87 protein-coding genes and 1 tRNA gene are annotated in these 110,600 nt (G+C 25.3%); 17 read left to right on the top strand and 71 right to left on the bottom strand.

Translation table 11 applies throughout. The annotated features are described in order from the left end of the window. Positions 1-64: 64 nt before the first annotated feature. On the bottom strand, positions 65-8,590 hold the full coding sequence (locus MarbSA_RS10285; protein ID WP_221061568.1) for a beta strand repeat-containing protein: 8,526 nt from the start codon (positions 8,588-8,590) through the stop codon (positions 65-67). Positions 8,591-9,811: 1,221 nt separating this feature from the next. Then, entirely contained in the window at positions 9,812-10,417 is a 606-nt protein-coding gene (locus MarbSA_RS10280) for an acyltransferase (RefSeq protein WP_042703726.1), read from the bottom strand. A gap of 386 nt (positions 10,418-10,803) precedes the next feature. On the opposite strand from MarbSA_RS10280, the gene MarbSA_RS10275 reads away from it, so the two are divergent. Then, positions 10,804-12,033, top strand: coding sequence for a 7-cyano-7-deazaguanine synthase (locus MarbSA_RS10275; RefSeq protein WP_244987875.1), 1,230 nt, complete (start codon positions 10,804-10,806; stop codon positions 12,031-12,033). Between the two features lie 151 nt (positions 12,034-12,184). Here the strand turns inward: MarbSA_RS10275 and MarbSA_RS10270 are convergent, their stop codons facing one another. Further along, positions 12,185-12,322 carry a hypothetical protein gene (locus tag MarbSA_RS10270; RefSeq protein WP_169835751.1) on the bottom strand — a complete coding sequence of 46 codons (138 nt, stop codon included), beginning with the start codon at positions 12,320-12,322 and terminating at the stop codon, positions 12,185-12,187. A gap of 266 nt (positions 12,323-12,588) precedes the next feature. Here MarbSA_RS10270 and MarbSA_RS10265 point away from each other — a divergent pair, with 266 nt between their 5' ends. Further along, a complete protein-coding gene (locus MarbSA_RS10265; protein WP_054835517.1) occupies positions 12,589-12,891 on the top strand; it encodes a hypothetical protein in 303 nt (100 codons plus the stop codon). A gap of 24 nt (positions 12,892-12,915) precedes the next feature. On the opposite strand, the gene argH is transcribed toward MarbSA_RS10265, so the two are convergent. The 21 genes from argH to npdG all read right to left on the bottom strand — a co-directional run bounded on the left by argH (position 12,916) and on the right by npdG (position 31,455). Continuing rightward, the gene (gene argH, locus MarbSA_RS10260; protein ID WP_221061567.1) at positions 12,916-14,343 is read right to left on the bottom strand and encodes an argininosuccinate lyase; all 1,428 of its coding nucleotides are present in this window, start codon (positions 14,341-14,343) and stop codon (positions 12,916-12,918) included. Between the two features lie 695 nt (positions 14,344-15,038). Continuing rightward, complete coding sequence (locus MarbSA_RS10255; protein WP_042703721.1) at positions 15,039-15,194, bottom strand: 30S ribosomal protein S27ae; 156 nt, start codon at positions 15,192-15,194, stop codon at positions 15,039-15,041. A gap of 65 nt (positions 15,195-15,259) precedes the next feature. Next, on the bottom strand, positions 15,260-15,577 hold the full coding sequence (locus MarbSA_RS10250; RefSeq protein ID WP_054835661.1) for a 30S ribosomal protein S24e: 318 nt from the start codon (positions 15,575-15,577) through the stop codon (positions 15,260-15,262). Positions 15,578-15,620: 43 nt separating this feature from the next. Continuing rightward, positions 15,621-16,151, bottom strand: coding sequence for a GTP-dependent dephospho-CoA kinase family protein (locus MarbSA_RS10245; protein WP_394325789.1), 531 nt, complete (start codon positions 16,149-16,151; stop codon positions 15,621-15,623). A gap of 69 nt (positions 16,152-16,220) precedes the next feature. Next, a complete protein-coding gene (gene spt4, locus MarbSA_RS10240) occupies positions 16,221-16,397 on the bottom strand; it encodes a transcription elongation factor subunit Spt4 (protein WP_197272560.1) in 177 nt (58 codons plus the stop codon). A 50-nt stretch (positions 16,398-16,447) separates the two neighbouring features. Continuing rightward, entirely contained in the window at positions 16,448-17,005 is a 558-nt protein-coding gene (locus MarbSA_RS10235) for a DNA-directed RNA polymerase (RefSeq protein ID WP_042703714.1), read from the bottom strand. 207 nt (positions 17,006-17,212) lie between these two features. Beyond that, positions 17,213-17,737 carry an inorganic diphosphatase gene (locus tag MarbSA_RS10230; protein ID WP_042703713.1) on the bottom strand — a complete coding sequence of 175 codons (525 nt, stop codon included), beginning with the start codon at positions 17,735-17,737 and terminating at the stop codon, positions 17,213-17,215. 190 nt (positions 17,738-17,927) lie between these two features. Beyond that, positions 17,928-18,284 carry a type II toxin-antitoxin system VapC family toxin gene (locus MarbSA_RS10225; protein ID WP_042703712.1) on the bottom strand — a complete coding sequence of 119 codons (357 nt, stop codon included), beginning with the start codon at positions 18,282-18,284 and terminating at the stop codon, positions 17,928-17,930. Between the two features lie 51 nt (positions 18,285-18,335). Next, entirely contained in the window at positions 18,336-19,559 is a 1,224-nt protein-coding gene (locus MarbSA_RS10220) for a translation initiation factor IF-2 subunit gamma (protein WP_221061566.1), read from the bottom strand. Positions 19,560-19,650: 91 nt separating this feature from the next. Next, on the bottom strand, positions 19,651-20,049 hold the full coding sequence (locus MarbSA_RS10215) for a 30S ribosomal protein S6e (RefSeq protein ID WP_042703709.1): 399 nt from the start codon (positions 20,047-20,049) through the stop codon (positions 19,651-19,653). 489 nt (positions 20,050-20,538) lie between these two features. Next, positions 20,539-22,326 (bottom strand): translation initiation factor IF-2, encoded by a 1,788-nt coding sequence (infB, locus tag MarbSA_RS10210; protein ID WP_221061565.1) that lies wholly within the window; start codon positions 22,324-22,326, stop codon positions 20,539-20,541. Between the two features lie 63 nt (positions 22,327-22,389). Further along, entirely contained in the window at positions 22,390-22,842 is a 453-nt protein-coding gene (gene ndk, locus MarbSA_RS10205; protein ID WP_221061564.1) for a nucleoside-diphosphate kinase, read from the bottom strand. Between the two features lie 418 nt (positions 22,843-23,260). Beyond that, positions 23,261-23,425 carry a 50S ribosomal protein L24e gene (locus MarbSA_RS10200; RefSeq protein ID WP_042703707.1) on the bottom strand — a complete coding sequence of 55 codons (165 nt, stop codon included), beginning with the start codon at positions 23,423-23,425 and terminating at the stop codon, positions 23,261-23,263. A gap of 77 nt (positions 23,426-23,502) precedes the next feature. Next, positions 23,503-23,709, bottom strand: coding sequence for a 30S ribosomal protein S28e (locus MarbSA_RS10195; protein ID WP_042703705.1), 207 nt, complete (start codon positions 23,707-23,709; stop codon positions 23,503-23,505). 85 nt (positions 23,710-23,794) lie between these two features. Beyond that, positions 23,795-24,166 (bottom strand): 50S ribosomal protein L7Ae, encoded by a 372-nt coding sequence (gene rpl7ae, locus MarbSA_RS10190; RefSeq protein ID WP_042703703.1) that lies wholly within the window; start codon positions 24,164-24,166, stop codon positions 23,795-23,797. A 972-nt stretch (positions 24,167-25,138) separates the two neighbouring features. Further along, positions 25,139-25,345 carry a histone family protein gene (locus tag MarbSA_RS10185; protein ID WP_042703701.1) on the bottom strand — a complete coding sequence of 69 codons (207 nt, stop codon included), beginning with the start codon at positions 25,343-25,345 and terminating at the stop codon, positions 25,139-25,141. 571 nt (positions 25,346-25,916) lie between these two features. Then, the gene (gene thrC / locus MarbSA_RS10180) at positions 25,917-27,122 is read right to left on the bottom strand and encodes a threonine synthase (protein ID WP_221061563.1); all 1,206 of its coding nucleotides are present in this window, start codon (positions 27,120-27,122) and stop codon (positions 25,917-25,919) included. Positions 27,123-27,539: 417 nt separating this feature from the next. Beyond that, entirely contained in the window at positions 27,540-28,157 is a 618-nt protein-coding gene (locus MarbSA_RS10175) for a stage II sporulation protein M (protein WP_054835718.1), read from the bottom strand. A 315-nt stretch (positions 28,158-28,472) separates the two neighbouring features. Continuing rightward, positions 28,473-29,561, bottom strand: coding sequence for a tryptophan--tRNA ligase (locus MarbSA_RS10170; RefSeq protein ID WP_054835719.1), 1,089 nt, complete (start codon positions 29,559-29,561; stop codon positions 28,473-28,475). A gap of 292 nt (positions 29,562-29,853) precedes the next feature. Further along, on the bottom strand, positions 29,854-30,378 hold the full coding sequence (endA, locus tag MarbSA_RS10165; protein WP_221061562.1) for a tRNA-intron lyase: 525 nt from the start codon (positions 30,376-30,378) through the stop codon (positions 29,854-29,856). Between the two features lie 396 nt (positions 30,379-30,774). Further along, positions 30,775-31,455: an NADPH-dependent F420 reductase gene (npdG, locus tag MarbSA_RS10160; protein WP_221061561.1), complete on the bottom strand. Its 681-nt coding sequence runs from the start codon at positions 31,453-31,455 to the stop codon at positions 30,775-30,777. A gap of 739 nt (positions 31,456-32,194) precedes the next feature. Between npdG and MarbSA_RS10155 the strand changes: the two genes are divergently transcribed. After that, positions 32,195-32,725: a DUF2115 domain-containing protein gene (locus MarbSA_RS10155; protein WP_221061560.1), complete on the top strand. Its 531-nt coding sequence runs from the start codon at positions 32,195-32,197 to the stop codon at positions 32,723-32,725. 87 nt (positions 32,726-32,812) lie between these two features. Here MarbSA_RS10155 and MarbSA_RS10150 read toward each other — a convergent pair whose 3' ends face one another. From MarbSA_RS10150 to MarbSA_RS10125, 6 genes are all read right to left on the bottom strand, one after another. Next, entirely contained in the window at positions 32,813-34,360 is a 1,548-nt protein-coding gene (locus MarbSA_RS10150; RefSeq protein WP_221061559.1) for an MATE family efflux transporter, read from the bottom strand. Positions 34,361-35,127: 767 nt separating this feature from the next. After that, a complete protein-coding gene (locus tag MarbSA_RS10145) occupies positions 35,128-36,612 on the bottom strand; it encodes a glutamate synthase-related protein (protein WP_221061558.1) in 1,485 nt (494 codons plus the stop codon). 207 nt (positions 36,613-36,819) lie between these two features. Next, the gene (locus MarbSA_RS10140; protein WP_054835479.1) at positions 36,820-37,491 is read right to left on the bottom strand and encodes a GltB/FmdC/FwdC-like GXGXG domain-containing protein; all 672 of its coding nucleotides are present in this window, start codon (positions 37,489-37,491) and stop codon (positions 36,820-36,822) included. A gap of 168 nt (positions 37,492-37,659) precedes the next feature. Further along, a complete protein-coding gene (locus tag MarbSA_RS10135; RefSeq protein WP_221061557.1) occupies positions 37,660-38,625 on the bottom strand; it encodes a class II glutamine amidotransferase domain-containing protein in 966 nt (321 codons plus the stop codon). Positions 38,626-38,761: 136 nt separating this feature from the next. Beyond that, positions 38,762-39,385, bottom strand: coding sequence for a pyridoxal 5'-phosphate synthase glutaminase subunit PdxT (gene pdxT, locus MarbSA_RS10130; RefSeq protein WP_042703684.1), 624 nt, complete (start codon positions 39,383-39,385; stop codon positions 38,762-38,764). A 789-nt stretch (positions 39,386-40,174) separates the two neighbouring features. Next, positions 40,175-40,645, bottom strand: coding sequence for a HEAT repeat domain-containing protein (locus MarbSA_RS10125; protein WP_054835958.1), 471 nt, complete (start codon positions 40,643-40,645; stop codon positions 40,175-40,177). Between the two features lie 481 nt (positions 40,646-41,126). Here MarbSA_RS10125 and aksF point away from each other — a divergent pair, with 481 nt between their 5' ends. Further along, positions 41,127-42,167 carry a homoisocitrate dehydrogenase gene (aksF, locus tag MarbSA_RS10120; protein WP_221061556.1) on the top strand — a complete coding sequence of 347 codons (1,041 nt, stop codon included), beginning with the start codon at positions 41,127-41,129 and terminating at the stop codon, positions 42,165-42,167. 246 nt (positions 42,168-42,413) lie between these two features. On the opposite strand, the gene argB is transcribed toward aksF, so the two are convergent. The 4 genes from argB to MarbSA_RS10100 form a co-directional block, all read right to left on the bottom strand. Beyond that, positions 42,414-43,319 (bottom strand): acetylglutamate kinase, encoded by a 906-nt coding sequence (argB, locus tag MarbSA_RS10115; protein ID WP_221061555.1) that lies wholly within the window; start codon positions 43,317-43,319, stop codon positions 42,414-42,416. A gap of 242 nt (positions 43,320-43,561) precedes the next feature. Continuing rightward, a complete protein-coding gene (gene gad / locus MarbSA_RS10110) occupies positions 43,562-44,968 on the bottom strand; it encodes a glutamate decarboxylase (RefSeq protein WP_054835468.1) in 1,407 nt (468 codons plus the stop codon). Between the two features lie 95 nt (positions 44,969-45,063). After that, positions 45,064-46,332 (bottom strand): bifunctional ornithine acetyltransferase/N-acetylglutamate synthase, encoded by a 1,269-nt coding sequence (gene argJ / locus MarbSA_RS10105; protein WP_221061554.1) that lies wholly within the window; start codon positions 46,330-46,332, stop codon positions 45,064-45,066. 503 nt (positions 46,333-46,835) lie between these two features. Continuing rightward, complete coding sequence (locus MarbSA_RS10100; RefSeq protein WP_054835871.1) at positions 46,836-47,153, bottom strand: hypothetical protein; 318 nt, start codon at positions 47,151-47,153, stop codon at positions 46,836-46,838. A gap of 1,039 nt (positions 47,154-48,192) precedes the next feature. Between MarbSA_RS10100 and MarbSA_RS10095 the strand changes: the two genes are divergently transcribed. Continuing rightward, on the top strand, positions 48,193-48,390 hold the full coding sequence (locus MarbSA_RS10095; RefSeq protein WP_042703676.1) for a hypothetical protein: 198 nt from the start codon (positions 48,193-48,195) through the stop codon (positions 48,388-48,390). A 148-nt stretch (positions 48,391-48,538) separates the two neighbouring features. Here the strand turns inward: MarbSA_RS10095 and MarbSA_RS10090 are convergent, their stop codons facing one another. From MarbSA_RS10090 to MarbSA_RS10065, 6 genes are all read right to left on the bottom strand, one after another. Further along, a complete protein-coding gene (locus tag MarbSA_RS10090; protein WP_054835620.1) occupies positions 48,539-49,744 on the bottom strand; it encodes a hypothetical protein in 1,206 nt (401 codons plus the stop codon). A 141-nt stretch (positions 49,745-49,885) separates the two neighbouring features. Further along, the gene (locus MarbSA_RS10085; RefSeq protein WP_221061553.1) at positions 49,886-50,929 is read right to left on the bottom strand and encodes an NYN domain-containing protein; all 1,044 of its coding nucleotides are present in this window, start codon (positions 50,927-50,929) and stop codon (positions 49,886-49,888) included. 326 nt (positions 50,930-51,255) lie between these two features. Further along, positions 51,256-52,026: a metallophosphoesterase family protein gene (locus MarbSA_RS10080; protein WP_042703672.1), complete on the bottom strand. Its 771-nt coding sequence runs from the start codon at positions 52,024-52,026 to the stop codon at positions 51,256-51,258. A gap of 102 nt (positions 52,027-52,128) precedes the next feature. Continuing rightward, positions 52,129-52,479 carry a nascent polypeptide-associated complex protein gene (locus tag MarbSA_RS10075; RefSeq protein ID WP_221061552.1) on the bottom strand — a complete coding sequence of 117 codons (351 nt, stop codon included), beginning with the start codon at positions 52,477-52,479 and terminating at the stop codon, positions 52,129-52,131. Between the two features lie 550 nt (positions 52,480-53,029). Continuing rightward, a complete protein-coding gene (locus MarbSA_RS10070) occupies positions 53,030-53,437 on the bottom strand; it encodes a hypothetical protein (protein ID WP_054835891.1) in 408 nt (135 codons plus the stop codon). A 219-nt stretch (positions 53,438-53,656) separates the two neighbouring features. Next, positions 53,657-54,067 carry a tetratricopeptide repeat protein gene (locus MarbSA_RS10065; RefSeq protein ID WP_042703669.1) on the bottom strand — a complete coding sequence of 137 codons (411 nt, stop codon included), beginning with the start codon at positions 54,065-54,067 and terminating at the stop codon, positions 53,657-53,659. A 626-nt stretch (positions 54,068-54,693) separates the two neighbouring features. On the opposite strand from MarbSA_RS10065, the gene MarbSA_RS10060 reads away from it, so the two are divergent. Continuing rightward, positions 54,694-56,940, top strand: a complete 2,247-nt coding sequence (locus MarbSA_RS10060; protein WP_221061551.1) for a right-handed parallel beta-helix repeat-containing protein — start codon at positions 54,694-54,696, stop codon at positions 56,938-56,940. An 11-nt stretch (positions 56,941-56,951) separates the two neighbouring features. Here MarbSA_RS10060 and tgtA read toward each other — a convergent pair whose 3' ends face one another. From tgtA to glmS, 8 genes are all read right to left on the bottom strand, one after another. Continuing rightward, positions 56,952-58,943 carry a tRNA guanosine(15) transglycosylase TgtA gene (gene tgtA / locus MarbSA_RS10055; RefSeq protein WP_221062097.1) on the bottom strand — a complete coding sequence of 664 codons (1,992 nt, stop codon included), beginning with the start codon at positions 58,941-58,943 and terminating at the stop codon, positions 56,952-56,954. A gap of 781 nt (positions 58,944-59,724) precedes the next feature. Beyond that, positions 59,725-61,080, bottom strand: a complete 1,356-nt coding sequence (locus MarbSA_RS10050) for an MnmC family methyltransferase (protein WP_244987874.1) — start codon at positions 61,078-61,080, stop codon at positions 59,725-59,727. A gap of 173 nt (positions 61,081-61,253) precedes the next feature. After that, on the bottom strand, positions 61,254-62,354 hold the full coding sequence (gene glf, locus MarbSA_RS10045; RefSeq protein ID WP_221061550.1) for a UDP-galactopyranose mutase: 1,101 nt from the start codon (positions 62,352-62,354) through the stop codon (positions 61,254-61,256). A gap of 124 nt (positions 62,355-62,478) precedes the next feature. Beyond that, complete coding sequence (locus tag MarbSA_RS10040; RefSeq protein WP_221061549.1) at positions 62,479-63,309, bottom strand: DUF4422 domain-containing protein; 831 nt, start codon at positions 63,307-63,309, stop codon at positions 62,479-62,481. Between the two features lie 68 nt (positions 63,310-63,377). After that, positions 63,378-64,520: a glycosyltransferase gene (locus MarbSA_RS10035; RefSeq protein WP_221061548.1), complete on the bottom strand. Its 1,143-nt coding sequence runs from the start codon at positions 64,518-64,520 to the stop codon at positions 63,378-63,380. Positions 64,521-64,682: 162 nt separating this feature from the next. Then, positions 64,683-65,471: an FkbM family methyltransferase gene (locus MarbSA_RS10030; RefSeq protein ID WP_052332185.1), complete on the bottom strand. Its 789-nt coding sequence runs from the start codon at positions 65,469-65,471 to the stop codon at positions 64,683-64,685. A 242-nt stretch (positions 65,472-65,713) separates the two neighbouring features. Beyond that, a complete protein-coding gene (locus MarbSA_RS10025) occupies positions 65,714-66,721 on the bottom strand; it encodes a sugar phosphate nucleotidyltransferase (protein WP_221061547.1) in 1,008 nt (335 codons plus the stop codon). A 523-nt stretch (positions 66,722-67,244) separates the two neighbouring features. After that, positions 67,245-69,026 carry a glutamine--fructose-6-phosphate transaminase (isomerizing) gene (gene glmS, locus MarbSA_RS10020; protein WP_221061546.1) on the bottom strand — a complete coding sequence of 594 codons (1,782 nt, stop codon included), beginning with the start codon at positions 69,024-69,026 and terminating at the stop codon, positions 67,245-67,247. Positions 69,027-70,239: 1,213 nt separating this feature from the next. On the opposite strand from glmS, the gene purC reads away from it, so the two are divergent. The 5 genes from purC to MarbSA_RS09995 all read left to right on the top strand — a co-directional run bounded on the left by purC (position 70,240) and on the right by MarbSA_RS09995 (position 73,713). Then, positions 70,240-70,980: a phosphoribosylaminoimidazolesuccinocarboxamide synthase gene (purC, locus tag MarbSA_RS10015; protein WP_054835544.1), complete on the top strand. Its 741-nt coding sequence runs from the start codon at positions 70,240-70,242 to the stop codon at positions 70,978-70,980. 50 nt (positions 70,981-71,030) lie between these two features. Further along, positions 71,031-71,276 carry a phosphoribosylformylglycinamidine synthase subunit PurS gene (purS, locus tag MarbSA_RS10010; RefSeq protein ID WP_042703656.1) on the top strand — a complete coding sequence of 82 codons (246 nt, stop codon included), beginning with the start codon at positions 71,031-71,033 and terminating at the stop codon, positions 71,274-71,276. Between the two features lie 16 nt (positions 71,277-71,292). Further along, complete coding sequence (gene purQ / locus MarbSA_RS10005; RefSeq protein ID WP_054835543.1) at positions 71,293-71,946, top strand: phosphoribosylformylglycinamidine synthase subunit PurQ; 654 nt, start codon at positions 71,293-71,295, stop codon at positions 71,944-71,946. Positions 71,947-72,040: 94 nt separating this feature from the next. Next, positions 72,041-72,772 carry a uroporphyrinogen-III C-methyltransferase gene (cobA, locus tag MarbSA_RS10000; RefSeq protein ID WP_221061545.1) on the top strand — a complete coding sequence of 244 codons (732 nt, stop codon included), beginning with the start codon at positions 72,041-72,043 and terminating at the stop codon, positions 72,770-72,772. Between the two features lie 161 nt (positions 72,773-72,933). Continuing rightward, positions 72,934-73,713 (top strand): uroporphyrinogen-III synthase, encoded by a 780-nt coding sequence (locus MarbSA_RS09995; RefSeq protein WP_042703650.1) that lies wholly within the window; start codon positions 72,934-72,936, stop codon positions 73,711-73,713. Between the two features lie 310 nt (positions 73,714-74,023). On the opposite strand, the gene MarbSA_RS09990 is transcribed toward MarbSA_RS09995, so the two are convergent. After that, positions 74,024-75,313, bottom strand: a complete 1,290-nt coding sequence (locus MarbSA_RS09990) for a DEAD/DEAH box helicase (RefSeq protein WP_052332184.1) — start codon at positions 75,311-75,313, stop codon at positions 74,024-74,026. 824 nt (positions 75,314-76,137) lie between these two features. Between MarbSA_RS09990 and MarbSA_RS09985 the strand changes: the two genes are divergently transcribed. Further along, complete coding sequence (locus tag MarbSA_RS09985; protein WP_221061544.1) at positions 76,138-76,278, top strand: hypothetical protein; 141 nt, start codon at positions 76,138-76,140, stop codon at positions 76,276-76,278. Between the two features lie 109 nt (positions 76,279-76,387). Here the strand turns inward: MarbSA_RS09985 and MarbSA_RS09980 are convergent, their stop codons facing one another. Continuing rightward, positions 76,388-77,116: a CRISPR-associated protein Cas4 gene (locus tag MarbSA_RS09980; RefSeq protein WP_221061543.1), complete on the bottom strand. Its 729-nt coding sequence runs from the start codon at positions 77,114-77,116 to the stop codon at positions 76,388-76,390. 424 nt (positions 77,117-77,540) lie between these two features. Here MarbSA_RS09980 and MarbSA_RS10475 point away from each other — a divergent pair, with 424 nt between their 5' ends. Further along, positions 77,541-77,903, top strand: a complete 363-nt coding sequence (locus MarbSA_RS10475) for a thermonuclease family protein (RefSeq protein WP_348531743.1) — start codon at positions 77,541-77,543, stop codon at positions 77,901-77,903. A gap of 694 nt (positions 77,904-78,597) precedes the next feature. Then, a complete protein-coding gene (locus MarbSA_RS09970) occupies positions 78,598-80,721 on the top strand; it encodes a right-handed parallel beta-helix repeat-containing protein (RefSeq protein WP_221061542.1) in 2,124 nt (707 codons plus the stop codon). Between the two features lie 249 nt (positions 80,722-80,970). Here the strand turns inward: MarbSA_RS09970 and MarbSA_RS09965 are convergent, their stop codons facing one another. From MarbSA_RS09965 to MarbSA_RS09925, 9 genes are all read right to left on the bottom strand, one after another. Further along, entirely contained in the window at positions 80,971-81,780 is an 810-nt protein-coding gene (locus MarbSA_RS09965; RefSeq protein ID WP_221061541.1) for a DUF7839 domain-containing protein, read from the bottom strand. Positions 81,781-82,152: 372 nt separating this feature from the next. After that, complete coding sequence (locus MarbSA_RS09960; protein WP_221061540.1) at positions 82,153-83,391, bottom strand: glycosyltransferase family 2 protein; 1,239 nt, start codon at positions 83,389-83,391, stop codon at positions 82,153-82,155. A 359-nt stretch (positions 83,392-83,750) separates the two neighbouring features. Continuing rightward, the gene (locus MarbSA_RS09955; RefSeq protein WP_221061539.1) at positions 83,751-85,256 is read right to left on the bottom strand and encodes a B12-binding domain-containing radical SAM protein; all 1,506 of its coding nucleotides are present in this window, start codon (positions 85,254-85,256) and stop codon (positions 83,751-83,753) included. Positions 85,257-85,299: 43 nt separating this feature from the next. Beyond that, positions 85,300-86,706: a single-stranded-DNA-specific exonuclease RecJ gene (recJ, locus tag MarbSA_RS09950; protein WP_042703641.1), complete on the bottom strand. Its 1,407-nt coding sequence runs from the start codon at positions 86,704-86,706 to the stop codon at positions 85,300-85,302. Positions 86,707-86,907: 201 nt separating this feature from the next. Continuing rightward, the gene (locus MarbSA_RS09945; RefSeq protein ID WP_231493734.1) at positions 86,908-87,186 is read right to left on the bottom strand and encodes a signal recognition particle protein Srp19; all 279 of its coding nucleotides are present in this window, start codon (positions 87,184-87,186) and stop codon (positions 86,908-86,910) included. Positions 87,187-87,422: 236 nt separating this feature from the next. After that, positions 87,423-87,893, bottom strand: a complete 471-nt coding sequence (locus MarbSA_RS09940) for an RDD family protein (RefSeq protein WP_042703637.1) — start codon at positions 87,891-87,893, stop codon at positions 87,423-87,425. Between the two features lie 162 nt (positions 87,894-88,055). Beyond that, positions 88,056-89,084, bottom strand: coding sequence for a hydrogenase expression/formation protein HypE (hypE, locus tag MarbSA_RS09935; protein ID WP_221061538.1), 1,029 nt, complete (start codon positions 89,082-89,084; stop codon positions 88,056-88,058). Between the two features lie 309 nt (positions 89,085-89,393). Continuing rightward, the gene (locus MarbSA_RS09930; RefSeq protein WP_221061537.1) at positions 89,394-90,071 is read right to left on the bottom strand and encodes a thymidylate synthase; all 678 of its coding nucleotides are present in this window, start codon (positions 90,069-90,071) and stop codon (positions 89,394-89,396) included. Positions 90,072-90,367: 296 nt separating this feature from the next. Continuing rightward, a complete protein-coding gene (locus tag MarbSA_RS09925; protein ID WP_042703632.1) occupies positions 90,368-90,640 on the bottom strand; it encodes an ArsR family transcriptional regulator in 273 nt (90 codons plus the stop codon). 671 nt (positions 90,641-91,311) lie between these two features. Between MarbSA_RS09925 and MarbSA_RS09920 the strand changes: the two genes are divergently transcribed. Beyond that, entirely contained in the window at positions 91,312-91,761 is a 450-nt protein-coding gene (locus tag MarbSA_RS09920) for a hypothetical protein (RefSeq protein WP_221061536.1), read from the top strand. Between the two features lie 125 nt (positions 91,762-91,886). On the opposite strand, the gene MarbSA_RS09915 is transcribed toward MarbSA_RS09920, so the two are convergent. The 8 genes from MarbSA_RS09915 to hypA all read right to left on the bottom strand — a co-directional run bounded on the left by MarbSA_RS09915 (position 91,887) and on the right by hypA (position 98,377). Further along, complete coding sequence (locus MarbSA_RS09915; protein ID WP_221061535.1) at positions 91,887-92,852, bottom strand: methionine synthase; 966 nt, start codon at positions 92,850-92,852, stop codon at positions 91,887-91,889. A gap of 352 nt (positions 92,853-93,204) precedes the next feature. Further along, a complete protein-coding gene (locus MarbSA_RS09910) occupies positions 93,205-93,513 on the bottom strand; it encodes a DUF1894 domain-containing protein (RefSeq protein ID WP_042703629.1) in 309 nt (102 codons plus the stop codon). Between the two features lie 56 nt (positions 93,514-93,569). Continuing rightward, entirely contained in the window at positions 93,570-94,025 is a 456-nt protein-coding gene (locus MarbSA_RS09905; RefSeq protein ID WP_042703627.1) for a DUF1890 domain-containing protein, read from the bottom strand. Positions 94,026-94,354: 329 nt separating this feature from the next. Continuing rightward, positions 94,355-95,434: a hypothetical protein gene (locus MarbSA_RS09900; protein WP_042703625.1), complete on the bottom strand. Its 1,080-nt coding sequence runs from the start codon at positions 95,432-95,434 to the stop codon at positions 94,355-94,357. Positions 95,435-95,689: 255 nt separating this feature from the next. After that, positions 95,690-95,762 (bottom strand) — tRNA-Ala (locus MarbSA_RS09895). A gap of 320 nt (positions 95,763-96,082) precedes the next feature. Continuing rightward, positions 96,083-97,120: a DUF354 domain-containing protein gene (locus tag MarbSA_RS09890; protein WP_054835308.1), complete on the bottom strand. Its 1,038-nt coding sequence runs from the start codon at positions 97,118-97,120 to the stop codon at positions 96,083-96,085. Positions 97,121-97,224: 104 nt separating this feature from the next. Further along, positions 97,225-97,881 carry a hydrogenase nickel incorporation protein HypB gene (gene hypB / locus MarbSA_RS09885; RefSeq protein ID WP_054835309.1) on the bottom strand — a complete coding sequence of 219 codons (657 nt, stop codon included), beginning with the start codon at positions 97,879-97,881 and terminating at the stop codon, positions 97,225-97,227. Positions 97,882-98,002: 121 nt separating this feature from the next. After that, on the bottom strand, positions 98,003-98,377 hold the full coding sequence (gene hypA / locus MarbSA_RS09880; RefSeq protein ID WP_042703619.1) for a hydrogenase maturation nickel metallochaperone HypA: 375 nt from the start codon (positions 98,375-98,377) through the stop codon (positions 98,003-98,005). A 538-nt stretch (positions 98,378-98,915) separates the two neighbouring features. Between hypA and MarbSA_RS09875 the strand changes: the two genes are divergently transcribed. Then, positions 98,916-99,845, top strand: coding sequence for a ribose-phosphate diphosphokinase (locus MarbSA_RS09875; protein WP_042703618.1), 930 nt, complete (start codon positions 98,916-98,918; stop codon positions 99,843-99,845). 173 nt (positions 99,846-100,018) lie between these two features. Here the strand turns inward: MarbSA_RS09875 and lonB are convergent, their stop codons facing one another. Further along, positions 100,019-101,911, bottom strand: coding sequence for an ATP-dependent protease LonB (gene lonB, locus MarbSA_RS09870; RefSeq protein WP_244987902.1), 1,893 nt, complete (start codon positions 101,909-101,911; stop codon positions 100,019-100,021). Between the two features lie 1,167 nt (positions 101,912-103,078). Then, positions 103,079-104,971, bottom strand: coding sequence for an alkyl/aryl-sulfatase (locus tag MarbSA_RS09865; RefSeq protein ID WP_244987872.1), 1,893 nt, complete (start codon positions 104,969-104,971; stop codon positions 103,079-103,081). Between the two features lie 673 nt (positions 104,972-105,644). Between MarbSA_RS09865 and cobQ the strand changes: the two genes are divergently transcribed. Further along, the gene (gene cobQ, locus MarbSA_RS09860) at positions 105,645-107,384 is read left to right on the top strand and encodes a cobyric acid synthase CobQ (protein ID WP_221061534.1); all 1,740 of its coding nucleotides are present in this window, start codon (positions 105,645-105,647) and stop codon (positions 107,382-107,384) included. 610 nt (positions 107,385-107,994) lie between these two features. Here cobQ and MarbSA_RS09855 read toward each other — a convergent pair. After that, a complete protein-coding gene (locus MarbSA_RS09855; protein ID WP_042703617.1) occupies positions 107,995-109,146 on the bottom strand; it encodes an acetyl-CoA acetyltransferase in 1,152 nt (383 codons plus the stop codon). 217 nt (positions 109,147-109,363) lie between these two features. Next, positions 109,364-110,416, bottom strand: coding sequence for a hydroxymethylglutaryl-CoA synthase (locus MarbSA_RS09850; protein ID WP_221061533.1), 1,053 nt, complete (start codon positions 110,414-110,416; stop codon positions 109,364-109,366). Positions 110,417-110,600 lie beyond the last annotated feature (184 nt).

Raw genomic sequence — 110,600 nt, 5'->3', positions numbered from 1 at the left:
TTTAAAGAGTTTCTAATGTCTATTTAAAAATAATCAAAAAAAGAGAAAAAAAGAATTACAATTTTTATAGTCTTTTTCTGTGTGTTAATAGTATTTTCAACTTAACTTGTTTTCCAACACCTAAATTCTTAACTTGAACCTTTAAAATCCTAGATTTAGTACTAAACTGATACTTAATAATTTTACTAGTTTTAGACAATTTTTCCAAATACCAATTTTTAAAGTACTTGACATAATCCTTAGAACCTAAAGCAGTTCCCAAGTTTTTAATGGTGTAAATTTTACTATAAAGATTAAAACCTCTATACTTACCCACTTTAACAAGCTTAGAAATCTTAACAATACTAATCTTAACTTTCCCAGTAACATTAAAAGTCTTACTAACATTAAAACCAGCAAAATCATTATTACCAGCATAAGAAACCTTCATAGTGGACTTTCCAGCTTTTTTCGGAGTATAGGAAAGTTTCCAAACACCAATATTATTAGTAGTAACTTTATAAGTTTTACCATCAACAATAACAAGAACACTAGTATTAGCCAATGGTTTACCACCACTATTCAAAACACCAGAAACAGTAATCGATTTTCCTACTTTAACATTACTCGGAATATTAATAGAGGAATTAGTAGCTAACTTACTAACATTAAAAATCTTATTTTCAACAAATCCTTCATAACGATCATTACCCAAATAAACAAGGGATAAATCAAAGATTCCAGCACGTTTTGGAGTGTAATTTAAACTCCAAACACCATTAGAATCAGTAGTCACATTAAAAGACTCACCACCAACAACAACTTCTAAAATAGCATCAGCTATTGTGTTATCATTCTCATCATTTAAAACACCAGAAATTAAAACTGTTTGATTAACCTTAATATTATTTGGAAGGATTATAGAGGAATTAGTAGCTAGCTTAGTAACATTAAAACTTGTATTGTTTATAAAACCTGTGTAATTATCATTACCAGTCCAACTAACAGAAATAAAGAACTCATCAGCATAGAGCGGAGTATAAACAAGACTCCAATCACCAGTACTATTAGTTGTCACATTAAAAGTTTCATTACCAATAGTAATTGTTAGTTGAGCATTATTTATAGGATCACTATCCTCATCAGCCAAAATACCATTAATAGTGATATTTTCACCAACTTTAAAATAACCAGAAACAATAACACTAGAATTAGAACTATCCTTCAACACAGTAAAAGTTGTACTATTAATAAAAGCAGAATAATTATCATTACCAGAATAACTAACAGTTACTGTGATGTTTCCTGTACGATTAGTAGTGTAATTAAGACTCCAACCACCAGTATTATTAATATTAACTGACTGAGTGTTTCCATCCACAGTAATATTCAACAAATCAGAACCATCACCAGCATAACCAGCTAACTGACCACTAATAGTAGCATTAGTTCCAATATTAACATTATTTACATTGATAGTACTGTTAGTACTATTTTTCAATACATTAAAGCTACTAGTATTAGTGAAACTAGTGTAATTACCATCAACTAACTCAGTATAATTTACAAGAACATCATAATTTCCAGTATGATTAGTAACATGACTTACAGTCCAATTACCACCAATAGAATCCACAACAACATCAGTATACAATTTACCATCAACAGTAACATTAACAAAACCAATAACAGTAAAGTTAGCTAGTTGACCAGTAATAACAGCAGTATCACCAACATGAACATCAGAAACAATAATAGTAGAGTTAGTACTATTTTTAAACACTTCAAAACTTGTACTATTACTAAAACCAGTGTAATTCTCATTACCAGAATAACTAACAGTTACTGTGATGTTTCCTGTACGATTAGTAGTGTAATTAAGACTCCAACCACCAGTACCATTAATAGTAACTGATTGAATGTTTCCATCCACAGTAATATTCAACAAATCAGAACCATCACCACTATAATTATTAGTCAATTGACCTGTAATAATAGTGTTAATTCCAATATTCACACTATCTAAACTTATAGTTGAATTGACACTATTTATAGCAACATTAAAACTTGTAGTGTTAGTGAAACTAGTGTAATTATCCGTATCAGTTTCAATAAAAGAAACTGTCACATTATGAGTTCCAGTATGATTAGTAACATGTTTCACAGTCCAATTACCACCAATAGAATCCACAGCAACATCAGCATACAATTTATCATCAACAGTAACATTAACACTACTAATAACAGTGAAATTAGCTAAAACACCAGTAATAGTAGCATTAGTTCCAACTTGAACACTGTCAACATTGATAGTGCTGTTAGTACTATTTTTCAACACATTAAAGCTTGTAATGTTAGTAAATGCTGTGTAATTACCCTCACCATCACCATTATAAGCAACAATCACATCAATACTTCCTGTACGGTTAGTATTATAATTTAAACTCCAACCACCAGAATTATTAACAGTGATACTTTGAGTGTTTCCATCAACAGTAACATTAACACTACTTATAACCGTGTAATTATCCAATTGACCTGTAATAATAGCATCAGTACCAATTTGAACATTATTTACATTGATAGTAGAGTTAGTACTATTTTTAAGCACATTGAAAGTTGTACTATTACTAAAACTAGTGTAATTACCTGTATCAGTTTCAGTATACTCAACAATAATAGTATGAACTCCTGTATGATTGGTCAGATGTTCAATAGTCCAATTACCACCAACAGAATCCACAACAACAGTATACGATTTACCGTCAACAGTAACATTCACAAAACTAATAACAGTAAAGTTAGCTAGTTGGCCAGTAATAACAGCAGTATCACCAACATGAACATCAGAAACAATAATAGTAGAGTTAGTACTGTTTTTAAACACTTCAAAACTTGTACTATTAATAAAACCAGTGTAATTCTCATTACCAATATAAATAACAGTTACTGTGATGTTTCCTGTACGGTTAGTAGTGTAATTAAGACTCCAACCACCAGTATTACCAATAGTAACTGTATAAAGGTTTCCATCAACAGTAATATTCAACAAATCAGAACCATCACCAGCATAACCAGCTAACTGACCACTAATAGTAGCATTAGTTCCAATATTAACATTATCTACATTGATAGTACTGTTAGTACTGTTTTTCAACACAGCAAAACTAGTAGTATTAGTAAAACTAGTATAATTACCAGAATCAGACTCAGTATAACTAACAATAACATTATAAGTTCCTGTATGATTAGTTAAATGACTCACAGACCAATTACCACCAACAGAATCCACAATAGGAGTATACAATTTACCATCAACAGTAACATTAACACTACTAATCACGGTGAAATTAGCTAAAACACCAGTAATAGTAGCATTAGTACCAACCTGAACATCATCCACATGTATAGTACTGTTAGTACTGTTTTTCAACACAGCAAAACTAGTAGTATTAGTAAAACTAGTATAATTACCAGAATCAGACTCAGTATAACTAACAATAACATTATAAGTTCCTGTATGATTAGTTAAATGACTCACAGACCAATTACCACCAACAGAATCCACAAAAACATCACTATACAATTTACCATCAACAGTAACATTAACACTACTAATCACGGTGAAATTAGCTAATTGACCAGTGATAGTAGCTGTTGTGCCAATTTGAGTATTATTCGCACCAGAAACATCAATACTAGAATTAGTACTATTTCTCAACACAGAAAAACTACTAGTATTAATGAAACTTGTATAATTACCATCAGCTAACTCAGTATAATTTACAATAACAGTATGAGTTCCTGTATGATTAGTCAAATGATTTACAGTCCAATTACCCTCAGTAGGATCCACAACAATATCAGTATACAATTTACCATCAACAGTAACATTAACAGCACTAATCACAGTATAATTAGCTAAAACACCAGTAATAACAGCATCAGTACCAACGTGAACACTATCCACACTGATGGTACTGTTAGTACTATTCTTAAACACTTCAAAAGTTGTACTGTTAATGGAATAAGTAGTACCATTCTGAATATAGCTAACAGTTATTGTGATGTTTCCTGTGCGGTTAGTTGTGTAATTAAGATTCCATCCACCAGTAGTACTATTAACAGTTACATTATGAAACTTACCATCGACTGTGACATTGATATTATCTATTCCAGTGTAAATATCTAATTGACCAATAATAGTAACATTTTCACCAATATTAACATTAGGAGGAACAGTAATAGTTAAATTAATATCCAAACTAAAAGTTACATACTCATCATCTAAAGAAGCATCTAAAATCGGATAACCACTAGAAAATATAATAAGATTATTTTCAAATGAGTCATCAGTAGTAGTATTATATTCAGCACCATTAAAAGTACCATTCACAATAAAATAAGGTAAATTCCCAACACCATCATTTACTAAAGTAGTATTCAACACTAAAAATGCAAATGAAGCATTATCAGTAAAACTGAGATTATACAAACTTGAAATATTAATAATCTTCAAAATATAATGATTAACTGTATCAATACCCAAAACCTTAGTAGTTATATTATTAACACCCCACCAATTATAATCAAAACTACTATTATCATTAAAACCAGTGATATTCACACCAGTATTAGCTATAATACGATTATACCAAACAGTAACATTAACACGAGAACCAGTATTAAGACCACTGAAATTCAAACCAACACCATTAGGAGCATAAATAGTATTACCACGAACAATAAAATCACTAATATTAGTAACAGAATTAGATGTAAAACTAAAACCATCCCCATTTGTAGAGTTAATAATATTATTTATAAAACTAACACCATTAGTATTATTCATTAAAACAAAAACTCCATAATACTCTCCGGTGATGTTATTGTAACTGAAATTTAAATTATTGTTGTTACTGGTGCTTCCTATACTCAAACCAACACCATAATTTGTTCCTTTAATCTTATTTTCGATAAATGATATATTTGTATTAGTACTGTTTGGAGTATATAGTAAAGCACCATCATGTGTTCCAGTGATATTATTGTATTTGAAGGTGATCTGTGAGTTTTTACTATTGGTAGCATCAAAATTAATACCATCACCATCAGATGTTGCTGTTGCTGTGATATTATTGTTTTGAAGGGTAATTTGTGAGTTTTCAAGATTTTTTGCAGCTATAACAATTGAATAATTTGTTCCAGTAATATTATTCCCATCGAAATTAAATATAGAATTGTTAGTATTAGTTGTATTTAAACCAATACTATAAGTTGACCCTGTGATATTATTCTCTGTTAATAATATATTTATGGTGTTGGTGTTGGATGCATTAAAACCAAAACCATACTGAACTGTTCCTTTAAAGTTATTGTAGAGGAAAGAGAATTGAGAGTTATTATTACTACCAAATACATTGCCGATAACACCATATGCTCCAGTAATATTGTTATCTTCAAAGATAAACTGTGAATTATCAGATGTTGGTGCTATTAAATGAATGCCATAGTTAGATGTTGCTGTGATATTATTCCTAGTGAAATTAAAGTATGAATTTTTATTATTAGTTGCATTGAAATTTAAACTATAACTTGACCCCGTAATATCATTCCCAATAAACGATATATTAGTATTGTTACTATTTGATGTGTTAAAATTAAGACCATTAGATGTTCCAGCAATATTATTCCCAGTGAAATTAAATAGAGAGTTATTACTATTTGTAGTGTTAAGATTAACACCATAAGTTGATCCTGCGATATTGTTTTCAGTGAAGGCAATATTAATGTTGTTACTACTGGATGCATTTAGAATAAAACCATTACCAGATTCTCCTGTAATGTTATTGTTAGCGAAGATAAATTGTGAGTTGTTGTTGGTATTGGATGCAGACAAAGAAATACCATAACTGGATTTTCCTATAATACTGTTATTTTTTAAAGTAAAATGCAAGTTGTTAGAATTAGCTGCAGCAAAACTTACACTATAACTTGATCCTGTGATATTATTGTCAGAAAAAGTTATATTGGTGTTATTAGTATTTGATGCAGACAAAGAAATACTATAACCGGATTTTCCTGTAATAATGTTATTGGTGAAAGATATATTATTGTTACTCTTATTGTATACACTCAGATAAAGCCCATAATATGATATTCCTGTGAAATTATTCCCAGTGAATGTGAATTGTGAATTGTTGGTTAATGCATTTATATAAGCAGCCCGTTCTGTTCCTGTGATATTGTTGTTATTGAATATAAATTCTAAGTATGAGTTGTTGAGAGATCCATCACCGAATTTTCCACTTATTTCACCAGTATAAAAACCAACAGGTGATGTTCCTGCAATATTATTGTTAGTGAATGTGAATTGTGAATTATTGGTGTTAGCTACCTCAAGAAAAACACCAGCGTATGGCGTTGTTCCTGATATATTGTTGCCAATGAAGGTTATATTTACATTATTACTCTTTAATACAGTTAAAAAAGCAGCACTACCATTATTTGTTGTGAAATTGTTATTTTTAAATATAAATTGTGAGTTTGAACCATTCAATCCCGATATAACTAGGTCAAAACTTCCATTTTGCGTTGTGAAATTGTTGTCAGTGAATATGAATTGTGAGTCGATAGTATTTCCATATGCTGACACTCTAGGATAAACATAATTTGCATCACCACCATATGCTTTGAAGTTGTTGCCAATAAAACTAACTTTTGAATTGGTGAAATCGTAGAATGACATGACAGAAAAAGAAGAAGGGGATCCATAATGAGGACCTTCCTCTGGTCCAGTGAAGTTATTATCAGTAAAGTTAATTATATTTTTAGAACCGTTAAGATTTATATGAAAACCAGCTCCAATTATCTTGTTGTTAGTGAATGTAAATTGTGAGTTGTTAATGAATTTGTCAGTAGCAGCATCACCCAAACTCATACCAGACCTCACTTTCGATAAGATGTTACCATTAAAGGTAACTTGCAAATTATTGTTATAATATAAGATTCTCATATCAACACCACCATCTATTAAGTTGTTAGTGAAGTTAAGATTAATGTCGCTAGAATTATATATTCTCACATATATCGAACTATCCCCTGTGAAATTGTTGTCTGCAATAGTAGCTTCTAAGCCGATAATATTTTCTACCCACAAATTAACACTATTAGAACTATAACTACCTCCTAAACGAGATAGATTCATTGTGTTGTTGACAATAGTTATATTAGCATTTATAATTTTTTTAATGATTTTATTACTATTGTATACAGACAGATAAACACCATCAAGACCATTTCCATTGGCTGTTCCTGTGATATTGTTGTCAGCAATGATAATGGTTACATTGTTATAATTTAGAGTATTAATTCTAAAACCGCTACCATTTGTTACTGTGATGTTATTGGCGGTGAAGTTAAATCGTGCGTTTAAATTTAATCCAGAAGTATAATAACCAATACCTGTTTTTTCTCCATTTATTATGTTATTAATGCATGTTAAATTAGTGTTGTTGATATTATCATATAAAAAATAAATACCCCAACTGGAATCTGGCCCTATACCTGTGATGATGTTGTTAGTAAAGGATATATCCGAATTGTTGCCACCATCCCTAATAATAAGATAAGCACCACTACCAGTTGTGCCACCCCAACTAGAATTAGAATTTCCTGTTCCTGTCAGATTGTTATCAGCGAATATAATCCGTGAATGGTTACTCCTAGATACAATATAAACTCCATCACCGAATGTTGCCATTATGTTGTTATTAGTGAAGATAGCTTGTGAGTTACTACTGTTGGATGTACTCAGTGCAACCCCATTCCATAAACCATTTGAGACTGATAGTGCTGTGATATTATTTTTAGTAAAGGTTATGTTGTCATTAATATTATTTATTAGATCTATACGAACAGAACCCTCACCTTCAGTCCTATAGCTGCTGGATCCTGTGATGTTATTTTTAATAAAAGTCAAATTACTACTACGACCTTTTGCAATAATATAAACACCATGAGATCTGTTCGTACCATTACCTTCAATAATATTATTAAAAAAATAAACATCTAAAATAGCATAATTGTTATCAGATACATTAACATAAACAGCCCCATAAAGATCATTAGCAGAAATAATAATATTATTCGCAATTATTATTCCTTTTAAATCATTGCTATTACTATTAATATTAATACTAATTCCTTTTGTATTAATATTATTACCATTAATTGTTAAATCGCTACTTATGGATGTTATAGCAGTATTATAATTAGTAATAGTTAAATTTAATATACTAACATTGGGTGATGTGATATTAAATAAAATACCAGAACCATTAATCTGAGTATTACTACTTTTACCTTTTATAGTAGCATTACGTTTAACATTAATCTTAGAAAAATTATAATCACCATTTTCAAGATTAATAACCAATTCATCATCTGTATCATTGTCAATAACACTTTGAAATTGAGCAGTGGTATTAGTGTCTGTGAAATTATATTCAGCTGCATCAACACTAGAAAAACTCAAAAATAAGAAGGAGAATACAAACACAATGAAAATAAATTGCTTACTTTTAAACATAACTTTTCTACTTTTAAACATAACTTTTCACATCTAATTAATTAATATTATAATAAAACCATAAATAGTACAATGCGAACACTCACTATTTTTACAAATATTAATATAAAAATACTCCCATATAAATATTACTACCAAAAATCAAAAAACAATAGCTGCCCCCCCCCCCGCCTTAAAATTAAAAATAAAAGATTATTAAAAATAATTGAAAAAAATAGAATTAAAAAAGCTTAAATAAATAAAAAAAATATAGAATAAGAAGGATATATTAGAAAAAGAGCAATTTGGAAAAAAATAAAGATAATAAAAATATAAAAAAACTAATAGAAAGACGCAAAATTATTATTATTTTTTGTTTAATGAGTATATAAAATAAAATGAATAATTTCTAAAAAATTGTGATATATATTTTTTTGTTAAAAAATATATTAAAATTCATAGTTTTGTTCATTGAACTTGTAATCATAAGTCATCCTAAAAATATAAAAAAAAATATAAAAACAAATTTAAAAAATATAAAAACAAATATTAAAAATATAAAAATAAATATTAAAAATAAGCTTAAAAAATATAAAATGAATATTTAGAATAGATTTAAATACTAAAATAAATCTAATCTAAATACTCAAAATAAATTTAAAAGAAATAGATAATGATATACTTAATAAAAAAAATTCAGTTTTATTTTAATCTTTTAAAAAGGAATGATTATATTCAATATAAAGATTAAAACTAACATTGAAAAGGGGGGTGAATATGTTAGTAACCAGAGATATCATATCTGAATTTTTATTTTCATTAAGATATCAATTATCTATTCTGATTAATAAGACTAGAGAATTTATCCTCTAACTATTAGCAACAAATTTTAAACATTTATAAAAAATTCATTTTATAATACGATTTTATAAAAGAACCATATTATAAAGATTAAAATAATATCTAAATAGCGAGTATTCTCTATTCTATTAATCAGATAAAAATTCTTAATTTATAAATTTTTAAAAAACAAAACTTCATATTTAAATCTCGGATTTTACAAGTTTAAAAGCAAAGTTTTTATTATTTATAAGAATTTTTATCTCATTAATAAAAAAATAAAGTTAATTTATAATATTAGATTTAAAAGATTTTATATTTAAAAAGTTTTAAAAAATTTTAAATATTAAATTTAATATCATATATCTTTAATATTATATAACAACATTATATTATTCATACTATATATACTTTTGCATATTATTAAAGAATATTAGGAACTCTCAAATGTTCAGGTAAAGGCTTAATCTTAGCTGGTGCACCAATAGCTAAATAGAACGGAGGCACAGTTCTTGTAACAACAGCTCCAGCAGCAACAATAGCTCCTTCACCAACCTCAATATTAGAAAGAAATGTGGTGTTAGCACCAACAGAAGCCCCTTTCCTAATTTGAGGACCTTTTAAATCATATTCTACTCTAACAGGATAACGATCGTTTGTAAAACAAGCACAAGGCCCAATGAATACATTATCTTCAATAACGCTATTAGTAGGTATATAAACATTAGATTGTATTCTAACATTAGATCCAATCTTACAATTTCCTTCAATAACACTATTAGTACCAATTAAAACATCATCACCAATATCAGTATTTTCCCTGATTACTACATTATGACCAGTTTTAAAATCATCTCCCATAACAACATCATTATAGATAATAGTATTAGAACGAAGAAGAATGTTTTTTCCAAAAACAGGATTTTTGCTGAATCTTTTATAATTAACACCAAGTTTAATATTTTCTTTAGCTAGTTTCTGATAAAATTCATCATTATCATTATTAAAAATTCCCAATAAGCTAGCCATTTAATTAAACTCCCATTTTAACATTAATCATTTTCATAACATAAGTAGTTATATCATTTACCATAATTGTACTTTTCTTAATTATATATCCTCAGATAATAAAAACTATATAATAAATTAAATTATGAAAACTCTATTGCAAGGAAATCCTATTGCAATGAAATATTTACATAAAATAAATATTTACATAATATATATCAAATATCTAATTTAAATAATTATTATAAATTATTATATCTATTTAAGTATATAAAATTATATACTAATATTAAATTTCTATAATAAAATATATTGATTTTAAACAAATTTTTAAACAAATAATATTATGAACTTTTAAATTTTACTTAAATCATTTTTACTTAAAATATCATTAAATCGGTGAAAAGTTGAAATTAGATAAAAAAACAATTATAAAACAGATAAACCTAATAAGAAGAGAAATTGGTCATGATAATGTTAAGATTAATATAAAAAAATTAATATATGACAAAAAATACGATGAATTATGGATTATAACTCCAGATAGGCCAGATAAATCCTCAATTATTGGAAAAGGAGGATGGGTTGTAGGAAAACTTAGAGAAAAAATGAAAATTAATAAAATTCATGTTGAAAGCTATTCAGACTATTTAATAAAAGAGTATAGGATGAAATTATCTTTACAAAAATTAGACTCCTTTATAAAAGAACAGGAAAATGAAAAATCTAATCAATCATTTTTAGCACCTATTGAAAATTTAAAATCTATTTTAGAAGCAAAAATAGAAAATATTTATAACTTCGATTTCACTGAATATTTTAATAATCATGATTATGAATTTAGTAAAAATGAAAATAATGCAATAGTGGCCCTTTCAGGAGGAGTGGATAGTAGTTTTTCCTTGGTAATAGCTAAAAAATTAGGATTTAATCCAATAGCTGTTACTATTGATCCTGGAACAATAATACTCCCTAAACAATTTAAAGATAATATAAAAAAATTATGTAAAGAAATTTCAGTAAAGCATAAATATATTCCCATGGATTACACAGAAATAATTCAAGATTCATTGAGTGGAAATTTACATCCATGTGGGAGATGTTCAAAAGAAACTGCCTCTGCTTTATTCAATTATGGGAAAGATAATAATATAAACCTTGTAATTTTTGGAGATATGTTATCAACAGGATCTCAATGTATTACAAAATATAAAATTAATAAAACTATTAATAATAAATTTAATAAAGATAATGAGAATAATGAAGATAATAATGAAGTTAATGAAAATAATAAGGAAATTAATGAAAATAATAATAAAATTAATGAGAATAATAATAAGAGAACTAATAAAAATAATGAAAATAATAATTTTGATGAAGATGACCTAGATATGTTTAGATTGAATTTACCAGCTACTCTATCTGTAGGAAAGGAAGAAATAAAGAAAAACATATTAAAATATAATTTAGAACAGATAAAAGGATTCGGATGTCCTCTTTTATATGAATCTCATAAAAAGTATCCATATTTTAAAAAGTTTTCAATTCAAAGAATACTTAGAGAAACAAGATCTGGTGCATTAGAGCCTGGTGAAGCTCTTGATTTAATTTGGAGTTTTTATAGAACAGAAAAATAAATATAATAAATAAATTAGTGAAAATAACTTTAATTTTAAAAATATAATAAAAAACAAAAAAATATATAATATAGCTCTCGCTAATTATATAAAAAATGGAAACACTAAAAACATTAAAGTCTTTTTAGACTATATTAAACTTAAAATCAAATTATAAAAAGTTTAATACTCCATATGCAATTAGAACTAATCCTATTACATAAGCAACAATATTTGGGAAAACAATCACTAAAATACCTGCTATAATAGCAATAATTCCTATAGCTAAATTGGTGTTATTAGATTTCATAGTAATATTATGTATTTAATTGTATATAATATTATCCAAAAAATAATTATTCTTCATAATTATTCTTCATAGTCATTCTTTATATTATAATATCTATAAAAAATGATACTCTATAAAGAATACTACTCTATTAAAAAATACTCTATAAAAAATAATACTATAAAAAATAATATTTTATGTTATATACCACAAAATTACAAAATAGTTAAAATGAAAACATATAAAGTTAAAATATTATATATAATTAAAATTGAAAGGTTGATAAAATGAAAATATGTCCAAGATGTGGATCAAAAAATGTCGATTGGATAATTCCTCAAAATTGGTCTGTATGGGAATGTAAAGATTGTGATTATACTGGACCAGTAATTGAGGGTGATGAAAAAATAGCTAAAGAAATAAAGGAAGATTATGAGCTAAAATTAAAAATTGAAAAATCCAAGTCTAAAAAAGATAAAAAAAATAAAGAAAAAACAGAAAACCAAGAAAAAGAGTATGAAGAAACAGAATGTGAAGAAGAACTAACTGATGAAGAAATAGAAAGAAGGTTAGATGAATTAGAAATATAAAAACTCATTATTGATCTTGAAAAATTATTTTTCAATACATTTTTTATCAAATTCTTCTTTTAAAAATTCTTTCATATTATTACAAGCTAACTGAACCATCTCTGGAGAAGGTCCACCTGGAACTTGTCTCATTTTAACGTTTTCAAGAGGATCAAGTGATTTTTGAATTAAATCATTGGATAATTTTAACTTATCAAAGCCTAAATCATTAGCTATTCCATCAATAAATCTAGAATCTATATCCTCTATTTCTAAGCCCATTTCAATAGAGAGGTTCACTAAACGACCAACAATTTTATGAGCTGTTCTAAATGGAATCTTAGCTTCTCTAACCATAACATCAGCTAAATCAGTAACAGTTCCAAAATTAGCACCTGCTAATTCTAAACATCTTTTTTTATTAATTTTTATAGACAATACCATCTCTGAAACGATTTTTAAAGTATTATATGCTACTTCTAATGAGTTCCAAAGGTGAGGAGTTATTTCTTGTAAATCTCTATTATAAGTATAAGGAATAGCCTTTAATATAGTCATAATAGTAACCAACTCCCCATTGATTATAGTAGATTTAGCTCTAGCAACCTCAGCTACATCAGGATTCTTTTTTTGAGGCATAATTGAAGATGTGGAAGAAAATTCATCAGCTATCTCAATAATCCCAAACTCATAAGTACTCCAAAGAACCAATTCTTCACACATTTTAGATAAACTTGTTGTTAAAGTAGCTAAATCAAAAACAGTTTCAGATATAAAGTCTCGAGCTGAAACTCCATCCATGGAATTTTCAAGATAGCTATCAAACCCAAGAAGTTTTGTAGTAAGCTCCCTATTAATTGGAAAACTAGTTGTAGTCATAGCTGCTGAACCAAGAGGATTTTGATTAACTCTTTTATAAGTATCATTTAACCTTTCATAATCTCTTCTTAGTGCTTGAGCATAAGCCATAAAATTATGAGCCATGGTAATTGGTTGAGCATGTTGAAGGTGAGTATAACCTATGGTAACTGTTTCTTTATGTTCTTCAGCTAATTTTACTAATCCTTCAATAAATTCCAAAATAGCTATTTGAACCTCAATAATTTTAGACCTAAGTGTTAATCTAACATCAGTAGCCACTTGATCATTTCTTGACTTAGCAGTGTGCATAAAACCTGCTACCCCTTCACCAACCATGTCAGTAACATAATTTTCAACTGCCATATGGATATCTTCAACAGAATGATCAAAATTAAGTGCTTCAAAACCTTCTTCTTTTAATTTAGTTAAAGCTTCAAGTATCTTATCAGCTATTTCTTCATCAATTATATCCTCATTTTTTAACATCAATACATGTGCAAAGTTACACTTAACATCACTATCAAAAATATACCTATCAGCATCAAGTGAAGATGTATATATAGCAGCATCTTCTGTCATCTTCTTATCTAGTCTTCCACTTCTTAAATTCAATTAAATACACCTTTCAATTAAATATACCTATAAAAAATTATATAAATTTAATTTTTATAATAATTCTAATTTAAAATATTCCAATATTAGTATAATAATTCTAAGATTCTATAATATCATTCTTATAATGTTTTAATTTTTATTAATTTAAATCTAATAAAAATAAGCTTAATAAAAATCTATCAAATCTTTTATGTATAATTATATTTTTATTCTAATTTCTATTTAGTAGTTACATATACTTATTAATTTTTATCTTATTTATAAAAATTTTCTATTTTTATAAGTTTAAAAATGAAATTTTTATTATTTATAAAATAAATATCTGAATTGGAAAATTTTTAATAGAAATGAATTAAGAAAAAACAATTAATAAAATAATTTAATAAAAATAAATTAGAAACTTAAGAACATATTAAAAAGAATAATAAAATGGAATAAATTATAAAATAATAATATATTTTAAAATTATAATAAAAGTAATAATAAAACTAATAATAAAATTAATAATGAATACATATATTAATAAAAATAATAAAGATAGTAATAAAAATAATAATAAAAAAATAATGATAAAAATAATAAAACTAATAAAAATATTGATAAAAATTAATAAAATTATTTAATAAAACTAAATATAATAAGCTAATAGAATATTAAAAATTTTTATAAAATAAAAAAATTAAAAAGAAAAATTAATCTTTGTTTTTAATCTCAGTATATCCACATTTTCCACAAGCATATCTATCACCATGATCAGCCATAAATACACCACCAGAACAACGAGGACAAAACGGATTTTTCCTTTTTAATTTATCACCATCAACTTCGTAAAGTGTAGATTTTTTCATAATTTAGTCCCTCCAGACTATTATATTATACAATAATTATACAAGTGTTCTTCAGATTCAGATTTTTATTCTGATTCTTCAGATTCATCATCTTCAACAACTTCAACTTCTTTATTTTTAGCTAATACATGTTCAGTTTCAATATTTTCCAAACTTTCAATTGAACCATAAATCTTTGCATAGCCAGAAGCTTTAGTTTGACCATAATGAGGTTGAAGTGAATCAACCACAATTAAATCTTTTTTAGAATCTAATAAAGCTACTAACTTACTTTTAACATCTAATAATTTAGGTGTAGCCTCACCAGAATAAATACAATCAAATTTAACCTCAGTTCTATCTAATACTTTATTTTCTTTCTTATTTAAAATGTCAATTTCCATTTTTAAGCCTCTTTAACTTAATAAAACTTTATTTTTAATAATTTCAATTATCTACTTTTTTGAACAATTTAAGTAGCTCATTAGCTCTTTTTTTTACTTCAAAAACGTTTAAAAATACTAATCCTTCATTAGGTTGTCCATATAAAACAACCGCATTATCAGGAGCCATAACAATACATGGAAGAACTGCAAGATCTTCTTCCCCTTCTACAACAATTAATTGTTTTACATCATCATTTGTTGCTTTTTTGATAGCTAGATCTATGGTTTCCCATAGTTCATCAGTGATAGTTCCTGGAGGATTCTTTGTAAATAAAACATTTTCATTATGATTAAACTCATTATTATGAATTATTTTATTATTATGAATTTTTCTTTGAATTAAGTTATCAATTATACTAATATTTGGATAAATATTTTTACTGTGAAGATTATTGGTAGTCTCATCTCCAACAGATATTAAAAATTTAGATGAAATAATTTCAGGTAAAGCATCTTCAAAGAAAGGATATAATTTACCTAATGGCTTTTTAAACTTATTCCTATCAGTTTCATCTAATATTAACACTATTATACCTCTTAAATCTCATATGAAATTTTTAAATTTTTAGTTTTATAATCATTAATCAAAGTCATAGCCAAATCATCTTACTCTAAGAGCATATTCTCCAGGTAATTCAATATGCAATTCTTTAGCTATATCCGAATTTTCTGGATCTATAATTATTAAAAGACCACTCCAATTAGTTGAAGTAGGGTTATTACAAACTGGACAACGTTCTCTAGTAGATATTCTTTTACATGAAGTACAAGCTTTAATACTCATTTATAATACTTCCTGATAATTAAAACAAATAATACTTTTATGTATTATTTTTTACTTTTATTTTTCTCATCTTCAATCCACTCAAACCTTCCTAAGTTAGGCTGTCTCATAGTAAGCCCAATCCTAGTTTCTTTAGTGGATTTACCCTTTAAACTAACAGCAACAATTCTAGCTCTGACAAAGTTTCCTTCTTCAAGAGTTTTTTTAGATTCTTTAGCAAGTAATGCTCCTCTTTTAGAATCATAATTAATATAATCGTCTGTGACTTGAGAAACATGAACTAAACCATCCATTGGACCAATACGAATAAAAGCTCCAAATTCAGCTATTTCAATTACTTCACCATCAATTATTTCATATAATTCGGGTTTAAAGAACACTGCATTGAAAACTACCTCATGATAAGCAGCACCATCGCCCATTATTACTTTACCTTCACCAATGACCTCTATATTGTTAACACTAACAAGCAAACCTAATTTTTTATCAAGTCTGCCGTTATAAGTCTCATTAAGAGTTTCAATAGCTACTTCTTCCAGAGGATCCTCAAACTTATAAGGAGGAATTCTCACAGTATCCTCAATTTTTGTTAAATAGTACAACTAAATCCCTCATAATTAATTTATTGATAAATATTATTTAATATTGAATGAATTTAAGATTTTGAATAAATTTAATTTTTGAATAAATCTAATATTTTAATAAATCTAATATTTTAATAAATCTAATATATTAATAAATCTAATGTTTTGAATGAATTTAAGATTATATAATAATGAGATTATATAATACTAATATATGATATTATCCTAATATTTCTCTTTATACAACTCAATAGATCTAATAGCTTCTTTTTTAGCCATTTCAGCGTTATCCCAATTAAGAACTTCCACTTCTTTACCTTCAAGATTTTTATAAGTTTTAAAGAACTCTGCAATCTCATCTAAGATATGTGATGGAACATCAGATATATCATTAATATCTTTAAATTTAGGATCATCCACAGGAACAGCTAAGATTTTATAATCTTTGTCTCCACCATCAATCATCCCCATTATTCCAATTGGTTTTGAAGCAATAACACAACCTGGAAAAGTTGGTTGTTCCATTAATACCATAATATCCATAGGATCCCCATCATCATAAACAGTTTGAGGAATAAATCCATAATCAGCAGGATAAACTACTGAAGAGTACAAAACTCTATCTAAAGCAAAAGCTTCCATATCTTTATCATATTCATACTTGTTTCTTGATCCTTTAGGAATTTCGATTACCGTATTTATTACTTCAGGAAATTCAGATCCGGGATTTAATTCAGTCCATAAATTCATATTTCCACCATTATTAATATTTAATTACTATACATTATTATAATATTACTATAAATTATTAGCATTATTATAATATTATTCTATATAATTATAATAATTTAATAAAATTAATAATTTAAAAAATTTTAATAAAATTATTAAAGTTGTATTTTAAATATTTAGAAGGATTAATAATAATTATTTAATATTACTATTCCAAATACCCATCAAAGACAACATATTTCTTTTGACGCAAATAAACAACAGGTATGCCTTTTTTTCTTGCTCTTTTTTTTAGTTCAATATCATTTGTTGCTAAAACTTTCGAAATTCTAATTAAAGCATCATCAACAGATTCGTCTTTATTTAAAGAAACATCTTTTATCTCAACAACTCCAGATTTGGCTATTTTAAGACCAATTCCTGCTGCAACCCTATTTTTGCCTTTTAAATTTTTCTTTAAACCAACCAACTCATTTATTATAAATTTTGTAGTAGCTAATTTATAAGAAGGAAAAGCTTTTTCAAGTTCATCTATTATATCAACATTGAACTGAAAGGGAATCATGAAAAATTTGTATCTATTATGATCTCTTTTTCACAACAATTTTTAAAATTACTATTGGATGATTCCATAACCAATCAATCTCCAACGAGCTCCAACTCTACGACTCAAAGCTACCCTATCTCCTTTGTCAGCACAAACAGGTAATTTTAAAGTTACTTGAACATTACCTTTAACTTTTGTTACAACACCAATTGTAGTAGTTGTACCACAGTTTATCATTAAAGGCTCTTTAATTTTAATTGGAGCTACATCTCTTTCTTCTTTAGTGCCAACAACACGATCTAAAAGATGAGTTTCCATTTCAAAGCTATGTAAAACATCAGGAAGAGTTCCAGGTTCTCCAGCTACAGAACCAGAAAGAGAATCTGCTTTTGTAAGTGATGGATCTAATTTAGTAGCTACACCTATAAGTCCTCCAGGTCCAACTTCATCAACGTCTTCTCCACCAACATTCAATCCAACAATTTTTGATTGTAAAGATATCCAAGCATTTCTTCCATCCCTCTTATTTTCAATACCTGGACGGATTTCAATATCTTGACCTTCTTTTAATGTACCTTGAATCAAAGTTCCACCGATAACTCCCCCTCTAATATCATTAGGATGAGAACCAGGTTTATTAATATCAAAAGACCTAGCAACATGCATTCTAGAAGGTTTATTTGGATCTCTAATTGGAGTTTTAATTTTTTTATCAATAGCATCAATTAATATATCAATATTAGCTCCTTGTTGAGCTGAAACAGGAATAATTGGTGCGCCTTCTGCACAAGTACCTTTTACAAACTCTTGAATCTCATTATAGCTCTCAATAGCTCTTTCTTTAGAAACTATATCTATCTTATTTTGAACAACAATAACATCGGTTACTCCAATAACATCAAGAGCCATTAAATGTTCTTTAGTTTGAGGTTGAGGACAGTATTCATTAGCAGCTATTACAAGAACTGCACCATCCATTATTGCAGCACCAGATAACATAGTAGCCATAAGGGTTTCATGCCCAGGAGCATCAACAAAAGATACTTTTCTTAAAAATTCAGTTTCTTCTCCACAGTGCTCACAAGTTATCGCTGTTGTATAGCATAAAGGTTCACCACACTTGTTACATTTTCTAAATTCAATATCAGCATAACCTAAACGAATAGATATGCCTCTTTTTGTTTCTTCGCTGTGAGTATCTGTCCAGATACCTGATAATGCTTTGGTAAGAGTTGTTTTACCATGATCGACATGACCCACTAGCCCTATGTTAACATCAGACTGTACTTTCACAGATTACACCTGCTGTGTTTTTATTTTGAAAATATTCTACAATTCCATACATAATATTTCACTGATAATAAAATAACTATAAATAACCAAATTATTCTTCTGAAGACTCATCTTCATCAGTACTTGGATTAAGTATAGCATCAATAGATTTATTACCTGCTTCAGTTACAATAGTGTTAATTTGAACAATATCATCAGATATAGTATTTCCTCTTAATGTTTTTCTTCTTTTAACACCATCAGCTTTAGGTTTGTAACCTATACCACCAGATAATAAACTTTTAATCCTTCTAGGACCTTCGATATCTTTTTTCATTGGAAAACCATTTTTATCACTACCACCAGTAATTTTTAAAGTATATCCATCGAGTCCTATTAAATCCCCACTTAATTCATCACCAATAGCTAAACCAATGATTTGTCTTTCATTAGTATCTACTTCAATTTGATGACTTTCTTCTTTTTCTGAAATAACAACTTTAAATACCAAAAAATTCCTCCTTTAAACAAATTTAAACGATTGATCTTCAATAATTGAGAACAAATAAAAATTCAATCTAACAAAAATTCAATATAATCTAAATTAATTATAATCTATACATATAAATATAACATATTTTATCTTAACATATAATCTATATTTACTATATATTTATTATAACCCATTATATTATTTTTATTATTAATATTTTTATTAGTTTTATTATTATTAGTTTTATTATTAATATAATTAATAATTTATTAAGTATTATTAATCTAATTAATCTATTTTATTAGTTTTATTGTATTTATTATAATTTTAAAATCTTATAATTTTAAAATCTATTATTATTTTATAATTTATTCTAGTTTTATTACTCTAGATTTATTACTAATCTAATTATTAATTTTATTAACTTTATTAATATTAACTTTATTAATATTAATTTTATTAATATTAGATTATCTATTATTAATTAAGCTTATAATTTTATTAACCTTATTCAAAAAGTCCAAATGTACCCCAATCAGGATCAATTTTTCTTTTGATAGTTAATATTTCATTTAAGGTTTCAAATTCATCTTCAGTTAATTTATCCTTAAATTCTCTTTCTAAAATTTTATAATGCTTTTCTGGAATATCAACATATAGATTATCTCCTTCTTCAAAATCTTTTCCAACAATCGCATCCTTAATTGCCATTGCAACTTTTTGACCTTTGCTTATAGAAGGTAGATTATCTCCTTTGTCCTGCATACTTTCAATGGATCCAACAACATTCCCATTATGATTCATTAAAGATAAACCTTGCTTTATAGTTCCACTGAGAACCTCAATTCCTGCAATAGCAGGTTTACTCTGCCTAAATATAAGTTTAGGAATAATTCTAATTTTTGCAGGTTTAATTATAGCATCCAACCACTTTTGTCTCTGCTCTTTTTCTTTTTCTTTAATCCAAACATCATATTCTTCAGTAATTTGATATATTACATTACCAGAAAAGAGTTTTATCTCAGAATTATCCAATTCTTCTTGGGCAGTTGGGTGAACTTTAACATTAAAAGCAATTATAACCCCATGAGATGGATCTTCTTGCTGTACAATAGATGCATTAATAACATCTCTTTTAGAAACATCTCCAATTTCAGCAGTTCTAATTGGAATATCCATAGACTGTAATAAATTTACAAGAGCTTCAAGAGAACCAAGAGTATCGGCTTTAGCCATTACTCCATTTTCATTGGTATGGATTGTGATATCTTCAATTTCCCTTAAAATTTCCTCTTTAACATGATCTCCATCTTTAGTTACTCTCAAAGGAGAACCGGAAATAACATTATCAAGATTAGGAGCTGCAATTTTTATACCAGCTGCAGCTACTACTTCATTAACTTTTTTAAACTTTTTCTTTGAATCTCTCATCTCTTCTAAAGGAAGAGGTCTTAAAATTGACCTAATTTTAGTTGTAAGAACATCTCCTACTTCCATCAAAGCAACTTCATCATCCTTTTTTAGAATACCATCATATATAATAGCATCTACTGTAACTCCAAGCCCAGTTTCTTCTTTAATTTCTAAAACCGTTCCTTTTGCAGGAGAATTTTCCTCAATTTTTAATTGTTCAGTTAGATATTCTTGAGCAAGTCCAAGTAACATTGCAAGTAACTCTACAATTCCTTCTCCAGACTTAGCACTAATAGGAATAATACTAATTTGAGAAGAAAAGTCAGTTATACGATCAAATCTTTCAGATTGAAATCCTTCTTTATGTAAAATTCCAACCAGTTCATAAATTTGTTTATCTAAATTCAATTGAGTATTTTGAGCTTGATTTGAAAAAGATTTTGAAAATGAAGTGTTTTTATGAGTTTCCCATCCAAAAATCCTATCTATTTTATTTGCAGCTATTATGAAAGGAGTTTTATACATTTTAAGAATGTTTAAAGCTTCGAAAGTCTGAGGTTTAAAACCTTCATTAATATCCACAATAAGAATAGCTAAGTCTGCTAATGCTCCTCCACGTTTTCTAAGACTAGTAAAAGCTTCATGACCAGGAGTATCAATAAAAAATAAACCAGGGATATCTTTTTGAATAGATAATTTTCCAATGAAATTTCCACATATATTTTCTATTGTCTCTATAGGTATTTCAGTAGCACCGATATGTTGGGTTATTCCACCAGCTTCTTTAGATGCAATAGTACTTCCTCTGATAAAATCAAGGAGAGTTGTTTTACCATGATCCACATGGCCAAGAACAGATACAATAGGGGATCGAATCTTCATAATTTTCTAATTTATAATTTTATAGTATGATTAAAAATTAACAAATATTATTCTAATAAATATTTATTCATAAATCCAAGGGTCATCAGCTATTTTATATTCACAAATTTCATCTTCATTGAAAAATAAAGATATCTCCCTTTCAGCAGAAGCTGGAGAATCAGAAGCATGTATAATATTTCTACCCATATCCATTGCAAAATCTCCTCTTATAGTACCAAGATCTGCTTCTTTAGGATTAGTAGCACCAACTATCTTTCTAATCAATGATATCGCATCATCACCTTTAATTACCATAGCAAATGAAGGAGATGAAGTTATATAACTAACTAAATCATTGAAAAAAGGTTTTTCAGAATGTTCACCATAATGCTCTTTTGCAAGATCTTCATCTATCTTTAAAAGTTTTGCAGCTACAACTTGAAGTCCTTTTTCTTCAAATCTAGTTAAAATTTTTCCCATGATTCTTCTTTGCACAGCATCAGGTTTCATCATAACAAAGCTTTTTTCCATCATCTTTTTAACCTCATGAATTAATTTATGAATTAAATTTATTATTAGATTTAGCATTATATTTATTAAATTTATTATTTATTATTAAATTAATTATTAATTAATACTAATTATTAATTAATATTAATAATTAATTAATATTAAAAATTAATATAATTAAGTAATACAATAGAATAGTTATTAATAGATAATTATTAGATTATTAAATCATGAAATTATGAAATTCATATCTAATTTTTATAGCTAAATAAACCATTATAGCTACTAATCATGTATCTAATCTAGTTTATAGCTAAAATTAAGTTATTAATAAGCATTAATAAATAAATATTAAATGAATATTAAATACCTAAAAATACCTAACAATAAATAAATGAAATAATATTATTTGATAATATAACTTAGTTATATCACCATAATATTAATTTTCTTTTACCCATTTAACTTTTCTTGGAACTCTTCCAAGCTTAATCATATTTTTTTCACATTTACTACTACAGAAGAAGTATATGGAACCATCTTTTTTAACATACATTTTTCCAGTACCTTCTTCTATCTCTTCTTTACAAAATGAACAAGTTCTCATTATATTCACCTTTAGAATTTAAGTTAATTAAGAATATCCTAATATCTAGCTAAAGCACAGCATAAAGCCATAGCCAATTAAGGAGTCTTAATCTCCTTAGCTTCTCTAATTGTGTCTAATAACATCAAAATATCGCCTTGTCTAACAGGACCCATAATATTTCGAGTTAATATTCTTCCCTTGTCTCTTCCATCGAGGATTCTGCACTTAACTTGCATTACCTCACCAGTCATTCCAGTTCTTTTCAAAACTTCAATGACTTCTGCTGGACTTCCTTCTTCCATATAATCACCTGTTAATAATTTTAGAGCATTTTATTATTTAATGCTCTTTAAACAGATCAAGAAAAATAATTAATTATTAAAATAATTAATTTTTAAGTTCTTCGACTTTTTCCACAACTTCTTTTACTAGCTCTTCAGCTTCACCAGCATCAACAATAGCAGCTGAAGCAGTACCAACATTCAAACCTGCTGCTCCACCAACTTCTTCTTTGGTAGGCAAGTAAACATAAGGAATTTCTTTTTCTTCAGCAAGAACAGGAATGTGTGCAACAATCTCTGCAGGATCAACATTTTCTGCAATTACAACTAATTCTACATTTCCTCTTTCTATAAATTTAGTAACTTCGTTAGTTCCTTTAGCTACTTTTCCAGTATTCCTTGCGGTTTCTAATGCTTCTTCAGCTTTTTCAGCTATTTCTTGTGGGGTGTCAAATTTTACATAAATTGCTTTTGCCATATTATTTACCTCCTTTTTCATCTGGCATTTGCCATCCATCGGCAAATATTATAACTGCAGTTTTAAAAACATTATTTTTTAAAAACATTATAATAATCACTATAAATAATAAATACTATAATAATTTAAAATACTATAATATTATCTAATAATACTATAATATTATTTAATATATCATTTTATTAGAGATTACTTAATATTATAAATTATCTGCTGTTATAATAAGTATATCATATTAAATATTTTATAAATGTCTATAAAAAGAACTAAATTGACTATGAAAATAAAATAAGCTAAAATTAAGATATCAACAAAAATATTATTAAATATAATTATTGATTTTAGCTAAAACATCATTACACAATAGTTAAAAACTAATTGCATCAATTATAGCCTTATAATCTCAAAAATTTAGAATTCTGAATAATATTAAAACAATTCAGATAAAATCATTTAAAATATTAATAAAAATATTAATGAAATATAAAGTCTTGAGAATAGACTATAATAAATATATTTTCATAGCTTATAAAGTTTTTCAATATCTGATTCTAAATTCTAATTATATACCTAATTATTATATTAAAAAGTAGTTATTATTATTTATATTATCATAATATTTAACTTTTAATAAATAACTTCTATAAATATAAAGTTGCATATTAATTATTGATTAATTCAATATATAAAATTCAATATTTAAATATAAATATCTAATATTAAATAATAGTATTCAATATAAAGCAAAATAGAAATAAACTCATAAAATATATTAACAAATTAAATAATTAGAAATAAAAAACTAGAAATAAAAAATTAGAAATATATAGTTCTTAGAAATAAAAAAATAAAATAGAAAATATCTTACAAATAAACCAATACTAAAAGCAAATAATATCCTTACTGTATATCATTACTATATAGTATTGAATAGTTTTACTAAAAGTAAAACCATTAACTATTTATATATAATTAACTACAAGTTTTTGTAGCCAATTTAATATCTTCTACTTTTACAGTTTTTCTACCAGCATGTCTTGCAAATCCAACAGCTTTAGCAGCAATGTCGTTTCCACATTCTTCGATTGCTTCAGCTAATGCTTCTTTAGCACCGTCACTGACTCTGTCAGCACCAGCGTTTTTTAAGATTCTACCGATAGGAGCAATTGGTAATTCCATATTTTCACCTCATAATTTTGTAATTATAAGTGTATCTTTCATCATATATAAATATATTGGTTCTAAATTAGTAAATTTCAATATCCCACCAACCTAGTCAATTTTATTTTATATTAAAGATTGGAATTTTTCATTATTCGATATCTATACAAGACCACTTAACTAAATAAATTTAGATAAAATTTTCATAAATTAAGCTCAACTCATAGCCATTACAATTATGATTTCAAAAATATAGAATTAATATTATAAAAATAAAGTCAAGTTTAATAATTAATAAATTTTGCAGAAATTATAGAAATAATAACATACTTTAAATAGAAATACGTTTCAAAAATAATGAAAATAAAAAATAAAATAAAAATCTAGTAAAAAAATAGAATAATTTGATAATAAAATAATGGTATTAATAACAATATTAATTTTAATAAAATTAATAATAAGATTAGTAATAATAAAACTAAAATAATAATATTAATAATAATAATGAAATTAAAAATAGAATAATAAAAAATAATAAAATAAAAGAATAAATAATAATATTCAAAAAATAAGTAAAAATATTTAAAAATTATTTATTTAATAAAACTTTTTTTAAAGCATCAACATCTGCATCAATCTCGATAGGTTCAACACAAGCATTGATAGCAGTGTTTGGATCTTTAAGCAGATGTCCAGTAACTATACATACAACTTGTTCACCTTTATCAATTATTCCTTCGGCAACAAGTTTTTTAAGACCTGCTATTGAAGCAGCTGATGCAGGTTCAACCCCTATTCCTTCTTTTCTTGCAAGTTCCTTTTGAGCTTCTAAAATCTCATCATCAGTAACAGTTTCAGCAAAACCATTAGAATCATAAATAGCTCTCAAAGCTTTAATAGAACTTACTGGAGCTCCAATTCTAATAGCTGTAGCTATAGTTTCAGGATTTTCTGTTGGAACCAGATCCATAGTATTCTTTCTAAAAGCATTTACAATTGGACATGCACCTTCTGCTTGAATACCAGTCATCATAGGAAGACTATCAATAAAACCTGCCTTATAAAATTCAGTGACTCCTTTCCAAATAGCAGAAATATTTCCAGCATTACCTACTGGTAAAATAATCCTGTCTGGAGATTTCCATCCAAGTTCATGAACAATTTCAAATCCAATTGATTTTTGTCCTTCAAGTCTATAAGGATTAATAGAATTAAGAAGATATAAATGTTTTTCAAGAGCAAGAGCTGTTACAGCTTCAAGAGCTTCATCAAAATTACCAGTAACTGAAAGTACTTCTGCTCCATGGAACATTGCCTGAGCTAACTTTCCGAGAGCTACTTTTCCACTCGGAAGAAGAACAACACATCTAAGACCAGCTCTAGCTGCATAAGCTGCAAGTGATGCAGAAGTATTACCAGTAGAAGCACAACCAACAGTATCCACACCAAGTTCCATAGCTTTAGTCATCCCAACACTCATACCACGATCTTTAAAACTTCCAGTTGGGTTTGAACCTTCTACTTTAACAAAAAGTTCAATTCCAAGTTCACTGCCTAACTTATCACATTTACAAAATGGAGTTCCACCTTCATCTAAAGAAACCATCTTAGTTTCATCAACTGGCATAAACTCTTTATACTTCCATAATGTATCTTTTCTACAATCAAAAATATCTTTAGAAATATCTAAATTTTCAATATCTATACCTACTTCTAATACAGAACCACACTCTTTACAAGTGTATATAACTTCATTATCCTTATATTTTGTATTACAATTTACACATACAATCATAAAACCACTTTAATATAAAAAAATTTAATATAAAACTATTTTGATAAGCAAAAAATATAATATAATTATTTTATTATAAATTAAATCTATTATAATCACCTAACATACAATAATATATTATTTTTTATTGATAATAATATATAAATTTAATATATAATCACAAATTCAATGTTAAAAAATTATAAAATTATAAATGATATATAAATATTATGAATATATCCCTAAAAATATAAAAACTATTTTTATAAAAAATATAAAAATTATTTATAAAGTTATGAATATATTTATAAAAATTATTTAATAAAATTAAAAATATTGTTTATAAAAATTATAATTATTATTTATAAATAATTATTATTTACAAAATTATAAAAAATATAAATATAATTTCTCTCTAAAAAAATAATATTATAATGATTAGAAGATCATGAAAAGTCTAGCTATGCCTATAGTAAGATAAGCCTCTATAAATGCAGCTATTATAAATAATACAACTGAAAAACCTAATAAAACTAAAGATTGAGTTAATCTATTTATATTATTATTTAAAGAATTAGCTATCCTATTTTTTACTGATAATCTAACCTCATCATTAGTAATAACTGGTTTAACAATACCTTTAAAAAATTCAACTAAGAATTTAAACATGATAAATCCACTTGAGCCTGCAATAATAATAGCAGGAATTTCAAATATTCCATGAGGTAATGTTAAAAGTAAAAATGAATACAAAGGCATTTTAGTCGCAAAATATCCAATAAAAACACCATTAGAAATTAAAACAGAAGCAGTTAACAAACCAAAGGTTATAGCTCCACAATATAATATTATACCAACATATACATTATTAAAAAATATTGAATCATGAGTTAATTGGATATCTCCTTGTTGAACTCTTTCACGAAAAGAATTAATCACAGGATTCATAGCTTCTGAAATATAAGATGCAAAAAAGTATCCAAAAAGCATTGGAATAACAAATAACAATGTTGAAAATAAGATTATAAATTTGTTCTCTGAAAATGCACTCTTCAACTCATCCCATATAATAGAAAAATAATATCTAATATTTTGCAGTATACCACCTATTAATTAAATTTTAATCGATTTTAATTAAATCATTAAGAATCTATTTAATAAAAGATTCCAAATGAATTAATATATTAGTAAATCATTCTATAAATAATATATTATTTAATGAATTAAATAGTTTTAATAATAAATAATTTTAATAATTTATTATTAAAAATAATAAAATTAAGCTTTTTACATTAGATTTTTTAAGTTAAGTTTTTTAAATCTTAAATTAATTTTGAATAAAAAATAACTCAAAAAATGTTATTTTAAAAATTATAAAAGAGTTTTTGCGATTTCTAATGACTCTTCCCTCTTATCAGCTAATCTTTCAAAGAATTTTTTCATTTTTTCTGCAGTAATTGTTTTACATTCTCCACAAAGCAAAGTTCCATTTTTACAATTCTCATAAACATTTTTAAGTTCATCATCATCATCAATTAAATGATATACTAACATTTCATAAACAACACATTGATCAGGACAACCACCAAGTTTTTTTTGCTCTTCTAAACTTTCACGACCACCAGTTTTAGCTGATTTAACTTTCTTTTCAGCTTCATTTGGAGAGTCATTTAAGTAAATAGCTGTTTTTGGATCACTACTTGACATCTTACCTCCAGTAAGCCCTGTAAGAAATCTATGATATGTAGAAGAAGGAGGAATAAAACCATATTTAGATTTAAATCTATCAGAAATATCACGAGTTAATCTTATATGAGGATCCTGATCTACACCAACAGGGACAACAACATGTTTCGGACCACCATATTCTTCTATTTGAGGAAGTAAAATATCAGCTACCTGAACAATAGGAGCATATAAATGAGATATACTTGTAGATGGAGAAAACCCATATATAGCTTTTAATTCATTGAAATTAGTTTTTTTAGATAATTCAAAAGCCAAATTTTTAACAGGATCATGTTCTGACTGTAAATAAACCAAAACATTTTCATCAGTTAAATCAAGCCCAAGGGCAATATAATTAGATAAATATTCTGTAACAGCCATTTCTTTTGCCTGATTAAAATCAATCCCTCGTGCACCATATGATTCCATATCAGCTATAGGTAAAGATAAATTTCCACCTTTTTTAAGATACCATTTAAGTTGATCTACAACCATTTTATGGCCTATATGCATCTTTCCACTTGGCATCATGCCTGAAACAACAGCAAATTCCTTGTTTTTGTTTACCAAAGGAATTATTTTCTCAAAATCTCTATGTCCAAATATAACTCCTCTTGTCATGAGAGGTAATGGATCTTCAATATCTTTTAAAACACTGGAAAATTTTTTTATTCCAAATTTATTTACTAATTTATCATAATCAACTGATGATGATGCCCATGGGTCAATCAAAAAATCACCTAAAACTTCTAATATAATACTAAAATCAATACTCAATCAATACAAATGCAAGAAATACAAACTAATACTACAATAAATACAAATACAAACTATTAAATCAATACTATAATTAATACTATAATCAATACAAATACGAACCAATATTACCATCAATAGAAATCAATATACAATCAAACAAATATAAATAATAAAAATACAAAACAATAATCAACAGTATAAGATAATAATATAAACTTAGTATATTAATATATTATATATTTAAAAAATCTATAATATATATAAATTAAGGTCTAGTCCATTCTATTTTATAGTAAGTAATATCCTCTTCATCATCTACAACAGCCATTAAAAGGCTTTTTTTAACACCATGAGATACCCTTACATAGCTAGCAAAATCTAAAGCATTAATATCATAATCTTCATGTATGATTTTTACAAGATATTCAGAATGACCATCTCCTGGAGACTTTCCCCTTTCATAAAGTCTAAATTCAGAACCATATTTGAAACCAGTTTTTATGATGTATCCTCTATCTTTTAAATCATTATACACACAGTACTTTGCATAGTTTCCTTTTTTCTTGATAATCTCCCTGATATAATTTATTTCTAATTTTTCATCAGAATCTACATTATAAATATTCAACCTTCCATTTTCCATTAAATAAAAAGCCTCAATAAGAGAAAGTTCAAGAACACTATCTTCAAGCTTTCCAAAAAAACTTTTCTGATTAAGAGAAATAGCTTTTTGATTAAGGTTTTCTTTAATAGTTATAGTCACTATTTCATCAGTTAAGCAGCCGCGCATTTAATACCTCTTAAATTCATACTAAGTATGATTATAAACTATTTTCAATACAATAAATCATGATTTTTGAATAAATTTAAATTATAATAAAGATTATTTGAAATATATACCTAAAAAATATATCTAAAAAATATGTATATAAAATAAATACATAATATAGAAATTATGGATAAACATACAAAACATAATAATTATAGATAAAAATATTTAATAAAATATTAGATAAAATATATAGAAATTATAGATAAAATATAGATAAAAAACACCTATAATATATAAAAAAATACCTAACAAGAATATCTACAAGAATCTAATAAAAATAATTTTTATAGATAAATAATATCTAGCACAAATAATACTCATAATTATTTTTAAATATAATTCTTATTAAATAAATTATTTTTTATCTAAACCAGTTATTCTAATTCCTGCATGATGAGACTTATTTTTAATATTAAGACCTATTAACAAAGGAGTAATTTTTTCAACAATTTTAGTTCTTGATAAAGGTCCACAATCAATTGCATTAACTCCTGGAAGTTTATTAACAAGTTCAATTGCTTTTAATTTAGATTCATCATCATCTCCACAAACTAAACAATCACAATCAATTTTTTCTTCGTGATTCATCAAACTTGAGGAACAAATATTGCTATATGCAGACACAATACTTACATCCTTATCTTTTAAAATAGCTGCAGTCCTTTCAGCTGCAGAACCTTCCCAAACTTCTACAAATTCAGTTGGTGATCCTCCAATATTAGAACTAAGTGATGCAGTTGCATCAATAATAATTTTACCATCCACATAATCTTTTATACTGTCTAAAGTAGCTTTTTGAGCTTGAAGAGGTACAGTCAATATAATTATATCCGCAATAATTGTTGCATCAGGATTACTCAATCCTTCTAAGTTTTCAATATTTGTCTTACCTAAAAGATTTTCAATTTCAGCAACTGCATTCTCTGCTTTTTCAGCTTTTCTTGAGCCAATAACAACATCTTCACCACTTTTTGCATAACGCAAAGCTAATCCTAATCCTTGATCTCCGGTTCCACCTATAATAGCAATTTTCATATTTTATCCCTCATATCAATTATTTTCTATTTAATAGTAATTATTTATTTAATATATTATGTTTATATCTTATATTATTACATTCATTTTATTAATCTTACACAATATAATTCTCAATTATAGTATAATAAGAATATTATATTTCTAAAATTACTAATATCTTTAAAATTACTAATATTTTTAAATAAATAGCTATAATAAAATTAATAACATTATTAATTATAATTAATAATTATAATTAATAGTTATTAACATATTAATTAATATAATTATTAACCTACTAATTAATATTATTATTAACCTAATTAATTAACATAATTATTAAATTACCTAGATAATTATTAGTTTAATAGCTAATAATTAGTAAAAAACCATTATATAGTCGTATTAATGTTTATATTAAAATGTCATATAATTGAAATATTAATTTATTTTATTAGTAAGTATATTTATGTATTCTATAATTATGTATATGAATGTATTTTTAATATTCTAATATAAAGCCATATTATATTTAAATAATATGTCTTTTTAGAATTTTGTTGAACTCCATTAATAAATATTACTTCTAAAATAGATATTGATTTTAAAAGTTACAATAAAAATTTAGAATAAAAATTTAATAAAAATTTAATAAAAATATAAAATTAAAGATAATAAAATATCCAAATAATAAAAAATAAAAAAATAAAAATAATAGTAAAATAAGAAGTATTAAATATAAAATAAGGTTTTTATAATGTTTAAAGAACTTAATGAATTTAAATCAAGGAAAAACATTTTAAAGAAAGATTTAATGGAAATTATCAAAAAATTAGCTAATAGAATTTCTGTTCATGACCTTATGTTAGCTACTGTAATATTAAGAGAAGAAGGGAAATATGTTCAATCAAGCTACAGAGAAGGATATTTTGAAATCTATATAAAATACTTTATTATGAGAATAAAAGATGTAAGAGAAGATAAAAATTATTATAATTCAAAAATATCTAATGAATCTGATTTTTTAGAAGCTATTGAATTGTTAGAAACACAATTTAAAAATAAAGAATTATATGAAAATGATAAATTTCCCCTAATTTATACAATAATCAGTTTGTATACTACCTTCATATTAAATGAACCAATACATCCTATTGGAACTCCTTTTCCAGGAAATTTAAAAGTTACTTATGAAAATGGAACTTATTTTTGTCCTGTAAAAGACAAGCAAAAAGAAAATCCAAATGCAGTTTGTAGATTCTGCATAGCTAAACAATCTGATTTTTAATATAAGTAATTAGTTAATATAAGTAATTAGAAAAATAAGATAAATTATTAGTTTTTTTAAAAAATAAAGTTTAAATAACTAGATTAGTTATTCTAAAGCTTCATTTTCCCCACCTTTAATAGCTACAACTTTTTTTATATATAATTTAGACCATATCAGTGCTATTAAACTTCCAATTATATTTCCAATTACAATTCCCCACCATACACCGTATTGACCCATTCCAAGAGGAATAGCTAATATATAAGCAAATACAACAACAAGCAATAACTCCCTTATAGCTGTAAGCATGAAAGAATCCAATCCTTTACCAACACCTTGGAAAATAGAAGCTGCAGTTGAACCCATTGGGACAAAAAGGTAAAATAGAGCCATTACTCTTAAAAAATCAGTTATAGGGCCATTTAAAGCAGCTGTTTCAGGAGAATATGTAAATAACATTGCTATATATGGTGCAAGAATAAATGTAGATACAGCTGTAATAATAGATATTATAGTTCCAATTTTAATAGAGTAGTTTTGAATAATACTGAAATTTTCATATCTTCTAGCACCAAATGAAGCTCCAACAATAGCTACAACAGAAATAGATACTGATATTATTGGAACAATAGCTATCATAAGAACTCTCCAACCAGATGAATAAATAGCTACAGCATCAGCTCCAGAAACAGATACTAAAATCATGTTTAAAGAACCTGCAAGTATTGCCATTATTAAAAACTCAGCACCAGCAGGAATACCAACGGCTAAAATCTTTTTTAAAATATCTTTACTGAAATCAAAAAATTTTAAGGATATTCTAATATAAGTATCCTTCTTAAACCAGTAAAGAATAATAAAACTTGAAACAGCCATTGATAACACAGTTGCAATCCCTGCACCTGCAATTCCATAACCCCAAGTATATATAAACAAAGGATCGAGAATTATATTGAGAATAGCTCCTAAAGACATTGCATAAGTAGTTTTTTTAACATTTCCTTCTGCACGAAGTATTCCATAAGCAGCTGCTGTAAATACAATAAATATAGACCCTGCAAAGACAATATTACCATAGGCAAGTGCAAGGTTAACAGTAACTCCTGCACCAAGCATTTCAAGAATAGGTCTTAAAAACAAGCCTAAAGAAACCATTATTATAATTGTGAATATTATTGTAAGCAATATTATATGTATTGCAGCATTATTAGCTTTATCCTTACTTCCTTCACCTATAAATCTTGATATAACAGCAGTAGCTCCAGCACCAAGACCATTTGAAAAACCGATGACTACCATGAATATAGGAGTTATAAAACCAACAGCAGCAAGTGCATTTTGACCAAGTCCAGCTACCCATACACCATCTATAAGATTGTATAATGAGGTGATCATCATAGCTATAATCATTGGTCCAGACAACTTTAATATAGCTTTTTTTGGATCTCCAAGAATAGTAGAAACACCCTCAGTTTCTTCAAAATCATTACTATCAAAATCATTATTGTTAATATTATTCTCAATATTAATTTCAGTACTAGTATTTTCAATATTATAATCAGTAGTACTATTCTCAATATTATTACAAGTACTACTATTCTTAGTATTTTTTTTGTTAATTCCATTATTTTGATCTTTTTTATCCCGATTCATCTATCATCAGCCCATCATTAAAAAAATTCATGTTGAAGTCCATTTAATTCAATTTTAATTAATAGTATAATCTATCAATAACCTAATCTATTAATAACCTAATCTATTAATAATAATATAAATTATCTATAAATTATACTAAAAAATATACTAAAAATAATAATCATACTATAAATTATAATAAAAGTTATAATATAAAGTAATAAAAATTATAATATAAAATACTAAAAATTATAAATAAACCGATTATTTTTGTGAATTATAGTATAAAACATAGTAATAAACATTATAAATTAATAAATCAAGTTATAATTAATTATTACTATATTAAAAACAATTATAAATATAAAATAATAAAATAATAAGATAATAAAACATAATAGTAAAAAAATGATTAAAAAAATGCCTAATTTAAGAACATATTAAAAACACATTTGTAAAATCTTATTTTCAATTTATTAAACAAAAATAGGGTAAAGTTTATTTAAATTCAAGTATTCTTATTATTGTATAATTATATTATGTTTTTATCATATATAACTTTTTTTAATATATAATATATTATATTCAAGATAAAAATAATGTTTTAAAGTTTTTCTATGAACTTATAAAATCTATATAAAAGTAAAATCAGAAAAATAAAATCTAAAAATAAATTATAAAAATATAATAAAAAAGTAAATTAAATAAATAAAATCTAAAAATAAATTATAAAAATAAATTATAGAAATAAAGTATTTCTATCTAAATTTTAAAATTTTATAAATCTAATTAGAACCTGCCATCTCAACACCAGTTAAAGCAGAAGCTTCAAGTGTCAAAGATTTAAGATCTTGTTTTTCAATTTTAGTAATATGAGTATTACCCCCTTGTTGAACTAACATACAAGCTTCTTCAGTCATAGCTTTAATGTATCTAGCAACTTGAACTCCTTTTTGTTTATAATCAAGTCTATGGCGTAATTGTATATTTTGAGTAGCAATACCTTTTCTACAGTTCCCTTTAAAGCACATTTGGCAAGTTTTACAACCAATAGCAACTAAAGCAGCAGTAGCTATATAAACTGCATCGGCACCAAGAGCAATAGCTTTAGCTAAATCTGCACCATTTCTAATTCCACCACCAGCAACAAGATCAACACTACTTCTAAGATTAACTTCTTTAAGTGCTTTATCAGCTTCAACAATAGCAGCTAATGTAGGTATTCCTGCATGTTCCATTATAACATCAGGTCCTGCACCAGTACCTCCCTGCATACCATCAACAACTATAATATCAGCTCCACCTTTAGCAGCTATTTTAACATCATCAGCAACACGTCCAGCAGCAAATTTAACCATAATAGGAACTTGCCAGTTAGTAATTTCCCTAAGTTGAGAAATTTTCATACTAAGATCTTCTGGACCAACAATATCCATATGTCTAGCTGGTGAAAGAGCATCAGCACCTTCAGGAATATTTCTAATTTTTGAAACTTCAGCAGTGACTTTTTCACCTAAAAGATGTCCACCCATTCCAGATTTAGCACCTTGACCAATCTTAATCTCAACAGCATCAGCATTATTTAAATAATCAGCAGAAACTCCAAAACGACCAGAAGCATACTGAGCAATTAATTTATTAGCTAATTTTCTTTCTTCTGGAAGCATTCCACCTTCACCAGTATTAGTAGCAGTTCCCGCAATAGTAGAACCAATAGCTAAAGCCATTTTAGCTTCTTTACTAAGAGCACCAAAAGACATTGCACCAATCATTACAGGAGTATCAAGTTTAAGTGGTTTTTCAGCAAATCTACCACCTAAAACAACGTCAGTCCTGCAAGGTTCACGATATTTATCAATAGGAGGTCTTGAAACCTGAGCAGGAGTAATAACTAAATCATCAAATGTAGGAAGAGATCTTACAGATCCAGTACTCCTAATTTTATAAGAACCCTGATTTGATTTTCTTGAAATTTCATTAAGAGTATCATAGGACCATATTCCTCGTTTATCATTAGCTAAAGCACTAACATTAATTGCATTATTAGGACACATTTCTTCACATATCCTGCAACCAACACAATTTTTAGTATGAACTGGATATGGATCCCCATTAATCATTTCATAAACACCATGAGGACAATTGTTTAAACAAGAAAAACATTTATTACAAATATTTTCATCCCTATCATCACACAAATACCAACAACACCCAGGGCGATTAAAATTTCTTTTACATAACATTAAGTCTTTTTCAACTTTAAAAGGCATTTACTCCCTCCTATTAAGTTTTTGAATAAATTATAAATTTTAAAAATATTATACTATAACAAACAAAATATTATAACAAATACAACAGTCTATCCAAGTAAAATATTCCAATAATATACATTATTACAGAGAATACAATATTCCAATATATATAATATTTCAACGAATATAATATTCTAACAAATACAATGATTTCTATTAAGGTTATTAATCACAGTAACAATCTTCTTCTTCATCATTACCATAAAAAGGACGTTTACTTTTAGGAACTATTTTTCTAAACTTTTTATAATCTTCATCAGATAAATCAAAATCATAGCTACTCAAAGTAGTCTTAAGTTCATCTAAATCCTCTTTAGAGATATTTAATAACTTAGCATTTTGACCTAAACTTTCAACAGAACCTTTAACATATATAGCTCCTCTAATAATAGATTCACCAGCATCTTCACCAACATCACCTAAGATAATAATACGGCCACCCATCATAAAAATACCAGTCATGAAACCAGAATCACCGCCAACAACAACAGTGCCTCCTTTCATTATCTCGCCAGTACGAGATCCTGCACTATTTTTAACAACAAGAGTACCATCATAAATTCCTTGACCAGCACCATCACCAGCAGAACCATCTACAATAATCTCTCCACCAGTCATGTTATCACCAACAAACCAGCCAGCATTACCATGAATGATAAGTTGAGCTTTATCTAACATAGTTCCTGCAAAATAACCAGCAGAACCCTCAACTTCAATATAAGCTTTTTCAGTAAGTCCTGCTACAAGATAATGCATTGCATTAGGATTTTTAATTAAAATTTTATTACATTTAGTAGACAATCCTTTTATCTTTTGATTAGCTTCCCTTGGAGTCATTGATGAAAAATCTAGCTCAAAAACCTTATTTTTACTGATATCTTTTTTATTGATATTATTTCCATTAATACCATTTCTATTAATACTATTTTCATCAATATTATTATTAGAATCTTTAGTTAAATTATCGTTAGTTAAATTGTTTGAATCCATAAATAACAACTCCGATTAAATCTCATAAACCCTAACTTCCCCAGGAGAAATCTGTTCAACTTCTTGAGTATCCATAACTTCATGGAGAGCTATTTCTTCAGAAGCAATAGCAAAAACATCATCATTTTCAGCCATTATTCCAGGACGTAAACCTAATTTATCTTTAGCTATTCCAATACCATTAGGAGTTCCAATAATATAAGAAAAAGGACCATCCATATCTTCAACAGATTGTTCTAAAGCTTCTTCAAGAGAATAACCAGTATCTAATTTATCGGCTATATAATGAACAAGACATTCAGTATCATTATTAGTTTCAAATTTATGACCTTTTCTCTCTAAAGGATCTCTAACTTTCCAATAATTCGTAATTTGACCATTATGAACAACAGTAATATCTTTTACAATATAAGTCTGAAATGGGTGAGCATGATACCTATCAACATTACTTTCAGTAGAAAACCTAGTGTGACCAATCGCATGTGTCCCTTTTACATCACGAGTATCATAACGCTCTGCAATCTCATAAACAGACCCAACATCTTTTATCATTTGGAAAGAATGACTTCCATTTAATACTATCACATCATTATCTGCATTAGCAACAGAATAACCATTAATACCCTTATTACCAGATCCAATATTATCAATACTAGTGATTAAAGGTTTTAAATCATGAAAATCATCAAGGGCTATTTTACATTTGTAAATAAAAGAATCCTCAACAGAAGGTATGATTTCATCTTCTTTAATAGGAGTTTTAACATTAATAGCATCTTGAACAGTATGAAGTAAACCTTTTTTATCAGCTACTTGTATATTTAATATATATTCGTTATCTTCAAGACCCATTCCACCATAGATTGCAAAACCTGCAGAATCTGGTCCTCTGTGCTGAAGAGCATGTAACATTTTAGTCATATCAGCTCCAACATTATGTAATTTTTTATCTTTATAAACAATTCCGGCTATCCCACACATGAAATCACCCCTGTTATTATTAATATTTAAAAAATTGATATTTAAATTAAAAATTAATATTTAAAAATTTATTAATTTATATATTAATTTAAAAATTATTTTTTAAGAATCACTATTTAAAAATTATTATCATTATTTAATTATCATTATTTAACTCTAAAATCTGATTCAGATAATACTCATGTAATCTTGTATCATCTGTTAATTCAGGATGGAAAGACATAGCTATGTTATTTCCTTGTTTAACAGCTATGATATTTGAATCAAGGACAGAAAGTATTTGAACCTGATTTTTAATATTAGAACTCTCATTTTTATTTCCATTAAGAATACTCGAAACAGAAGGAGCTCTTATAAAAACTCCAGGATAAGAATAATTGAAGATATTAATTTCATTCTCAAAAGAATCTCTTTGTCTTCCAAAAGAATTTCTTTTAACTTCAATGTCCATAATACCAAGAATATCCTGATCATAGTCTGTTTTTTTAGAAAGAAGAACCATACCAGCACAAGTTCCAAATACAGGAATCTTATTTTCAATGATTACTTTATCAATTCCTCTTTCTTTAATAAGCTTACCAATAACTGTACTTTCTCCTCCAGAAATTATAATTCCATTACATTCTGCTACTTCATTAGCATATCTAACTACTTCAGTTACAATTTCATTATTTTTACCCATGTTTTCAATAGCTTTCAATGTCATTTCAACATGTTCACTAACTGCACCTTGTAGATTCAATACTCCTATTTTAATCATAATACTATTCCTTAATATTCCTTTAATTATTAATCAAATTTAAATTTTCATTATTATTTATATATCATTTAGCTTTTCATATATCAATAGCTTTTGATATATATCAATAGCTTTTTATTATCTAGATTTAGATTAGAATTAATATTTAAATTAAATTTTATCATTTAAATAAAAAAACATTTGCATACAGATTTTAGTAATATAAAAATAATATAACAATTAAAAATTAAAATCTAATAATTAAAAATTACAATAAAATTACAATTAATAGATAATAAGGAATATTAATACAGAATATATTTATGGATAATTATCAGCAGTATTAATATAGCTTTTATCATATATAAATTTACCGGAAATATCTTTCCGATTAGTTAATTTTTCTGAAAAATTACATCAAAGAATAGATTTTTTTTTGAAATTGTTTAAAAAAATTAATAAATAATATATTATTTTTATTTTTCAACAAAAACTAATTTTATTACTTTTTATAATTATTTATAATTATTAATAAAAATAATTAAATAATAGTTAAAAATAAAATCTAAAATCTCTTATAAAAATAAAAAGAAAATATTAAAAATAAAAACAAAAAATAATGAAAAATAAAGTTATTAAAGCTTTAATAATATTATATAATAATACAATATGTTTTATAATAATATAATGTATTGATTATTTTAATAAATATATAAAATATTAGCTATTTTATATCGGTTATTTTAATAAAAATATTATTTTTAATAAAGATAGTATATTACCTATTTTAATAAAGATATAAAATACCAATTACTCTTCGATATTATCTAAAGCAAACTTAGCACCAGTTCTTACAAATCCACTATCATCATCAAGGAGTGATTTCAAAGGATCAATAGCATTTTTATCTCCTATTTTGCCTAAAGCCCATGCAGCAGCCCCTCTAACTCTCCAATCTTCATCATCAAGAATAGCTATCAAAGGATCAACAGCTTTATCACCCATACGACTTAGTGCAGTTGAAGCTTCTCTTCTAACAAGCTTATTATTATCTTTTAAAGTAGCTATAAGTGGATCAATAGCTTTTTCATCACTTATAACACCCAATAGTTTTGCAGAAGACATTTTTATATTTTTATTTGTACCTTTAGTAGATAAAGCTTCAATAAGAGGATCAAGAGACTCTTCAGATCTAAATTCAAGAATTCCAAGTGCTTCTTCTTGAACAAATTCATCATCATCATTCAAATCCTCAATAAGTTGTTTTATAGTTTTTTCCATAACAATAACTCCTATCATTTTATAAACTTTATTTCCATTAAATTTTATTATCATTTTATTCTAATTGGAAATTTTTATAAATTTCTATATAATCTATATAAATTATAATAATTTAATCTTAATATTAGATATATAATACATAATATAAATACTTTGACATAATACGAACTATATTTTAATACTTTTAATTATTTAAATATGAATTCAAAACATTGAAAACATAAAAAATTAAAAATATAACCTATAGTGTAAATTATATTATTCATAAGATAAATATTTAACTAAATCAATAAATTTAACAATAAATAAATCAAAAATTATAAATTTAAAACTAATACCAATAAAAACATCAATTAAAAAAAATATTATTAAATTATTAATTAAATTATATTAATTAAGTTATATTAATTAAATATTATATTTAATTAAGTTATATTAACTAAAAACACCAATAACAATAATCTTAATCGAGAGATAATCTATGAAAAAGGTAACAACTATAGCTGGGGATGGAGTAGGAAAAGAAGTTATGGAAGCAGGTTTAACTATTTTAGAATCTTTAGACTTAAATTATGATTTTATCGAATCAAAAGCTGGATTTGAATGTTTTCAAAACTGTGGTACAACAATACCTGAAGAAACTATAAAAAATGCTAAAAAAAGTGCAGCTACTTTATTTGGAGCTATTACTTCTACACCAAGTGAAAAAAGCCCAATTATAACGCTTAGAAAAGAACTCGATGTATTTGCTAATTTAAGACCTATAAAAACATTTGAAGGAGTAAATTCACTATTTAATAATATTGATTTTTTAATAATTAGGGAAAATACAGAAGGCTTATACTCTCAAATAGAGTCTTTTGAAAAAGAGGAAGAAAATAAAAAAAATAGTAAAATCACAAAAACAATAGCTAAACGAGTGATAACTAAAAATGCAAGTACAAAAATATGTGAATTTGCATATAAAACAGCGATAAAAAACAATAGAAAAAAAATTACTTGTGTTCATAAAGAAAATATACTAAAAAAAACTGATGGTATATTTAAAGAATCATTTTACAAAGTAGCAGAAAAATATTCAGCAAAACACCCTGATATAAAAGCTAATGATTATTATATAGATGCAACTGCAATGTATTTAATAACAAAACCACAAGAATTTGATATAATAGTAACAAGTAACCTTTATGGAGACATATTATCTGATGAAGGAGCAGGATTAGTTGGTGGTCTTGGACTATCACCTTCAGCCAATATAGGAGATAAAAATGGTTTATTTGAACCAGTTCATGGCTCTGCCCCAGATATTGAAGGAAAAGGATTAGCTAACCCAATAGCCATGATACTATCTATAAGTATGATGTTAGAATTTTTAAAAGAAGATTTTTATTCTAAACAAATTAATAAAGCTGTTGAAAATGTTTTAAAATCAAAAAAAATAGCTACTCCTGATTTAGGAGGAAATTCAAAAACATCTGATGTTACTATGGCTATTAAAAAAGAATTGGAAAGTATAATTTAAAAAACAATGCAATTAGTAAAAATTGCTTGAAAGTACCTAAGTAAATTAATAAATAAAAATAATAATAAAAATAATAGTAATAATAATAGTAATAAAATATTAATATTAACGATTATAATAATAAATATAATATAACTAATAATTATAAAAAATAATTTAAATAAATATTAATAAGAATTAATAATAGAAAAAATAATAAGAGTAATAATAGAACTCTATAAAGTTATAATGAGAAGAGTAATAAAGCTACAATGTAATCATAGTTCCAATACCTTTTGTAGTAAATATTTCAAGAAGTAGAGAATGTTTAACTCTACCATCTATAATATGAGCAGATTTTACTCCTCCTTCAATAGCCTTAACACAAGTTTCTATCTTAGGAATCATACCTCCACTTATAGTTCCATCCTTAATTAAATCATCAACTTCATCTACTTTAATCTTTTTAATTAATGATTTAGGATCATTAGGATCTTTAAGTACACCTGGAACATCGGTTAAAATTATTAATTTTTCAGAGTTCATTTTACTAGCTACTTCTCCAGCAACAGTATCTGCATTAAGATTTAATGTATTTCCATTATCATCTACACCAATAGGAGATATGACTGGAATATAATCATTATCAGTGAACATTTGTACAATTTCAGTATTTAAAGAGTCAATTTGACCAACTAGACCTAAATCAATTTCATGTTCCTCACCTGTTTCTTCATCTGTTATTCTATGAGGAGCTTTTTTAGAAGCTACAATTAATTGACTATCTTTTCCTGAAATACCAGAAGCTTTTCCACCATGAATACCAATTTTAGAAACAATTTCGGTACTAATTTTACCAACTAAAACCATTGTGACAATATCCATAGTCTCTTCATCAGTAATACGAAGCCCCTTAATAAATCTAGGCTCTTTACCCATTTTATTCATAGAACGAGTAATTTCAGGACCTCCACCATGAACAACAATTGGTTCCATGCCTACATATTTAAGTAAAACTGTATCTCTAGATGTAGAGTTCATAGCTTCTTCATCGATCATAGCATGACCACCATACTTTATCATGATTTTTTTATGATGAAATTCTTTTATATAAGGTAATGCTTCAATAAGAAGATTCGCCTTATTTGGTTTATTATTCAGTTCCTCTGACATATCTTTCACAACAAATTATTATAAAAAGATCATAATATAAAAATATTACTAAAAATATTACTAGAAATATTACTAGAAATATTAATAAATAATTTAAACTTATTTAAAAATTAAACTTATTTAAAACTATAAAGTTATCTTAAAATACTAAGTTTGTTTAAAGATAATAACTAAGCTTATTTAAATATATAAATTTATTAAAAGAATAAATTTATTAAAAAGAATAAATTAGATATAAAAAGTTAAAATATATTAATGGATGGTTCTTTTTCTGGATCATCCTTTGAATCTTTTTTATATCCATCAAAAATATTATTCAAATCTTCAACTAAAAGATCAGCCATATCTCTTGTGAAATTCTCTTTTATAACAATTCTTAAAACTGCGATATCTTCAGCATTAGCTGGTAAAGTATATGCTGGAACTAGCCATCCTCTTTCACGAAGTTTTCTAGAAATATCAAAAACAGTAAGATTATCTGCACCATCAAGATCATCTAAATTATCAAGTTTTATAGCTAATATTGGTAAAACTAACTCTTCATCTAACAATTTAAAATATCCAGTATTTTTAAGAGTGTTTGCAAGATAAGTAGCTGTTTCCATTAAATTGTTCATAATACCCGAATATCCTTGTTTTCCAAGTCTTAGAAGATTATAGTATTGTGCAATAATCATACTACTTCCTTTTGAGAAATTAAGATTAAAGGTTGGAATAATACCACCTAAATAATTAACCTCAAAAATCAAATCTTCTGAAAGATATTTTTTATCTTTAAAAATTAACCAACCAACACCAGGATAAACAAGCCCATATTTATGTCCAGAAACATTAATAGACCTAACATGAGAAAGTCTGAAATCCCATTTAAAATCAGGATCAAGGAAAGGAATTATAAAAGCACCACTTGCACCATCAACATGAATTGGAATGTCCCAACCTTTTTCTTCTTTAACATTAACTAAAAGATCATTAATCTCTTGTATTTGGTCAATTTGACCAGTGAAAGTTGTTCCAAGAACTACACCAACAGCAATAGTATTTTCATCAATATTTTCTTTAACTTTATCAGCAGTTAACGTATATTCGCCTTTTTCCATTGGAACCATCCTAAGTTCAACATCAAAATATTTGGCAAACTTCTCCCAAACAACATGAACATCAGCACCCATAACAATATTGGGATTAGAACAATCTTTACCTTCAGCCTTCCTAGTTTCTCTCCAAGTCCATTTATGAGCAAGAACTCCCAACATTATAGCTTCAGATGAACCAATGGTACTAGTACCAAGAAAATCACAATCTTTTGGAGCATTAAACAGTCTTGCCAACATATTTATTACCCTATTTTGAATAATCTCAGTTTGAGGATACTCATCATTATCAACAAAATTCTTCCCATTAGTCTGATTAATAAGCATATCTGCTTCTGGCTCCATCCAAGTGGTTACAAAACTTGCAAGGTTTAAATTAGGATTACCATCAAGATTTAACTCATCATTAATCAATTGGTACGCTGCTTTAGAAGGCATACCATCATCAGGAATTTCAAATTTAGGAATAGGTTCCGAAACATACCTAGTACCATAAATAGAAGAGTTTTTTCCAGTTTTTTTCATATCTTTTAAATTTACTTTATTTGAAAGCATATATTTCATCCTACCTTTTAATTATTTAATTTTTTATTATTAAAAATTAAAATGATAATCTATTTAATTAAATAAACATTTTTCATAAATTAAATTCAAGTAGTATACTCTGCATTAATTTTAACATAATCATAAGTTAAATCACAGCCATAAGCTATAGCATTATATTTTCCATTCTTTAAATCAATGATAATTTTTATTGATTTTTCCTTCATAATCGACTCTGCATTCTCAAGATTATCTGTTCCTTCAAAAGCTAAAATTTCACCATCAAGTACCAAGTCAACAAGATTATCATTGGAAGATATTGCAATAGTAATATCATCAGGATCTATGTGAGCTCCAGAATATCCTACAGCAGCAACAATTCTACCCCAATTAGGATCTCCACCAAAAACTGCACTTTTAACAAGTGGTGATTTAACAACTGATTTAGATGCTATTTGAGCATCAGATTTTGATTTAGCTCCTCTAACTTCCACTTCAATAAATTTAGTTGCACCTTCACCATCTTTTGCCATCTGTTTAGCTAAATCTTTACAAAGAACATTTAATCCTTCTTGAAAATTTTTATCTATATTTGAATCATTTACTTTATTTACTAAAATACTATTTTTAGATTCTCCATTTGCAAATAAAAGAACTGTATCATTAGTACTTTCATCTCCATCAACAATAACCATATTAAAACTATCATCAACTGCTTTTTTTAAAGATTCTTTTAAGGTTTTCTGATCAGCAATAGCATCTGTAGCTATAAAGCATAACATTGTCCCCATATTTGGAGCAATCATACCAGTACCTTTACAAATTCCACCAATTTTAACTTTTTGATTATTTTCTAATGTAACTTCAACAGATGCTTGTTTATAAACAGTATCAGTTGTCATTATTGCTTTTGCAGCATTTATAGAAGCATTATTTGAATTTTCAAGAACTTCGCTAGTTTGGTTAATTAATCGAAGGATAATATCCATTGGCATTTTTCGACCAATTACACCAGTTGAAGCAATTGCAATTTCAGTTTTAGGAATTTCAAAAATTTTTGAAACAATTTCAACAGTAGTTTCACAGTCAAATACTCCTTGATCACCTGTAAAACAATTAGCATTTCCACTATTAGCTATAATTGCAGACAACTTTCCATTTTCAATTGTATTCTTAGTGTATTCAACAGGGGCTGCAATAACTTTGTTAGAAGTAAAAACACCCACAACATCAGAATTTTTACAGACTATGATAGAAACACCATATTTTCCATCTCGAACACCAGCTACCTCAACTTTAGAAACAGCACATATTCCTCCATCTATTACCTTTATTTTTTCTGTAAAATCCTTATGTATATCTTTTTTTGTTATCATTATACACCTGATAAAATTAATTTAATAAAGTCTTCATAAATCTATTTGTTAATAAATTTATTTGTTATATCTAATATTTGTATATATCCATTATAAATTACATAATTAACATCAAATATCTAATAAAAAAATGTTGATAATTTATAATTTATTGTAATTTTATATTATATAACTAATTTTAAATTATATAGCTAATTTTAAATTATATAAATAATATTTAAAAGATAATACTATGAAAAATACTTAAAAGACAATAATATAAACAATACTAATACGAACAATGCTTAAAGAGGAATAGATAATTTTAAAGTTAAAATAGCAGAACACTAGCAAGCATGATTAGTAAAAATATAACATAAAATTTTAAATAAAGGAATATTTCAAATAAAGGTTTAAATAAATAAACACTATAATAAGTTTTTAATTTAAAAAGTGTATAAAAATAGGTTAAGAATACCTAAAGCAAGCTAGTTTTGTGGGGTTAACTACTATTTTTTAAAAATTTAACCTATTGTTATACTATGACTATTATTTTTTACTAAATCCTCTTCAGAGTAATAAACTCCTGAATTTGATGAATTTGAATCAGAAGATAGATTATTTTCCTCAAAAGGATATGCGTCCATATTATAATTAGGATTATCTTGACTAATATTGTTAGTTACATCAATAGTAGTATTAACTGGTTCATGAGCATCTGATGAATTAAAACTATCTCCAGATATACCAACAGCAATTCCAATACCAGACCCTAATCCAAATGCTATCAATGAGATTATTAAAGCTATTACTATCTTCCCATCATTGTTTTTAGAACTCATACTTCCTCCATTATATAAGTCGTATAATATAAGTCTTAAATCATTGAGCCACACCAATGAATTTGAAAAGTATATAAATCCACCCTTAAAGATTTAAATACTATTTTCAATTGCAAATTGATTTTTGAAATTGAAACATCCGCCAACTAATTCATAAACAATCTTAATCATTCGTATGATCTTTAATTACCCTTATGATTTTCTCATAATAAATGAAGAATTGTTTATTTTGTTTATTTTATGATTTTTAATGATTTGTCTATTTACTGATTTCTAAACATACTGAATTAATCATTTGATAGATAATAAACTAAAATAAAAATATACTTGTTTGTATTTGCTCTCATATTAATATTTATTTTCAATTATGAGTAATTTGATAAGTCCATTTTTATTTCAGTCTATAAATTTGAGTAAAAAGTCATAGATATAATCATAATTATAGTAACAAATATAATCATATAGCCATAATTATAAGAAACCATAATTATAAGATTCAATAATGAATCACAGACAATTTTACTACAAAATTGATGATTCTATTTAAAGAAACATTAAGCAACATGTTGTTTTATAAAAGAACATGTTACTTAATATCAACAATGCAATTTTATCATATATTGATAACCATATATATAATTTATTATGTGTGTATGTGTGTACACAAATGTACAAAAATAAAATTTTAAATTTAAATAATTTGATTTTCAAATAAAAATTCTAAATATGATATAAAAACCTAATAAAAGTATTTAAAAATAGTAAATTAAAATTAAAATCTTTATAATTAATATAAATGATAAAAAGACTGTAACTAATAAGATTTTTAAAGATATCTATTTTAATAAAAATAATTGGTAAATAAATGATTACATACACACATACACATAAAATTATTTATATAGATAAATAAAAATTTATATATGAATTATATATAAAAATATAAAAATATACACAAATATATAAAAATATAAATAAAAGAATAAAACCTAAAATAAACCAAAAAAAATATATATAGAAAAAAGATAATGTATTTATAATGGTAAATAAAGAAGAAGTTGACAGAATCTGGAAATTATCAGAAAAGTCAAGAATGAATATATCTCTTCCAAAAGACTTAGCTAATTGGTTAGATGAAAATGCATCAATTAATTGGAGATTAGACAAAGGAGCTAGGTCAAAAGAAGTTACAAAGCTACTTCTTGAAGCTAAAAGAAGAAGCGAAGAAGAATTATAATAAAAAACCTAAAAACTATTTTTACAATATCAACATACTATTATAAACGAGTACTAATTTTATAAATAATAATTTTATAAATAGAATTAAAATAATAAATTTATAAATAGAATACTATTTTTATAGATAAATAAAATTTTTAGTTTAGTTAAGAAGCTAAAGCATATAAAGCTGCTAAAATGACTATTACAAAACTATATTCCCAATAACCTAAAATAGTCATGAAGTAAACAAGGATGAATACTAAAATAAAAATTCCAATTAACTTAGCTCTTTTATTTAATAGTAAATTTATAACAGTTCTAAAAAATTCTGAAGGAATATAATAAGCATAAAGACCATTAGCAAGATCAAAGACAACTAAAGACAAAGGATTTGATATTTGAACTTCATCGGCAAGTTGAGCTCTCTCTCCTGCTTCTCTTCTACTTTTTCCTATACCTGCTCTAATCTTAGCACCATTATTAAGAATATACCATGCAGTATCAAGACCTGCTCGAATAGCTAAATCTTTACTTGGGAATCGAGCAATTAAATCATCTCCACCTTCTCTATATCCTTCAATTTTTCCATTACATTCAATTTCCATGAAATTTTTAACACCAGTCATTAATTCAACTAATTTATCCCTACCATAATCATTAATAAACTTAGTAGAATCAATTACATCTATAAAAAGATAATTTTGAAGTTCTGGAGTCGTAGCAGAAGACTTTAAAAAATTAGAATCAAAAACAAGTGCATATTCTCCACCTAATTTAGTAAAACCAACACCTGAAACCTCACCAACTTCTTTAGTAAGATTAATTGAACGTTCTATAGCTGCAGCACCAGTCATTCCAACAGCAGCACGAACATTAATACCATTATCAAGACCCATTCCAACTAATTTAATAGCTACTCTAATAGCATCATTTTTAGAAAGAAGTTTCGAAACAATTTCAGTAGAACTTTGCTCTACAATCTCTCCTTTTTCTTCCATTATAATATTAGAAAATTCATTTATAATTAAACTTGAATTAGAAAGCTCAACATAAAGATAACGGTCACTACCCATTATAATATTACTTACAAGAGCAAATTCCTCAATTTTATTTTCAGCAGGTTTTAACTCATAAAAATGATGGTTTTCAGGAATATTTTCTTCACCAACATCACGCAATAGGTTGTAAAAAATACTATCAGTTGTAATTTCTGCTTTTTCAAGCTCCATGAGCATAGTTTGAGTGAAATTAAACATTTCAACATATTCAATTTCTAAGGGAGTTGTTGGATAATATTTAGTGCCAATACTAATGATTTCATGCTTAGTTAAAAGTTTAAATATATATCTAGTAAGTCCATGATCAGCCATTTATTGCCCCCTTAATATTTTTAAGTAGTATACCTTAATATTTAAGTAGTATAAATTTAAATTGAGTTTATTAAAATAGATTATTTATCTTATATATTATTAATCTTATAGATTATCATATTTAGATTAAATATCTAATAATTATTTATCTTCCTTTTTCCCATATTTCTCATTTTTATCCAAATAAGTCTCAAATTCCCCAGGTTTTTCTAAAATAATATCTGGTTTAACAGCAACAAACGGAAATTTCCAAGATCCCATTCTTCCAGCTACAGTACTTGCTATGTTTCGAGAATTTTTCTTTATAAAAACCTCATCATGAGAATTAATTTTAATTTCAACGTTAAAAGGAGCTTCCTCTTCAACTTCATCAGAATAAAGAATATTAAGCTCAAATGTACCTGGTTTCATGAAAAGATCATTTCTAACAGCAATAAGTGGCCTTTTATCGAGTCTTAGCCTGTCAGCAATAGTAACAGAAATATTACCTGCACTCTTAACAGCTTCCTTATAATCCTTAGGATGAACTAAAACAAAAATAACATAAGGTGCCGATGTTTCAACATCTTCCACCATATCCATAACCTTATCAAACATAGGAAGCTTAGAAAATAAGCCCTCAATTTTATTACCTACTCCATCTTGCTGAGACTTATCCATTCGGATTATGGACTCTTTAGCTATGTTTAATGGGCTAAATTCAATTCCTTCCTTTCCTTTATAAACTTCCCATCGTTTACTTTCAATAGATAAAAGAATATCATTACATATATGCTGAAGAATATTTTTATCCTTTTTTGGTTTTTTAGATTCTCCAATAGTTATTTTTTCACCATCAAAGGAAAATGGCAATCTCCTACTTTGTATATCTTTGAATTCATCATTAAACTCTCTGAAAAGATCATTTGAGAGAATCTTTGCATTTTCTTCTTCAGCTAACTCAAGAATAAAATGATCTGCATTGTTACCTGCTGGAACTTCTTCAATAGCTTCTTCATCAAGTAAATGAACATACTTTTCTTTATCATCAATTTCGTGTTTAAGAGAAGCATCAGCCATAATAACAAAATCATACCCTTTATCTTCTAATGCTTTCACTGCAGAAAGAATATTAGCTAACTTAGGACTTGAATCATTTCCTTTACCAAAATGGGCTACATTAGATGCATCTATGATAACTTTCAATTTATCACCAAAAATCGATTATTATTAAAATTGATTATTATTAAGTATGAATTATATTAAATGAAATTCCAATAGAGATAATTTCCAATAATGTTTACGATAATAATATAATAGTTAAACATATATTTAAATTTTACTACTAAATATCTTAAAAAACAAAATAAATTAGTCTTATAAGACTAATTAAATTGATTAAATTAATTAAAATAAAAAATAAAATCAAAATTAAATAAATTTAATTAAATAAAATCAAAGAAACATTATAAAAGAATTTATTAAAATATAAAAATTATAAAAAATTATAAAAAGTAAAAACTATAAAAAGATTATATTCTATTAAATTTTCCTAAAAATATTTTTTCATCATTGATATTGTTTAAAATAACGTCGATATGATCAGAGCGAATATGATAAGTATTATAAGAGTTTTTATCCTTACCTCTTAATTTAATAGATGAAACTGAACCTGCATTTACAAATAATGTATTTTCCATTCTCCAAAGGTGAGGAACATGCTTATGTCCACAGATAACCATATTAACATCATGATCTATAAGACTCTGTAAAATATCTCCTGCATCTGATAAAACATTTCTTTCTCTTCCAGTTTTTGGAACTGGAATTACATGATGGTGCATAGCTACAATAGAAAAATTAGAGTTCTTCAAAGATTTATTTAACTCATTTTCCATCCATAATTGTTGAGGTCTACCAATATGCCCCCTATCAATATCTGGTCCACTACTATCCATACCAATTACAGTCAAATCTTCATCTTTAGTTAAAACCCAACTACGTTCCCCAATTAACTCTTCAAAAATTTCATATCCAACATTACGAGCATCATGATTTCCAGGAACAGCAAACAATGGAAATTGAATCATAGAAAGATATTCTTTAGCTTTTAAAAATTCAGAATAATATCCATGGTCAGTAAGATCTCCAGTAACAATCACCATATCAGGACATAAGTCATTAATCTGATTTACAACCTCTAGGAATATCTCATCATCAAATGCATTATTGCTAACATGCAAATCAGATATATGAGCTATTACAGTTTCAGAATTTGAAGAATTTTCATTTGAATCTGGCATATTTTTCACTATTTATACTAAAATATTTTTGTGAAGTTTGTAAGAAGCTTATAAAAAATTTATAGGAATCTTCTAATAGTTTATAGGAATCTTCTAATAAATTTATTGACTTAGTTTTAAAATAGCTTCTGCTAAATCGCCATTAGTAGATATTAGGGCCTCTTCAGCATCTACTTTACTTACCCCAGCTTGATTTGCAACCATCTCTATGTCTTCATCAGGAATAACAATTTCAGCATCTATTTCAACTTCAACAGCAGTACCAGTAACTTGATAGGTTTCTTGACCCATAACATTCATAAGATTTACTTCAGCATCAGGAATAACAAGTTCTTTATCTTCAAATCGAATGATAACTTCTTTAACATCAGGAAGGTCTTTCATTTCCATTCCCATCTTTTTCATTTGTCTTTCCATTTGCTTCATTTGTTTTGGATTCATTCCAGGTATCATAAATATCTTCCTTAAGTCATTGAATTATTTAATAAATTTTTTATTTATAAAAATTCTAAATAATTATTAATTTTCAATAATTATAAAAATTCTTATTTTTATAAAATTAAGAAATCTTTAATTTTTGAATAAATATTAAATTTTATATAAGACATTGATAATTAAAAATATTGAAATTATTTATTTTAAGAATTTTTATTAAATAATTATATTAATTTTATTAAATTTAAAATTTTATTAAATTTATTAAATACTTATATTATTTTGAATTTAATATATTTTATTATACTTTATTTATATTTTAAATATTTATTTATATAAAGTCTTTTTTGTGATAATTAATTTAATAAAATGATAATTTTACTAAAATGGTAATTAAAAAAAAAAGATTATTAAAATAAATAGTTATTAAGATAATAAAAATAATCAATACTTCAAAAATAACTAAATAAAGAAACTAAATAAAGAATAACTAACAAAAATTACTTAAACAAAACTAATTAAATAAAAATAATTAAATTCTTTAATCTATAACTCTATAATATTATAGTCAGTCTTTCGATCCTATGAATTCAATGTTGTTATTCTCATCAATATTTATTATAAAATAGCTACCATTAAAATAATCAGGATTATTTAATAAAATGAGCTCTATAAAAGAATAGTTATCCTTATTGAAATTAATAGTTAATGATTCAATATATAAACTATTAAAAAAATCATCCTTTGTTATTGGAAAGTGTACTTTAGAACCATCATCTAACATATAACACTCATCAGAAGAACATTCTAAAAAAGTAGCTGAACTAGTAATATTTTCAGCTAACTCTAAAATATCATCCTTAAATAAAGTTTCTTGGATTATACTTTTATTTTCATCGACAAAACTTATTATTTTAATTATATCTTCAAAAAGATCTTCTGAAATATGATGATTTCCTGAAGTATTAATAAACAATTCCACTTCTTTTTTCCATAGATTTATTTCAGCTTCAAATGAAGAATAACTACCTTCAATGAAATCTTCAATTCTTAATATAAAAACACCTCTTAAGATAAATCAATGAAAGAATAAGATTTAGATAATAAAGATTCAAATAATTAAAATTCAGATGATAAGAATTCAGATAAGTTAAATTTAGATAATAAAAATTCAGATGAGTGTGCTATTTATTTGTTAAGTATTCTTTTCATCTTCTAAGAAATTTTTACCAAGAAATAGGTTAATTTTAAGAGCTTCAAAATGATTTTTTATAGTTTCATTATTTTCATCTAGTTTATGAGCAGTTTCAAACTCTTTTAAAGCATCATCAAAATTTTCAATATTCAAATAAGCATAACCTAATCTAAAGTGCCAAAAAGGATCAGATTCACCTTTATCTTTAATTAAATTAAGTTCTCTAATAGCTGATTGGAATTTGTTAACACTATTATATGCTCTTATTAAGTAAGAAGTTGTTTCATAATCCCTATCTTCTTTAGGAATTTCTAATACTTTATCTATTACCTTTTCAAAACGAGCATTTTCATACCAATAGTTAAGTTTTTTCAAAAGTTTTTCTTTTGTTAGATCATTATTTAAATTCATTATTTCTCCAATAATTTTTTTATTAATACACTATTAAATTTATCATTAATTCCTTATTAAATTTATTATTAAGCTTATCATTAAAATTTTATATTAATTTTATATTACTTTTATACTATTTCTATGTTGCTTTTATGTTATTTATGGTAATTATAGTGTTTTTTATTTTTACTATTTTTTATATTATTTTATTAATTATATTGATTATTTTCATATTATTAAAAAATCAAAGATTTCTTAATTTTATAAAGATAAAAAATTTTTATAATTATTAAAAATAAATTTCATTATGAATATAATTTCATATCTTATTTATGATTTAAATCAAATAATTTATTATATTTCATTATTATTTTAATGTTTAATTAAAAATAGATTAATAAAAAATTTAAATAATCATAAATAAAAATATAAACATTAAATAAAAATATATTTAGAACATTAAAAAAATCGATATGTAATAATATGCAATAATATTTTTATGCAAAGCTATTTAAAAACTATTTAAAAGGATCTTTTATAAATACAATTTAATTATTGGGGGTAGAATTATTTCAAAAAAATTAATTAGAATCAGTATCTTAACATTTTTAATAATATGTTTATCATTAGTAGTAAACTCAAGTATGGCAACTACAGTTGAAATTACAAATACCACTGAAGGGGGTATTAAAAATACTATAGATGCTAATGATATAATTAAATTAAGTGGTGGAAAATACACAGGTGAAAATAACACAGGAATCCAAATAGCCAAAAGTAAAAATATTACTATAACAAGTAATGATACTAATAATAAAGCAATTATTGATGGTTCAAATATAACTAGTTTTATAAGTAATAAGGGAGATTTAACACTAATCAATCTTATACTACAAAACTTTAATGGAAATAATGGTGGAGCAATATACAATGAGGGAAATCTAATTATAATAAACTGTACATTTTTAAATAATTATGCAACAAATGGAGCTTCTATTTATAATCAAGATGGCAGTCAAACTATAAGTAACTCTAACTTTATTAATAACACTGCAAGTTATGGAGGAGGGGCTATATATCACTATAGAGGTATTCAAGATATAAATAACTCTAATTTCAGATATAATACTGGATTTCATGGAGGAGCTATCATTTATATCTATGGTAATCAAATTATAAACAATTCTAACTTTACAAATAACACTGCAAGTTATGGGGGAGCTATTTTTAACCATTATAGTAATCAAACTATAACCAATTCTAACTTCATAAATAATACTGCAACCGAAGGTGGAGGTGCTTTCATACAAATAGGTTTTGTTCAAACTATAATTAATTCTAATTTCACAAACAATAGTGCAAATTATGGAGGAGCTATATACAAATTTGGAGGGAATCAATTTTTAATCAATTCAAAGTTTAAAAACAACACTGCAAATAGTTATGGTAGTGCCATATACAATCAAGAAGACAAATTTGATATAATTAACTCATATTTTGAAAATTCCAAAAAAGCATACAATTTACTAATTTATTCCGATGTTCCTTTAACTATTATTAATAATACTATTTATAATATTAATAATCATGGAATTTTTATAAACAATAGTAATAATTCTAGTGATATTTCAAATAATCATTTTTATATAGATTATAATGAAAATAACTCAAAAATTAGGAATATCTCAATTAATGGTACTATTTTTAACAATTTTTTTACAATCATTATAAAGGGTAATGATAATAACATAACCGGAATAACAGAAGCTAAAACTACTAATTCTAATTATTATAAACTTGAAATAATTGGAAACAATAATCAAATTATTAAAAATGAATTAAATGGTTATATAATCAATAAAGGACAATATACTATTATTAAAAATAATAATTTATATAACAACAAGAATAAAGATAAAAATAGTAATTTTATAATAGAAAATCGATGTATAATAGAAAATCAAGGCAATAAAGCTATTATTAGTTATAACAAATTAACTTTAACAGACAATCAAAATGGAATTATTAATAATGGTTCCAACAATCAAATAAGCAATAATATTATTAATGGTGGGTTTATAGCAATAAATAGCAAAGGTAATAACAATCAAATATCATATAACAATATTAACAAAGCCAATACCGGTATTAAAGTATCAGATAAATCCAAGATACTGAATAATAAAATAAGTAATAGTAGATATGGAATTGTTAATAAAGCATCCAATTCACTAATAAATAAAAATCAATTAAACAACACTCAATATGGAATATACAGTAATGGCATTAATAATCAATTAATAGGAAATATTATAACACAAAATAAAAATGGAATAACAATAAAAGGCAATGAAAATAATATTAAAAGTAATAATATTAAATACAGTAAAAAAGGAATAAGTGTTAATGGAAACAATAATAAAATAATTTATAATAATTTAAACAGTAATAACAATCAAATAGTATCAAATGGATCCAAAAACTTTATTTATAACAATAAAATTGTTAAAGGAAACCTTGCAATAAAAGTTAATGGAAATAAAAATAAAATATTAAGTAATAATATAAAAAAACCAAAGAACTATGGAATAAACTTAAAAGGAAATAGCAACACAATACAATCTAACAAAATCACAGGAAACTCAATACAAAAAGGTTATGGAGTATACACTTATAAAAGCAAAAACAATATTCTCAGAAAAAATTCAATATCAAAACATAAATATGGCCTAAATATTTTAAAACAATCCCCAAAGAATAAAATAATATCAAACAAAATAGAAAAAAATTATTATGGGTTAATAGTTAATAAAAGTCAAAAAATTTCAAAGAAACAAATTTCAAAGAATAAAATAAAACAAAACAAAGTAAATTTTAAAATAATTAAATAATAGAAAGAGGATTATGAAACTATATTTCCAAATCCTTTTCTTGTTTTTATAGCTTGACCTGTACTAAAATCCATTATCTCATTATGATTTAATAAAGCCTTACCAAAAGCTAATAATTCATCATCTTCATTAACTATTAAAACTTCATCTTTAGATCTAATATTAATATCACAATCAAGTACAAATTTAGAGAAAACACTTTTACCTTCACGAGCAAAAGGTTCTGAATCTTTATTTACAACGACCCTATTTTCAGGAAACGCTTTAAAACTATGTAATCTTTTTGCTCCTTCTTTAGCTAAAACAAAAAACGAATCAGAAGCTCTCATATTAGCTATAAGGGTGCCGTTAGAATAAATATGTCTAATCTTTCCAGTCTTTTTACTTTTCTCGATTTTAAGATTCCCTTCAAAGAGAAATTCCCCTACACCATTACCAAATTGATAATCAGCTATAGCTTTAACCTTTCTTTCATCATCCTTTATAAATTTTACATTATCTGAATCAGGATGAATATTATAAAGACCAATACCTAAGAGGTCAATTATTTTAGAACTAATCAATGTTTGATCATAATACTCTATAAATTCAGAAATAAAATTCTCTATAAACTCTATAGAATCAATATCATTTATTTTAGGAGATTCATTCTGAGACAAAGGATAAACTTCATCAATGTCTAAAGGTATAAGACAGAATGGAACATCTAAAACCATAAAATCAGTGTTATCTAAATCTAAATCTCTTTCACTACCATAAGTATAAAAATCACCAAAATCAGATTTATTAATATATTTTGAGTATGGTTTTCTAGATTTAGGCAAAATAACCAAATCTCTCTTTTTATCCATATTTTTAAGTTTATTTAAGTGTCTTGTAACTTCAGGTCGTCTTAAAGATTCAGAACCTGTATAAAAAAATGCAGATTTTTTAATCCTTGGATCATAAATTTCTAAATCATCAGTATATTTATCTAACTGTCTACAAGCATCTAAAAGCATTGGATGAACTCTACATCGTTCTTCAACTAACTCCATCAAATCTCCATCAATGATAGCTTGTCTAACAACTCTTAATTCTGCAAAACTAACATTTAAATTATGTTCAGCTATGAGTTTTGTTCTCTCTTCTTTTTCCATAGCCCTCAAATCATCAGGAGTATAGTTATTACAAATTTCACATGAACATGGCATTTCTTGCAAATTTTCAAGTTTATAAGTTCCACGTGTGGTTAAAAACCTATCATCTTCAGCATATAAAATATAAGCTGCAGAATCAAATAAATCACAACCCATAGCTACAGCTAATGCAAAAAGCATTGGATGACCTGCACCCATAAGATGACGAGGAGTAGAATCTGGAAGGTGAGATACAGAAGACATAACAACATCCACTAAATCTCTATACTTGTAATTCTCCATTAAAGGTACAACCGCACCTATAGGATATAAATCTGCATTTAACTTTGAAAGTTCATCTGCACAATAGGATCTAAGTTCAGGATAAGTTGAACCTTGAACAACTGAATTTAAAAGCATCTCCATATTTTTAGCTTCTTTATATTCAACAGCTTCTTTAGCTCTCTCTAGAGTTATTTTTAAATCTTCTTTAGTTTTTTCTATTGTTTCATAAGGAGCAGTTGGAATATCAAGAGAAGTGCCAATATCTGTTTTAATAGCTTCTTGAAACTCAATAACTTCTTTATTACTTATATCAACATCTCCATAAACCGAAAGCTGAAATGAACCAGAATCAGTCATGACAGGACCATCAAAGTTAATTAGTTTATGAATCCCTTCAGATAAAGCTTTTTCTCTTAATTCTTCGTCTTTATATACTAAATAAGCATTTGTAATTACAATTTCTGTATCAAACTTTTTAACATCAATTTTTTGTTTTTTTGGATGAATAACTGGCATTAAAGCAGGAGTTTTAACAGTTCCATGTTTTGTTTTGAGCAAACCAACTCTCCCTCTACTATCTTTATATTTAATTTCAAAAATGATAATTCCTCCAAATCAATATTCATTATATTATTTTTAATATATGGTTTTAAAATACTTAAAAATATTTTGAAGTATTTTATTTGTTAGATTATTTTAAATTATTTATACCATTCAATTATAAATTATTTAAATTAAACATATTAAATAAATTAAATAAATAGTTAAAACTTCTATAACTTTAAAGTACTATAATTTATAGCCTATTATAAAAATTTATAAAGTAATATTATAATTATAAACTAGATTATAATATTTAAAATATTAATAATCTATTATTTTAAGTACATTATACTATAAATAAGTATTCATAATAATTTAATCACGAAGATTATTTTAAATCTAATTATATTCTAATAAATTATATTAAAATTATTATAATATCCTAACATTATTTGTTATATCATGATTAGATATTCTGATTTTATTATAATAATTATACATAAGTATTATTTAGATAAGGATTATAATAATCCTTATTTTAAGCAAGGATTATTTAAATAAGGATTATTTAAATAAGAATTATTTAATTTTATATCCTTAAAAACTCATTAAAATATTATAAAAATTCTTACTATTTAAATAATCATATTTACAATAAACATATATAAATATTACTAAAATAAAGCCACAATAATGAGTTTAAAGAGTAAAAATAGATTTAAATTAAAAAATTATTTTAATGAACAAAAAATTATTTACTATAATAGAAATAATACCAAAAAATATATTAGAATGAAATTAAAATTTAATAAATTAAAAATAAAAAGTCTAAAATCTATTATTTATAAAATTCATTATTAACGACCTTTAAAAGTCTCTTATTCATTTTAATAATTCTATCTTTTGAATTAAAATTAATAGTAGGTTTTTTATCATGATATTGTTGAGTTTCTATAATATAAATTGCTTCTTTTGATTTTAAATCTGGAATATTCACCTTATTAAAATTCCTAAGAATTCTTCTTTTTAACTTTTCATCAGAAACATCCTCCCCAAAAAATATTGGAGTTTGAACAGCTGAAGAGATTTTGTAATTGTGTCTAGCTAATGATCGCTCTTTATTCCTATTTTCAAGAATTTTCTCACTATCAAAGTCTAAATTTGGATCACGAAAAGGAATTCCTGCATCAGATAAAGCTATTGTTCTCTCATCATTAATAGGAATATTTTTAGAAATATTATTAATATCTAAAGAAGCTATTGTTCCACCAGATTTTCTACCAAAAACAGGGCCTTCACCAATATAAAAACCAGCTTCAACAAAAGCAAAACGAACTCCTGCAGCTAAAGTATAAGTAGCTATAATACCATTGTCTTTAATAATCCTTTTTAACTCCTCAAAAAATTCAACAGTACACAATTCAGGAGCCATAGCTGGTGAATAAGGATCTAAAAAAATTGCATCATAAGTGTTATCTTTTAAATTCTTTACAGTTTTACGAGCATCTTCACAGAAAATATTAATATCAACATTTTCAGGGATTTTTGAATTTTCAATTTCTAGTTTTGCAAAATCCTCATCAATAAGCTTAGATTCAATTGCCTTTTTAATAAAATTATGACTCTTTATAGGAGAAGGTATTAAAAGACCCATAGCTAATGTTTCAATAGAAATTTCTACCATATCAATAGAAAGAACCCCATTATCTCCCTTATTTTTCAAAAATTCTTCAATAATAGCTGATGAGTTATATCCTAAACCACTACATATATCTAAGATAGCTATATCTTTTTCATAAGAAAAATTATGAAAATTATGAAAACTCTCTAAATCACTACCATTTTCTATTAAATTATTTTGAATATAGCTATGTTTAAATGGTTTGACAAATTTTTCGAATGATTCTGTAATAGCACCATTTGAGTTATGCATACTTTCAACTTTTCCATCAAAATCTGGAGAGTTTATTGTATATGATCCATCATCAGTTTTGATTATATACTCATTAACCATTTTTAAAAGTTCTTTTCTATATTTGATATTTGAAGTTTCTTTTTCTTTTAAAAGGTATTGATTGATTATTTCATGAAAATTTTCAATAGGACTTGATTTCTTAATATCCTTTGATTCTGTAATATTATCTGATTTTTTAAAACCTAAATGATTATTCATAAATAGAGTATATATTTTCATATATAAAAATCATTATTCTCTATAAGTTAATCAATACATTATAGAATCAGTGCAAAAAATTAGTATTATATAGTCTTTTAATTGTAATACTAGCATTATAAATATATAAATTTCATAAAGATTATGAACAATAACTATACTACAAATTATACTAAATTATAGTAAAATTAATATTAGTTTATTTCATTTTTTGCTGTTTTTAGAGCTTCTTTTATTGTTTCCCACATGTCGTAGTATTTGTATTTTGCTAATCTTCCTCCGAAAATTATGTTTTCTTCATTTTTAGCTAATTTTTCATATTTTTTGTAAATTTTAGAGTTTTTATCATCGTTTATAGGGTAGTATGGTTCTTCATTTTCTTTATATTTAATTGGATATTCTTTTGTTATGATTGTTTTATTTGTTTTTGTGTTTTCAAAGTGTTTGTGTTCAATTATTCGTGTATAAGGAATTTTATTTTCAGTATAGTTTATAACTGCATTTCCTTGGAAGTTTTCAATATTTTTTATTTCAGATTCGAATTTTAAAGATCTATATTCAAGTTTACCATAACAGTAACCATAATATTTATCAATCATTCCAGTGTAGACAATTTTATTAGCTATATTCTCCCACTTTTCCCTATCTGTGAAAAAATTCGTGTTTAATTTAACTTTCACATTTTTTAATAGTTTTTCTATTATTTGTGTGTATCCTCCAATTGGTATTCCCTGATATTTATCATTAAAATAGTTATTATCATATGTGAATCTAACAGGAAGTCGTTTTATAATAAAAGAGGGAAGTTCACTACATTTTTTACCCCATTGTTTCTCAGTGTAGCCTTTAACTAATTTTGCATAAATATCTCTTCCAACAAGATTAATAGCTTGTTCTTCTAAATTCTTCGGATTTTGAACATTCTCATTATTTCTTTGTTTTTCAATTATTTTTTTAGCTTCTTCAGGAGTCTTACAACCCCACATCTTATAGAAAGTATTCATATTAAAAGGAAGATTATATAATTCATCTTTATAAATAGCTACTGGAGAATTTGTATATCTATTAAACTCAGCAAATTGATTTAAATAGTCCCAAACTTCTTTATCATTAGTATGGAAAATATGAGCACCATATTTATGAACATTAATACCATTCAAATTTTCAGTAAAAACATTCCCCCCAACATGATCCCTTTTCTCAATAACCAAGCAACTCTTCCCTAACTTACCCACCTCATAAGCAAAAACCGATCCAAAAAACCCAGAACCAACAATCAAATAATCATATAACACTATAACATCCTCTTAATATGCTAAAAAAATTTCGATTAGATTCTAAATTGATTAATTTTATCATATTCAAACCTAATTATTTAAATCTAATAATTCATTATTTAAATGATTAATATACAAATTATTAATATTTTTTATAATTTGTTATATATCTCTTTTTCTTATAAGGAATAATAAAAACTTCATAAAATTTTCTTATAAGTGGGTTTTTCGCAAGGAACTTGCTTAAATTCAAATTAAATCCAATAAATTTAGGTTCAACTTCTTTAACTTTTAAATCTAAATGTTTTATCCATACTTGAAAATATATTTCAGTTAAATATCCCATTAGTCTTGGAGGATAATCATTGAGATTAATTCTGTTTTCAAGCTCAAAAAGCAAAGGAAAAATCCAATCAGCATATCTATTCATTAACTCTTTATGTCCAATGAAAATATTACTATGGGTTGTGAGATTACTTTTCATTACATAATCAAATGCATCCAAATATTCAGGGGTTTTTTCTCTAATAATTTCACGAGTAGTATCATAAGCAAAAACAAAAGGGTCATTAATGTTAAGAACTGTGAAATTTTCATAGTTAGATAAAGAATCAAGATTCTTATATATTTTAGGTATTATTAAATCATGTTCTTTTAAAAAATAAGTTATATCCTCATAATTTAACAATTTACCAAATTTAGATTTAGATAAGTATCTTCTATAATGATTTAAACCTATAATCTCACTTTTAGAATTTTTACACATCCAATAAAATCCAGTTAACTCGGCATAATCCTTATTTTTATTAGATATATTATCACCAGTATTATCTGCCAAAAATCCAAGAGTATCTTTTTTTTCTGCACCAACAAACAAAGGAGTGTATAAATCATCATTTTTAGCCATTTTAATACTCTCAATATTATGACTTATAACATAAATTGTGATATTCCCATTGTTTTCCATTTCCATCCTCCAAAATAATAAAATAAAAGATTTAATATCTTATAACTATCATCTAAAAAGCTTAAGAATAATAATTATTCCATAAAATCATTATAAATTTCAATAGTTTGTTTTGCTAATCTATAGTAAGAATTATCTAAAAGATATTTTTTCGCCTGATCAATATAATAATCTTTTAATTCATTATTATCAGCAATTTTTATTATTTTATCTTTTAATTCTCCAATATTTCCTTCTTTCACAAGACATATAGGTTCAAATTCTTTATTAAGATCTTTAAATGATTCAATATCATAGGCAATAGTTGGTTTTTTTGATTGAACACCTATTTGTATAGCACCTGATCCCGAAGTGAATTTACTTGAATAAGGAGCTAAAAAAATATCTATTAAATCACAGAATGTTGATAAATCTTTTTCATCATAATAGCCTGTAATAAAAACTCTATTTTCTAAAGAATTCTTACTGATATTATTTAATAATTTATTATAATAACTATCTGTACCTCTAGGATGTTTATCTCCAAGTATAATAAGTTTATAATTATCAGGAAGTATAGTTAATAATTTAATTATATCATCATAGCCCTTATATTTATGAATAAATCCTACAATCGATAAAACAATTGAATCATTATTCAAATTAAGTTTACGATATATTTCATCTTTTAAGGCCATATTTTTTTCAGGATATTCTTCTATTATATTTGGTGTTGGATGAAATATAGTTATAATTGAATTTAAATCAAAGCCACTTTTTAAATACATTTCTTTTGAAATAGTATTGTGAACTAAAGCTTTCATATTTCCATTTTTAAAAAATTGACTATAACTATAATTTTTAAAAATTGGACTAAGTACTCTATTATGAATAATAGGCAAAGGATTAGAATGAAATGTAACAATTACATTTTTACTTTTTAATTTCTCTAGAATATTATTAAATAATTTTAAACTCTTTAATTTAGGATAATTTCCTGTAAAATTATGATATTCATGTTGAATATGAATTAAATCATAATTTTCAGACTTTTTAACAAATTCATTATAGTAATCACTAACTTGATTAAAATTGGATTTTTTTTGCCAATCAACATCTACAGGAAAAACATCATTTACTATTTCCCCATTTCCAATGTTGTCAATTTCTTTTATCAAATAATTAAAATAATCTGCAATACCACACTTCTTAAAAGTTGTTAAATGTAATACTTTCATAGTATCCCTTATGCTTAAATTATTCATTTATTTAAAAATTTTAAGTATTCACAAATAATTTACTAACAATAATCAAATATATTTATTAAGAATATATTTATTAAGAATATACTTCTTAATATACTTCTTCAGAATATACTTCTTAAAAATGAATGAAGAATATTAAAATTTCATAAACCTAATTTTATAATACAAATCTGTAAAAAAGATTAAATTCTTTCTAACAAAGTTAATAATATTATAAAGCTTACTTTTTTTCTCTAAAGCTATGAATATATCATATTTCTCATTTAAATCTTCAGTTTTTTTATTTTCAAATAATTTCTTTTTACTTTTATCAGCATAATATCGATTAACACCCTCATGAGTAAGTAAATAATAATCATTATCAAATAGAATATTTTCCCACTGATCATGGGTATTTATGTTAGTATATGGTTCTGTTGATTCAATACAAAATATCCAAGGTCGGATTAAATTAAAATCAATCCCTAATAATACTTCTTTCTCAAAGTTTTCAACATCAATTTTACAAAAATGAATTTCAGTATTATTTATATCAATATTTTCAAGAATAATGTCTGTTAATGTTTTTATTTTTACAGAAATCTTATTTTCAACACTTCCCAATACCATTTTATCAGAAGTATCTTTATCAAAAGTAGAAAGCCCACCAGCTACATACAAAACTAATTCATCTTCATTACTTCCTGCTCCCATATTAACATTAATATCTCTTGATCTATCTTTACACAGTTCTTCATACATATCAGGTAAAGGTTCTACATTAATACCAGACCAGCCCAAATCATAAAAAAGCTTAGTAACCGATCCAACCCAAGGATCATTTGCACCTACATCAACATAAAAACCTTTTTCAACTTCATCTAAAAAATTAAATAATATTAAATCTTCCTCTCCTTGTGCAAAAGACATTATTTTTTTATTCATTTATTTTTAACTCCTAATTAGAACTAAAACTTCAATTATATTATTATTTTAATTATTTTAAAATATTTATAAATAGTGCAGTAATACTATCTAAAATGTTATAGAACATTTCAATATAGACCATATAATTTTAAATGGAAAAACAATGAATATAAACTTAATTTATCAGAAAATCTCAATTTTAAAATTATAATATTTTATTAACTTAATTTTATAAGTTTTTTTAATAAATGCAAGAAATTTTATCTATTATAAAAGTCATTGATTCTTATGGTATCGTTTAAGAATGGTGTTGAAACTTCGTGGAGTACTGTGTTTTCAGTAGCTACGATAGAATGTTCAATATGAGGTTCTATTCTTATTGTGTCGTTTTTGCCAAAGTATTCTTTTTTATCATTAAACTCTATATAACCTGCACCTGAGATTATATACATGGTTTCATCCTTTTTTTCATGAAAATGGAAGCTGGTTTGAAATCCTTCTTTTATAAAGAGTTCTTTAGTTAAATATTTTTCTGTATAGATTAGAACTTTTTCATATCCCCAAGGTTTATCAGTACGATTTTCATATTCTTGTCTAACTGTTTCTAGTTCTTTAGAAGTGTCTATCGCCATCCAAAATAAACCATCTTCTTTATAATATCCAACTTGGTTTTCTTTTGCCATTAAAGGAAAAAGTGTTTTTTCTATATCACCTGTTTTAAAATCTCCAAAATCAAGTTTTCCCTTGGAAAAATAAACTCCTCCATTGATGTAATAATCCAAAAGAGGTTTCTCTTTAAATGAAACTAATCTATCTCCATTTGTTTCAACAATTCCATACGGTGATTGCATTTGAGTTATGAAAATGTTAAATGGATAATCAGACTTTTCACCTTGTTCAATCATCTTGGAAAGATTTAAATCAGCTACAACATCACCATTACGAATAACACATTGTTCATAATCGTTCTTAATTTCATCCATACCAAGGCGAATTGCATTTAAAGTTCCAAGAGGCTCATCCTCAATAACATAATGAATATTAACACCTTTATACTCATTACCAAATCTTTCTTTTATTTTTTCATTTAAAAATCCAGTTAAAAGATAAACATCCTCAACACCAGCATTTTTAAAATCAAACAGCTGTTTATCTAAGATAGTGTAATCTTCTTTGATTTCAACAAGTGGTTTTGGGATTTTTTCAGTAATAGGTCTCAGACGCTTACCAAAACCACCACAAAGAATCATTCCTGCAGTTTTCGGCATTTTAATTCCTCAATATTTATTAAATATATGAATTTTCATATTTTATATTATATTATTATTTAAAATATTATATAAATACAACTGAAAATTAGAACTAAATAGCTAAATTATTTTTTGTGATATTTTTTTATTGTGATATCAGATCATAACTTAAATTTTCGAATTTATAAAAATAACCTATGAATTTAATAAAGTAGCCTATAAATTTAATTTGTCTATACGAATAGTAATAGTATATAAAAATAAATATTACCTACAAAAATAAAAATCATCTGATTTATTAATAATAATTTTATTAATAGTATATAAAATGATAAGAATACTATTAATCCATTTAATATTAAAAAAGTAAAAATATGAAAAAAGATAAATAAAATTAGTATTAACTTACTTTAATTTAAAAAATATTCAAATAAGAAAGAATTCTTAAATTCAATTATAAACAATCTTAAATTCAGTTTTAAAGCTAAATCTATTTACTAATAGCTATTTTATTCAAAAATTAAAAATAAATATTAGTATTTTATTCAACAGTTACACATTTAGCTAAGTTTTTAGGTTTATCTGGATCTAAGCCTCTTTCTACACTAATATAATAAGATAATAACTGTAAAGGAATAACATATAAAAGTGGTGCGATAATTTCTTTTACTTTATCATTAATACAAAATGAATCTTCAACTTCTGTTTTTATAAAATCGTTTTCACATGAACCAATAACTATTACATGAGCTCCACGAGCTTTAACCTCTTCTAAGTTGCTAACAGTTTTTTTATAATTATCTCCAGGAGGTAAAACAACAACAACTGGAACATCATCATCAATTAATGCTAAAGGACCATGTTTAAGTTCTCCTGCAGCATATCCTTCTCCATGAATATAAGTTATTTCTTTTAGTTTAAGAGCCCCTTCTAATGCTGTTGGATAGGATAAGCCTCGACCAATGAAGAAAAAATCATTAACATCACTATATTTAGAAGCTATATCTTTTATAACATCCTCTTTAGATAAAACTTCAGAAATATAATCAGGAACTTCGTTTAAAGTATTCAAAAGCTCTTTATTATCTGCTAAAATAGCTGCAAACATATATATACATACTAACTGACTTATATATGTTTTTGTTGCAGCAACACCAATTTCAGGCCCTGCTCTAGTATATATAACAAAATCTGCTTCACGAGTTGCTGAACTTCCAAGTACATTCACAATTGCAAGAGTTTTTGATGTCTTTTTAGCTACCTTTAAAGCTTTAAGAGTATCTGCAGTTTCACCAGATTGGCTAATGAAAATAACAAGAGTATTTTCATCTAAAGTATTAGCAGAATATTTAAACTCTGAAGCAAGAATAACATCAGTAGAAATCCCTGACATGGATTCAATTAAATATTTTCCAGTTAATGAAGCATGAAAAGAAGTACCACAAGCTACAAAACAAATTCTATTAATCCCATCTAAATTAGATATTATTTCAGCAATTTTATCTTTTTCAGAAAGTGTATCTCTAATAGCAGAATCTTGTTCATGAATTTCTTTAAGCATGAAATAGTCATAGCCTTCTTTTTGAGCCATTTCTGCATCCCAATCAATTACATCAATATCCTTATCAACTACATTTCCCTTAGAATCTTTAACAACAACACCTTCACTATTTAAAATGACTAATTCCCCATTATCAACATAAATAACATTTTTAGTATGATTTATAATAGCTGTAGCATCAGAAGCAATGAAATAATCCCCGTCTCCAACACCAATGATCAATGGACTGTCATTTCTTGCACCTATTATTTCATTAGGATTATCTTTAGATATTACCCCAATGGCATAAGATCCTTTTATAATTTTAAGAGATTCATTTACTGCATCTTCTAAATTAAGCCCTTTATTCATATTTTTTTCAATTAAAATTGGTATAATTTCAGTATCTGTTTGAGATTTGAATATATAACCTTCTTTTTCAAGAGATTCTCTAATCTCACTAAAATTTTCAATAATTCCATTGTGAACAACTGATATATTCCCTTCATTATCAGTGTGGGGATGTGAATTTTCTGTGCTTGGTATTCCATGAGTTGCCCATCTAACATGAGCTATTCCTGTAGTTCCAGGTAGTTCTCCAAGATCAATTTTTTCATTCACCTCTTTAATTTTACCAGAACCTTTTTTTAAGTGAATACCATTTTGATCAACTGTTGAAATTCCCACAGAATCATAACCTCTATATTCAAGCTTACCAATAGATTCTAAAAGAATTGGAGCTACTTTTCTATTTTTTAATACACATCCAACAATTCCGCACATATTTTAACCCCTTTGTAATAATCTTATTGTGTATAATTATAAACATCCTTAACTTAATGAAGATTTTAGATATAATATTTTAGATTATAATTTAAATTTTAAATAATTTATTATTTAAAATAATAAATTATTTTAAATAATATATACTTTAAATGATTTATTTATCTTAAATGATTTATTATAATTTTATAATCTACTATATTTTAATAATTTTAAATAACTTTATAGAATAATCCTATTATATTTTATAATATTTTTATTAATTGATATTTTTAATATAATTTACTTTATTATATTTTTTAACTACATTTCTAATTATGTTTTTAACTAATTTTTAATTACATTTTTGTTATATTTTTTAGTTATATTTTTTATATTTTTGATTATATTATTTTTATCTAAATGTTATTTTATTAATTTACTAATAATATTTATTATATATAAATTAAAGCATATAGTAGTGATATCTTTAAAAATTTATAAAGATTTTTAAATATTAGCTAATATCTAAACTAGATAATATAACTTATGTTTATTATATTGATTTATTTAATTAATTTTGATTAATAGTTATATTTCTATTATTAATAGTATTTTCTATTATTAATATTTATCATTATTTGTTTTATTGATAATAATATATAATACAATTTGTTAATAAATTAAATTTCATAATTTAATTTTTAAAATAATTAAAAATTAGTTGTAATCAAGGTTATTGAACATAGAAAACATATTTTAATAAACTAATATTATTACATAAAATTAGTAGGTATAATAATAAAAATTTAATAATAAAAGATTAATATTAAAAAATTTTATATTAAAAAAATTTTATAATATTAAAAATTTTATATTAAAAAATATAATATTATATTAACTTACTATAATTAATTAATAGCAAGTAATTAAAATTAAATAAAATTAAATATATATAGTTAATATCATATTAAAAAAATTATAATAAAAAATAATGAAAAAGTAAGAAATAATATAAAAAAGAAATTATATAAAAATTAATAATAAAACTAATAATAAAGTTAATAATAAATATAATAAAATTATTATTTAATAAAACTAATAAAAAAATTAATAAAAAAATTAATAATAAGGTTGATAATAAGATTGATAATATTGATGATGAAGTTAATATAAATTTAATAATAAATATATTTAATTTAAATTATAATTATACTTATTCCTGGTGTCTATTATGAGTGAATCTAAAAATTTAATTTATGCTGGAAAAGCTAAAGATGTTTATGAAACTGAAAAACAAAATGAAGTTATTGTTGCTTTTAGAGATGATATTACAGCTGGAGATGGAGAAAAAAAAGATAATTTAAAAGGAAAAGGACATTGCAATTCATTAATATCTTCAAAACTTTTTGAAGTATTAGAAGAAAACAGTGTAAAAACCCAATATATCCAATTGATTGAAACCGGATCAATGTTATCTAAAAAATTAGAAATGATTCCTCTTGAAGTGATAGCTAGGAATATAGCTACTGGAAGTTTACTAAAAAGATTTCCATTTGAAGAAAATCAAAAGCTAGATCCTCCCATTATACAAATGGATTATAAAAATGATGAATATCATGACCCTATGTTAAATGATGAAATAACTATTGCTCTTGGAATAGCTACTCAAGAAGAATTAGATGAAATAAAAAGCATTACTCTTAAAATAAATAAAATTTTAAGTGGGTTCTTAAAAGAAAAAGGAATATTATTAGTAGATTTTAAGCTTGAATTTGGAAAAGATGAAGATGGAAATATTGTTTTAGGAGATGAAATTAGTCCAGATACATGTAGATACTGGGATATAGAAACCTTAGAAACTTTAGATAAGGATTCATTTAGACAAGGTCAAGATAATGTTATGGATATTTATGACCAAGTTTGTAGCATGATTGTTGATGAAAAAGATATAGAAAAATGGGGAATTCAATAATTCTCAACTATTATGAAATTTTAGAATATTAATAAAGGATTTATGATAATATGATATTCAATGTTGAAGTTAAAATCTCACTAAAAAAAGGAATGTTAAATCCAGAAAGTTCAACAATAGAAAGAGCACTAGATTTACTTGGATATAAAGTAAAAAATACTGACACAATTGATATTATTACTTTTCAAATAGAGGAAAAAAATGAAGAAAAGGTTTTAGAAGAAGTTGATGATATGTGTCAGAGGCTACTTTGCAATCCTGTAATTCATGATTATGAAATAACTATAAATAGCTAATGGAGAGTAAAAAGAAATGAAAATAGGAGTAATAAGATTTCCAGGTTCTAACTGTGATCGAGATGTCTATCATGCAATTGAATTAGCTGGTGGTGAAGGAGAATATGTATGGTGGAATAAAAAAGATCTTAGTTACTTAGATGCAGTAATAATACCTGGAGGATTTTCTTATGGAGATTATTTAAGAGCAGGAGCAATAGCTTCTATTACTCCAGTAGTAGATGGAATAAAATCTCTAGTAAAAGAAGAAAAACCAGTTCTTGGAATATGTAATGGGGCCCAGATTTTAGCTGAAATTGGTCTTGTTCCAGGAGTATTTACTGTAAATGAAAATCCAAAGTTCAACTGTGAATGGGTTGATTTAAAAGTATCTACTACAAGAACTCCATTTACTAATAATTTTAAGAAAAATGAAATTATTAAAATGCCAGTAGCTCATGCTGAAGGAAGGTATTTTAATCAAGATATTGATACACTAAAGAGTCAAGATCAGATCGTCCTACAATTTTCTAATAAGAATCCAAATGGTTCAATTGAAGGAATTACTGGAGTTTGTGATGAATCTGGATTAGTATGTGCAGTTATGCCACATCCAGAAAGAGCATCAGAAGAAATTTTAGGTTCTGCTGATGGATTAAACTTTTTCAAAGGAATTTTAGATAGCATATAATTTTAGTAAATTATAATATCAATAATATATAATCTTAGTAGTTTATACTATAAAAAATATTTTAAATTAAAAATTTGACTATCAAGGTGAATAAATGACTGTTTATCTAGTTGGAGCAGGTCCTGGAGACCCTGAACTAATTACACTTAAAGCTATAAAAGCATTGAACAGAGCAGATGTTGTTATATATGATAGATTAGCTAATGAAGAGATATTACAACATTCTCCTAATGCAAAATTAATTTATGTTGGGAAAAAAGCTGGAGAGCATTATAAATCTCAAGAAGAAATTAATAATATTATTATTAAAGAAGCAAAAAATGAATCTAATAAGATAATTGTTAGACTCAAAGGAGGAGATCCATTTGTATTTGGAAGAGGAGGAGAAGAAATATTAGAACTTATAAATGAAAATATTTCTTTTGAAATCATTCCAGGTGTAACTTCAGCTATCGGAGCTCCAACAAGAGTTGGCCTTCCAATCACTCATAGAGGAGTATCTACATCATTCACAGTAGTCACTGGTCATGAAGATCCTACAAAAGATAAAAAACAAGTTAAATGGGATTATACTGCCGATACTATAATTGTTTTAATGGGGATAGGAAAAATAGAAGAGAATACTGCTGAAATGATGAAGTATAAAAGCCCTGAAACACCTGCTTGTATAATTGAAAATGGAACACTTCCTAATGAAAGAATTATTTTTGGAAAATTAGAAAATATAGCTCAAAAAGATATTAATACTCCTGCAATATTAATTGTTGGAAATGTTATAAATATTTTCAAAGAAATAAAAGATTTTAAAGACAAAAATAATATTTAAAATAGAATTATTTAGATTAAAATCTAAATAATCTAAAATAATCTAATATTACTCTTCATATAGGCTATCATTAAATAATGAGATTAATCATTAAAATAAAATTAATCATCAAATATCGATATCTCATAATATTATTTCCAATAAATTAAGGAGATGTAAAAATGAAAAAATGTGAAAAAGAAACAATAGTGGCTATCACAAGACCTTTTAATAGATTAGATGAAGCCGTATCCATTGTAGAATCATATGGAGCAACACCATTTATAGCTCCAACATTGGAATTAAAATTAACCAATACAGAATCTCTAAAAGCATTAATTGAATTAGCTGATGATTTAGATTGGTTAATATTTACTTCACCAACATCAATAGAATCAATTTTTAAATTTTATCCTAATTTTGGAGAATTAATAAATGAAAATTGCCAAATAGCAACTATTGGACAAAAAACAGCAGAATTAGCTAATGAATATGGTTTAGGTACAGATCTAGTTCCTGAAAATTATACTGCAGAAGGACTTCTTGAATCCTTTAAAGACATTAATATTACAAAAAGCCTTATTGGACTTCCAAGAACATTAGCTGCACGAGAAACCCTTCCAGAAGGATTAGAAAAAATGGGTGCTGATGTCATACTTGCCGAAAGTTATGAATCAATAATTCCTCTCGATACAGTTAGAATTGAAGTTTTAATTGGCAAAATTTTAAGCTCTGAAATTGATGCAATAACATTTACAAGCCCATTAACAGTGATAAACCTTTTTAAGATAGCTAATGATGAACAAATTCCCGAGTTAGTTAATAAATTATCAACTAGTGTTTTAACAGTTGCAATAGGACCAATTACAAATAAAACCCTCAAAAACTTTGGAATAGACGCCATATATCCAGATACATACACAGTTAAAGATATGATGGACTTATTATTCGAAAGAATATAAGAAAAATAAGTAATATATATTAAAATGTTGTATAATATAAACAACTAATAAGAAACAAATAATAAGAAAAATAATAGATTATAATAAAAATAAAGAATTTATAAGAAAATAATGTAATAGAATAAATAATATATAATAAAAATAAATATTCTTTTTTTATTTATTTTTCTATTATTTTTTCTTTTTATCTTTTCTATTTTTACCTTTTTTATCTTTATCTTTTCTATTATTACCTTTATCTTTTCTATTTAAAAAAAATTAAAAAAATTAATAAAAATAGAATATCAAACTGACTAATCTTTCAAACTGATTAATTTTCTTTATTCATTTTTAAAAGAGCAGCAGCTATATCTATTGAATTATATCCTATTTCTATCAATGATTCAACACTATGAATTTCTTTATTAAGATTATTTTCTTCAATAGATTTTTTAATTTTATCTAAAATCAAATTATTTTTAATATCCCTAATATCATCTAAAGAAGGAACTTTCTGTTGTTTAATCTTTGATTTTGTGTATTTTTGAATATCTCTAAGTTTATATATTTCTTTACCTGCTACAAATGTAAATGCATAACCAGTTTTACCAGCTCTTCCAGTTCTACCAATTCTATGAACATAATATTCATTGTCATTAGGTACATCATAGTTAAAAACAGCTTCAACATCAGGAACATCAATACCTCTTGCAGCAACATCAGTAGCTACTAAAATTTCAATTTTCCCTTTTCTAAACTTGTTCATTACCTTATCTCTTTGAGCTTGCCTCATATCTCCATGAATACCATCAACATCATATCCACGACTTTTTAAATCTCTTACAAGGCGATCAACTCTTCTTTTAGTATTACAAAACACTAAAACTAAGTTTAAATCGTAGATATCCATTAAACGAGAAAATAATTCAAGTTTCATCTTTTCTCTTGCTTCAAAGTATATCTGTTCAATTTCAGGAGCAGTTATAAGATGTTGAGCTACTCTTAAATGCTTAGGGTTTTTTTGGTAATTATGAGTTAACTTTTTTATAGCTCTTGGCATTGTAGCTGAAAAAAGTAAAGTTTGTCTATTTTTAGGAGTTCTCTTTAATATTTTTTCAATATCCTCACGAAACCCCATATCTAACATTTCATCAGCTTCATCTAAAACAACTGTTTCTATTCCAGATAAATCCAAAGTTCCTCTTTCAATATGATCAATTATACGACCTGGAGTTCCAATAATTATATGAACTCCTTTTTTAAGAGCCCTAATCTGCCTACCTATAGGTTGACCCCCATATACAGGAAGTACATGTAATTTTTTCATAAAAGAAGATAATTTTCCTATTTCCTTAGCTACTTGTAAGCTTAACTCACGAGTAGGACATATAATAATAGCTTGAGGAGCTTTATCCTCAACAAAAATCTTTTCTAAGACAGGTATTCCAAAAGCTACTGTTTTACCAGTACCAGTTTGTGCCTGTCCAATAATGTCTTTACCTTCTAAAGCTTCAGGTATTGTCAAACCTTGAATTGGTGTAGGTTCTTCAAAACCCATGTCTTTTACTGCGTTCTTAATTTCTTTTGATATATCAAAATTGTAAAATGATAATTGTTCCATATAATCTTCCTTATTAAATAAATATAATTAAAATATAAATTAACACACAATAAACCATTTTTATACAGTATTTTATACTGCATTAATTTATATGATAATTTCATACAGTGTTAATTCATACATTATTATTTTAGTATTTTAAGTATAAACTATTAATAATATTTATACTATTACTTAATAGCATATATTTTAGTATAGAGTATTTTAGTATAAAGTATATTTAATAGTATTCTGTTTATATTATCAGCATATTTACTATTATATTTAATATACTACTATATTTATTAGTATACTAACTAACATATGATTCTATTAAGAATGTGTCTCATATTAAGTATTAATAATCTAAAAACTAGTAAAATATCACATATTAATAGCTTTTATTTATTTAATATTAATAAAAAGTTATTTATAAATATTAATAATAGAAATTATTGATAAATATTAATAGCCATTACATAGCTGTAATTAATAGATATTAATAGAAATTATTAATTTATTAAAAATAGAAAAAATGCTTAAAAAAATATTGTTAAAATAAATATAAAATTAATGATTTATTTCTATTAAATATAATTAAATATAACATTATATAGTATGTTGTTAGTTGTATTTAAATGCTCTTATTAATTGTATTCTTTTCATTAGTTTTTAATATTAATAGGAAAAAATGAAAATAAAAAAGATTTTTAAATATGTGATTTCAGACATATGATTTTTAAATATTCTATCCTTAAATAAATATAATTTTTATAGTAAAAATTTATAGAGTATAGAAAACATATATAATTGTAATAATTTATAAAAATAAGGACGTTATAAAAATGGCATATGGCATGAACTATGGATCAGGCATGGGTTTTGATCCTGGATTTTGGGGATGGATTTTGATATATATTATAATCGCTGTAATAGTGTATTATATTATCTATAAGCTATACCTCAGAAGAAAATATAAAAAATAAAGAATAAAAATAGATATAAAAATAGGAATAAAAAACAAATAAAATAAAAGAATAATAAAATAAAAAGAATAAAAAAACCCTCAAAATAATTAAAAAATAGAACAAAAGACTAAAAGTGTTCACAATAACTTTGAAATCTACATTTATTACACTTATTAATATTTTTTGTAGGTAGAAATGGTTTTGAACCTTCAAAAAGACCATGCATTCTGTTCACTAAAAATTTAATTTTTTTCTCATTATTTTCATCAAATTCATCTATCCAAAATATATTATCAGTTCCTCTTTCACGTAAAGCTGCTTTTATCTTTCTTTTATCCTTTTTTGGAGAAAATAATGTAGTTTGGGGATTTTCTGAAAGCTTATTAATCATAGACTTGAAAGCTAATGAATATGCTAAAACTTGATTAATAGTTGAGGGATAAGGTATTTTTCCAGGTTTATCATCTATGATAACAAATTCATCAGGAGTCATCCAAATTTCATCAATAAAGCCTCTAATACCATATTCAGGAGCTACAACAAAAAATTCTCTTGAAATAGCTGCTTCCTCCATAGATGTTTTTAAAACTTCATCAAAAGTTGTTGGAACAGCATCCTCTTTAAATTTATCTTCAAGTTTTTGATGTTCCCTTGTTCCTAAAGTCATTTCCTGAGTTGGGGCTGTTTTAATTCCTTTAAAATATTGAAGATATAAACTATACTCACAATAACCTTGTTGATTTAGCCAACTTATAGGAAAATTATTTTTACCATTAATAATCTGAATACCATTAATTTTAGGATGTTTTATAGCTTCATATTTAATATTTGGATTATTAATCAATTTATTTTTCATAAAAACTCCTCAAAGTTTTTAAACATTATTATATTATCCTATTAAAAATATAATCAATGTATTATAAATAAGTATATTGTTTTTAATTCAAATATAATTATCTTATTTTATAAATATATTTTAGTATTTTATAAATATAATTTATATTTAATAAATTTAATTTAACAAAAATAATATATAAAGTAAATTAATAGATAAAATGAAAAAAAGAAACAAAAAAATAATAATGATAATAATATTAATATTTGCATTATTTACAATTGGAACAAAAGTTTTAATAGGGTCTGAAAACAGTATTAATTCTAATTACTCTTTTAATAATCAAAACAATCAAAATTATACAAAAAATAATAATAATAATAATAATAATAATAATGGTTATAGTAATATTAACAGTAATAATAGTAATAATAGTAATAATAATATTTCAATTAACTCAGAAAATTATAAAAAATATTATGATGCAAAAGGATTTTGTGATCATGTCATTGATGGGGACACCATAGATGTTAGAGGTGTTGGAAGAATTCGGCTTGTAGGGGTAAATACTCCTGAAAGAGGAGAATTAGGATATCAAAATGCAACAGATTTTGTTAAAAGTAAGTGTCTTGGAAAAACTATATATTTAGATATTGATGATGCTAAAAATAAAGATAAATATGGTAGAATATTAGCAATAGTTTATGTTGAAGATATTGGAAATCTAAATAAGGAATTATTAAAAAAAAGTTATGCTAAGATACTTTTTATCCCTCCATCAGAGTTTAATCCTTATGAATGGACGTGAAATAGCTAATATAAATTAAATAATAAAAAAATTAGCTAATAATTAATTATAATATATAATAAAATTTTTTTTATAAATGAATATTATAAAAATATTCATTTTCATAATTTTTAATTTTTTTAATTGATTATATGCCTTTCAATTGTATAAATAATTATTAAATTGATTATATATTTTTAAATTGATTATATTTATGTGATAAATTATATCTATTAAATATATTCATAAAAATCCTGACTTTTTTAAATCTATTTATAATAAATATAACAAGAACATTCTTAAATTTATTTCAAAATAAATATTCCTAATTTTATTTGCAAATAAATAATCATGACTTTTTATTTTAATCATAAACTGGAATTTTTTATATCTAATAAATAATACATCTTTTTTATATATATTTTAGACAATATACGACTTTTTGTTAAAAACAAATCATTCTAATAATTATATCTCATTATCTATGAAAAAATCTTTTGATTTGAATTTTTTATATATATTTTAAACAATATACAACTTTTTGTTAAAAATAAATCATTTCAATAATTATATTTCATTATCTATAGAAAAGTCTTTTGGTTTAAATTTTTTATATATACTTTAAATAATATCATTCATTAACGTATATGTTGTATTGAACTCATGTTAATGAAAGTTGAATACAAAAAATTAATATTAATGGGGGTGAAAATGTATGAAAAAATATAAAAAATTATTAATACCAATAATGATAATTTCATTCTTATTTACAATATCTTCAGCTAACGCAATAGATATAACACTCAATTCAGATGATAATGGAGGCATTAATGAAGCTATAAGTAAAGTAAATAATAGTAGTGATGATATTAATATTATAACACTAAATTCTGGAACATACAACAAAACTACAGATAGGAACAACAACATAACATTTAACAATAAAAATCTTACAATCCAAGGAAGTGGGCCAGCAGGTTCAGTAATAATCAATGCACAAAAACTTGGAAGAATCTTCAATATAACTGGAAATTCAAATATAAAATTTATTAACATAAATTTTATAAATGGAAATATTTCTAGTAATGGTGGTACTATTTATAAAATAGGATCTGGAACATTAACAATAATAAATTGTACATTCAGTAATAGTAATGCAAATTATGGTGGAGCAATATATAATACTGCTAGTAACTTTAAAATAATTGATTCTGATTTTTATAATAATGTTGCAAGATCTCGTGAAGGTGGTGCTATCCATACTGAAGGAGAAGAAAATTTTACTATTAACAATTCAAATTTTATCAATAATACAGCACTTGGAAATAATGGATGTGGTGGTGCTATAACCATCAGGAATACTATATATATAAATATAAATAATACCGTATTCACTAATAATTCTGCTAATTTTTGTGGAGGAGCTATTTACAATATGTGGAATGAATATATTACTATAAACAACTCTACTTTCACAAATAATACTGCACAACATGGAGGTGCTTTTTCTATTAATGGAGATTCCTATTTTGAAATACTCAACTCTCGATTTATAGGAAACAATGTATCTGGAGATGGTGGTGCAGTTGAAGATAATGATAATTATCTTTTAAAGATAGCTAATTGTAGCTTCGAAAACAACACAGCTAAGAGAGGTAGTGCTATTTACAATTTATATAGTGAAGAAACTAGTGTGATTAATTCTACTTTTAGCAATAATGTTAATGCTTCTATTAATTTAAGAGGTGTTAATAATTCCATTATAGGATGTAATTTTACAAACAATCAGTTAGCTATCAATATAACTGGAAATAATATCAGTGTAGTAGGTTGTAATGTTTTTAATAACAATCAAGGCATATTTTTAAGTATAGCTGCAACAAATACTACAATTAATTATAATAGAATTTTCAACAATACAAATTATGATTTAAATAACACTGGAATTAATAGTAATGCTGATTATAACTGGTGGGGAAGTTCTTACACTCCAAATCAATTATTCGACCTAATACCTAGCAATTATTTTATTATAAATATTGTTAATTTAACCTCATTGTACTCTAATGGTGTAGTTACCTTCCAATACACATTCAAATTAAACGATAATAGTGATTTTAATGCTAGTTTATTACCATATTTTGTAACAAATGTTTACACAAATCTTACTGATGGTGTTTACACTTCTTTTGATGCAAAATTTAGCAAAACCTTTGATGTGATATTAAATGATACTGGAAATATACTTTATACTTTTGTAACTGATAATGGACAACAATCTTTTAATGGTAATATAAGCTCTAAGAAAATTCTAAAAACAAATATTACAACAAATAACATGAAAAGCAAAAATGGAAAAACAATAATTTTAACAGCTAAACTAACTGATGAAAATGGTAATCTATTAGATGGTAAAGAAATAGTATTTAATGTTGGAAATATAACTTTTAAAGCTATAACAGATGACAATGGAATAGCTACAGTACAATACGTAATTAATAAAGATGATCTAATCGATGAGAAATTAACTTTCACAGTGACATTCATAGAAAATGAAGATTATCTAACAAGCACCAACACAGAAATTATAAAATTAATAAAAGAACCAATACCAACTCCCAAACCAGAAGATAAAGATGATAATAAAGATGATGATAAAAGTGATGATAAAAATAATGATAAAACAACTGAAAATTCAGAAAAAATCAATAAAACAATTAAAAATCCAAAAGAACTCAATAAAACTAGCGCAGGTATGAAAAAAACAGGATTGCCAATAAACTTAATACTTCTAGTGTTATTAACTCTAATAGGTATCACATATTATAAGAAACAATAACAGCTATAAAATTTAAACTTTTTCTTTTTTCTTTTTCCCTTTTTCTTTTTTTAAAATAAAAATAAAAAATAAAAATATAAAAAATATTAAAATAATTAATAAAATAACGTTTTAAATAGGAATAATATAATTAAAAAATAATTAAAAATAATTAAAAAATAATTAAAAATAATTAAAAAATAATTAAAAAATAATTAAAAATAATTAAAAATAATTAAAAATAATTAAAAATAATTAAAAATAATTAAATTATTTATGAGCATCAACTACATTATATTTAATACTATCGTCTTCTAATCTTCTTATAATGCCCTTAGCCATATCCCCAACAACTAAAATTAAAACATTTAATCCCTTTTTTGCAGCAGATATACTAGAAGAAGATATTGCAAATTCAATATCTACAGGAATACTCAATTTATTAGCTACAGATCTAGAAACCGTACCCATAGCTCCAAATCTATCTATTTTTTCAATTCCCCATTTTTTAAAATCAGAAGTGTACAATGATTTAATCAATTCAAGATCAGCATTACGTGACCCTCCTTGTTTAATAGTTGGTAAAGTAACTATAATTACTTGACCTACTTTTAAATCAATAAGCCCACTTAAAGAACTTAAAGGAACATCCTCACCTTTCTTAACATCACATAAAACTTCAGCATTAGCACTTTGTTTAGATTTACCTGCATAAAGAAGCCCTTCTTCCATGAATAAACCAACACTTTCACCTTCTTTTAGATCTTCCGTAGCAATAGCAGGCCAAATAGATTTATAATAATTCATAGTTTCTAAAACATCATCAGAATACTTTCTAAGACTTATTGCATCTTTTTTAACTTTAGATATTCCTTTTTGAGTTATTTTATAAGGAGCTCTACCATCTTTAGAAGTTATATATCTTTCCTCAATTAAAGTCTTTATATTTTCAGATACTGCTTGTACTGTTATTCCCAATCGTTCTGCAATGTCTTTTTGACGTAAATGAGGTTCTTGTTTAGATATTTCGCTCAATATCTGAAAATGAGTCATTTCTCCTCTTTTTTTAAAGATTTTCATTGTATCCTCCATACAATATAAACAATAGTTTTAATTATATCTATATTAGCAATGATTTATACTTTTGTTATTTTAACAAATTATACTTAAAAGTTTATACTTAACAATTTATACTCTTATATAATAATAATTAGGTTTATGTATTTAATTATATGCTTTTAAAGATTAACATTTTTAAAGATTAAATTCTAAAGATTAAAATTATACAAAACAAAACCATTAGATAATAAAATCATTAAACAAAATTAAAGGAAAAATAATACTTGAAATAATAAGATTTTAAATTTATATTGAGTTTATATTAGGTCCATATTAGTTTATATTAGTTTATATTACTTCATATTAGGTTTATATTGGTTTATATTAAAATTATTAAAAAAATTTTATTATAAAGATAGTAAAAGACATTAATAATTTAGCTATAAAACCATCATTATAAGATTTTTTCATTTGTTTAGCTAAAGTTAAAATCTTCTCTTTTTCATTGTTATTTCCTTTAAATTTTAAAAATAGTTTTATCCAATTCAATAAAAAAGGATTTAAAATCAAAGCACTATGTTTAAACTCATACTTATTACATAAATCTAAACAATTTTTATAAGATTTCAGAGAATCAAAAACAAGTTTAAAGGAAACATTTTTAGTAACAGATTTGTCATCTTGAGAATCCCTCATATAATAATCAGTTACAAACACTTCATTTAAAAATAATATTCCATTTGCATTTAAATAGGATTCAACAACAAAATTTAAATCTTCTCCTGAAATATAAGGTGGAAACTTAATATTATTTTCAATGATTAAATCTCTCTTATATATTTTAGTCCAGATTGAAGGAAGAATCTTTAAAATATTTATATCTTCATTAATATTTTTAATATAAATTTCTTTTATATAATCATTATCAGCATTAAGATTATCAGTATCATATTTCTTTATTTTTTTACCATAAAATAAAGGACTGAAAATATTTTTCCAAAAGAAAAAAGAGATAGAAGACAAATAATGATTGTATAAAATATCATCACTAAATTCATCAATATTATCCTCATAGGGAGAATAAGACTTTTGAATATACTCATGGTCATGATATTTATTGGAAGAATTAGAAGAATTAAAAAGATTAGAATTATTAGAATTATTAGAATTGTTAAAATTGTTAGAATTGTTAGAATTGTTAGAAGCATTATAATTGTTAGAACTATTATAATTGTTGAAATTATTATTAAAATCATTAAAATTCGAATAAACACGTTTATATCTTCCAAAGACAATATCTAAATTTCCATAAGTCTCTGAAGATATTTTATTATAGAGAATTTCACAAGCATTTAATTCATATCTATCATCAGAATCTAAAAACATTAAATAATCAGCAACAGCATATTTTAAACCAATATTTCTAGGGCCATAAGCTCCCCCAATATTATTTTCAAGGTGAATGGCTAAAAAATTGTCATATTTCATTGCATATTCATTTATAATGTTTTTAGTTTTATCTGTAGAACCATCATTAACCAATATAACTTGAAGGTTCTCTATTCCGATTGATTGATTAACTATAGAATTCAAAGAAGTTTCTAAATATTTCTCAGCATTAAAAATAGGCATTATAATACTAATTTTATAATTAGTATTATTAATATTATTATCTATATTATTATTTATAGTATTATTTATAGTATTATTGATGTTATAATCTTTCTCAATAAATATATCATTAGTAGAGATATCGATTTTATTGATACTCTTGTTATTGATACTCTTATTATCTATAGTAATAATAGTAATAATAAAAACTCCATTAATTATTAATTCAAATTAAAATAAAGCTAAAAATATTATTAATAAAAGTAAAATAATATTGATAAAGTAAAAATAATACTAATCAAATTAAGAATATTATTCAAACTAAATATTATGAAATTAAAAATATTAATAAACTAAACATATTACAATTTAGCTAATTTTTAGCTCTTTTTTACTAATTTTTTAAGTCTAAATGAGATATAAGCATAACCACCACGAAAAACCCTTTTAAACTCTATCCAATCTAAATTGCTTAAAAATGTTTTAAAAATATAGGTAAATGAAAAATAATATTTACTCATAAGATTATCTCGAATTTTCTCAATTTCATCTGCACTTGCATAAGGATAGTTTACAAGGCAATTTAAGTAACCATCATCATTTAACCATTTTGAATAGTCCTCAGTAATAAGATAACCTTCCTCTTTTACCCATTCATAAAATTCAGTACCTGGGAAAGGAACAGCTTGTTGAAAAAAGCACATGTCGGGATAAACTTTCTTTGCAAATTCAAAAGTTTCATTGATAGTATCTAAATTATCACCTTTAAGCCCAATCATAAAGCAACCAAATACTTTAATACCTAATTTTTTCGTATTTTTTGCAAAATCAAGAGATTGTTGTAAATTTATACCCTTTTTAGTTTCATCTAAAACTTTTTGAGAACCTGATTCATATCCTGTAACAAGAAGCCTGCACCCAGCTTCTTTCATTTTCTTCATAACATTAAAAGGTAAATCTACACGAGTATTACAAGACCAAATCGGATTTAAACCTCTTTTGATTATCTCATCACAAAAATCAATGATTCTTTCATTATTAACTGTAAAAGTATCATCTTCAATGAAAATTTCTTTAATTTCAGGCATTTCAGTTAGAATATACTCTATTTCATCTACGAGATCCTTTGTACTCCTTGTTCTAAATAGTCTTCCACCCATTGTAGAAGGATATGAACAAAAATTACATTTATTAGGACAACCTCTTGCACTAACAATCTGTATCATAGGTTTTTGAGCAAAAGCATAAGCATAATCATCAACATTTAAAAATTTCTGATAAACTTTTGAAACAAAAGGTAGCTCATCAAGGTTATCTAAAGGAACTCTATCAGGATTATGAAATATTTTTCCTCTTTCAATACTTTCATCATCTGAATGAATAGCATCAGATCTATAAGATATTCCCTTAATTTCAGAAATATCTCCTTTATCATCAATATTTCCAGAATTATTCAGAGTAAATATAATTTCAGGAATTGTAAAATCATATTCTTGGCGAACAACAAAATCAATCCCATTACATTGATTTAAAACTTCTTCAGGAAGTATAGTTGCATGAGTACCTCCAATAATAATTTTAAGATTGGGATTTTCTTTTTTTATAATATTTATAGTTTCAAAATCATAAAAACAAGTAGGAGTAGTTATTTCAGCCATTATATAATCAGGATTATAGTTAGATATCTCATTTAAGGTATCTTCAATAGAGTATTCTCTTGTAATACAATCCACTAATTTAGTTTCTATACCCTTTTTTTCACAAACACCAGCACCATAAGCTAACCAATAAGGATAATAAAGTGTTCCTGCCTTAGTCTTTTCAGGCCATCTACTAGCACGACTAATATTAAACTTGTAGGGTAAATTTAAAAATAAGATCTTCATCTATAAAACTCCACATATATAATAAAATTCCATATATAATAATTTATAAAACTCCATTTAATTGATTATTGAAAGTGGATAAAAACTCTTCTTTTTTATCAATAGGAATATAAGCTCCACAAGCAACAGAATGTCCTCCTCCACTACCCCCTACAGATTTAGACACTTTTCTTATGATATTACCAAAATGAATGCCATCATAAGCAAGTAATCTTGAACAGCGAAGAGAAACTTTTAAGTTTTCATCTTCATCACTAATTTGAGTAAAACCAATCATTGGTTTTCTCCAATCACCATAACTAAGAATCATACCAGCAATAGTTCCAACAACCTGACTTTTAATACCATTTCCATCAAAGTATTGTATATTATCTAAGTTTTTAATCATATCTTCTTCTTCGATTCTGTGAATATTTTGAGCAAGGTATCTTCTATGCTCTTTTGAAATAATTTCAAGTTGATCTAGAGAATCAGTCCTATTACCTTTTAATATTTCTAAAGCTATATCCTCACGATTATTCCTTGTACATGCATTCATAGCAGTTGAAAACTCAGCAGCATCTCTTAAAAAAGTATGGTTTTCTTCCATCATAAACTCATAAGAATCACTGGCTACAAGCTTTGGAACATGATGAATATATCGTTTAGGAACTTCTTTAGATAACATTTTAACAAGCTCTGAAAATAATTTTCCCTTTTCAGAAATATCTAGATCACTAAGTGTTCTAGACCTATCACCAACTTTACGAGGAATACCTAAATCTTTCATTAAAGCTATTGATTCAGTTCTATTATTAGTTATAGGTAAATTAACATCACTAAAATAAGAGAGAGCTACAAAAAGAGGACGGGTTTGTCTTCCATATAAAGATAAATCATTGATTGATTGAACATAACCTTGATTAACACTATCATTTAAAATAATTGAATTTAAACCTTCAAGTTTACCAGAACTACTATTTTGCATATCTCCAATAGCTGCAAGAACCCCAATCCAACTTAAATCAATATAACCAAATTCTCTAGCTAATAGATAGCTTAATCCTCCACCAGAAACATGATAAGAACCATCAATACCATGATGAAGAGGATTTATTTCTAAATAGTTGTAAGAAGCCTTATCTCGATAGTTTAAATCTCGAATAGGAGGATGATGGTCTAAAATAATTATCTTTGAATCATTATTAGCTAATTTATCAACTTCTTGGCCAGAACCTAAATCTGAAAATATAGTTAACTCATTTTCTATTTCCAAATTTTCAAGTTTATCTAAACTAACAATCTCAATATCATGGTCTTTTTCTTGTCTATCAAGAATTGTAGATAAAATAGCTCCTGCAGATATACCATCACAGTCATTATGACTGTAAATTTTAATATCTTCTGAAGATTCTATCATTAATTTAGCTTTATTGAATAATTGTTTCATTTTCAAAGGTAATTTTTCCATACTTTCCCTTTAGAACTCTTTAAAATTAATAATATTCATAATAATATATATAAAGATATTTATAACATTAAATATTAATAATTTTAATAATATTTATAATAATAAGTATAATTATCCCCTAAAACATATTTAGTTTAAATATAATTGTACCTTTAACTAATCTAGTTTTAATGATTACTTTTAAATAATTATACCTTTAAATTATTTTTTTCTTAAAGATTTTATTGATTGGCTAATATTAACTAAAAGCTTATTTTTTGATATTTCTTCACGTTCAATTATGATTCTCCCAGAACTATCCCACCAAAACCGAGGATAATATTTATCATCTTCAGTTTTAGGATTTAAACCTAATTTACGTGCAGCACGAGAGATTTCAGTTAATTTTGGATTAGTTACAGCATCATTTTTACTAATTTTCCTTCCATCATTCCGACTTTTACTTGAATCAATATAAACTGGCCATATAATTGTTTCCAAATTATCACCTAACATTCATAAACATAATATTCATAATTTAACAGTTGAGATTTAACAGCTATAGATTTAACAGTTAAGTATAGCTTTAAAAATTATAAGTTTAATATTTATTAATTTAATATTTATTGATTTAATAGTTATAGATTTAACAATAATAAATTTAAAAATTATTGATTTAACAGTTATAAAACCAATATTCATAAAATTATTAATAATATTTAATCATTATCTTAGATTTAATCATTATCTTCGCTTAACTCAGGATTTAAGCTTACTTTATTCGAATATTCCATATCTTCTAGAACAACTTCAGAATGAGAAAGTCTTCCTAAAATTCTTTCATTAGAAGAACCAGTAAACCTACCAATTAAAATATCAAATATTATAGGTATCCAATAAATTTTTGATAGATTTCTTATTACAGATTGTTTATATGAAATTTTATTATTATAATTATAGCTATCAGTTGAAAGAACCTTTAAAAATAATAAATGTTTTCCAACAGTTGTTCCTAACTTTTTTTCTAGTAAAATAAAATAAGCTAAACCAATGATAGGCGCTAAAATTATCATATACTCATAAACAAAAAATGCAGAAAAAGGGAATACAATAAGATACAATAACTCTGCTATAATCCACATAATAGCTGAAACAACAAAATAATCAGCGATATATGCTAAAACCCTTTTTTTAAACACACTTACCATGATAACACCATTTTAATAAATATCTATTAAATCATGAATTAATACTAAAATAATGAATTAATAATTATGAAAATTTTTATTTTTATAAAATTAAGAGATCTCTGATTTAATATTATAAAATTAAGAATTCTTTGATTTTTTAATAAATATAATAAATAAAAATTAACATACTCTAGGAACTGGATCTGCAATTGGAGATTCTAAAATCCTCTGACCTCCAACTTCAGTTTCTATTAAAACATGATTATTATTATTATTATTATTATTTTCAATAACTTCCCCGATAATAGCTGCATCTTTTCCATATTTATCTTTAGAAATCGCAGCTAATGTTTCTTCAGCTAAATCAGGTTTAACACCCATAACAATTTTTCCTTCATTTGCAACTTCATAAGGATCTATACCCAGCATATCAGAAACAGCTTTTACTTCTTGCTTTATAGGTATTGCTTCATCTTGAAGAAGAATTCCAACACCAGATTTACTTGCCATTTCATTAATAGCATTAGCTAATCCTCCTCTTGTAGGATCTTTCATAGCAGTAACTCCTCCAACTTCAAGAGCCTTTTCCACCATCCCCCACACAGGAGCAACATCTGATTTAAGGTCGGTTTCAAAACCAAAACCTTCCCTAAAAGACATTAAAGACATTCCATGATCTCCAACACTCCCAGTAATGATTATTTTATCCCCAACATTTAATCCAGAGTCTCTTATAGCTTTACCTTTTTCTACAATACCAATACCAGTAGTTACTACAACCAACTCATCAATTTTATCTTGTTCCATAACCTTAGTATCACCAGCTATAACAGCAACATCTGCTTCAGCACAAGTTTCATCCATAGATTTTATAATTTTATCAAGATCTTCAATAGAAAAGCCTTCTTTAATTATCATTGCATTTGTAATAGCTAATGGTTTTGCTCCCATAACAGCAACATCATTTATTGTTCCAGCTGCAGAAATTCTACCAATATCTCCACCTGGGAAAAACAAAGGATTTATAGTGTGACCATCAGTAGTAACAACCACTTCATAATCTTCTAAAGGTATTGTTGCCCCATCATCAAGAGCATCTAACCCTATCCCTCCATTTACAGATTTTTTTGATAAGTTATTAAGAATAGTTTCAGAGATAAGTTTCCCCATAACTTCTCCACCAGCACCATGTGACATCCCAATTTTCATTATATCCTCTTATTTGGTAATTTTTATTAATATAGTAATTTTTTTAATTATAATATAAAAAATTATAGAAGTAATATCAATAGAATATTGATAAGATAATATTGATAAGATATTAATCAATATAATTATTTATTTTACTATTATCATTATTAAATTTATGCAATGAAAATTAGAATTAACATTTTTTTTTTAAAAAAAAAAAAGTAAAATAATGAATTATAAAAATGTACTTTATAAAAATAAAATAATAATTTATAAAAAGTAGCACTATAATCTATAAAATATAATAATAAAATAATTATTTAATAACTATAAAAGTTCTTGAGCTTCTTTAAAATTAACCTCATAAATATGAGCACTGATTGAATGAATTGTTATTGTTTCAATACTTGCATTTACCCTTTCTGAAACATATTGAGCTAGATAGCTAAGACCTACTGCATTTGGAAACCAAGCCCCATAAATATCATGACTTCTCCAAAGAGCAGTTGTATAAAGCTTATCATCCCTTATTTTAAAGTCAACTAAAATCATGCAAGGAACTTCATCATTTTTTGAATCAATCACTTGATCCCAGGTAATAGAAATTGCTCTTCTAGATTCTCTACAATTTTTAAGCCTTTCGATAGCTTCATTTATCTGATCTACACCCTTAAAATGAGCTCTAAGTCTGTTTCCATAAGTATAAACAAACCCTTGTTTATCGTCACTTATAAATTGTTCACTATAAGTTTTTAACCTGTCACCTTTCCAGAAATAGCCTTCAGGAACTCTTATATTAGATATGTCATTAGAATTAGATTGAATATTAAAGAAATCCCCTCCAGCATCCTTGCCAAATGGTTTTTTAATAGAGACCATTACATTTAAAATTTCTTTAGTTAAAGAACCTCTTTCATCATTAACATCCTTACCATCTTTCATTATTTCTTTAACTAATGTTTCCCATCCATCAGCTATTTCATCAACTTCTATTAATATAGGCATTTTATATCTCCAAATATTTTTGAGAATTAAATATTATTATTTGAATTTCTACATAAATCTATCTATAATACATTATATAATATTATATATAATAATATATAGTATAATTTATAGCTATTACTATAAAACTAAGTAGATTCTTCATTAATTTTTGGAAAAAATAAAAATTATAAATAAAAATATATTAAACAAATAAAGATATAATAGAAAATATAAATAAAAATATGATATGATGCATTAATAAAAGTTAATTTCCAAAAAAATGAAGTATTTTAAAAAATTATATAAATTTAAGTTTAATCATTATTGTTTTCACTATTTAACATTGTCAATAAGATTACTCCATCTTTTGCAATGTAATATTCAAATACATGATGGTCAAATGACATATGAGATTCTATAAGATCATTTTTCCTAAGAAATCTCAGTATTCTTGACAATTCCAGACTTTTTATCTTTAAAATCTCCATCATCTCATTTTTAGTTCTTTCTTTTTTAAATAATAGTTTTAAAACTTCTTTTTTATGTTTTGATTCATTAATATCTTGAATTAATTCTTTTTCAAACATTAACTCACACCCTAATCAAGATTAATATCTATGTTTATTATTTTAAATCATCATTCTCTTTAATAAATACAAATTTTTTAATTTTGTATAATATAACCTAATATTTTTTATATTAGTCATTATTTATAAAATAATACTTTTTTAGGGTGATATATTTTATAAACTTTAATTTTTATTATCATTTATAGTGTTATTATTTTTAATAATTTCATCAAATCTATTAAATTTCTATCAATTTAATAAATTCAATTGTTTCTTTGGCTCCAATATTTCTTTGGAAAGTCTTTTAATAGTATGTAAATTCTTTAGTTTTTAGATTTATTAAAAATTTGTGAATTTAATTTTTTGCTTATTCTTAATATTTATTATTAAAGAGGAAAATATCTTCAGCTACAAAACATCAAAAATCTGTTCATTTTATTATATTTTAATTTTTTAAATCTTAAATTAAATTTTTTTCCAACATTATTCTTTAATGAGTTTATCTTATTAGTTGTTTCTTCTTTCATATCATAGTACTTTCATATCATAATAGTAATATTAATAGTAATATTAACAATAATATTAATAATTATTATGACAAATGCATAGCTAAAAGACAATAGTTATATACTTATAAATACATAATATTAATATATATAACATATAATTTAAAATTTAGGGGGTTTAAAATGGGTTTTGATGAATGGAGTACAGGAAAAAAAGTAGCAGTGATATTGATTATTGTTATAGCTATTTTCTGTGTGGTTGGAGCTATAACCTTTGTTTTCGTAGCTAATCAAGTAACCAATGAAATAAGTAATGCGAATATTACAATTGGAGGAAATAATAGTACAACCTCAACAATTAGCATACCACCGGGAGAATATAACATTAATATAGAAACAGAAAATAGTTGGACATCATATATTACAACTGATGGAAGATACTCTCAAAATAGTGGCTCTGGTAGTCAAGAAATTAATTTAGGAACTATAAACAACTATGCAAGCATTACAATTAATCAACAAGGAAGTGGAACTACTCATGTAATAGTTACTGATAAAGATGGAAAAACAATTACTGAAGGTAGAACCTCAACAGATTATGGCTCTGTTTATATGTTATTAAGAGTTAAATAATATTTTTATTAAACAATATTATTTATCACTTATTTATTTTTTTGATTTTAATTATTTATTTTTATTTGTATATTCTTATTTACTTATTAATTTAATTATTTTTTGTTTTAAAATCTTCAATAAAGCTAATTATGTAAATTCATAGCTTTAACCATGTTTTGAAGTTTTTTAAATGCCACTTCATCTGGTAAAAGTTTCATACCACAATCAGGATCTATTAGAAGGTTTTCTTTACCTACAATCTTAATCCCCTTTTCAATAATTTTAGATATATCTTCTACAGATTCAGCAATAGGTTTTTTAGTATCTATAACACCTAAACCAATTTTTTTACCTTCATCTATTAAATAATTAACATTTTTCTCTAAAACATTAAAGTTATTTGGATGACCTGCAAATTCACAATCGATAACATCTATATTAAATGATATAAGATCTTTAAAGACGTTTTTAACATCCCCACAACAATGTAAAGCTATAGGAACACTTAAATCTTCAGTTATAATATTAATAGATTCTTTAGCCACTTCCATATCTATTAAACCAGTTGAAAAGAAAGGTTCATCAATTTGAATTATCTTAGCTCCTGCCTTTTCAAGAGACCTAGACTCTTCCTTAAGTGCATAAGCCATATCAATTATAGCCTTGTTTTTGTCCTTGTATATAGGTCCTAATTTAGAAGATTGAATAATAGTAGAAGGTCCAGTAATTATACCTTTTAAACCTTTTTTAGATTTTTCTTCCCGGGAAAATTCTTCAGAATTAGATAAAAAGTCTTCCATATACTTGATAGCTAATTTTAAATCACTTGCCCCAATAGATTTATTGTGTTTATATATTTTAGATTTGATAGAATAAGTGTTTCCTTCAATTTCAAAACCAGGAATAGATTTAGCAAATATTTCAACCATTTCACCTCTAACTTGACCATCAGAAATTAGATCAATTCCTGCCTTTAGTTGTGAGTCAACAGCATAACGTATAGCTAATTTATATGGGTCATAAGCCCCTATATTGGAAAGTATTCTTCCCTTAATAGATTTATTTTTTTTTAAAAAAACTGGATAGCTACCAACAACAGTACTTATCATTTAATCACCAAAAATTTTAATCACCAAAAATTAAGAATTAATAAAAAGAATAAAATGAATAAAATGAATAAAAAGAAAATTTCAATAGTTAAAATCAGCTCAGATAAAAGTTAGAACTATAAATTAAAGTTTATAATGATACTACTGCTTATAATAATATTGTTACTCATGATAATATTAAGATCATGATAATATTAAAATTTATAACATTAATATTTATGATGCATTTACATATTTTATTACATAATTTACATATATTACTACATATAATAACATTTTTAATTATAATTATATTATTATATATATATATATATATATATATATTATTATATACATTACTAAACATATAACACTACTTTTCAATAGCTATCTTTCTAATATTTTCAATTTCTTCATCATTTACAGGTAGTTCAATAGCTGCAGTCCCATGACAAGGTTTAGTATAAGAAATTATTATAGTCCCCTTATCTTTGTTTATACCAACAGGAATTGGAGGAATTCCTATAATACGTGCACCAAGAACCTTATCACCAGGATTAATATAAAGAACCTCATTAGACTTCTTTTTTATAATTTCTGCACATTCTTTAAATCCTGCGCGAGATAATAAAACTTCATAATCATCAGATTGTTGAAGATAAGTTTCTAAGCAAAATGACATATATAATCACCCCATATATTAAAGTAATATTCAATTATAATAATAAAAATGAATACTTATAAATCTTTTAAAGCTTTATCAAATTTAACTCTAAGAGGAGTTGGATTATGGAAAGCTCTAACAGCAACTATCTTAGAATCAGTATTTTCATCAACCATTTTAACAAATTCTTTTAATAACTCATTATCTTTTTCAAAAACTAAAGCAATAGATTCACATTCTAAAAGATGATAAAAAGTAATAAAATAAGAAGCAGCAGCATCTTTATGAACAAACCCCACTAATAAATCATATTGCCCTTTTTCTAGACCATCTAAACATGATTCAATATCAGTCTTATTTTTTACATAATATTCTTCAGGATCTGAAACTTCTAAAAGCTTAGCTGCAGATGGAGTACTAGCAACAGTAACATCATAATCCATTTTAGCTAATTTTTGAGCAGCATAAATCGCCATTGGAGTTTGAGAAGGAGATTCGGGACATCCTAATAAAATCAAAGCTTTTTTCATAATTTTACCCACTATCTTTTATTTCTATATTTTTTCAAATTTTTTTCTAAAACAATAATCCATAATAATAGTAATAGTTGTAATAATAGTAATAATATTAATAACAATATAAGATAATTAAATATATTATTAATATGTTCTATTTAATTAAAAATATTATACAATTACTCATCATTATACAATTAATCATGTTATATAATTAAATATGTTTGTATTTAATCATTTTAATATTAATTGTTATATTAAATACTAATAAATGCTTGTTTTAATATTAAATATTAATAAATGTTCAAATTATAATACTTAAATTAATACCATATAAATAATGTTTAGTTCCGTTTAAGCGATATTACATGGGAAATAACTAGCGAAGCAAGGAATATGAATGTTAAAAGAGCAGTACCATTAATAGAACGATTAAATATAAACATACCAACAATAGCTTGAGCTATAAAAGCTGTAAGAGACCCTATTAAAAGAACTTCTTTTCCAAGATATTTTTTATTGTTTTTTTCACGTTTAGCCCTATATTCACGAAGAACCATGAGCCCAATGATTATCGTAAATAGAGTGAAGCCAACCAGAGCAATTAAACCAAGATATCCAAAATCAAAGGAATATCCAAATATTCCAGGAAGCATATAGTCTATAGCATCCTTTTTAGTTACCAAAACACCATAAAACAATGGGAACGGTAAACCAAACAATAGAATGAACGACATTGGAAGACTTATATAGCCTGAAGCAAATCCAGTATCTTCAGCACCCCAATATGCAGAACCTGGAGTGTGACCAATTAACTGTGTATTATGTAAAACCATCTTTAAACTTGCAAGAGAATTTGTTTCAATCCTTGTAATCCTAAGAAGTGGAGAAAATATTTCCATATGAGTTATAGCAGAAAGTAATTCAAGACAAACAAAAGCTGCTCCACCTAAACCACAAAATATCAAAACTCTTTTTACAGTTAAAAATGACTTTTGTCTAAAAGATTTAGATATTAGGAAATATCCTACAAATAAACCTAAAATCCAAAGAAGTAAGAAAGATCTATGCATTAACCCTCCAAATACAGTTACTCCTATCAATAAAATAAATACAAATTTTTGTAAACTTTTTACATTAACACCAGAATCTTCCATTACTTTTAATGAAGCTAAAGAAGTTATAATCGCTAAAAGTGCAATTGGTCCAAAAGGATGTGTAAACTCGTTCTGTCCAAAGGATAAAAATAGCATTGCTAAATCTGCTCCAAAAAGAAGAGTAAATGCAACTGATAAGAAAAGTGAAAGGAAGGTAATTATACTAAGAGAAATTGGAACTAAATTAATAGTAAATGTTACCAAAGCAAATATTATTGCCCCTATTTCTAATATAAATTGAAAATGATTTTGAGCTATTAAAGGCATTGAAAACTCCCTTTTAAATATATTTATATAAAAATTTATTATTAAAATTTATCATTAAAGTTTATTATTAAAATTTATTATCAAGGTCTATATTAAAATTTGATATTCATAATCTTATTATTTATAGTATAAATGTATTTATACTTATTCAATAAAAAGTTTTTCTAAAAATTAGAAAACACATCTAAATACTTTTAAAAACTCTCATGAAAATTTTTAAAGATAGTGGATGTATAAAAGAAGTAAATTAAAAAATGGACTGACCGGGATTTGAACCCGGGGCCTCCGCCATGCCAAGGCGACGATCTACCATCTGAGCTACCAGCCCCTAAATATTAGCAGCAATTAGTGGTATTAATGATATTATAATACCTATAAAAGATTTATTTTATAAGTATTTAAATTTATCTATAAAAATTATCTATAAAACTTATCTATAAATATCATCTATAAATAATAAAAATAAGAATCACAATTAATATTAGAAAATAAATAAAAATATCATAGATTAAAAGAAGATTAAAAAGACTAAAGAAAATTAAAAAGATTAAAAAAGATTAGAAAAGACTAAATAAAAGTAAATAATAGTAGTAAAAGGAAATAAAAAAATAAATGAAATAAAAATAGCAAATATCATTAAAAATATTATTATTTTTTACCACTTAACTCATATACATTATCAACAATCAATTGGAATAAATTATCATGTTTAATTTCTTTCTTTTTAGAAGGATTAACAAGAAAGCTAAGTGCTTTATTTATAACTTCTTCGGTATTATTAGATCTAAACATTAATCCTTTATCAATATAATATTTATCAACAGATAATGGAGTTCCAGGATAACATGAGATAACTGGGGTATGTAAAACTGCAGCTTCCCTATTCATTGTTCCACCAGCACCAATAACTAAATCACAGCGTTTTATTATACTTGAAGTATCTACGGGAGGCTTTAAAATTGTAACATTTTCAATACCTTTAAATATCTCTGATTGTTCTTTAAAACGAGGCAAAATTAAAATGTTTGCATATTCTTTCAATACATCCACAATTGGAGAAAGAACAGACTCTCTACAGTCAGCATCAAGATAAGATGCAAGAGAGGGTTCAGGTCTCATTAAAATAGTTTTAGGATTTTTTAAATCAATATTTAAATCATTTAAAATATTTTCATTATATTTAAAACTTTTAAAATGAATTATTTCAGAAGTTCCATTGTATCTAATAAGTTTATTAGGATTTGCACCATAACCAATTAACTTCCACATATCAATGATTCTTGGAGCTATCAATCTATCACACAATGGAAGAGTAAGTTTATTAGCTGCTTCAGCATGTTCATTATCTAAAACATAGACACTTGGTATTCCAAGACCAAATGAAATACGAGGTAATTCAATAGAATGTTTAGATAAAGCAACATCAATTTTTTCATGAGCTATAATATCAACTAAACTATCAACTCGAGCTGTACTTTCTTTTAACTTTTCTTCAAGAGAAACACCATGTTTTCCAACAGAAATAAAATCGAATCCATACATATCCATTAATTTATGAATATCACCAAATTGTCTTCCAGTGATTATTAAATCTTCACCCTCATCTTGAAAATATTTAATTATATCTTTAAAAAATCTTACATGAGGAGAATTTGTTATATCTATCCAAATTTTCAAAATAATCACCTTTATTCAATTTTAGTAATATATTAAATATTATTTTTAAATTTAAATAATATTTTTAAATATGACAGTATTTTAAGCTTAAATTTAAACATGACAATATAATCTTAAATGTTATTTTTAAAGTTTTCAATAGCTAAAATAACTTTATCCAAGCCAACACCTTCTTTAAGGCTGGTTTTTATAACTTCAACTTCAGGATTAATATCATGAACATCATTAACCATTTTCTCACTATCTGCACCAACAGCACCAGCTATATCAACTTTATTAATAATAACGAGATCTGCACTCTGGAATATTAAAGGATGTTTTTCTACAGTATCATCACCTTCACTAACACTTATAACCACAATTCTCATGTGAGAACCAAGATCAAAGTCTACAGGACAAATAAGATTTCCCACATTTTCAATGAAAAGATAATCAATTTTATCCATTGGCATATCATCTAAAACATGTTCAACAAGATGTGCATCAAGATGACATTCTTTTCCAGTGTTTAAACCTACAACAGGAACATTATGACGCTCAAATCTACCAGCATCAAATTTACTTATTACATCACCAGCTATAACTCCAATTGAACCATACATATTATCAATAAGATCTTCGATAAGTGAAGTTTTACCAGAACCAATTGCACCTACAAAATCTACACAAAAAACATTATTTTTATCAAAAATTTCTTGATTTTTATCAGCTAATTTTTTATTAGCTTTCATTATATTATGCTGAACTTCAATTTCTGCTACTTTATGCATTAATAACCATCTCTCAATATCTAATAAACTTTTATAAACCTTTAATAATCATGTCATTTTAATAACCATGATATTTTAATAATTATCCTAATCAGAGTCAATTTTCTAATAAAAATAATACCTAATCATCAGGTTTTTCAATAACTATATTTTTTACAATACAATCTTTACCATTGGTAACTTCAATAACTTTATTTTCACATTTAGGACATTCCACCATAGGAGCATAATGATCCAAGTCATCACTATCAGCTAAACCAATATATCCACATTCTTTACATTTAATTTCAATAGGAATTTCAACCATGACAAAATTAGCATCCTTTGCTATTGTATCTTCACTAAGAACACCAAGCATGAACTTAACTTGTTCAGGATTTAGGAGAGCTAACTTTCCAATTTCAATAGTAACTTCGGTAACCTCAGTAGCATCATTTTGCTCTGCATTTGAAATAACTGCCTTTAAAATACCATCTGCCATTGATAATTCATGCATCAGTACACCTCTTAAAAAAATAAATCTAATATTAAATTAGACATTATTAAATTAAATATATAAACTTAAAACTATATATCCAACATGAAATTATATATTAAACTTAAATTTAAATATATAAAACTTAAATTAGATATATTAAAAAGATATTTATAAAACATATATAATATATTTTTCCAAAAATATCTAAAATATAAAAATATCTAAAATATAAAAGTATCTAAAATATAAAAATATCCAAAAATATTAATTAATATTAACAAATATTGCTAAATATTAATATACTTAATTCTAATTTTAGGTTTAATAATACTATTTATTAAAATATTAGATCAAAGTTATTAAAATAATTAAAAAGTTATATTATAAAATTAAAATAATATATTAATACTAAAATAATTAATACTAAAATATTTATTAATATCTATAGTTATTACTATAATTATTACTATATTTATTATTAATTTATTATTAAGTAAAAACTAAACTATAAATAATAAATAATACATATTAATCTTATAGTTAAATGGTGATATTATTGATAATCGGTGGTTCAGCGTCCCAAAAATTAGCAGCTAATGTTGCAAAAGAACTTGGAGATTGTTTATGTCCAATTGAAACGAAAAAATTTCCTGATGGAGAAAGATATCTTCGAGTAAAGGGAAAAATTGATAAAGAAGCAGTTATTATACAATCCACAGGATATCCTCAAGATGAAAACTTAATTGAACTATTATTTTTAATAAAAACATTGAAAGACCTTGGTGTTGAAAGATTAAAAGTTGTTATTCCATATTTTGGTTATGGTAGACAAGAAAAAAGATTTAAAAATGGAGAATCAATTTCAGCACAGATAATAGCTAATATCATTGAAGACGCTGGTGCTGATGAAGTAATTTCCGTAAATCTTCACGAAGATAGTGTAAGAGACTTTTTTAATATTCCAACTAAAAATATCTCAGCTATGGGAGCAATTGCTGATTATATAGATTCCATATCTACTGACCCCATAATAATAGCACCTGATAAAGGAGCATTGGGCTTTGCAGAAGATATAGCTAAAATAATTGATTGTAGCTGTACATATATGAATAAAGTACGCTTAGGACCTGATAAAGTTGAAACAAAAATTGCAGATATTAGGTGTGATTTTTCTGAAGATGATCCAGAACTAGTTAATTTAAACAAAAATGAAAAGAAAGTAGATATAAGATCTGTTAAAGGAAAAGAAGCAATAATCATTGATGATATTATAGCTACTGGAGGCACAATTGTTAATGCAATAGGAATTCTAAAAGAACAAGGCGCAGAATCTGTTAGTGTTTGTTGTGTTCATCCCATTCTTGTAAATGATGCTGTTTTGAAAATATATGCAGCTGGAGCTAAATCTATAGCAGGTACAGATTCATTAAAATCAGAAGTTAGCTGTATATCAATAGCTAAAGTCATAGCAGATGCAATAAAATAATTTGAAATAATAGAAATAATAAATCTAAAAACAATAATAAGCCTAAAGATAATATAAAGTTAAAAACTAACTGATAAAAATAAATAAAATTAAAAATAATAATAAAGCTAAAAATAATAATAAAACTAAAAATAATAAAACTAATAAAAATAAAAAAATAAATCCTAATTTAATTAGGATTTACTAGGCATATCACATGCATTTAAAGGTCTTTTAGGAACTTTATCAGCTACCGCACTACTAATCTTTTTCATCTTTTTTATCAAACTATTTTTTTCACTACAACCAATAAGAATATTTTCTAAAACATCACTTAAAGTATCAACAGGAATAATCTCAATTGCATCCTCATATTTCTTCTCAATCATAACATCAGTCATGTTAGATCTTGGAATAAGAACTTTTTTAATTCCTGCTTCAGCTGCAGCTTCTATTTTACTAGTAGCTCCACCAATTGGCAATACATCTCCACGAACACTAAGTGATCCAGTTAAAGCAACAGTTTGGTCAATTGGAATCTCTTCAATAGCTGAAATAACAGCTGCTGCAATTGAAACACTTGCACTATCACCTTCAACTCCATCATAAGTTTGTAAAAACTGAATGTGAATATCATACAAGGAGATATCAGTGCCAGTATGCTTTTTAATAAGTGCACTGACGTTTTGAACAGATTCTTTAGCTATTTCACCTAATTTACCAGTAGCAATGATTTTTCCTTCCCTTTTACTTTGAGCAGGAGCAGCCTCTGCGGCTATTGGCAACATTAAACCACTTCTATCTCCAATTACAGATAAACCATTAACGATACCAATTTTTCCACCTTCAGGATTGAATACTGCATACTCTTTTCTTTGAACAATAGTCCTATCAGCAATTTGTTGTTCTAATGTTCTAGAATACTTTTTAGCTGTTAAAACATGTTCCGCATGAACAAGATTAGCTCCTTCTTCTTTAGCTACATCACCTGCTGCACGAACAAGTCCTCCCAGATCTCTAAGACGTAAAGTAAGAGATTCTTTCTTACCAGCTCTTCTCTTAGCTTCTCTTATAATCTCATCCAATGCTTCTGGTGAAAAATGAGGAATTCTACCATCATTTTTAACTTCTTGAGCTACAAATTGAATAAGTTTCTTCCTATTTTCTTTTGTATCAGGCATGTTATCCTTCATAAAGACTTCATAACCATAACCTCTAATTCTAGAACGCATAGCAATGTGCATACCTTCTAAAACTTGAATGTTACCTGATGCAACAAGAACAAAGTCACATGGAACTGCTTGAGAACGAACCATAGCCCCACTACTATTTTCACTTTGACCAGTTATAGAGTATTTTTTCTCTTGCATAGCTGAAAGGAGTTCTTGTTGAGTTTTCATGGTCATTGTACCAATCTCATCAATGTATAAAACTCCACGATTAGCTTTATGAATCATACCTGGTTCAACACGCTCATGTGCAGGAGTACCAAGACCACCAGATTGATAAGGGTCGTGACGAACATCACCTAAGAGTGCACCTGCATGGGCACCAGTAGCATCTTCAAATGGTGCAAATCTTTTTTCAGAATTATTAACTAATAACTTTGGAGCCATTGTGATATTTTTAGGTTTTATTTGCATAGATATAAAGAATATGAAAAGGGCAGCTAAAATTGCAAATAACAGCTGAGTCCTATATATAAAACCAAGAGCTAGAACACCAGCAATTAAGATCATTGTGACAATAAGTTTTTTCTCTTCATAACCTTTTGTAGTACTTTTATTAGCCATTACAATTCTTTTACCATCACCAGAAGGAACTGTACGAATCAAAGGATTATTAGAATCTTCAGCATTTGGATAAACTAAAACATCTTGAAGTACTTCTGGAGGTAAAAGTTCTGCCATACCCTTAGCTATCATAGATTTTCCAACACCAGGGTCACCAATAAGAAGAACATTTCTTCTTTGTTTAGCTGCTTTTTTAATGGTTTCAACAGACTCTTCATGTCCAATAACTTGATCTATTAAAAGAGGAGGGACATCAATATCCTTAGTACTCCCAATGTCCTTGTAATCTAACATGTTTTGTTTTTCATAATGAGAATCCTCATTATTTTGAGGTAATTCATCCTTATTATTTTCTGAATCATTATCATCTGATTCAATTTCTTCTTTTTCTATATTCTCATTTTTTAGTTCGTCTTCAGAAATATCATCATTCTCCATATTTTCTGCAAGATCCTGATTTTTATTAGTATCAAATGTAATTTTAATCGCCTCTTTCTTAATTGAAGTTTTATTTGGGTTTATATCATTGATAGGGTTCACACTACCATTAATATCATTATAACAAATATTTTCTGTACTTTTAATATTATTATAATTCATACTACTTTCAAATTTTTTTTGTGAATCATCTAAATGTTTAGAGGATTCTTTATTAATTTTCATATAGTAACCTCAATTAAGCTTGAATTGGATTTTTAACCATTTTCCAATTAACTAAAATTTATTTTTTTATAATTAATTAAATTTAGTTAATATTCAATAGTCTTATTTATCTAATAAACATTTAAATCTTTTTATTATTTTATTGATTATTATTTTTGTTAACAATAATTTTAATAATAATTATCATAATTCAAATTATTTTATTAGAAATTTTTTAATATTAGAAATTTTTTTAATAAAATTTAATATTTAGGATAGAATATTATTTATTTTTTTATATATAGAATATGTTAGTTTCATAAAACGTTTTCATCTATTTTGACATAGATTTTCAAATAAAAATAATAAAAAAATAGATAAATATTAAACTAACTTTTTGTATGAATATGTTGTACTCTATCATTAATAAATGTTTTCAATATAAAGTACTTTATAAATTTTATATAATTATAAAAATTTTTATTTTTATAAAATTAAGAAATATTTGATTATTTTAATAATAAAATTTGTAAAAGTATAAAAATTTGTAATAAAAATAAATATGTAATAAAATTATAAATTTATGTAATAAAACTATAAAATTATGTAATAAAATTATAAAGGTGTATAATATAATCCATTAAAAAAAGATTAAAAAATATTATTATAAATAATTTTATAGAACCCCAATTTAAAAATAAAAACATTAAATAGATAGAGAAACTTTAAATAAATAAAAAATCCTTTAATAAAAAACATCTAGATAAATAGAGAAACTTTAAATAAAAATAATTGAAATTAGAAAATAATTAAAAATTATTAGGGAGTAACAATATTAAAATTATTTTCAAATGGAACAAAAACATCAATAAATTGTTTTAAAAGATCTTCATCACCTTTAAATTTAGTTTTATCTTCAAGAATCTCATTAAAATCTGATTTATCAAGGAAAAGTTCTAATAATTCTGAAATAGTTATATTTAACTCAAAATTAATATTTTTATCAATAGAATTTTCTCGATAAATGAATGTTGAATTTTCCAAAGACATGAACCAAATTTCATCTCTATCAGTTAATTTTAAATTTGTTTTTATGTTGATATTTTCAGCATTTTCTTTTTTTACTAATAATCCTATGTAATCCATAATAAGCTCAGTAGGCATTGATAAAAATGAGTCAGATCTTTCAATAGAAAGTGCTTTTACACCATTTCTTAATTCAAATGCACCTAAAAGGAAATTATTTCTCCAAGTTGCTGTTTCAGTTTGATAAGCTAATTGTTCCAAAGCATCAGCTTCTAAATATCTTGCTTGTTCATTATTAGGATCAGCAAATACGATATGTTTACATACTTCAGCTACCCATCTATATTCCCCTTTATCAAATGATTCTTTAGCTTTTTTAAGAACATTATCTGCTCCTCCCATAAACTCAACATATTTTTTTCCTACTTCTTCTGGAGGCAAAGGATATAAATTTGCAGGATTTCCATCATACCAACCAATATAAAATTGATATATTGCCTTAGAATTATGATTAAAACTACCATAATAATCTCTTAGATACCACTCTTTTTCTAAGCTTTTAGGAAGTTTAACTTCTTCTGAAATTTCTACTGGATTGTATCCTTGATTAGCTAATCTCAATGATTGATCGTGCAAAAATTTATATGCATCTCTTTCTTTTTCTAACAGTTCAATAATCTTTTTATTTCCCCATTTTGGCCAGTGATGTTGAGCAATTAAAATTTCAATACTATCCCCATAAATGCTAATTATACTATCAATAGCTTTCCACCATTTTCTTGCATCACGAACTTTAGCACCTCTCAAAGTGTAAAGGTTATGAATATGATGTGAAATAACTTCTGATGCATTAAATATCTTGAATTGAGGGTAATACATCATAAATTCAGAGGGAGCTTCAGTACCATTAGCCATTATAAATTCTATATCCACACCATCAATGTTTAGCTTTTCTCCAGTTTCTTTAATAAACTTTGTTGGTTTAATTAAAGAAGATATGCCTTTAGAAGCTTGCTTTCCAAGACCAACATCAACATGGCCTTGTGGTGATGGAGATAAAGTATTACCATACATATAATTTGCTCTTCTAAACATTGCATTTCCTGCAAATATGTTTTCACTAACAGCTTCTTCCATAAAACCTTCAGGAGCTATTATTTCTACTTTCCCACTATCAACTTCCTCTTGGTTAACAACACCTTTTACTCCACCATAATGATCAATATGACTATGAGTATATATAACAGCTTTTACAGTTTTTTCCCCTCTATTTTTATAATATAATTCCATTGCTGATTTAGCACTTTCTTCAGAAACCAATGGATCAATAATAATTATTCCAGTTTCCCTTTCAATAATAGTGATGTTTGAAATATCATAACCTCTTACCTGAAAAACACTTTCACAAACTTCAAATAAACCATTGCATAAATTTAATTGAGCTTGTCTCCATAAACTTGGATTAACCGTTGATTTCCAATCATCTTTTAAGAAGTTATAATCCTTCAAATTCCATATTTCATCTAATAGTTTCCCTTTTATTATAAGATCTTCAGTTGTATCAATAAGGCCTTTTTCAACTTCTTTAAAATCTATGTTATTATCAAAAGGCAATGATTTTCTTAAATTTTCATTGAAATTTTTTGTTATCTCAGTAGGCCCCTTAATATCTTTATTAAACTTCATAATTACACTTCTATTTATAATCAATTTAAGTTATTAATAATTATATTTAGGTTTTTATATAATTTAATATTAACTTAAATGAAAAAAATATTAAATTTGATATTAAATTTAATATTAAATTTTATATTATAATAATTTAATCATGAAAAAATTTAATCATGGGAAATATTAACTATTAAAGATTATTAATTATTAGATTATGTGATTAATTTAAATATAAAAAAGATAAAAATAAATAAATCAATTAAAGTTTATTGAATTAAACTTTAATATAGTAATTTTATTAATATATGATCTAATAAATCAAATATGTTATCAAGCTTAAAAGAATTACATATATCTAACTAACAATTTTATAAGTTTATACTGTATATTAATAAATTTTTGTTATATAACTCATAAAAATTAATAAAAAACAGTGATTATAACAAAAATAGTATTTATTAGTGAAAATAGTGATTATTAATAAGAATAATATATATGAGTAAAAATACTTTAAAAAATACTATTAAAATTAATATTAAAAGTACTATTGAAAATTATTATTAAAAATACTTAAAAATACTATTAAAATTAATATTAAAAGTACTATTAAAAATTATTATAAAAAAATATTATAACAATATTATAAAAAAACTTCTAAAAAATAAAATTATCTAAAAAAGGTAAAAAAATGGCTAAATGTATTATGGTTCAAGGAACTTCATCAAATGCAGGAAAAAGTGTTATGGTAGCTGCTCTTTGCAGAATATACTCCAGAAGAGGTTATAAAGTAGCACCATTTAAATCACAGAACATGTCACTTAATTCTTATACTACAAAAGAAAATGGAGAGATAGCTATTGCCCAAGTTTTACAAGCAGAAGCTGCGGATGTTGAACCAAGCATACATATGAATCCTATCCTTCTTAAACCAAAAGGAAATTTCAAATCCCAAGTAATTATCCAGGGAAAAGCCGTAGATGATATGAATTTTTATGATTATCAGCACAAATTCCGAGAAAAAGCTTTAACAGCGATAAATGAGTCACTTGAAAAACTTAAAAAAGAATATGATATCATATTTATTGAAGGAGCAGGATCACCAGCAGAAATAAATATGAGAAAAGAAGATTTAGCTAACATGGAAATAGCCCATATAGCTAATGCTGATGTATTACTTGTTGCAGATATTGATAAAGGAGGAGTTTTTGCATCAATAGCTGGAACTTTCTCACTCTTAGATAATTATGATAGATCAAGACTGAAAGCAGTTATAATAAACAAATTTAGTGGAAATCTAGATATACTAATGCCTGGAATTGAAAAAATAGAGAAAATTATTGATGCTCCAGTTTTAGGAGTTTTACCTTATGACCATGATCTTCATTTACCAGAAGAAGATTCTGCATCATTATTTGAGCATAAATTTAATTCAAATAAGGATATTGTTATTGGAGTTATTCGTCTACCTAAAATAGCTAATTTTACAGATATTGATCCTTTTGAATTTGAAGATGATGTTGGTTTAAAGCTTATTGATATAAATGATAATATAATAAATTCTAATGATGAAATCATTGATATTGATGCAATTTTAATACCTGGAACAAGAAACACAACTGAAGATATGATAGCTATGGAAAAAAGTGGAATGGCTAATCAAATAAGAGAGATTAGCAAGAAACATCCTAATGTTCCAATAGTAGGAATATGTGGAGGATATCAAATTCTCGGGAAAAAAATATATGATGAAAATAGAAGAGAATCTGATGAAGGATCAGTTGATGGTCTTGGCCTTTTAAATATAGAAACATTTTTTAAGAATAATCTTTCAGAAGAAAAAATTGTTGAGCAAAGTGAAGGAGTTATATTAAATGAAGGAACAATTAAAGATAAATATGGAGATTTTAAAAACATATTCTCATCTATTAAAGGTGAAATAATTAAAGGTTATGAAATTCATGAAGGAATTACAACATTAGACCCCTCCCATTATAACAGTAATAATAACACTACCAATACAGCTAATAATAATAACAACAATAACAATAAAGCTAATAATAATTATAATACTAATGATAATAATAGCACTAATAAAAATATTAAAGACACTAATAATTTTAGAACTGAATCACCATTATTAAAAATAAAGAAAGGTATAGGAAACATAAAACAAAAAGATCAAAAAATGCTTTTTGATGGAGCAATAAATGGAAATGTATTTGGTAGCTATTTCCATGGAATATTTCATAATTATAACTTTAGAAGAGAATTTTTAAATTATATAAGAAAAAATAAAGGGCTTGAAACAAAGTATGAAGAAGACCCTTATGAAACAAAAAAAGATTATTCTATTGACAGACTAGCTAAAATAGTTGAAAAAAACTTAGATATGGATTTCATCGATAATCTATTAAATAATCAAAAATAAATTAATAAATAATAAATTAATAAATAAAAATAAGATTCAAAACATTAATTAAAAGAATTAATTAAAACACTACTAAAATAACCTAATTATTAAATTGTTTATATTCATTTAATAAAACTGTTTTATATATTACAAACTATCTTAATACAATTAAATAAAAATAAAGTATATATGAAAGTATAAACATATATAACGATTGTGTTAATGGTTTTATTAAAAATCTAAACACTAAGAAGAAGATTTCATAATTCTCCCCCCAAGAGAATTTAATCTCTTCTTCTACAATCTTCTTCTTATATTATTCTATATTTTTCTTATCATTATTGATTACTATTTTAATTATTATTCAAGCATGTTTATAAAAGTATATCTTTACAAAAAATATATTCTAAAATAATATTTTAAAATATAATCTAAATCATAACTCTATAACTTATATTATTTTTAATATTATTTTTAATAAAATTAATAAAATAAATAAAATAAATAAAATAGATTAAATTAAATAAAAAATTAAATAAAAAACTTCTTTTAGAATATAATTATACTTAAAAAAGATAAAAAAGGTTAAAAAAGGTTAAAAAAGGTGTTATAATTAAATAACACAAAATTATCTAGAAAGGATATGAACAGCTGCAGTACCACCAGTACCCCCAATATTATGAGTCATACCAATTTCTGCACCATCAATTTGACGTTTATCAGCTTCTCCTCTTAATTGCCATACAATTTCAGCAGCTTGAGCAATACCTGTAGCACCTAGTGGATGACCTCTTGCTTTAAGTCCTCCAGATGGATTTACTGGTATTTCACCGTCAATATGAGTTATACCTTCTTCTACTGCTTGTCCACCTTTTCCTTTCTCAACAAATCCTAAATCTTCAATAGCTAAAATACCATTTATTGAAAAACAATCATGAACTTCCACAGCATCAATATCTTTTGTTGTAACACCAGCCATCTCATAAGCTTTTTTAGCTGCAACTTTAGTAGATCCAATAGTAGTAATATCTTTTCTATCATGTAAAGTTATTGTATCAGAAGCCTGAGTAGAAGCTTTTACATAAATAGGAGTATCAGTATATTGCTTTGCCATTTCAGCAGGACATAAGACTATTGCAGCTGCACCATCAGTAACAGGAGAACAATCAAGAAGAGTTAAAGGATCTGCAACCACAGTAGAATTTAAAACTTTATCCACACTGATCTCAAAAGGATATTGAGCTCTTGGATTTTTAGAAGCATTCTTATGATTAATTACAGAAAATTCAGCTAATTGTTCACGAGTAGTTCCATATTCATACATATGACGTCTAGCTATCATTGCATAAAGTGAAGGGAAAGTTACACCTTGTTGGGCTTCCCATTCTTGATCAGATGCAGTAGCTATAGCTGGTGTTGCATCAACAACATCAGTCATCTTTTCCACACCAGCAGAAATAACTATATCATGATAACCAGAAGCAACAGCCATTACTCCTTGTCTAAGAGCAAGTCCACCAGAAGCACAAGCAGCTTCAACACGAGTTGAAGAGATTGGATTTAAACCAGTGTGATCAGCTATAAGTGCAGCAATGTGCTCTTGTTGGATGAAAAGACCAGCAGTCATATTTCCAACAAACATAGCATCTAAATCATTACCTCCTACTCCAGAATCTTCAATAGCATTAAGACCTGCTTCAGCTATTAATTGTCTAAATGATGAATCCCACAATTCTCCAAATTTTGTTTGTGAGACTCCTATAATCGCAACATCTCTCATATTATCTTTATCTCCAAATTATATACTATTATTATAACTATTACTATAAATAGTATTATAAATATTATTATAAATTATTATAACATTGTATTTTTATTAATATTATTATTAATATTATTATTAAATATTATTATAATATTAACATAATTATTATATTAAAATTATCTCCAAATTATTATATTAAACTTATATTTCAAATATCATCCTAAATAGAATATTAGGACATTCTTAATTTACCCTTATACTTAGCATAAACAGCATAATCAACATAAGATTTATTTTCAATCATATTACTAAGTTTAGGAGCTAATTCCCTTTTTTCATCAATCATATCAGTTACAGATAATGTAAAAGCATCACTACCTGAACCAGAACCATATGAAATAGCCAATATATTATCCCCAGCTTTAGCTTTATCAAGAATAGAAGCTAAACCAAGAGGAGTAGCTCCAGAATAAGTATTACCAATAACAGGAGTTAAAAGACCATCTTTTATCTGTTCATTATTGAATCCTAATTTTTTACCAACTTTTAAGTAAAATTTACCATTTGGTTGATGAAAAACTGCATAATCATAATCTTCTGGACCAGTCCCAGTTTTTTCAAAAATTCCTTTAGCTGCACCTAATACATGTTTAAAGTATGCAGGTTCACCTGTAAACCTCCCACCATGAGATGGATAAGGTTGACCCTCACGTCTATAAAAATCAGGAGTATCAGTAGTAAAACTATATGTATCACCAAAATCAGCTATTGATCCATTTTCAGTGCCTTCTTTTCCAATTATAAAAGCTGCTCCACCAGCAGATGCAGTATATTCAAGAGCATCCCCAGGAGCTCCTTGAGAAGTATCTGCACCTATTGCTAATCCGTAATCTATCATTCCAGAGTCAACTAAACCTATAGCAGCTTGCATACCTGCAGTACCTGCTTTACATGCAAATTCAAGATCAGCAGCAGTCATACTTGGTGTAGCCATAATTGCCTCAGCAACAATTGTAGCTGTTGGTTTAACTGCATAAGGATGAGATTCAGAACCTACATAAACTGCCCCAATATCTTGAGGATTAATTTTAGCCCTAACCAATGCACTTCTAGCAGCTTCAACAGATATTGTAGCTGTATCTTCATCAGGAGCAGGGACTGATTTTTCATTCACAACAAGCCCATTTGATATTGCTTTTGGGTTATCCCCCCATACTTTAGCTATTTCTTCAACTTTGATCCTATATGATGGCACAAAAGCACCATAACCAATAATTCCCGCCATAAAATCACACCATAATTATTAATATTGTTTTAATTGATTAAAAATTTTAAAAAGAATAAATTAATTTTAGATTAATTGAATTTATTAATCATTATATAATATTTAGAATTTTGTTTTTATAGTATATTAATGTTTCCTATATATTACAGTAAAATAAAGAGACTCAATATAACAAAATAATGAT

It is taken from the genome of Methanobrevibacter arboriphilus (assembly GCF_019669925.1).
Taxonomy (GTDB): Archaea; Methanobacteriota; Methanobacteria; order Methanobacteriales; family Methanobacteriaceae; genus Methanobinarius; species Methanobinarius arboriphilus_A.
The sequence above is the reverse complement of the archived record's forward strand: the minus strand, read 5'-3'. Positions and strand labels throughout refer to the sequence as shown.

Bases quoted from the DNA above. Each gene is read 5' to 3' on its own strand.
- MarbSA_RS09960 (WP_221061540.1), bottom strand. From the start codon at position 83,391: ATGCCTATTTTTAATGCTGAGAAATATTTAGAAACTTCTTTGAATTCT.
- MarbSA_RS10095 (WP_042703676.1), top strand. From the start codon at position 48,193: ATGGTAAATAAAGAAGAAGTTGACAGAATCTGGAAATTATCAGAAAAG.
- MarbSA_RS10265 (WP_054835517.1), top strand. From the start codon at position 12,589: ATGAAAATATGTCCAAGATGTGGATCAAAAAATGTCGATTGGATAATT.
- MarbSA_RS10100 (WP_054835871.1), bottom strand. From the start codon at position 47,153: ATGAGTTCTAAAAACAATGATGGGAAGATAGTAATAGCTTTAATAATC.
- MarbSA_RS09900 (WP_042703625.1), bottom strand. From the start codon at position 95,434: ATGCCTTTAATAGCTCAAAATCATTTTCAATTTATATTAGAAATAGGG.
- MarbSA_RS09965 (WP_221061541.1), bottom strand. From the start codon at position 81,780: ATGAAAATCTTTAAAAAAAGAGGAGAAATGACTCATTTTCAGATATTG.
- MarbSA_RS10125 (WP_054835958.1), bottom strand. From the start codon at position 40,645: ATGGAAAAAACTATAAAACAACTTATTGAGGATTTGAATGATGATGAT.
- MarbSA_RS10285 (WP_221061568.1), bottom strand. From the start codon at position 8,590: ATGTTTAAAAGTAGAAAAGTTATGTTTAAAAGTAAGCAATTTATTTTC.
- MarbSA_RS09995 (WP_042703650.1), top strand. From the start codon at position 72,934: ATGAAAAAATGTGAAAAAGAAACAATAGTGGCTATCACAAGACCTTTT.
- MarbSA_RS09915 (WP_221061535.1), bottom strand. From the start codon at position 92,852: ATGATAAGTACTGTTGTTGGTAGCTATCCAGTTTTTTTAAAAAAAAAT.
- MarbSA_RS09980 (WP_221061543.1), bottom strand. From the start codon at position 77,116: ATGAAAAATAAATTGATTAATAATCCAAATATTAAATATGAAGCTATA.
- MarbSA_RS09990 (WP_052332184.1), bottom strand. From the start codon at position 75,313: ATGGAACAATTATCATTTTACAATTTTGATATATCAAAAGAAATTAAG.
- MarbSA_RS10040 (WP_221061549.1), bottom strand. From the start codon at position 63,309: ATGGAAATGGAAAACAATGGGAATATCACAATTTATGTTATAAGTCAT.
- glmS (WP_221061546.1), bottom strand. From the start codon at position 69,026: ATGTGCGGAATTGTTGGATGTGTATTAAAAAATAGAAAAGTAGCTCCA.
- MarbSA_RS09985 (WP_221061544.1), top strand. From the start codon at position 76,138: ATGGCATATGGCATGAACTATGGATCAGGCATGGGTTTTGATCCTGGA.
- MarbSA_RS09970 (WP_221061542.1), top strand. From the start codon at position 78,598: ATGAAAAAATATAAAAAATTATTAATACCAATAATGATAATTTCATTC.
- npdG (WP_221061561.1), bottom strand. From the start codon at position 31,455: ATGAAAATTGCTATTATAGGTGGAACCGGAGATCAAGGATTAGGATTA.
- cobA (WP_221061545.1), top strand. From the start codon at position 72,041: ATGACTGTTTATCTAGTTGGAGCAGGTCCTGGAGACCCTGAACTAATT.
- MarbSA_RS09855 (WP_042703617.1), bottom strand. From the start codon at position 109,146: ATGAGAGATGTTGCGATTATAGGAGTCTCACAAACAAAATTTGGAGAA.
- endA (WP_221061562.1), bottom strand. From the start codon at position 30,378: ATGCGCGGCTGCTTAACTGATGAAATAGTGACTATAACTATTAAAGAA.
- MarbSA_RS10080 (WP_042703672.1), bottom strand. From the start codon at position 52,026: ATGCCAGATTCAAATGAAAATTCTTCAAATTCTGAAACTGTAATAGCT.
- hypA (WP_042703619.1), bottom strand. From the start codon at position 98,377: ATGCATGAATTATCAATGGCAGATGGTATTTTAAAGGCAGTTATTTCA.
- lonB (WP_244987902.1), bottom strand. From the start codon at position 101,911: ATGTTAGATTACAAGGACATTGGGAGTACTAAGGATATTGATGTCCCT.
- MarbSA_RS09940 (WP_042703637.1), bottom strand. From the start codon at position 87,893: ATGGTAAGTGTGTTTAAAAAAAGGGTTTTAGCATATATCGCTGATTAT.
- purS (WP_042703656.1), top strand. From the start codon at position 71,031: ATGATATTCAATGTTGAAGTTAAAATCTCACTAAAAAAAGGAATGTTA.
- MarbSA_RS09925 (WP_042703632.1), bottom strand. From the start codon at position 90,640: ATGTTTGAAAAAGAATTAATTCAAGATATTAATGAATCAAAACATAAA.
- MarbSA_RS10140 (WP_054835479.1), bottom strand. From the start codon at position 37,491: ATGACTCCAAGGGAAGCTAATCAAAAGATAAAAGGATTGTCTACTAAA.
- MarbSA_RS10230 (WP_042703713.1), bottom strand. From the start codon at position 17,737: ATGAATTTATGGACTGAATTAAATCCCGGATCTGAATTTCCTGAAGTA.
- MarbSA_RS10155 (WP_221061560.1), top strand. From the start codon at position 32,195: ATGTTTAAAGAACTTAATGAATTTAAATCAAGGAAAAACATTTTAAAG.
- MarbSA_RS10250 (WP_054835661.1), bottom strand. From the start codon at position 15,577: ATGGAAATTGACATTTTAAATAAGAAAGAAAATAAAGTATTAGATAGA.
- MarbSA_RS10280 (WP_042703726.1), bottom strand. From the start codon at position 10,417: ATGGCTAGCTTATTGGGAATTTTTAATAATGATAATGATGAATTTTAT.
- MarbSA_RS10035 (WP_221061548.1), bottom strand. From the start codon at position 64,520: ATGAAAGTATTACATTTAACAACTTTTAAGAAGTGTGGTATTGCAGAT.
- MarbSA_RS10185 (WP_042703701.1), bottom strand. From the start codon at position 25,345: ATGGAATTACCAATTGCTCCTATCGGTAGAATCTTAAAAAACGCTGGT.
- gad (WP_054835468.1), bottom strand. From the start codon at position 44,968: ATGCTTTCAAATAAAGTAAATTTAAAAGATATGAAAAAAACTGGAAAA.
- hypE (WP_221061538.1), bottom strand. From the start codon at position 89,084: ATGAAAATTGGGATGTCACATGGTGCTGGTGGAGAAGTTATGGGGAAA.
- thrC (WP_221061563.1), bottom strand. From the start codon at position 27,122: ATGATTGTATGTGTAAATTGTAATACAAAATATAAGGATAATGAAGTT.
- MarbSA_RS10090 (WP_054835620.1), bottom strand. From the start codon at position 49,744: ATGGCTGATCATGGACTTACTAGATATATATTTAAACTTTTAACTAAG.
- MarbSA_RS10145 (WP_221061558.1), bottom strand. From the start codon at position 36,612: ATGCCTTTTAAAGTTGAAAAAGACTTAATGTTATGTAAAAGAAATTTT.
- MarbSA_RS10025 (WP_221061547.1), bottom strand. From the start codon at position 66,721: ATGCCGAAAACTGCAGGAATGATTCTTTGTGGTGGTTTTGGTAAGCGT.
- MarbSA_RS09930 (WP_221061537.1), bottom strand. From the start codon at position 90,071: ATGCCTATATTAATAGAAGTTGATGAAATAGCTGATGGATGGGAAACA.
- MarbSA_RS10065 (WP_042703669.1), bottom strand. From the start codon at position 54,067: ATGAATTTAAATAATGATCTAACAAAAGAAAAACTTTTGAAAAAACTT.
- MarbSA_RS09850 (WP_221061533.1), bottom strand. From the start codon at position 110,416: ATGGCGGGAATTATTGGTTATGGTGCTTTTGTGCCATCATATAGGATC.
- argB (WP_221061555.1), bottom strand. From the start codon at position 43,319: ATGTCAGAGGAACTGAATAATAAACCAAATAAGGCGAATCTTCTTATT.
- MarbSA_RS10225 (WP_042703712.1), bottom strand. From the start codon at position 18,284: ATGATTCCCTTTCAGTTCAATGTTGATATAATAGATGAACTTGAAAAA.
- MarbSA_RS10150 (WP_221061559.1), bottom strand. From the start codon at position 34,360: ATGAATCGGGATAAAAAAGATCAAAATAATGGAATTAACAAAAAAAAT.
- aksF (WP_221061556.1), top strand. From the start codon at position 41,127: ATGAAAAAGGTAACAACTATAGCTGGGGATGGAGTAGGAAAAGAAGTT.
- ndk (WP_221061564.1), bottom strand. From the start codon at position 22,842: ATGATGGAAAAAAGCTTTGTTATGATGAAACCTGATGCTGTGCAAAGA.
- MarbSA_RS10270 (WP_169835751.1), bottom strand. From the start codon at position 12,322: ATGAAATCTAATAACACCAATTTAGCTATAGGAATTATTGCTATTATA.
- purQ (WP_054835543.1), top strand. From the start codon at position 71,293: ATGAAAATAGGAGTAATAAGATTTCCAGGTTCTAACTGTGATCGAGAT.
- MarbSA_RS10050 (WP_244987874.1), bottom strand. From the start codon at position 61,080: ATGAAAATATATACTCTATTTATGAATAATCATTTAGGTTTTAAAAAA.
- MarbSA_RS09920 (WP_221061536.1), top strand. From the start codon at position 91,312: ATGGGTTTTGATGAATGGAGTACAGGAAAAAAAGTAGCAGTGATATTG.
- recJ (WP_042703641.1), bottom strand. From the start codon at position 86,706: ATGGAAAAATTACCTTTGAAAATGAAACAATTATTCAATAAAGCTAAA.
- MarbSA_RS09905 (WP_042703627.1), bottom strand. From the start codon at position 94,025: ATGAAAAAAGCTTTGATTTTATTAGGATGTCCCGAATCTCCTTCTCAA.
- hypB (WP_054835309.1), bottom strand. From the start codon at position 97,881: ATGCATAAAGTAGCAGAAATTGAAGTTCAGCATAATATAATGAAAGCT.
- MarbSA_RS09955 (WP_221061539.1), bottom strand. From the start codon at position 85,256: ATGAAGATCTTATTTTTAAATTTACCCTACAAGTTTAATATTAGTCGT.
- rpl7ae (WP_042703703.1), bottom strand. From the start codon at position 24,166: ATGGCAAAAGCAATTTATGTAAAATTTGACACCCCACAAGAAATAGCT.
- MarbSA_RS10060 (WP_221061551.1), top strand. From the start codon at position 54,694: ATGGCAACTACAGTTGAAATTACAAATACCACTGAAGGGGGTATTAAA.
- cobQ (WP_221061534.1), top strand. From the start codon at position 105,645: ATGGCTAAATGTATTATGGTTCAAGGAACTTCATCAAATGCAGGAAAA.
- purC (WP_054835544.1), top strand. From the start codon at position 70,240: ATGAGTGAATCTAAAAATTTAATTTATGCTGGAAAAGCTAAAGATGTT.
- MarbSA_RS10030 (WP_052332185.1), bottom strand. From the start codon at position 65,471: ATGAATAAAAAAATAATGTCTTTTGCACAAGGAGAGGAAGATTTAATA.
- MarbSA_RS10195 (WP_042703705.1), bottom strand. From the start codon at position 23,709: ATGGAAGAAGGAAGTCCAGCAGAAGTCATTGAAGTTTTGAAAAGAACT.
- argJ (WP_221061554.1), bottom strand. From the start codon at position 46,332: ATGATAACAAAAAAAGATATACATAAGGATTTTACAGAAAAAATAAAG.
- pdxT (WP_042703684.1), bottom strand. From the start codon at position 39,385: ATGATTAAAATAGGAGTATTGAATCTACAAGGTGCAGTTAGTGAACAT.
- infB (WP_221061565.1), bottom strand. From the start codon at position 22,326: ATGAAGATTCGATCCCCTATTGTATCTGTTCTTGGCCATGTGGATCAT.
- MarbSA_RS10200 (WP_042703707.1), bottom strand. From the start codon at position 23,425: ATGAGAACTTGTTCATTTTGTAAAGAAGAGATAGAAGAAGGTACTGGA.
- MarbSA_RS09910 (WP_042703629.1), bottom strand. From the start codon at position 93,513: ATGTCATTTTGCTTAGAAACTTATCTTCAACAATCTGATGATTATGAA.
- MarbSA_RS09865 (WP_244987872.1), bottom strand. From the start codon at position 104,971: ATGAAGTTTAATAAAGATATTAAGGGGCCTACTGAGATAACAAAAAAT.
- MarbSA_RS10135 (WP_221061557.1), bottom strand. From the start codon at position 38,625: ATGTGTGGGATAGCCGGAATTGTTTATAAAGATAAAAAATTACATAAT.
- MarbSA_RS10075 (WP_221061552.1), bottom strand. From the start codon at position 52,479: ATGATACCTGGAATGAATCCAAAACAAATGAAGCAAATGGAAAGACAA.
- MarbSA_RS10255 (WP_042703721.1), bottom strand. From the start codon at position 15,194: ATGAAAAAATCTACACTTTACGAAGTTGATGGTGATAAATTAAAAAGG.